At 64.0% G+C, this 83,805-nt stretch carries 78 protein-coding genes, 1 tRNA gene and 1 riboswitch; of the genes, 47 read left to right on the forward strand and 32 right to left on the reverse strand.

Annotated features, from left to right (window positions below):
- Positions 1-87 precede the first annotated feature (87 nt).
- Complete coding sequence (locus ABEA18_RS21910; protein ID WP_172465476.1) at positions 88-228, reverse strand: hypothetical protein; 141 nt, start codon at positions 226-228, stop codon at positions 88-90.
- Between the two features lie 121 nt (positions 229-349).
- A complete protein-coding gene (locus ABEA18_RS21915; protein WP_345452757.1) occupies positions 350-724 on the reverse strand; it encodes a hypothetical protein in 375 nt (124 codons plus the stop codon).
- 74 nt (positions 725-798) lie between these two features.
- Between ABEA18_RS21915 and ABEA18_RS21920 the strand changes: the two genes are divergently transcribed.
- On the forward strand, positions 799-2,250 hold the full coding sequence (locus ABEA18_RS21920; protein ID WP_425550561.1) for an MFS transporter: 1,452 nt from the start codon (positions 799-801) through the stop codon (positions 2,248-2,250).
- Between the two features lie 56 nt (positions 2,251-2,306).
- Here ABEA18_RS21920 and ABEA18_RS21925 read toward each other — a convergent pair whose 3' ends face one another.
- From ABEA18_RS21925 to ABEA18_RS21955, 7 genes are all read right to left on the reverse strand, one after another.
- Positions 2,307-3,020, reverse strand: coding sequence for a metal-dependent transcriptional regulator (locus tag ABEA18_RS21925; protein WP_345452761.1), 714 nt, complete (start codon positions 3,018-3,020; stop codon positions 2,307-2,309).
- 29 nt (positions 3,021-3,049) lie between these two features.
- Positions 3,050-3,826 (reverse strand): class I SAM-dependent methyltransferase, encoded by a 777-nt coding sequence (locus tag ABEA18_RS21930; protein WP_345452763.1) that lies wholly within the window; start codon positions 3,824-3,826, stop codon positions 3,050-3,052.
- Between the two features lie 50 nt (positions 3,827-3,876).
- Positions 3,877-5,301: an aminotransferase class V-fold PLP-dependent enzyme gene (locus tag ABEA18_RS21935; RefSeq protein WP_345452765.1), complete on the reverse strand. Its 1,425-nt coding sequence runs from the start codon at positions 5,299-5,301 to the stop codon at positions 3,877-3,879.
- A gap of 35 nt (positions 5,302-5,336) precedes the next feature.
- Positions 5,337-5,449: riboswitch (SAM riboswitch) on the reverse strand.
- A 161-nt stretch (positions 5,450-5,610) separates the two neighbouring features.
- Entirely contained in the window at positions 5,611-6,423 is an 813-nt protein-coding gene (hisN, locus tag ABEA18_RS21940; protein ID WP_236811797.1) for a histidinol-phosphatase, read from the reverse strand.
- Between the two features lie 59 nt (positions 6,424-6,482).
- Entirely contained in the window at positions 6,483-7,598 is a 1,116-nt protein-coding gene (rsgA, locus tag ABEA18_RS21945) for a ribosome small subunit-dependent GTPase A (RefSeq protein WP_345452770.1), read from the reverse strand.
- A gap of 2 nt (positions 7,599-7,600) precedes the next feature.
- On the reverse strand, positions 7,601-8,995 hold the full coding sequence (gene aroA, locus ABEA18_RS21950) for a 3-phosphoshikimate 1-carboxyvinyltransferase (RefSeq protein WP_345452772.1): 1,395 nt from the start codon (positions 8,993-8,995) through the stop codon (positions 7,601-7,603).
- 6 nt (positions 8,996-9,001) lie between these two features.
- A complete protein-coding gene (locus ABEA18_RS21955; RefSeq protein WP_345452774.1) occupies positions 9,002-9,517 on the reverse strand; it encodes a DoxX family protein in 516 nt (171 codons plus the stop codon).
- Positions 9,518-9,734: 217 nt separating this feature from the next.
- Between ABEA18_RS21955 and ABEA18_RS21960 the strand changes: the two genes are divergently transcribed.
- Together ABEA18_RS21960 and rsrA are read left to right on the forward strand one after the other, a co-directional pair.
- Positions 9,735-10,571: a sigma-70 family RNA polymerase sigma factor gene (locus ABEA18_RS21960; protein ID WP_425550562.1), complete on the forward strand. Its 837-nt coding sequence runs from the start codon at positions 9,735-9,737 to the stop codon at positions 10,569-10,571.
- Entirely contained in the window at positions 10,568-10,825 is a 258-nt protein-coding gene (gene rsrA, locus ABEA18_RS21965; protein WP_028264789.1) for a mycothiol system anti-sigma-R factor, read from the forward strand. Before ABEA18_RS21960 ends, rsrA begins: the two co-directional genes overlap by 4 nt.
- A 79-nt stretch (positions 10,826-10,904) precedes the next feature.
- On the opposite strand, the gene ABEA18_RS24740 is transcribed toward rsrA, so the two are convergent.
- The 5 genes from ABEA18_RS24740 to ABEA18_RS21985 form a co-directional block, all read right to left on the reverse strand.
- Positions 10,905-10,979 carry a 50S ribosomal protein bL37 gene (locus ABEA18_RS24740; RefSeq protein WP_369299106.1) on the reverse strand — a complete coding sequence of 25 codons (75 nt, stop codon included), beginning with the start codon at positions 10,977-10,979 and terminating at the stop codon, positions 10,905-10,907.
- A 106-nt stretch (positions 10,980-11,085) separates the two neighbouring features.
- The gene (locus tag ABEA18_RS21970) at positions 11,086-11,700 is read right to left on the reverse strand and encodes a PadR family transcriptional regulator (RefSeq protein ID WP_345452778.1); all 615 of its coding nucleotides are present in this window, start codon (positions 11,698-11,700) and stop codon (positions 11,086-11,088) included.
- Complete coding sequence (locus ABEA18_RS21975; protein ID WP_345452780.1) at positions 11,700-12,548, reverse strand: DUF4097 family beta strand repeat-containing protein; 849 nt, start codon at positions 12,546-12,548, stop codon at positions 11,700-11,702. Before ABEA18_RS21975 ends, ABEA18_RS21970 begins: the two co-directional genes overlap by 1 nt.
- A 123-nt stretch (positions 12,549-12,671) precedes the next feature.
- Complete coding sequence (locus ABEA18_RS21980; protein WP_345452782.1) at positions 12,672-13,271, reverse strand: GDSL-type esterase/lipase family protein; 600 nt, start codon at positions 13,269-13,271, stop codon at positions 12,672-12,674.
- A gap of 135 nt (positions 13,272-13,406) precedes the next feature.
- Positions 13,407-17,219: a multifunctional oxoglutarate decarboxylase/oxoglutarate dehydrogenase thiamine pyrophosphate-binding subunit/dihydrolipoyllysine-residue succinyltransferase subunit gene (locus tag ABEA18_RS21985; protein WP_345452784.1), complete on the reverse strand. Its 3,813-nt coding sequence runs from the start codon at positions 17,217-17,219 to the stop codon at positions 13,407-13,409.
- A gap of 542 nt (positions 17,220-17,761) precedes the next feature.
- On the opposite strand from ABEA18_RS21985, the gene ABEA18_RS21990 reads away from it, so the two are divergent.
- From ABEA18_RS21990 to ABEA18_RS22010, 5 genes are all read left to right on the forward strand, one after another.
- A complete protein-coding gene (locus ABEA18_RS21990) occupies positions 17,762-19,228 on the forward strand; it encodes a hemolysin family protein (protein WP_345452786.1) in 1,467 nt (488 codons plus the stop codon).
- The gene (locus ABEA18_RS21995) at positions 19,225-20,295 is read left to right on the forward strand and encodes a hemolysin family protein (protein WP_345452788.1); all 1,071 of its coding nucleotides are present in this window, start codon (positions 19,225-19,227) and stop codon (positions 20,293-20,295) included. Before ABEA18_RS21990 ends, ABEA18_RS21995 begins: the two co-directional genes overlap by 4 nt.
- Before the next feature lie 123 nt (positions 20,296-20,418).
- A complete protein-coding gene (locus tag ABEA18_RS22000) occupies positions 20,419-21,378 on the forward strand; it encodes a metal ABC transporter solute-binding protein, Zn/Mn family (protein ID WP_345452790.1) in 960 nt (319 codons plus the stop codon).
- Between the two features lie 120 nt (positions 21,379-21,498).
- Positions 21,499-22,332: a metal ABC transporter ATP-binding protein gene (locus tag ABEA18_RS22005; RefSeq protein ID WP_425550563.1), complete on the forward strand. Its 834-nt coding sequence runs from the start codon at positions 21,499-21,501 to the stop codon at positions 22,330-22,332.
- Positions 22,333-23,250, forward strand: coding sequence for a metal ABC transporter permease (locus tag ABEA18_RS22010; RefSeq protein WP_345452794.1), 918 nt, complete (start codon positions 22,333-22,335; stop codon positions 23,248-23,250).
- On the opposite strand, the gene ABEA18_RS22015 is transcribed toward ABEA18_RS22010, so the two are convergent.
- Positions 23,247-23,729 carry a Fur family transcriptional regulator gene (locus ABEA18_RS22015; protein WP_345452795.1) on the reverse strand — a complete coding sequence of 161 codons (483 nt, stop codon included), beginning with the start codon at positions 23,727-23,729 and terminating at the stop codon, positions 23,247-23,249. The genes ABEA18_RS22010 and ABEA18_RS22015 overlap by 4 nt on opposite strands.
- 108 nt (positions 23,730-23,837) lie before the next feature.
- Between ABEA18_RS22015 and ABEA18_RS22020 the strand changes: the two genes are divergently transcribed.
- The gene (locus ABEA18_RS22020; protein ID WP_345452796.1) at positions 23,838-24,494 is read left to right on the forward strand and encodes an MBL fold metallo-hydrolase; all 657 of its coding nucleotides are present in this window, start codon (positions 23,838-23,840) and stop codon (positions 24,492-24,494) included.
- 33 nt (positions 24,495-24,527) lie between these two features.
- Here the strand turns inward: ABEA18_RS22020 and cds1 are convergent, their stop codons facing one another.
- Positions 24,528-25,616 carry an L-cysteine desulfhydrase Cds1 gene (gene cds1, locus ABEA18_RS22025; protein WP_345452798.1) on the reverse strand — a complete coding sequence of 363 codons (1,089 nt, stop codon included), beginning with the start codon at positions 25,614-25,616 and terminating at the stop codon, positions 24,528-24,530.
- A gap of 115 nt (positions 25,617-25,731) precedes the next feature.
- Here cds1 and ABEA18_RS22030 point away from each other — a divergent pair, with 115 nt between their 5' ends.
- From ABEA18_RS22030 to ABEA18_RS22040, 3 genes are all read left to right on the forward strand, one after another.
- Positions 25,732-26,586, forward strand: coding sequence for a sulfurtransferase (locus ABEA18_RS22030; protein ID WP_345452800.1), 855 nt, complete (start codon positions 25,732-25,734; stop codon positions 26,584-26,586).
- 77 nt (positions 26,587-26,663) lie between these two features.
- Positions 26,664-27,860, forward strand: a complete 1,197-nt coding sequence (locus ABEA18_RS22035; RefSeq protein WP_345452802.1) for an NAD(P)-dependent alcohol dehydrogenase — start codon at positions 26,664-26,666, stop codon at positions 27,858-27,860.
- Complete coding sequence (locus tag ABEA18_RS22040) at positions 27,857-28,285, forward strand: HIT family protein (RefSeq protein ID WP_345452803.1); 429 nt, start codon at positions 27,857-27,859, stop codon at positions 28,283-28,285. The genes ABEA18_RS22035 and ABEA18_RS22040 overlap by 4 nt, the downstream gene beginning before the upstream one ends.
- Positions 28,286-28,504: 219 nt before the next feature.
- Here ABEA18_RS22040 and hrpA read toward each other — a convergent pair whose 3' ends face one another.
- The 3 genes from hrpA to ABEA18_RS22055 are packed head-to-tail and all read right to left on the reverse strand — an operon-like array spanning position 28,505 to position 33,734.
- Positions 28,505-32,509 carry an ATP-dependent RNA helicase HrpA gene (gene hrpA / locus ABEA18_RS22045; RefSeq protein WP_345452804.1) on the reverse strand — a complete coding sequence of 1,335 codons (4,005 nt, stop codon included), beginning with the start codon at positions 32,507-32,509 and terminating at the stop codon, positions 28,505-28,507.
- Positions 32,510-32,522: 13 nt separating this feature from the next.
- A complete protein-coding gene (locus tag ABEA18_RS22050) occupies positions 32,523-33,509 on the reverse strand; it encodes a helix-turn-helix transcriptional regulator (RefSeq protein WP_345452805.1) in 987 nt (328 codons plus the stop codon).
- A gap of 60 nt (positions 33,510-33,569) precedes the next feature.
- Positions 33,570-33,734 (reverse strand): hypothetical protein, encoded by a 165-nt coding sequence (locus tag ABEA18_RS22055; RefSeq protein ID WP_236811764.1) that lies wholly within the window; start codon positions 33,732-33,734, stop codon positions 33,570-33,572.
- 81 nt (positions 33,735-33,815) lie between these two features.
- Here ABEA18_RS22055 and ABEA18_RS22060 point away from each other — a divergent pair, with 81 nt between their 5' ends.
- Complete coding sequence (locus ABEA18_RS22060) at positions 33,816-34,784, forward strand: GlxA family transcriptional regulator (RefSeq protein ID WP_345452808.1); 969 nt, start codon at positions 33,816-33,818, stop codon at positions 34,782-34,784.
- Here ABEA18_RS22060 and ABEA18_RS22065 read toward each other — a convergent pair.
- The 6 genes from ABEA18_RS22065 to ABEA18_RS22090 form a co-directional block, all read right to left on the reverse strand.
- Complete coding sequence (locus tag ABEA18_RS22065; RefSeq protein ID WP_345452809.1) at positions 34,781-35,092, reverse strand: protealysin inhibitor emfourin; 312 nt, start codon at positions 35,090-35,092, stop codon at positions 34,781-34,783. The two genes, ABEA18_RS22060 and ABEA18_RS22065, sit on opposite strands and share 4 nt — an antisense overlap.
- Before the next feature lie 33 nt (positions 35,093-35,125).
- Complete coding sequence (locus ABEA18_RS22070; protein ID WP_345452870.1) at positions 35,126-36,142, reverse strand: M4 family metallopeptidase; 1,017 nt, start codon at positions 36,140-36,142, stop codon at positions 35,126-35,128.
- Positions 36,143-36,326: 184 nt separating this feature from the next.
- Positions 36,327-36,399 (reverse strand) — tRNA-Arg (locus ABEA18_RS22075).
- An 87-nt stretch (positions 36,400-36,486) separates the two neighbouring features.
- Positions 36,487-38,007 (reverse strand): FAD-dependent oxidoreductase, encoded by a 1,521-nt coding sequence (locus ABEA18_RS22080; RefSeq protein WP_345452810.1) that lies wholly within the window; start codon positions 38,005-38,007, stop codon positions 36,487-36,489.
- The gene (locus ABEA18_RS22085; RefSeq protein ID WP_345452812.1) at positions 38,004-38,876 is read right to left on the reverse strand and encodes an FAD:protein FMN transferase; all 873 of its coding nucleotides are present in this window, start codon (positions 38,874-38,876) and stop codon (positions 38,004-38,006) included. Before ABEA18_RS22085 ends, ABEA18_RS22080 begins: the two co-directional genes overlap by 4 nt.
- A 4-nt stretch (positions 38,877-38,880) precedes the next feature.
- A complete protein-coding gene (locus ABEA18_RS22090; protein ID WP_236811752.1) occupies positions 38,881-39,300 on the reverse strand; it encodes an FMN-binding protein in 420 nt (139 codons plus the stop codon).
- Positions 39,301-39,531: 231 nt separating this feature from the next.
- Here ABEA18_RS22090 and argS point away from each other — a divergent pair, with 231 nt between their 5' ends.
- The 10 genes from argS (at position 39,532) to ABEA18_RS22140 (ending at position 52,250) form a co-directional block, all read left to right on the forward strand.
- Positions 39,532-41,181: an arginine--tRNA ligase gene (argS, locus tag ABEA18_RS22095; RefSeq protein WP_236811750.1), complete on the forward strand. Its 1,650-nt coding sequence runs from the start codon at positions 39,532-39,534 to the stop codon at positions 41,179-41,181.
- Positions 41,182-41,186: 5 nt separating this feature from the next.
- The gene (gene lysA, locus ABEA18_RS22100; protein ID WP_345452815.1) at positions 41,187-42,695 is read left to right on the forward strand and encodes a diaminopimelate decarboxylase; all 1,509 of its coding nucleotides are present in this window, start codon (positions 41,187-41,189) and stop codon (positions 42,693-42,695) included.
- Complete coding sequence (locus tag ABEA18_RS22105) at positions 42,688-44,004, forward strand: homoserine dehydrogenase (RefSeq protein ID WP_345452817.1); 1,317 nt, start codon at positions 42,688-42,690, stop codon at positions 44,002-44,004. The genes lysA and ABEA18_RS22105 overlap by 8 nt, the downstream gene beginning before the upstream one ends.
- On the forward strand, positions 44,005-45,111 hold the full coding sequence (gene thrC, locus ABEA18_RS22110) for a threonine synthase (RefSeq protein WP_345452819.1): 1,107 nt from the start codon (positions 44,005-44,007) through the stop codon (positions 45,109-45,111).
- A 2-nt stretch (positions 45,112-45,113) separates the two neighbouring features.
- Complete coding sequence (gene thrB, locus ABEA18_RS22115) at positions 45,114-46,088, forward strand: homoserine kinase (RefSeq protein ID WP_345452821.1); 975 nt, start codon at positions 45,114-45,116, stop codon at positions 46,086-46,088.
- A gap of 301 nt (positions 46,089-46,389) precedes the next feature.
- The gene (gene rho / locus ABEA18_RS22120; protein WP_345452823.1) at positions 46,390-48,471 is read left to right on the forward strand and encodes a transcription termination factor Rho; all 2,082 of its coding nucleotides are present in this window, start codon (positions 46,390-46,392) and stop codon (positions 48,469-48,471) included.
- A 177-nt stretch (positions 48,472-48,648) separates the two neighbouring features.
- On the forward strand, positions 48,649-49,722 hold the full coding sequence (gene prfA / locus ABEA18_RS22125) for a peptide chain release factor 1 (RefSeq protein ID WP_028264759.1): 1,074 nt from the start codon (positions 48,649-48,651) through the stop codon (positions 49,720-49,722).
- Positions 49,723-49,740: 18 nt separating this feature from the next.
- Positions 49,741-50,613, forward strand: a complete 873-nt coding sequence (gene prmC / locus ABEA18_RS22130; protein WP_345452825.1) for a peptide chain release factor N(5)-glutamine methyltransferase — start codon at positions 49,741-49,743, stop codon at positions 50,611-50,613.
- A gap of 12 nt (positions 50,614-50,625) precedes the next feature.
- On the forward strand, positions 50,626-51,456 hold the full coding sequence (locus ABEA18_RS22135) for an L-threonylcarbamoyladenylate synthase (protein WP_345452827.1): 831 nt from the start codon (positions 50,626-50,628) through the stop codon (positions 51,454-51,456).
- Positions 51,453-52,250, forward strand: a complete 798-nt coding sequence (locus tag ABEA18_RS22140) for a WecB/TagA/CpsF family glycosyltransferase (RefSeq protein ID WP_345452829.1) — start codon at positions 51,453-51,455, stop codon at positions 52,248-52,250. Before ABEA18_RS22135 ends, ABEA18_RS22140 begins: the two co-directional genes overlap by 4 nt.
- Here ABEA18_RS22140 and ABEA18_RS22145 read toward each other — a convergent pair.
- Entirely contained in the window at positions 52,247-53,143 is an 897-nt protein-coding gene (locus ABEA18_RS22145) for a glycosyltransferase (RefSeq protein ID WP_345452831.1), read from the reverse strand. The genes ABEA18_RS22140 and ABEA18_RS22145 overlap by 4 nt on opposite strands.
- Before the next feature lie 213 nt (positions 53,144-53,356).
- Here ABEA18_RS22145 and ABEA18_RS22150 point away from each other — a divergent pair, with 213 nt between their 5' ends.
- The 14 genes from ABEA18_RS22150 to ABEA18_RS22215 all read left to right on the forward strand — a co-directional run bounded on the left by ABEA18_RS22150 (position 53,357) and on the right by ABEA18_RS22215 (position 66,842).
- Positions 53,357-54,466 carry an MraY family glycosyltransferase gene (locus ABEA18_RS22150; RefSeq protein WP_284984690.1) on the forward strand — a complete coding sequence of 370 codons (1,110 nt, stop codon included), beginning with the start codon at positions 53,357-53,359 and terminating at the stop codon, positions 54,464-54,466.
- Between the two features lie 128 nt (positions 54,467-54,594).
- The gene (locus ABEA18_RS22155) at positions 54,595-55,083 is read left to right on the forward strand and encodes a Cg1360 family ATP-synthase-associated protein (protein WP_236811728.1); all 489 of its coding nucleotides are present in this window, start codon (positions 54,595-54,597) and stop codon (positions 55,081-55,083) included.
- On the forward strand, positions 55,070-55,408 hold the full coding sequence (locus ABEA18_RS22160) for a hypothetical protein (RefSeq protein ID WP_345452836.1): 339 nt from the start codon (positions 55,070-55,072) through the stop codon (positions 55,406-55,408). Before ABEA18_RS22155 ends, ABEA18_RS22160 begins: the two co-directional genes overlap by 14 nt.
- Positions 55,409-55,489: 81 nt before the next feature.
- Positions 55,490-56,290 (forward strand): F0F1 ATP synthase subunit A, encoded by an 801-nt coding sequence (gene atpB, locus ABEA18_RS22165; RefSeq protein WP_236811724.1) that lies wholly within the window; start codon positions 55,490-55,492, stop codon positions 56,288-56,290.
- An 82-nt stretch (positions 56,291-56,372) separates the two neighbouring features.
- Positions 56,373-56,591, forward strand: a complete 219-nt coding sequence (gene atpE / locus ABEA18_RS22170; protein WP_028264751.1) for an ATP synthase F0 subunit C — start codon at positions 56,373-56,375, stop codon at positions 56,589-56,591.
- Positions 56,592-56,645: 54 nt separating this feature from the next.
- Complete coding sequence (locus ABEA18_RS22175) at positions 56,646-57,206, forward strand: F0F1 ATP synthase subunit B (RefSeq protein ID WP_236811722.1); 561 nt, start codon at positions 56,646-56,648, stop codon at positions 57,204-57,206.
- Positions 57,206-58,033: a F0F1 ATP synthase subunit delta gene (locus ABEA18_RS22180; protein WP_236811720.1), complete on the forward strand. Its 828-nt coding sequence runs from the start codon at positions 57,206-57,208 to the stop codon at positions 58,031-58,033. The genes ABEA18_RS22175 and ABEA18_RS22180 overlap by 1 nt, the downstream gene beginning before the upstream one ends.
- Before the next feature lie 83 nt (positions 58,034-58,116).
- Positions 58,117-59,754 (forward strand): F0F1 ATP synthase subunit alpha, encoded by a 1,638-nt coding sequence (gene atpA / locus ABEA18_RS22185; RefSeq protein ID WP_234748626.1) that lies wholly within the window; start codon positions 58,117-58,119, stop codon positions 59,752-59,754.
- A 93-nt stretch (positions 59,755-59,847) separates the two neighbouring features.
- Positions 59,848-60,735 carry a F0F1 ATP synthase subunit gamma gene (locus ABEA18_RS22190; protein ID WP_236811718.1) on the forward strand — a complete coding sequence of 296 codons (888 nt, stop codon included), beginning with the start codon at positions 59,848-59,850 and terminating at the stop codon, positions 60,733-60,735.
- 86 nt (positions 60,736-60,821) lie between these two features.
- Positions 60,822-62,276 (forward strand): F0F1 ATP synthase subunit beta, encoded by a 1,455-nt coding sequence (atpD, locus tag ABEA18_RS22195; protein ID WP_059387615.1) that lies wholly within the window; start codon positions 60,822-60,824, stop codon positions 62,274-62,276.
- Position 62,277: 1 nt separating this feature from the next.
- Positions 62,278-62,562, forward strand: coding sequence for a F0F1 ATP synthase subunit epsilon (locus ABEA18_RS22200; protein ID WP_059387616.1), 285 nt, complete (start codon positions 62,278-62,280; stop codon positions 62,560-62,562).
- Positions 62,563-62,572: 10 nt separating this feature from the next.
- Positions 62,573-63,004 (forward strand): DUF2550 domain-containing protein, encoded by a 432-nt coding sequence (locus ABEA18_RS22205; RefSeq protein WP_345452840.1) that lies wholly within the window; start codon positions 62,573-62,575, stop codon positions 63,002-63,004.
- Between the two features lie 5 nt (positions 63,005-63,009).
- The gene (locus tag ABEA18_RS22210) at positions 63,010-64,284 is read left to right on the forward strand and encodes an alpha/beta hydrolase (RefSeq protein WP_345452842.1); all 1,275 of its coding nucleotides are present in this window, start codon (positions 63,010-63,012) and stop codon (positions 64,282-64,284) included.
- Positions 64,285-64,349: 65 nt separating this feature from the next.
- Complete coding sequence (locus ABEA18_RS22215) at positions 64,350-66,842, forward strand: bifunctional lysylphosphatidylglycerol flippase/synthetase MprF (RefSeq protein WP_425550564.1); 2,493 nt, start codon at positions 64,350-64,352, stop codon at positions 66,840-66,842.
- 73 nt (positions 66,843-66,915) lie between these two features.
- On the opposite strand, the gene ABEA18_RS22220 is transcribed toward ABEA18_RS22215, so the two are convergent.
- From ABEA18_RS22220 to nucS, 3 genes are all read right to left on the reverse strand, one after another.
- On the reverse strand, positions 66,916-67,119 hold the full coding sequence (locus ABEA18_RS22220) for a cold-shock protein (RefSeq protein WP_028264741.1): 204 nt from the start codon (positions 67,117-67,119) through the stop codon (positions 66,916-66,918).
- 303 nt (positions 67,120-67,422) lie between these two features.
- Complete coding sequence (gene nagA, locus ABEA18_RS22225) at positions 67,423-68,670, reverse strand: N-acetylglucosamine-6-phosphate deacetylase (protein ID WP_345452846.1); 1,248 nt, start codon at positions 68,668-68,670, stop codon at positions 67,423-67,425.
- Between the two features lie 66 nt (positions 68,671-68,736).
- On the reverse strand, positions 68,737-69,432 hold the full coding sequence (nucS, locus tag ABEA18_RS22230) for an endonuclease NucS (RefSeq protein ID WP_345452848.1): 696 nt from the start codon (positions 69,430-69,432) through the stop codon (positions 68,737-68,739).
- A gap of 81 nt (positions 69,433-69,513) precedes the next feature.
- On the opposite strand from nucS, the gene ABEA18_RS22235 reads away from it, so the two are divergent.
- Positions 69,514-69,846 carry an ATP/GTP-binding protein gene (locus tag ABEA18_RS22235; RefSeq protein WP_345452850.1) on the forward strand — a complete coding sequence of 111 codons (333 nt, stop codon included), beginning with the start codon at positions 69,514-69,516 and terminating at the stop codon, positions 69,844-69,846.
- Between the two features lie 18 nt (positions 69,847-69,864).
- Entirely contained in the window at positions 69,865-70,659 is a 795-nt protein-coding gene (locus ABEA18_RS22240) for an alpha/beta hydrolase (RefSeq protein WP_345452852.1), read from the forward strand.
- Here ABEA18_RS22240 and ABEA18_RS22245 read toward each other — a convergent pair.
- Entirely contained in the window at positions 70,656-71,846 is a 1,191-nt protein-coding gene (locus ABEA18_RS22245; protein WP_345452872.1) for an AI-2E family transporter, read from the reverse strand. The two genes, ABEA18_RS22240 and ABEA18_RS22245, sit on opposite strands and share 4 nt — an antisense overlap.
- Positions 71,847-72,145: 299 nt before the next feature.
- On the opposite strand from ABEA18_RS22245, the gene ABEA18_RS22250 reads away from it, so the two are divergent.
- The 8 genes from ABEA18_RS22250 (at position 72,146) to ABEA18_RS22285 (ending at position 81,711) form a co-directional block, all read left to right on the forward strand.
- Positions 72,146-73,954 (forward strand): DUF8094 domain-containing protein, encoded by a 1,809-nt coding sequence (locus ABEA18_RS22250; RefSeq protein WP_345452854.1) that lies wholly within the window; start codon positions 72,146-72,148, stop codon positions 73,952-73,954.
- A gap of 36 nt (positions 73,955-73,990) precedes the next feature.
- Positions 73,991-74,956 (forward strand): tetratricopeptide repeat protein, encoded by a 966-nt coding sequence (locus ABEA18_RS22255; protein WP_345452856.1) that lies wholly within the window; start codon positions 73,991-73,993, stop codon positions 74,954-74,956.
- On the forward strand, positions 74,956-76,059 hold the full coding sequence (locus ABEA18_RS22260; RefSeq protein WP_345452858.1) for an NADH:flavin oxidoreductase/NADH oxidase: 1,104 nt from the start codon (positions 74,956-74,958) through the stop codon (positions 76,057-76,059). The genes ABEA18_RS22255 and ABEA18_RS22260 overlap by 1 nt, the downstream gene beginning before the upstream one ends.
- A 97-nt stretch (positions 76,060-76,156) precedes the next feature.
- A complete protein-coding gene (locus ABEA18_RS22265; protein WP_345452859.1) occupies positions 76,157-76,948 on the forward strand; it encodes an ABC transporter ATP-binding protein in 792 nt (263 codons plus the stop codon).
- Positions 76,930-78,501, forward strand: a complete 1,572-nt coding sequence (locus ABEA18_RS22270; protein WP_345452860.1) for an ABC transporter permease family protein — start codon at positions 76,930-76,932, stop codon at positions 78,499-78,501. The genes ABEA18_RS22265 and ABEA18_RS22270 overlap by 19 nt, the downstream gene beginning before the upstream one ends.
- Before the next feature lie 93 nt (positions 78,502-78,594).
- A complete protein-coding gene (gene nagB, locus ABEA18_RS22275) occupies positions 78,595-79,377 on the forward strand; it encodes a glucosamine-6-phosphate deaminase (protein ID WP_345452861.1) in 783 nt (260 codons plus the stop codon).
- Positions 79,378-79,413: 36 nt separating this feature from the next.
- Entirely contained in the window at positions 79,414-79,752 is a 339-nt protein-coding gene (locus tag ABEA18_RS22280) for a DUF3039 domain-containing protein (protein WP_236811694.1), read from the forward strand.
- A gap of 180 nt (positions 79,753-79,932) precedes the next feature.
- Positions 79,933-81,711, forward strand: a complete 1,779-nt coding sequence (locus tag ABEA18_RS22285) for a DEAD/DEAH box helicase (RefSeq protein ID WP_345452864.1) — start codon at positions 79,933-79,935, stop codon at positions 81,709-81,711.
- Positions 81,712-81,735: 24 nt separating this feature from the next.
- Here the strand turns inward: ABEA18_RS22285 and ABEA18_RS22290 are convergent, their stop codons facing one another.
- Both ABEA18_RS22290 and ABEA18_RS22295 read right to left on the reverse strand, forming a co-directional pair.
- The gene (locus tag ABEA18_RS22290; RefSeq protein ID WP_345452866.1) at positions 81,736-82,362 is read right to left on the reverse strand and encodes an isochorismatase family protein; all 627 of its coding nucleotides are present in this window, start codon (positions 82,360-82,362) and stop codon (positions 81,736-81,738) included.
- Positions 82,363-83,691, reverse strand: coding sequence for a nicotinate phosphoribosyltransferase (locus tag ABEA18_RS22295; RefSeq protein ID WP_345452868.1), 1,329 nt, complete (start codon positions 83,689-83,691; stop codon positions 82,363-82,365). It abuts the gene before it with no gap.
- Positions 83,692-83,805: the final 114 nt, after the last annotated feature.

Genomic DNA, 83,805 nt, shown 5'->3' on the forward strand with positions numbered 1-83,805 from the left:
AATACCGTGCCCAGGCCCTCGCGGCTTAGGATCTTACTTAGCCAGTCCAACTTTCGGGGAGCAGTTCAAGGTGGCTCCGGCTTTTTGCTACTTCTTCCGCATCCTCAAATGGGCCACAGGATCCACGGCGGCGTCGGATTCGTGCTTCGCACGCTTCACTGCCCGTTTCTCCTTGATGGACTTGATACTCTTCTTCGTCTCGTGCTGGTGCGGCGCTTTGTCAGGCATGTCATGCTCCCTAACTACGGATCTTCCCTGCAGATCCTGCAAAGAGGGTCCTGAAAGGCCCTCTCCTTGTAAGCTACGCCTGTTTCAGGCGAAAGCAACCGGACGTTGAACGCCCAGGCAACTAGGCTTCGGAAGCCGGGACGTCCACAATGCCCACGAACCGCGTGCCGATTCCTTCGTATTCGCTGCGGACCTCTCCGGGCAGGATTCCGGGAACCTCGCTGTTCCGGTGGTGGCCACAGAAAACGTAGGTGAACTCCGGCCACCATTTCTTGGGACGCGCAGCCTCGGTGTAACCGCAGACGACGCAGCTCAGGTGCACCCACACAGGACGCTTCCCGGTGCGGTTGGCGCGGGATTGGATGAGCCACTGCGGTGGATTGTCTTGCAGCTCGCTCAGCTCGGCCTTTGAAAGCCTGGAGGGGATGCCGTGGCGTTGGGCCATTTCCATCGAAATATCAAGGGCCAGTGCGGCGTCACGTCTGCTAATCACCATTCAACGATACGGGACTTTCGCCGCGGCAGGATCGGGCAGGAATCCGGACTGGAGCGGACAAGCAGGCGTAGGCTGTGCTCATGACCGACGCAGCGGCCCTGCTGCCAAGCACCCCGCTTCAAAAGCGGGTCCTTGTTGTGGCTATTGTGGCTTCCTTCATCGCCATTTTGGATGGCTTCGTGGTGAACCTCGCGCTCCCGGCGATTGGCCGCGAACTCGGTGGTGGCCTCGTCATCCAGCAATGGGTGGTGGATGCCTACCTTTTGACCCTCGGCGCACTGATCCTGGTCGCCGGATCCCTCTCGGACCATTTCGGCCGCGCGCGCATCCTGGAGTGGGGACTCGCCGGCTTCACCCTCACCTCCGTCACGTGCGGTCTCGCCTGGAACGGGGAAGTGCTCGTGGTGTCGCGGGCCCTGCAGGGGATCGCCGGGGCACTGCTTGTCCCGAGTTCGCTCGCCATGATCGTCACGTTCTTCTCCGGGCCCGCGCAGTCCAAGGCAATCGGCCAATGGTCCGGCTGGACCAGCGCGGCCGCCATTGTCGCCCCGTTGATCGGCGGCGCATCCGTCGATCTGCTGTCCTGGCGCGTCATCTTCTTTATCAATGTGGTTCCGGCCGTCGCCGTCTGGCCGATCCTCGCGGGGCTGCGGAAGTCCGATGCCGCCACGGACACAAGCAAGAAGATCGACTACCTCGGCGCATTCCTGGCCATGGTGGGACTCGGTGGCCCGGTCTACGCTTTCATCGAACAAGGGCGCATGGGCTGGAGCAACATGGTGGTCTGGATGCCGCTCGCCGTCGGAGCCGTTGCCTTGGTCCTCTTCCTGATCCACGAAGCCAGGACACCGGAACCAATGCTGCCCCTTCGGCTCTTCGGCATCCGTAATTTCGGTTGGGGAAACATCGCCACGCTGGCCATTTACGGCGCCCTGTCCCTCGGCTTCTTCGCCGTAGGCATCTACTTGCAGCAAGTGGGAGGGATGAAAGCAACCACTGCGGGCATCGCGTTGCTTCCCGCGACCGTCCTCCTGATGCTCACGGCCTCATTCTTCGGCGGACTGGCCGGCAAGTACGGTCCGCGGTGGTTCATGACTGCCGGGCCGTTCATCTGCGGAGTCGGTTTTCTCATGACGTTGGCCGTCCAGGAGCCATTAAACTACTGGACGCAAGTGCTGCCCGGGCAGATCGTCTTCGGGATCGGCCTGAGCACCTTGGTGGCGCCCCTCACCGCGGCCATCCTCGGCGCGGTACCCACCGACGAGGCAGGGATCGGTTCCGCAGTGAACAACGCCGTTGCCCGTATCGCAGGCCTGATCTGCATCGCGTTTGCCGGGCTCATCATCGGCCCGGTCTTCACCCGCCAAGGCCTCATGAATGCCGTGGTGGTCACGGCCGTGCTGTTCTTCCTCGGCGCGGTGGCATCCGCCGTCGGGATCCGGAACCCGGTCTTGGGCGTCGCGGTGGTGGACTCTCCGGAAGGTCAAGCGCCCGACGACGGCGGGACGGCTGCCCGGCGCGCCTGAACAGCCCTTTCTAAGACGCGCTTTCCAAGACTCCGGCTTTCCAGGACACAGTTTCGTCAGCGTTCCGCGAGTACGCAGCCTTCGTGGACGGCGTCCGTGGCCACCCAGAGCGCCGACGCGACCTCATCGGCGAGATCGTAGTCGCGGCTGCCCGGACCTTTTCCGATCCGGACCACGAGCGCACCGCCGAACGGTTTGCGGCCAATCACCTCGATGCTGGCATCGAGGTCGATTTCCTCGGCAGACAGGTACCGCAGCAGCTCCGGGTTTTCGTCGCTGATCCGGGTGATCTTCCCGGAATGGCCGTCGTCGAGCTCGATCATCCGGTGCGCATGCGGCAGGCTCACCGAACCGTCCGCAGCGGGGATGGGGTCACCGTGGGGATCGCGTCCGGGGTTGCCCAGCTTGGCGGCCATGCGATCGATGAAGGTGTCCGAGACGGCGTGCTCGAGCATCTCGGCCTCGTCGTGGACTTCATCCCAGCTGTAGCCCAACTCCCTCACGAGGTAGGTCTCGATCAGGCGGTGCCGGCGGACCATGCCCAGGGCAAGCTGCATTCCCTGGGGGGTCAAAGTAATGGCGCTGTAGGGCTGATGGTCAACCAGGCCTTGGTCCTTGAGCTTGCGGACCATCTCCGAGACGGAGGAATTGGCGACACCGAGCCGCTGCGCGAGCTGTGAGGACGTGATGGGTTTGTCCTGCCACTCCGTAAAGGAGTAGATGACCTTGACGTAGTCCTCGATCGAGGAGGAGGGCGCACTGGTCTTCACGGTTCCAAGCCTATCGTGAACCGGCGGCATCAGACTTTCCGCGCCCGCCAGCTCAGCGTGAGATAGGGCAACGGGATGACCTCGCCCTCGGCATGGCCCAGATGTTCGAAGAGGTACCACCGGAGGTTGCCCATGACCTTGGCCCGGGTGGCGTCGTCCGCCCTCAGGTAGTAGCTGCGCGACTTCACGAGTTCGAGGATGTCCGCCGGCGTCACCGGATCCTCCCAACGCGTCACGTGGCTTTCGAGGCCGGCGAACTCCGGGCCCACCACAGGCCGGAAGTCCGGTTTGTGGACGTCGCCGGCATGCATGATGCGGGACAAGCGATGGACCCAGGGCACTGACGTGTCCAGTTGGTTCCAGATCAAGCCGATGACGCCCTGGGGCCGAAGGATCCGGGCGATCTCGGTGCTGGCGGCGAAGGGATCGCACCAGTGCCAGGCCTGGGCAGCGCTGACGACGTCGAATGCTGAGTCCGCCAGTCCAGTTGCCTCGGCCGTACCCTCCAGGGCGATAACGTGTGGATACGTTTTGCGCAGTTGCGTGAGCATGTCCGTGGAGGGGTCCACCGCGGACACCGCCAGCCCACGCTCGACCAGAAGATCGGTGAACTTTCCGGTGCCGGCGCCGATGTCTGCCGCGTCCCGCGCGCCCTCCGGTAGCAGCCAGTCAGCCGAGTCCGCAGGGTAGCCGGGCCGCACACGGTCATAGTGTTCCCCGCCGTCCTGGAAACTCCGGCCGAGCTCAAGGCGCCGTTCCTCATAGAGCTTGGGGCCGGCTGACGTGCCTTTGGGTCGCGGGGCCACGCAGGAACTCCTTCGTAGGACAGGAAAAATACCCTACGAATCTACCGCAATCAGTCGGTGCTGCAGGGAGCGGCTCCCGCGGTCCCGGGAGTGTTGGGAGCCCACTCCGGGTAGCTGCGGTGGTCGTTCGCCGGCACCCAGCGGCCGGCATCCACCACGTAGTCCCAGCCGAGGCCGTTGCTCTTGAGCGCCTGGATGCCCGCAATGAGCCGGGTGGCGTCTTCCAAGCGCGAGCCCACGCCGAAACTGGCTCGAAGTGATCCGGAGGGTAGACCGAGGCGCTTGAGGAGCGGGTGGGCGCAAAAGCGTCCGTCGCGCAGGCCAATGCCGTGCTCGGCCGCAAGATAGGCAGCCACAAGTCCGGCGTCGTAGCCCTGGAGCGAGAAGTTCACGACGCCGATGGTGTCCTGGGGATCCGTGTCGCTGAAGATCTGGTGCACGGTCACGCCGTCGATTTGCTTGAGGCCCTCGACCAGATGTGATCGGATGGCTGCCTCGTGGGCGTGCCATTCATCGTGGTCGAGGCTGGCGATGACCTGCGTGGCCCGGGCGAGTGTGGCCGCGCCGAGTACGTTCGGCGAGCCGCCTTCGTGCCTGGCCGGTCCTGTGGCCCAGCTGACGGAATCGAGGCGCGCTTCGCGGACGGCGCCGCCTCCGGCCAGGTGCGGTGTGCCGGCGTCGAGCCAGTCGGGACGGCCCACCAGGACACCTGCGCCGAACGGTGCATAAAGCTTGTGCCCCGAGAAAACCAAGTAGTCGACATCCGCTGCGGCGATGTCGATTCTGCGGTGCGGGGCGAGTTGCGCCGCGTCCACCACAATCCGCGCCCCGAATTCGTGGGCCAAGGCAGCGAGTTCCTTGATGGGCAGGATTTCGCCGGTCACGTTTGACGCGCCGGTGACAGCCAGAAGGCTGACGCCGCCGTGGGAGAGCGCTGTGCGGACATTGGCGACGGTCTCGGACAACGTTCCCGCGGCAACGATGCTGCGGTGGGGGACACTTTGCCACGGGAGGAGGTTGGCGTGGTGCTCGATGTCCAGGTAAAGGACTTCGCCAATTTGTCGACCGTCCTCAACCGGCAGGCAGCCGGCCAGTAGATTGAGGGAATCGGTGGTGTTGCGCGTGAAAATGACCGAATCGTCCGGCCGCCCGCCAACGAAGTCACGGACGATGTTGCGGGCGTTTTCATAGACCGAGGTGCTGATTTGGGAAGCATAGCCTGCGCCGCGGTGGACGCTCGCGTAGTACGGCAGGATCTCGTTGAGGTATGCGGAAACCACCGTCAGGGCAGGTGCGGAAGCGCCGTAGTCAAGGTTGGCGTAGCGGATGTGGCCGCCCTGGATCAAGGGTGCCTGCAACTCCGCGCCGGTGACCGCGGCGAGTGGACGCGATGCCCGGGGGAGGGTTTCACCGCGGTGCTGCGCAGATTCGTTGTTCAGCGAAAGAGCCGCGGAAGTAAATGTGGCTGTGCTCATGGGACCTCACTCAAGAGGGACCCCTGCGTGCAGGGGGTCCGCGCTTGCCGCATCCGTTCCGGACCGGCCGGGTCGTCACCCGGGGCACCCCGCCGCGATGGAGGGTTGCCGGCCAGCAAACCGGGGTTTCGCGCTGGCACTCGTGACCTGTAAAGAGCGTAGGACACCGGCAAGGCTCATTCCAATGTGACCGGCGATTGTTAAGCGGATTATTACACCGCGGGAAAAAGGTGCCTTCTGCCGAAGAAAAAACAGCGGACACCCCCAAAAGGGGGCGTCCGCCGTCGTTTATTCAGTGGAGAGACTGGACTAGAGGAGGTCGTCGAGCTCGGGGTTGAGCCTCTTGAGGACCTCGGAGTGCAGGATCGAGTTGGTGGCGACGGCGTTTCCGCCGAAGGGACCATCCGCACCGTCCAAGGACGTGAAGCGCCCGCCGGCTTCCGTCACGATCGGCACCAAAGCCGCCATGTCGTAGACCTGGAGTTCCGGTTCGGCGGCGATGTCCACGGCGCCCTCGGCCACGAGGCAATACGACCAGAAATCGCCGTACGCACGGCTGCGCCAGACATCGTTCTCGAGGCCCAGGAAGTTGTCCAGTTTATCGTGCTGCTTCCATTCGGAAAGCTCGGAGTAGGAAAGCGAGGCGTCTTCGAGCCGCGACACGTTGGAAACCTTCAACCGGGTGGCTGCGGCGAGCGACCGGCCCATGTAGGCGCCCGAGCCCTTGGCCGCCCACCAACGCTTGCCGAGCGCCGGAGCGCTCACGAGTCCCACTACCACCTCACCCTCGTCCACGAGGGCGATCAGCGTAGCCCAGACGGGTACGCCACGCACGAAGTTCTTGGTCCCGTCAATGGGGTCGATGATCCAACGCCTCGAGCCGTGGCCCGTGCTGCCGAATTCTTCCCCGAGGACGGCGTCGCGGGGGCGGGAGCGGGAGAGCTGCCCGCGGATTGCTTCCTCGGCTGCTTTGTCGGCATCGGTGACGGGGCTCAGGTCGGGTTTGGTCTCGACCTGGAGGTCCAGTGCCTTGAACCGCTCCATTGTCAGGGAATCGACGGAGTCGGCCAGGACGTGTGCCAGCCGCAGGTCGTCGTTGTAGCTCGAATCGGGTTGGGTCATGGTTCCAAACTACCGTCTATTCGCCGGTGAGCCGGGGAGGTAGGACGGCAGGCGCGCAGTTAGTTGACCGTACCCAATTCCTTGGTCTCCTGGGCTTCCATGCGCGGGTCCGCGCCGAGGAGCCGGCGCAACGACGCCAAGCGGGCCGGACCTGCCTCGCCGGCGTGGCCGTCGGCCACCCAGGGATCCAGTCCGCATCGAACCGCGGAGGCATCGTGCTTGCAGCCTCGCTCGCACATCTCCGTTCCGGGTTCCAGATCCGGGAAGGCATGCAGGATGCGGTCCGGGTTCACGTGGGCGAGGCCGAAGGAGCGGATGCCGGGCGTATCGATGATCCAGCTGCCACCGGGGGCATCGCTGAGCTTCAGTGCGAGGGCGGAGGACGAAGTGTGCCGTCCCCGGCCCGTCACGGCGTTGACCCCGCCCGTGGCGCGCTCGGCGCCGGTGAGGGCATTCACCATCGTGGACTTCCCGACGCCGGAATGGCCTAGGAGAACGGTGACCTTGCCGTCGAGGTAGTCCCGTAATTGGCCGACGGCGTCGCCATCAAGGCGGGCGGAGAGGCCGTCGTCTGAACGGGCATCGATGCCGGAGGCGCCGGCGTCGGCCGTCCGGCTGATGATGATGGGGAAGCCAAGGCTCACATAGTTGGCGAGCAATTCCGTCGGATCCTTGACGTCCGCTTTGGTGACGAGCAGCAGCGGCTCGATTCCGGCGTCGTACGCTGCCACCAAGGCGCGGTCGATGAATCCGGTGCGCGGCTCCGGGTTGGCGGCCGCAACCACCACCACGAGCTGGTCGGCGTTGGCGACAACGGCCCGTTCGATCGGATCCGTGTCGTCGGCGCTTCGTCGCAGGAGGGTCTTTCGCTCCTCGACGCGCACGAGACGGGCGAGGGTGTCCGGGGCTCCGGACACATCGCCGACGAGGGCCACGAAGTCTCCGGGAACCACGGGCGAGCGCCTCAGTTCCCGGGCGCGTGCGGCAATCACAATGCGCTCGTTGTCCGAGCTTTCGCCCACGATTGCGGTGTAGCGGCCTCGGTCGACTGTGATGATGCGCCCGATCACGGCGTCGTCGTGGCTGGGGCGGTCCTTCGTGCGGGGGCGTGTGCCCTTCTTGTTGGGGCGGATCCGGACATCGGACTCATCCCAGGAGCTTGCGTCGCGGGCCATCGTTAGTTGCTTGTCTCCGTTGAAACGGTGTCCGCGCCCGCTGGGCCGGCACTGAGCATCGATGCCCAGATTTGCGGAAATTCGGGCATGGTCTTGGAGGTCGTCGCGATGTCTTCAACCTGGACACCCTCGACGGCGAGCCCAAGGATGGCGCCCGCGGTAGCCATGCGGTGGTCGGCATAGCTGTGCACGACGCCGGCGTGCAGCGTCGCGGGCCGGATCACCAGGCCGTCGCTGGTTTCCTCGGCGTCGCCGCCAAGCCGGTTGATTTCCGTGACGAGCGCGGCAAGTCTGTCCGTTTCGTGGCCCCGCAAATGAGCGATGCCGGTGAGCCGGGAAGGGCTGGTTGCCAGGGCGCACAATGCCGCAACGGTAGGGGCGAGTTCGCTGGTTTCGTCGAAGTCCGCACCCAGGATCTCCGGGCCGCCGGTGACGGTCAGCGTGCCGTTGTCCAGCGTGACAGTGGCACCCATGGTGGCGAGGATGTCCCGCCAGAGGTCCCCGACTTGCGTTGTGTTGGCCGGCCAGTTGGGGATCCGGACAGTTCCCTTCGTGGCCAACGCCGCGGCGAGGAAGGGACCCGCGTTGGAGAGATCCTGCTCGATCCTCTCGTCGAACGCCTGGATGGTACCGGGGGCGACGCGCCAATGGTTCGGCACGGTGTCATCCACCTGCACTCCGACGCCGCGCAGGACCGAGACGGTCATGTTGATGTGGTCGAGGCTCGGCACGGGCTTGCCGACATGCTCCAGGTGCAGGCCCTCATCGAACCGGGCACCGACCAGCAACAGGGCTGAAACGAATTGCGAAGAAGCGCTCGCGTCGATCACCAAGTGGCCACCGCGGACAGAGCCCATGCCGGATACCTTGAACGGCAGGGAGCTCGCCGCGTGCCCGTCCAGTGCGCTGACTTCCACCCCGAGTGTCCGGAGGGCTTCGATGATAGTGCCCATGGGACGTTGGCGTGCGTGCGGATCGCCGTCGAACACCGAAGCGCCGTTGCGAAGGGCCGCGAGCGGCGGCACGAAACGCATGACCGTACCGGCCAGGCCACAGTCGATGGCGGTCTCCGATGCGGCAGCCACGGGGTCGATCGGAGTGACTTCAAGGTCCGGGCCGTAGTGTCCGTCGCCGGGAACCTCGGTAATCGTGGCGCCAAGCCGGCGCAGCGCCTCGACCATCAGTGCGGAATCCCGCGAATGCAAGGGTGCCCGCAGCCTGCTTGGGCCGTTGGCCAGTGCCGCCAGGACCAGATAGCGGTTGGTCAGGGACTTCGAACCAGGAACCGTGACCGTGGCATCCACGGGGTGGCTGGCGAAGGGTGCCGGCCACAGGGGGAGTGCGGAGGTTGTGGTGCTCCCTGAATCGTCTGTCTGCGTGGCGGGGGTTCCTGGCATGCTTCCTTATGCTCCAACTGCGTTGTCTACGGCCTTGCGGACGGCCCGGTCTGTCTTCTTGAACTGCTTGCCTGTGGCCTTCTTGGCGTCCATGGCGAGGTGTTCCGCGCGCCATGCAAGGCTCGGCTTGCCCGCGGTGTCGACGGCGGCGAGGAAAACGCCGCCCGTCAGCGAAATGTTCTTGAGCAACTGGGCGCGGCGGGCGAGCCGGCCTTCCTTGGTGCTGATGTCCGCGGAACGCCACTCGACAAAGGTATTCAGGATCGAGATGCCGGCGAGCAGGCTTGCCGAGAACCGGGAGCATTTGCCGAGGGCCAGCAAAGCGCCGGCCCCCACTTGCGCGCCGCCGATGACTCGAGCCAGCACTTTCTCGTCCGCCGGGAAAGGCAGCGACTCGGCCGCGCGGCGGAGCAGCGGAGAGAGCTGTTTGGCAGTGTCATCCGCGTTCTTGAGCTTGTCCAGCCCTGCGACGACAAAACTGGAAGCCAACATTGGCCTGGCGAGAAAACGGACGAGGGACATGTTTTGCCTCCTGGATGGCTTGCCACAGTGTTCAAGTGGTGTTGCGTTCAAGTGGTGCGGTGTTCACGGGGTGCAGTCGGATCTAGTCTTGCATCTTTGCGGAATATTTGCCCGGAGCTTGCCGTTGTCAGAAGAAGGTGCGGTATGGGCTGGACCTTGGATTATGGCGTGTGTGTTGTGCCGCGCTTTGTCATGTCGTTCGAGTGGAGATGGTTTTTTGGCCTTGGTTAAGGACCGCGAGGGACACTTGGCGCTTGGGCGGGAGCTGCCAAGGGACTCCCGGAGGGTGACAGTAGACTTGGATGCAATGAGCACCATGGATCCGGCCGCAGCGGCCATGTACAAAGCAGCAGCGACCGAAGTCACGGACGCAACGTCCGACGGCGACGCAACTGTTGAGGCCGACGTCGAGATTGCAGTGGACTTCGCAACCGAGACCCCCGAGCAGCGGAGGGCGCGCTTCGAACGCGACGCCATGCAGTATGTCGACCAGCTCTATTCGGCTGCCATGCGCATGGCCAGGAATCCGTCCGACGCCGAGGACCTGGTCCAGGAGGCCTACACCAAGGCCTTCTCAGCCTTCCACCAGTACAAGCCGGGCACCAACCTCAAGGCGTGGCTGTACCGCATCCTGACCAACACGTACATCAACCTCTACCGGAAGCGGCAGCGCGAACCGTTGCAGTCGAATTCGGACTCCATCGAAGACTGGCAGTTGGCGCGGGCGGAATCCCATACGTCCGCGGGGCTGCGCTCTGCGGAGGCGGAGGCACTGGATCATTTGCCGGACTCGGATGTGAAGAGCGCCTTGCAGTCCATTCCGGAGGAATTCCGGCTCGCGGTGTACTTCGCTGACGTCGAAGGCTTCGCATACAAGGAAATATCAGACATCATGAATACCCCGATCGGGACGGTCATGTCCCGGCTTCATCGCGGTAGGAAAATGTTGCGCGATCTGCTGGCGGACTATGCCGCGGAACGGGGAATCAGCGCCGGCGCGGAAGAAAAGGCCGTGGGCGCGGCCACAAGCAAAAAACAGGAGAAAAGGAAATGAGCTGCCAAGGATTGGGCGACTGCGACGATGCTCGGATGCAGCGTATCTACGAGTACCTCGATGGTGCGTTGACCCGCGAGGACATCGCAGAGATCAAAGTGCATCTGGAAGACTGCCCGGAGTGCACCGAGCAATACGACCTTGAGTGCGTCATCCGCACCGTGGTAAAGCGCTCCTGTACGGAAGCGGCTCCTGAGAATCTCAAGAACTCGATCCTGGACAGGATCCACGCTATGAAGTCCGTGGACGTGTAAGAGCCTTAAACGGCAAGGGCCCCGGAAACCTGATGGTTTCCGGGGCCCTCCGCATTAAGTCTTACGCTAAGCCGCTGGCTTAGGTGTTGGGACGCTTGCCGTGGTTTGCGCCGCCGCGCTTACGGTCACGACGCTTACGTGCACGCTTGCTCATAGCTGGCCTCCTTAGATTCTTGATACTCAATAAAGCTGCCCTCCAGTCTCCCACATCACGGGGCCGCCCCGCGAACCGTGCCGGCCAGCCCCGCGGGATTTCGGACTCAGCCGCGCAGGGAATTCCGGATGGAGATCCTGGCCTGGTCCAGGACGGTGCGCACGGTTTCGAGGGCAATCGGTGTCAGGGCCTTGGAGCCGGCGTGCTGCCGTAGCTCCACGCGTATGTCATCGCGGAAGGACTGGACCATCATTTCGGCTTCCTTCAGGATGCGGTGTCCCTCCGGAGAGTAGCTTCCGGCCCATGACTGGAATTCCGCGGACTTCGCATTGGCTCGCGCAGCTTCGGCGGTCGCGGCCAGGTCCGCACGCAAGCCGCGCATGTTGCTGCGGATATCGTCGCGGAGATTGTCGGCCAACCGCCGCACGGAGGCGGAGATGTTGTCCTCGACGTCGGCCAGTTCCTGCCGCCGGCTGTTGAGCTCCGCCAGTCCGGCCGGGGTGATGGAGTAGTTGGTGCGGCGCCCGTCGCTGCTGGTGGCTACAAGGCCCTCCTCCTCGAGTTTGCCAAGGCGCGGGTAGATGGTTCCGGCACTGGGGGAGTAGGTCCCGCCGAAGCGTTCGCCGAGGGCCTTGATGAGCTCGTAGCCGTGCTTGGGGCCCGATTCCAGGAGTGCCAGCAGGTAGAGCCGGAGGGCTCCGTGGGCAAAGACGGGCGGCATCAGGCTTCCTCTTCTCCGGGGACTGGGTGCGTTGTTCCAGGTGTTGGCGCACTGCCATGGATGATGGAGGTTTTTCCGGACACGGAATTGGTACGTGCCACCATGAGCCGCTCGTCGGGGCCAACGATGGTCTGGACCCTGCCGCCTGACTGCGCGTAGAGCTGGTCATCGATCATCACAGTGCCACCGGCCGTTTTGGCCACGATGTCCACGCCCACATCATGCGGCAGGCGGACGGTGAGGTCGCCTGAAACGGAATTGGCTCCGAAGTCCTGGGTAAAGCCGTGAAGGTCGAAGCTGAGGTCGCCGCTGACGGTATTGGCACGGATATTCTTGAAACGGCCCGAAGCCGTCACTTCGCCCGAGACGCTCTTGGCGGTCATGACGCCGTCGTGGTTCCGGGCGATGACTTCACCGCTGACGGTGTTGACGTGGAGCTCGCCCCGCGTGCCGTCCGCGAGGACTGACCCGGAAACTGTATTGAGGCGGATATGGCCGCTGACGCCCGACACCATGCCGTCGCCGCCCACGGTTCCTGCCTCGACGTCGACGCCGGCTGGCAGCGCGATGCTGATCACGATCGTGTTGGTGCTGGTGTTGTTGACGGTCCCCATCAGGTTGCGGAACCAGCCCTGCGGGCCGTGCAACTGGTGGCGGACTTCGAGCCGGCCGTCAATGAGGCTGACGCTCAGTGGATCGCCGGCGATCTCCGAGACTTCGATCCTGGTGGTTGCTTCGTCGTGCGTGACGACGTCGAAGCGGCCCTTGACGATCCCCAGCTTGAGTGAGCGGACGCCGTCGACGTCGATGGTCCGGGGACCGGTGACGGTCCAGTTTTCTTCTGACATGACCCCTCCATTGCTGCTGCACTACGGAAATTGCGATATATCGCGTTTATGTACACACGATATATCGCGATATCCAAGTTGGCAATGGGTCTTGCGCGCGAGAAAGGGCATCTCCGGCCGCGGCTATTCCGGCTGGGCGATCCTCAGCCACTGGAACCAACCGCGGTGCAACACGAGCCAGGCCATGAGTCCGTACCCCGCCTGGCCAGGGGTGCCGCCATTCGCGGCGAGGTCCGTACGCCATTGTTCGTGGTTGATCAAAGGCGAGAACGTGTCGACGTAGTGATGGTTGCGGCGGGTGGTGACGTCCGCAAATGCCGCGTTGAGATCCGCGATCCGACGGTTTTTGGCCGGGTCCAGCGTGGGCGGCGGACCGACGACGAATACTTCGATGTTGCTTTGGGACGCCCCGTCCAGGATATTGGCCAGATTGAGGCGGCTGCGTGCTGTGGAGACGCCGAATTCGATGTCGCGGCCGGACAGGCCGATCACCAGGCGGTTTTCGTGGACGTTGCTGAAGCGTCTCCCGGCTTCGTCGAGCCAGCGCGCCGCAAGGCCTTCTGTGCCCTCCATAGGGCACGGAAGAGAATAGCTTTCCACAAGGACGGAGTCCTGTGGAGTCCGTGCAAGAACCCGTCCGAGCCAGCCCAAGGCCCTGGGATCACCGAGCCCGGCGAGTAGTTCATCACCAACAGCTGCGATGCGCAGCTTCCTGTCTTCCACAGTTACCTCTTCACCAAACGTTGCGGTCCTTGCACTGTGCCCGGCCGGGCGGCTGTATCACCGGACACTTGTTCCATTAAACAGAACTGCCCGGCTGGAAGCGGGTATTGAACCTCCAGCCGGGCAGCCGCCGTCTTACTTGCGTTCGAATGCCTGCTTCAGCAATGTGGCCTGTTCGGCGCTGTGGCGCTTCATGGAACCGGCTGCCGTGGAGGCCGATGCCGGACGCGAAACGAGCCGGACCTTGCGGTCCAGTGCCTGCGGCAGGTTCAAGCCGATGAACGGCCACGGACCCTGGTTGGCGGGTTCGTCCTGTGCCCAGACGATGTCGGCGTTCGGGTACTTGGCCAGTTCCGCCTCGATCTGGGCCTGGGGCAGCGGGTACAGCTGCTCCAGGCGGATGATTGCCGTCGAGGTGTCGCCGGTCTTCTGGCGGTTCGACAGGAGATCGTAATAGAGCCGGCCGGAAACCAGGATCACGCGGTCGATGTTCTGGGCCTGAAGGGGCTCGTGTTCGCCGATAACCGGCTTGAAGCCGCCCGTGGTGAAGTCCTCCACAGCGGAAGCTGCACCCTTGAGGCGCAAAAGCTGCTTCGGGGTGAAGATGATGAGCGGCTTGCGCGGACGACTGTAGGCCTGCCGGCGCAACAAGTGGAAGTGCGAGGCAGCAGTGGTGGGATTCGCCACGATCATGTTGTCCTCGGCACAAAGCTGCAGGAAGCGCTCGATGCGTGCGGACGAGTGGTCCGGCCCCTGGCCTTCGTAGCCGTGAGGCAGCATGAGCACGAGCGAGGAACGCTGGCCCCACTTCTGCTCGGCCGAGGAGATGAATTCGTCGATGATGGTCTGTGCACCGTTGACGAAGTCACCGAACTGGGCTTCCCACAACACCAATGCGTCCGGGCGTTCCACGGAGTAGCCGTATTCGAAGCCCATGGCTGCGTATTCGGACAACAAGGAGTCGTAGATCCACAGCTTGGCCTGCTCGTCGCTCAGGTTGCCTAGCGGCATCCATTCGCGTCCGTTGGCGCGGTCGTGGAAGACGGCGTGACGCTGCACGAACGTGCCACGGCGGGAGTCCTGGCCGGCAAGGCGGACGGGTACGCCCTCCATGACAAGCGAACCAAAAGCCGCGATCTCGCCGAAGCCCCAGTCGATGCCGCCTTCGCGGGACATCTGCTCGCGCTTCTCAAGCAGTTGCTTGAGCTTGGAGTGGACCGTGAAGCCTTCCGGAATGTCGAGGTGCGCCTGGCCGATCCTCTGCAGCATTTCGGCTGAAATGGCGGTGGTGGCCGGCGCGTTGGTGCCGAAGTCCGCCTGCTGGGCGATGGGACGCTCGATGTCCGAAACCGCGGCGGAATCCGCCGTGATGATCGGGATAGGCGAAGTCTGCGCCGCGTGCGTCTCCGCGAAGACGCGTTCGAGGCGTTCCTGGTAGTCGCGCAGCAACTGTTCGGCTTCGTCCTCGGTGATGTCGCCACGGCCGATGAGGGATTCCGTGTAGAGCTTGCGGACGGAGCGCTTGGCTTCGATGAGGTTGTACATGAGCGGCTGCGTCATCGAGGGGTCGTCGCCCTCGTTGTGTCCACGGCGGCGGTAGCACACCATGTCCACAATGACGTCCTTGTGGAAGCGCTGGCGGAACTCGTAGGCCAACTGCGCGATGCGCACCACGGCCTCGGGGTCGTCACCGTTCACGTGGAAGACCGGAGCCTGGATCATCTTGGCCACGTCGGTGGAGTACGTCGAGGATCGCGACGACGACGGTGCGGTGGTGAAGCCCACCTGGTTGTTCACGATGATGTGGATGGTTCCACCGGTACGGTAACCACGCAGCTGGGACAAGTTGAGGGTTTCCGCCACAACGCCCTGGCCGGCAAAGGCGGCATCGCCGTGGACCATGATGGGCAACACGGGGAACGCTTCGCCCTGGTCCAGCCGGTCTTGCTTGGCCCGGACAATGCCTTCAAGCACGGAGTCAACCGCTTCAAGGTGGGACGGGTTGGCGGCGAGGTAGACCTTGGTCTCATTGCCGTTGTCCGAAGTGAACGTTCCTTCAGTGCCCAGGTGGTACTTGACGTCGCCCGAGCCCTGCACGGAGCGGGGGTCCTGGGTGCCTTCGAACTCGCGGAACACCTGGGCGTACGTCTTGCCCGCGATGTTGGTGAGCACGTTGAGGCGGCCACGGTGGGCCATGCCGATCGCGACTTCGTCGAGTCCGTCGTCGGCGGCGTCGGAAATGATGGTGTCCAGCAGCGGAATCAGGGATTCCCCGCCTTCGAGGGAGAACCGCTTCTGGCCCACGAACTTGGTCTGAAGGAAGGTCTCGAAGGCCTCTGCTGCGTTGAGCTTGGAAACGATGCGAAGCTGCTCTTCGCGGCTCGGCTTGGAGTACGGGTGCTCCACCTGGTCCTGGAACCACTTGCGTTCTTCAGGCTCCTGGATGTGCATGTACTCAATGCCCGTAGTGCGGCAGTAAGCATCGCGGAGGACGCCCAGGATGTCGCGGAACTTGAGCATCGGCTTGCCGCCGAATCCGCCGGTAGGCCACTCGCGGTCCAGGTCCCACAGGGTGAGGCCATAGGTCAGCACGTCGAGGTCCGGGTGCTTGCGCTGGACGTATTCGAGCGGGTTGGTGTCGGCCATGAGGTGGCCGCGGACCCGGTAGGAGTGGATCAACTGCTGGATGCGGGCAACCTTGTTGATCTCGTCAGCGGGGTCGACCTGGAGATCGGGGCTCCAACGCACGGGCTCGTAGGGGATGCGGAGTGCTTCGAAGATCTCGTCGTAGAAGTTCTGGGCACCGAGGAGCAGCTGGTGGACGAGCTTGAGGAACTCGCCGCTTCCGGCGCCCTGGATGACGCGGTGGTCGTACGTGGACGTCAGCGTGAGGATCTTGCTGATGGCGTTCTGGGCGATGATCTTCTCGCTGGCGCCCTGCCACTCAGCCGGGTAGTCGAGGGCCCCGACGCCGATGATGGCCGCCTGGCCCTTGGAGAGCCGGGGCACGGAGTGCACGGTACCGATGCCACCCGGGTTTGTCAGGGATACTGTGGTCCCCGCGTGGTCGTCCGCCGTGAGCTTGCCGTTGCGCGCACGCTTGATGAGGTCTTCGTAGGTGTGCCAGAACTCCGCGAAGTTCATGGTCTCGGCCTTCTTGATGTTGGGAACCATCAGGAGGCGCGTGCCGTCGGGCTTGGGCATGTCAATGGCGATGCCGAAGTTGACGTGTGCGGGCTGCACGGCAACGGGCTTGCCATCTACTTCGTCGTAGTACACGTTCATCGACGGGAACTGGGACAGGGCGCGGACCACTGCGTAGCCGATGAGGTGGGTGAAGGAGACCTTGCCGCCACGGGCGCGGGCGAGGTTGGAATTGATGACAACGCGGTTGTCGATCAGGAGTTTGGCAGGAACGGCCCTGACGCTCGTGGCGGTAGGAACCTCAAGGCTCATGACCATGTTGGACGCAATGGCCTTGGCGGGACCACGGAGGACGGAGACGACGTCCTCTTCCGGGGGAGTGGGAGCCTTGGTGCTCTTGGGGAGCTGTGCCGGGATCGGCTGGGACTGGCTGCCGTCGGATGGCTTCTGCGCGCCGTCCTTGGCGACAGTGGCCGGAGCCTTCTTGACCGGTGCTGCTGGAGCAGCCGGAGCAGGTGCGGGGGCGGCAGGGGTGGCTGCCGGGGCAACCACAGGCGCGGCCGGCGTCATTGCCGTTGCGGCGGCCTGTGCCACGACAGGAATCTCGCGAGTGGGAGGGTTGGCAGGGGCTGCGGAGGTTCCGTTGGAAGAAGTGCCGTCAGCGGTGTCGAAAGACTCGAAAAGCGGCCACCATTTGGCGTCGACCGAATTCTTGTCCTGCTGGTACCGCTCGTACAGTTCGTCAACGAGCCACTCGTTTCCGCCAAATTCCTCGGGTAGACGGTGGCTTGGCTGCTCTGGCACTTGAAATACGCCTCTTCCATGAGTGTTGATTTCCAGCTGGCCCGGGGAACTGCAGGAGGTGCAAAGGCGAGCCAGGGTCTGGGTCCCGCGAACTCAGACCCTAGCCAGTCTAGTGACGAGCGACGGCTATCTGCCAATAGTGGTGATCTAAATCATGCCGATCGCGATATGCCCCGGCTTCCATGTCCCGAGGTGCATCTTTTTTCCCGGGTTTTTCCTGCCGTTTTAGCGTCGCGGATCTCGAACCCGGCCGGTGAAGTCGCGTGAAGCCGCGCCGCGGCCGGACTGTAGACTTGAATTCTTATGGACAGTAATTCTAGGTGCCGGCCTGGGAGCTGCGGGGGAAGCCGTTCGGCTATCTCCGAGCAACGCACCCACAGAGCCGGCAATGCCCGTACACATGCCCATCGCACCCCGGAGCTCCAGGCCGGCCGGTCGGCGGATAGTTCTTCCGCAGCGTCCGACCAACCTCCGCCGGGTCAACCAGCCATTAGTCTTCCTGGCGCCCTGCTCCAGCCGTCCGCACCATCCGGCGGCCTCTGATGGAGTGGCTTTTCCTTCTGGCCGGCGTGCTCCTCGTTCTGGGTACCGGCTTCTTTGTCGCGGTCGAATTCTCGCTCGTGGCGCTTGACCAGTCAACGGTCCAAAGAGCGGTCGACGGCGGCGACCATGCCGCCGCGGCGTTGCTCAAATGCCTGAAGTCCCTCTCCACCCAGCTCTCCAGCTGCCAATTGGGGATCACCCTCACCACCTTGTTGACCGGCTTCGTCATGGAGCCATCCGTCGGCTCCCTCTTGCACGGACCCCTGCTTTGGGCCGGGCTGCCTGAGGCCGCTGCGCAGTCCTTGTCACTCATCCTGGCCATGACTTTCGCCACCGTTTTGTCGATGCTGATCGGCGAACTCGTCCCGAAGAACATGGCCCTGGCCCTGGCATTCCCGCTGGGCCGGGCGTTGGCCCGCCCGCAACTGATGTTCACGGCCGTGTTCAAGCCCGCAATCGTTCTGCTCAATGGTTTCTCGAACAAGATGCTCAACCTCGTCGGACTCGAGGCCAAGGAAGAGATCTCGGGTGCCCGCTCGCCTTCTGAACTTGCCTCCCTGGTACGCCGTTCGGCAGAGCTGGGAACCCTCGACGCCGGCACGGCCAACTTTGTTGCCCGGACCCTGAACTTCTCGGCGCGTACGGCGGCGGACGTCATGACCCCGCGCATCCGCATGGAAACCATCGACGCCGACCAGCCGGTATCGGACATCATCGAAGCGGCGCGGCGGACCGGATATTCGCGCTTCCCGGTCATCGGCGAATCGGCCGATGACATCAGGGGCGTGGTGCACATCAAGAAAGCCGTGTCCGTCCCGTCGGAACGCAGGAGCCGGCTGGAAGCCGGAGCAATCATGTCCGAGGTCCTGAGCGTTCCCGAGACCATCCACCTTGACGCCCTGCTTTTGGAACTTCGCGAGGGCAACCTGCAACTCGCGGTGGTGCTTGACGAGTACGGCGGAACCGCGGGGATCGCGACCCTTGAGGACCTCGTGGAGGAAATCGTCGGCGAAGTTGCGGATGAGCACGACAAAGTCCGTCCTGGACTGCTGCAGAGCGCCTCGGGGGACTGGTATTTCCCTGGACTCTTGCGCCCGGACGAGGTCAGCGAGCAGATCCCTGGCCTCACGGTTCCCGACGACCCCGCCTACGAGACCGTGGGTGGTTACGTCATGAGCCAACTTGGACGGATCGCGTTGGTGGGCGACGTTGTCGAGGCCGGCGGCGGCACCTTGGCCGTCACCCGTATGGACGGCCGCCGGATCGACCGCATTTGCTTCCACCCCACGGCGCCCGACGCCGACGATGACGGCGACGACGATAAAGGCGCTACGGAAAGCGATTCGGGCGGATGGCAAAGCAGGAAGCAGGCGGGCAAACGGTTGAGTAAGGGCTCCGGCGGTTCGGCAGGCGATGCCGTTGGCAACCCCATGGCCAAAACCAGCCGCAAAGGACGTGCCGCATGAGCGACTGGGTAGGAATCCTGTGGCTCGTGGTGCTGTTGATCGGCAACGCCTTCTTTGTCGGCGCCGAGTTTGCCGTCATGTCTGCGCGCCGCAGCCAGATTGAGCCTTTGGCCCAACGCGGTTCCAAGCGCGCGCAGACCACTCTGTACGCAATGGAACACGTCTCGCTGATGTTGGCGTGTGCCCAACTCGGCATCACCGTGTGTTCCTTGCTGATCCTCCTCGTGGCCGAGCCTGCCATCCACCATTTGCTGGGAGCGCCGCTGGAATCCGTAGGCGTCCCTGTTGAATTGGCGGACGTTATAGCGTTTGCGGTTGCCTTGCTGGCGGTCACGTTCCTGCATGTGACCTTTGGCGAGATGGTCCCCAAGAACATCTCTGTTTCGGTCGCAGACAAGGCAGCGTTGCTGCTGGCGCCGCCGTTGGTCCACGTGGCCCGTTTCGTGAAGCCCGTCATCTGGACCCTGAACTGGCTGGCAAACCGCATCCTTCGACTGATGAAAATCGAGCCCAAGGACGAGGTGACTTCCTCCTTCACGCTGGAAGAAGTGCAGTCGATCGTGCAGGAATCGACCCGCCACGGGCTCGTGGACGACGACGCCGGCCTGCTGAGCGGCGCTTTGGAGTTTTCCGAGCACACCGCGGCGCACATCATGGTTCCGCTGGACAAACTCGTAACGCTCAAGCCTGGCTCTACGCCGCGTCAACTCGAGAAGGCGGTCAGCCGTACCGGTTTCTCCCGTTTCCCCGTGTTGGACGACGACGGCGAGTTGACCGGTTACCTGCACATCAAGGATGTGCTTTCCATCCCCGAAGAGGGACGCCGCTATCCGATCGCGGAGAGCCGGATCCGGTCCCTCGTGAACCTCGCGCCCGAGGACGAAATTGAAGATGCCATGGCCGTGATGCAGCGGACCGGCTCGCACCTCGGCCGCGTTGTGGGGACAGGTGGCGCGACCCTTGGAGTGTTGTTCCTGGAGGACGTTATCGAACAGCTTGTGGGCGAGATCCGTGACGCCACCCAGGCCAGGGGAATCCGGCGGCTGGGCGGACCCGAGTCAGCCTAGCCTCCTGCTGGCCCCGAGGGGCCGGCAGGACCCGCCTGGAATTCTAAATAGGAATCATTCCCATTTGTGGGTACACTCATTTGAGTCCCCTGTTGTGCTTGATTCGGTAGATCCGAGGTTCCCGTGCGCCGTACCGCCGCCCGTCATTCCCTTGCCGCAGTTGCTTCCCTTGCCGCCTCCGGCGGCGTTGCCGTCCTGCTTGCCGCATGCTCGGCACCCGCCGCGACGGCGCCGTCGTCGTCGGGAGTGATCGACGTGGTCGCCTCCACCAGCGTGTACGGCGACATCGCCAAGAGCGTCGGCGGTGACAAGGTGTCTGTCACGTCCATCATCAGCAAGACCGGCCAGGATCCGCACTCCTACGAGGCAAGCACCCAGGACAAACTGGTCGTCTCCAAAGCCCAATTGGTGATCGACAACGGCGCGGGCTACGACGACTTCTTCAGCAAGCTGGCCGATGACAGCAAGGTGGCTGCGGACAAGACGATCACTGCGGTCAACGTTTCGGGGCTCCTTCCCGCGGGGACGAGCAGCACATCCCCCTCAGCGGTGCCGGAAGGGTTCAACGAGCACGTCTGGTACAACTTCGACGCCATGGCGAAAGTGGCCGACGCCGTCGCTGCGAAGCTTGGAAGCCTGAAGCCGGCCGATGCCAAGAGCTTTACGGCCAACGCCGGCAAGTTCAAGTCCTCGCTGACCGGACTCAGCGCCAAAGTCGCTGAAATCAAGTCGTCCAAGGGTTCCGCTCCGGTCGCCATCACGGAGCCCGTTCCCGGGTATTTGCTTGAAGCTGCAGGCTTGGAGAACAAGACGCCGGAGGAATTCAGCCACGCTATTGAAGTCGGCTCGGACGTTCCGCCGGCAGCAGTCAAGGAAACGAGCGATCTGATTTCGTCGAAGTCCGTTCGCTTCCTTGCGTACAACGAACAGACTGCAAGCGCCGAGACGGAAAAGCTGAAGGCCGCCGCAACCGCCGCCGGGGTTCCGGTGATCGGTTTCACCGAGACACTTCCCGAGGGCAAGGACTACGTCGCCTGGATGACGGACAATGTGGGCAACGTTGCTGCTGCCCTGAACAAGTAAACGGCGCCGGCATGTAAGAGCAGACGGGCCCCGCAATCGTCCTAAGATATACAGGGCGGCTGCGGGGCCCTCTCCGTTCATCCAAGAGCTGGCCACCAGCACCATCGCTTCGCGAACCCCATGGATCGAGGAATCTTTTTGACACCGGTAGTGAGCCTTCGCGGCGCGGGCCTCCAGTTTGGCCAACGGGCCCTCTGGAAGGACCTCGACGTGGACATCCTGGCGGGTGAGTTCTTCGCTGTGCTCGGCCCCAACGGCAGCGGCAAGACCAGCTTCCTCAAAGTCCTCCTCGGTTTGCAGCAGCTTCACTCGGGGACGGTGACCGTGGCCGGACACGCCGTGGAACGTGGCAGCCGGAAGATCGGCTACATACCGCAGCAGAAGTCCTTTGCTCCGGATACGCCCTTGCGTGCCAGGGACCTGGTTGCCCTCGGCGTCGACGGCCACCGCTGGGGCCTGCGGATCAAGGCCAAAGCCGTCAATCAACGCGTCGACTCGCTCCTGGACTTGGTGGGGGCGAGCGACTACGCCCGCGTGCCGCTTGGCCAATTGTCCGGCGGCGAGCAACAGCGGCTCCGCGTTGCGCAAGCCCTTGCCGCGGCCCCTGAACTCCTCCTCTGTGACGAACCGCTGCTGTCCTTGGACCTGCACCACCAGCAGGCCGTGAGTGCCCTCATCAACCAGCAATGCCACGAGCGGAACAGCGCGGTCGTGTTCGTGACCCACGAGATCAACCCGGTCATCGACTACGTCGACCGGGTTCTTTACCTTGCAGGCGGCAGGTTCCGGGTGGGAACACCGGAGGAGGTCATGACCACCGAGGTCCTGTCCGAGCTGTACAACAGCCGCGTTGAGGTCATCCGCGCGAACGGCAGGATCGTCGTCGTCGGGCTTCCGGACGCGACGACCCACTACCACGATGACGCTCACGCCGGTGTTGAGGAAGGTCACTAAATGGATCTCGGAAGCATACTGCACACCATCTTCAACTTTGAAAACTATGGCGAACTGCTGGCGCTCGTCCAGAATTCCATCTGGGCCGGTGCAGTCCTAGGCCTGCTCGGCGGGCTCATCGGCACTTTCGTCATGAAGCGGGACCTCGCCTTCGCGGTGCACGGCATTTCGGAGTTGTCCTTCGCCGGTGCCTCCTTCGCCCTGCTCATCGGGGCGGACATCATTTTCGGTTCGCTTGCGGGATCCGTCGCGGCTGCGCTGCTTCTGGGACTCATGGGCGTCCGGGCGCGGGATAAGAACTCGATCATTGGCGTCATCATGCCGTTCGGCCTGGGCCTTGGCATCTTGTTCCTGGCCCTCTACCAGGGCCGGGCTGCCAACAAGTTCGGGCTACTGACCGGCCAGATCGTTTCGGTGGACACCGTCCAGCTCCAGGTCCTGGCAGGCACGGCTGTGGTGGTCATGCTCGCACTGGCCGCAATTTGGCGCCCGCTCAGCTTCGCGAGCGTGGACCCCGAGATGGCGGAAGCCAGGGGAGTGCCTGTCCGTGGCTTGGCGATTGCCTTCATGGTGTTGCTCGGCGTCAGCGTTGCCCTGTCCATCCAGATAGTCGGCGCGCTTCTGGTCCTGGCATTGTTGATCACGCCCGCGGCTGCTGCCCTGCGGGTGACCACGTCGCCGCGGCTCGTGGTCTTGTTGAGCGTGGTCTTTGCGATCACTGCCACCGTGGGTGGAATTCTCCTGGCGCTCGGCAGCCGGATTCCGATCAGCCCGTATGTCACCACTTTGTCGTTCCTGATCTATGTGGTGTGCCGGATCATCGGCAACGTACGGGCCAAACGGGGAATCAACGGCAGGATCGTTCGTCCCCACGCCGCCGTGGGCGAGGCTATCCAGGACCAGACGGTAGCCGGCTAGAGCAGGCCCGCAGCCTTCTTGGCGCTGCACTCAGGGCAGAGACCGAAAATCTCCACCGTGTGCGCCACTTCGGTGTAGCCGTTCTCGGCAGCCACCCGGGCCGCCCACGTCTCGACGGCTGGAGCTTCCACTTCGACGGCCTTGCCGCAATTGCGGCACAGCAGATGATGGTGGTGGCCCGTGACGGCACAGCGGCGGTAGACGGCTTCGCCATCGGCGTTCCTCAGCACATCGATAAGGCCGTCGTCGGCAAGCGACTGCAGAATGCGATACGCCGTTGCCAGGGACACGGAAACGCCCTGGTTCTGGAGCAGCCGGTACAGTTCCTGCGTGCTCACGAAGTCGTCAAGTTCGTCCAGGGCGGCGCTGACCGCAAGGCGTTGCTTGGTGACGCGCTGCTCCTTGACGGCGGGATCCTTCGCATCCGGAAGCGACCGGGCTGCGGGCCCGGACGTGGCGGCATGGGCGCCCTGTGACATTCGTGGACTCATTTCGATGTGGATGTTCGCAAGTACCAACGTTACCAGCAGGCCACGCTCGGACGTCGGTTCGTGGACACCATTGCAGGCCCGCCCTAGGCTGGCTGCATGAAGCTCACCAAGTTCACCCACGCTTGTGTCCGCCTGCAAAAGGACAGTCAGGTCCTCGTGATCGACCCAGGGACTTTTTCCGAGTCCGAGGAAGCCCTCGCAGGTGCCCACGCGGTGCTGATCACGCATGAGCACGCCGACCATGTGGACGCGGACGCCGTCGTCGGGGCCCTCAAGGGAAACCCGGGACTTCAGGTGCACGCACCCTCGGGAATCGCTTCCCAGCTGGCCGCGAAGGCGGGCGACGACGGCGATCGGGTACACGCCGTCGAACCCGGGACGTCCTTTGAAGCGGGGGGCTTCGCGATTCGTTCCTTCGGAGGCCAGCATGCCCTCATCCACCCGCAGATTCCGGTCGTGGCCAACATCGGCTACCTCGTGGACGAAAACGTCTTCCACCCGGGGGACTCGTTCGTTGTCCCTGATGGCGTCGACGTACAAACCCTGCTGGTGCCAATCCACGCGCCGTGGTCAAAGGTGGGCGAGGTGGTTGACTTCGTGATCGCGGTCCGAGCGCCCAAGGCCTATCCGGTCCACGATGGCCTCCTCAACGAACTGGGACGCGGATTGGTGGAAGCCCATGTGACCAGGATCGGCGCGAAGTACGGTACCAGCTATGCGAGGTTGTCGCCGCGGGAATCGGTGGAGGTCTAGCTCAGTCCGTCGCGCCCCTAAATAGTGCGCCGTCTACATGCTGGGCGGCCAGATGCCTGTCTCGAAGAAGTCAGCGAGCACGGCCTCGTACGGGGCCGGATCCAGTCCACGCTCGGCTAGCCAGTCCGGGTTGTAGTAGCTCCCCGCGTAGCGATCGCCGGCGTCGCACATGAGCGACACAATGCTGCCGCGCTTTCCCCGGGCCACCATCTCGGCAATCAGTTGGCAAACGCCCCACAGGTTGGTTCCCGTGGAAGGCCCGGCGTGCAGTCCGGCCAGCCGGCGCAGGTGCCGCATGGCAGCCACAGAGGCGGCATCGGGAACCTGGATCATGGTGTCGATGACGGCCGGCACAAAGCTGGGCTCCATGCGCGGCCGTCCGATGCCTTCGATCCTGGACGGCATGCCCGTCGAGTAGTCCGGGACGCCGTCGCGCCAGCCGGGATAGAACGCGGAATTTTCGGGATCGACCACTGCCAGCCGGGTTGAGTGGCAGTGGTACCGCAGGTACCGGCCGATGGTGGCGCTGGTTCCGCCGGTGCCGGCGCCCACGACGATCCACTCGGGCACCGGATGCTCTTCGAGGGCCAGCTGCTCGAAGATCGATTCCGCGATGTTGTTGTTGCCCCGCCAGTCGGTGGCGCGCTCAGCAAAAGTGAATTGGTCCATGTAGTAACCGCCGGACGTCCGGGCAACCTCCTCGGCCATCGCATAGACCTCCGAGGCGTGATCCACGAGGAGGCAGGTGCCACCGAACTCTTCGATGAGGGCGATCTTTTCGGGGCTGGTGGTCCGGGTCATCACGGCGATGAACGGAAGCCCGATCAGCCTGGCGAAGTAGGCCTCGGACACAGCCGTGCTTCCACTGGAAGCCTCGACGATGGTGGTCCCTTCCGTGATCCAGCCGTTGACCAGGCCGTAGAGGAAAAGCGAGCGGGCCAATCGGTGCTTGAGGCTGCCCGAACGGTGCGTGGACTCGTCCTTGAGGTAGAGCTGGACTCCCCAGTGTTCGGGGAGCGGCACCGCGTAGAGGTGCGTATCCGCCGAGCGGTTGTTCTCGGCTTCGATGCGTCGGATTGCCTCGCTGGCCCAAGCCCGGTCCTGGTTGCGTAGAGTGCTCACCGATCCAGCCTACCGGCGGCGGCGGCCGCCCAAGGATAGGCTGGTAGCCGGTTGGCAGCTGCACGGCGGCAGCTTCGACGTCGTTTGGTAGGCACAGCGTAACGAAGGAGATTTGATGGCCACGATCATTGACGTAGCCTCGCTCAAGGACCGCATGGACGCGGGCAAGCGGACTGTTTTGCTCGATGTTCGGTGGGTGTTGGGCGATCCGCACGGCCATTCGCACTTCCGCCAGGCACACATTCCTGGCGCGGTCTATGTCGACCTGCACAACGAACTCGCCGATCCATCGGCCGAGGGCCGGGGCAGGCACCCGTTGCCGCCCACCGCCGCGCTGCAGCGAAGCGCCCGGGCCTGGGGCATCAACGACGGCGACACCGTGGTTGCGTACGACGACAGCGGCAGCACCGCCGCGGCGCGGTTGTGGTGGCTGCTCCGGGACGCCGGTTTCCATTCCGTCTTCCTGCTCGACGGCGGACTGGGTGCCTGGCGAGCGGCCGGCCACCCGTTGGCGCAGGACGAGCAGCCGCCGGTTCCCGGCGATGTGGTGCTGGGACACGGCCACATGGATGCGATCACCATGGACGAGGCAGCGGAGTGGCACAACCACGGAATTCTTCTCGATGCCCGGGCCGGGGAGCGCTACCGCGGCGAAATCGAACCCATTGATCCCCGCGCGGGACACATTCCCGGCGCGCTGAGCGCCCCCACAGCCGGAAACCTCGGACCGGACGGCACGTTCCTCCGCGCAGCCCAGCTCCGCAATAGATTTGCGGCCCTGGGCATCGACGAGGGCAGCAAGGTAGCGGTTTACTGCGGTTCCGGCGTAACGGCAGCCCACGAGATCGCTGCCCTGGAAATCGCCGGATTCAGGGCGGCACTCTTCCCGGGCTCCTTTTCGCAGTGGTCCTCGCTCGACTCCAACCAGGTGCTCACTGGAGCAGCGCCGCTGGGATCTCCGGGTCAGTGAACCATGGCCGCAGCGAAGCCGGAGGGCGTGGCAGCGCAGAGTGGCAATAAATCAACCTGCAGGGGTAGCGTCGAAGCATGACTCCCGGACGCCCCGTTCCTCCACCCCTTGGCAAGCCGCTCGTCGTGGCTGACGAGACAGCGGAGGCCGCCCCATCTACACCCGGCGCGCCATCAACACCCGGCGCGCACGGCACGCCGACACTCGCGGCCGCATACGGCGCCACTTCTGCGGACAGCGGTCTTGTCCCGCTGACCGTGGCCCGCCGCGTTCCCAAGGAAGACGACGTCGAGATCGAGATCGATTTCTGCGGCCTCTGCCACTCCGACGTCCACGCGACACGGGGCGAATGGGGGGCCCAGGACTATCCGTTGGTCCCCGGCCACGAAATCGTGGGCCGGGTCCGCAGCGTTGGCTCCGCCGTCGACGACTTCGCACCGGGAGACCTGGTGGGCGTCGGCTGCATGGTGGATTCCTGCCGCGAGTGCGGCAGCTGCCTCGAAGGCCTGGAGCAGTATTGCGAACGCGGAAACGTCGGCACCTATGGGGTGAAGGACGCGCGGAACGGCAACTCCATCACCCAGGGCGGGTACTCCACCTCGGTGGTGGTTGACCGCCGCTTCGTGCTCCGGGTGCCAGAGGGCCTCGACCCTGCAGCGGCGGCGCCGTTGCTGTGCGCGGGCATCACCACCTACTCGCCGCTGCGCTACTTCGACGTCGAGGAGGGGGACGTCGTAGGCGTCGTCGGACTCGGTGGGCTGGGCCACATGGCGGTCAAGATTGCGAAGGCCATGGGGGCGCACGTAGTGGTCTTCACCACCTCGGAGGCCAAGTTCGAGGCGGCAATAGAACTTGGCGCCGACGACGTGATCCTCTCGAAGGATCCCGAGGCAATGGAAGGCGCCAACCGCACCATCGACGTCATTATCGACACCGTGGCGGCGCCCCATGACCTCAACCCGTACTTCCGCACCTTGCGGCTGAACGGGGCCCTCTTCCAATTGGGGCTCCCTCCCACCGCCATGCCCCCGGTCAACCCCGGCGCGCTGATCCGGCGCCGCCTCTCCTATGCGGGCTCGTTGATCGGCGGCATTGCCGAGACCCAGGAAATGCTGGACTTCTGTGCCGAGCACGGCATAGTAAGCGACGTCGAAGTCGTCACTGCCCGGCAACTCAACGAAGCCTACGACCGCATGGTTGCCGGCGACGTCAAATACCGTTTCGTCCTCGATACCAAGACCCTTCAGCCCGCTTCGGAAAAGGCAGACGTATGAGCACCCTGTTTACCAAGATCATCAACGGCGAGATTCCCGGACGTTTTGTCTGGAAGGACGACGACGTCGTGGGCTTCCTGACCATCGCCCCGCTTACCGACGGCCACACGCTCGTGGTGCCGCGCCAAGAGGTGGACCGCTGGACCGACGTTCCCCCTGAGCTCCTCAACAAAGTCATGTCCGTCGCGCAGACAATCGGCAAGGCACAAGTGGAGGCGTTTGGCGCGCCACGGGCAGGACTCTCCGTCGTGGGATTCGAAGTGGAGCACTTTCACGTGCACGTCTTCCCGGCAACGTCCCTGGCCGATTTCGACTTCGGAACCGTAGAGCACAACCCGGACCCTGCGCGGCTCGACGCGAACGCGGCGAAGCTCCGCGCCGGCCTCGTCGCCGCCGGGCACGGCGACTTCGTTCCGGCGGACTGAGGCCCCGAGAAGCCGCCGAGGTGGCAGCACCCTTGCGGTCCGGCGACCCGGTTCCGGGGTGACGCCCGCTCACCTTTGGTGGTGTTTTTCCAAACGCCCGCTCACCTTTGGTGGTGTTTTTCCAAACGCCCGCTCACCTTTGGCAGGGAAAGGCCTGCATAGGTGAGCGAGCGTCGGGGGAAAGGCGTGTATAGGTGAGCGAGCGTCGGTACTGCCCGGCTACGCGGGTGCCAGCGCCTGGTTGAGGACGGTCCGGATGCGCTTTTCCGAAACCGAGTAGGCTGTGCCGAGCTCGACGGCGAAAAGGCTCACGCGCAGCTCCTCGATCATCCAGCGCACCCGTGTTAACTCGGCTCCTGCTCGTCGGCCGGGCAGCAGCGCGGAGACGGCGTCGTCGTAGTCGTCTTCCAAGGCCTGCACGACGGACATGTTCAGCCCGTCGCGCTGGACATTGTTCGGGAGCTTTTCGAGGCGTTTCTCGATTCCGGCCAGATACCGGGGCAGCTGGCTCAATTGGGCGTAGCCCGTCCGTGCCACAAAACCGGGGAACACGAGCTGCTCCAGTTGGCTCTTCATGTCGTTGAGCGCGCTGATCAAGGCGAGGCTCGTGCTGGCCTTGAGTTGCTTCTCGATCCGCCGGGTGCTCCCCAAGATGCGTTCGACGACGGCGGTCACCGTGAAGACGGTGTCGATCAGCTCCGCACGGACCAGTTCGTACAGGGCGTCGAACGCCGCCTTGTCCCAAGGAAGTTCGGCCGGAGTCAGCTTGTCGACGGCCGCCAGGACGCAGTCCGCGATCAAGGCGCTCACCGAGCCGTGAGGGTTCTGGCTGAACGTCAACTTCTCCGTGTTGTTCAGATGTTCCAGGACGTAGCGGTCCGGGGCGGGAACCCGCAGGACGAGCAGCCGGATAACGCCGCCGCGCATTGCCGGCTCCTGCTCCGCCCGGGTCTGGAACACGCGCAACGCAACGGATTTTCCCTCATCCACAAGAGCGGGAAAGCCCGTGACATCGTGCCCCTTCACCGTGCGCGTCACTTGGCGTTCGATAGCTCCGAAAGTCCACTCGGTCAGCCCGGTTTGCTCGGACAGGAAACCGGCGGACTGCTGGGTCGTCCCGCCGCGGCCGTTTCCGCCGCTGGATCCGGTACCGCCGGCATTTGGGGCGCCCTTCGGACCGTTGGCGCGTGCCGTCGTCGCGGGTGTTGCCCCGAGGGATTCGGCGATGGCCCGGCGGGTAGCCGGGGCCAGCTGTTCCTGGAGCGCGGCAAGGTCCTTGCCTTCGTCGAGCACCTTTCCGCGGCTGTCCACTACCTTGAAGCTGACGCGGAGGTGCGCCGGCACAGCGTCCCAATTCCACGATCCCGGAGGAATGATGTGTCCCCGGATACGGCGCAGCACCAGCTCGAGCGAGGCCTCAAGATCGTCCGAGGCGGGATCGAAGTCGGCTTCCAAGGCAGCAGCCGCTTGCCGGGCCACGTCCGGGGCCGGCACGAAGTTCTTGCGGATCTGTTTGGGCAGCGACTTGATCAGGGCCGTGACGAGCTCCACCCGCTGGCCGGGTATCTGCCATCGGAAGGCGGCGTCGTCGAGCTGGTTGAGGAACAGCACGGGAACCTCGGCTGTTACGCCGTCCGAGGGATTGGGCGGGGAGCCGGGAGCCACGGGATGGAACTCGTAGCTCAGGGGCAGGTCAAAGCCCTTGTGCAGCCAGGTTTTCGGGTAGGCGGAATCGTCCAGGGCTTCGGCGTCCTCGCTGATGAGCAGCGATTGGTCGAAGTCCAACAAGGTGGGGTCCTGCTGGCGGGCTTCCTTCCACCATTTGTCGAAGTGGCGTTCGGAAACCACGTCCTTGCCGATCCTGGCGTCGTAGAACTCGAACAGCGTGTGATCGTCCACCAGGATGTCCCGGCGGCGCATCCGCGTCTCGAGTTCCTCGATCTCGTGGAGCAAGGCGCGGTTGCGGTGGAAGAATTTGTGGTGCGTCTTCCAGTCGCCTTCTACCAGGGCATGCCGGATGAAGAGTTCGCGGCAAAGCTCGGGGTCGATCCTGCCGTAGTTGATGCGGCGGTTCGGGATGATGGGAACCCCGTAGAGCATCACCTTCTCGTGCGCCATGACCGAGCCCGTCCGGGTGGACCAGTGGGGCTCGCTGTAGGAGCGCTTCACGAGATCCGGTGCGACTTGCTCGGCCCACAGGGGATCGAATTTCGCCGCGACCCGGGCCCAGAGCCGGCTAGTTTCAACCAACTCCGCGGCCATGACAAAAGCGGGCGACTTCTTGAACAACGCCGAGCCCGGGAAGATGGCGAAACGGCTGCCTCGTGCTCCGGCGTATTCGCGCTTGCGTTCATCCAGCATGCCGATGTGGCTCAGCAGCCCCGAAAGCAGGCTGATGTGGATTCCCTCGTTGTTGCCTACGGGGTCGGCCTCGCGCTTGTTGTCGATAGTGATTCCCAGCGGCTTGGCGAGCTGGCGCAATTGCTGGAAGAGGTCCTGCCATTCGCGGACGCGCAGGTAGTTGATGAACTCGTTCCTGCACAGCCGGCGGAACTGCGTGGAGGAGAGCTCCTGCTGTTTTTCCTGGATGTAGTTCCACAGATTCAGGAATCCGGTGAAGTCCGAGTTCTCGTCCCGGAAGCGCGCGTGCTTCTCGGCGGCAAGCTGCTGCTTATCGCTCGGACGCTCCCGCGGATCCTGGATGGTCAAGGCCGCTGCCAGGATCATGACTTCTTTGACACAGCCGCGCTTTCCGGCTTCCACAATCATGCGGCCGAGCCGCGGGTCCACCGGGAGCTGGGCCAACTTCTGCCCGACGGCGGTCAGGCCGCCCCGGTTTTCTGCGCCCCCGGTGCGCGCGTTGCCGCCGTCGATGGCCGGGGGAGCCTCGCCGTCGCCCGTGCGCGCTGCGCTTAGGGCGCCGAGTTCGCGCAGCAGCGTGACGCCGTCGTTGATGGCGCGGGAGTCCGGCGGCTCAACAAAGGGGAAGTTCTCGACGTCCTTGGGGCCGCGGGCAACACCCATGGCGGTCATCTGCAGGATGACCGCGGCAAGGTTGGTCCTCAGGATCTCCGGATCAGTGAACGGGGGGCGGGACTCGAAGTCTTCCTCGGAATAGAGCCGGATGGCGATACCTTCGGACACGCGACCGCAGCGGCCGGAACGCTGGCTTGCCGATGCCTGCGAAACACGTTCGATCGGCAGCCGTTGCACTTTGGTGCGGTGCGAGTAACGCGAGATGCGGGCCGTGCCGGTGTCGATGACGTATTTGATGCCCGGCACCGTCAGGGAAGTTTCCGCGACGTTGGTGGCAAGGATGATCCGCCGTTTGCCGCCCGGGTTGAAGACCCTGTGCTGCTCCTGCAGGCTCAATCGGGCAAACAACGGGAGGACTTCCGTGCCCGCCAGCCTGCGGTTGGCTTGGATCCGGCCGTTCAGGGCTTCCGCCGCGTCGCGGATTTCGCGCTCGCCGGAGAAGAACACGAGGATGTCTCCCGGAGCCTCGAGGGCGAGCTCGTCGACGGCGTCGCACACGGCGTCGAGGGGATCGCGGTCCTCCTCAAGCTCGTCGTCCGACGCGTCCTCATCTTCGCCGGAGGCACTGCCGCCGGCCGGCTGGGATAGCGGACGGTAGCGGATCTCCACCGGGTAGGTCCGGCCCGAGACTTCGATGATCGGCGCAGGTTCTTCTTCGCTGCCGAAATGCTTCGCGAAACGCTGGGGGTCGATGGTCGCCGAGGTGATGATGACCTTCAGGTCCGGCCTTTGCGGCAGGATCCGCTTGAGGTAGCCCAGGATGAAGTCGATGTTGAGGCTGCGCTCGTGCGCCTCGTCAATGATGATGGCGCTGTACTTGCGCAAGAGCTTGTCCCGCTGGATCTCGGCCAGCAGGATGCCGTCGGTCATCAGCTTGATTTTGGTTGCCCTGCTGACTTCGCCGGTGAAACGGACCTGGAAGCCCACTTCCTGCCCTATCTCCACGCCCATTTCGAAGGCGATGCGTTCGGCAACGGTACGCGCGGCAAGGCGGCGCGGCTGGGTGTGGCCGATCAAGCCCTTGTCCCCGAGGCCGAGTTCCAGGCACATTTTCGGGATCTGGGTTGTCTTGCCGGAACCGGTTTCGCCGGCGATGATGGTCACCTGGTTTGCGGCGATGGCCGCCATCAAGTCCTCGCGGCGCTCGGAGACGGGCAGCTCTGCGGGGTAGGAAATATGAAGTGTCATGGCTGCTGACAGTCTACTGTGGCGGCGCGTCGCCTTGCAGTGCGTGCTTCCCGGCGGCCTTTTCCAATCGCCCGGCCATGGTGCGGGCATATTCCTTGAATTCCTCCGGAGAGATGATCTCAAAGTCCATGTCGAGCGCCGCGAGGTGCGCCGCGGGCTGGGCCAGGCTGTCCCAGCCGGCACGGAGCAGGGTGGCGTTCCCGCCGTCGTCGCTCAAGCTCGCGAGCTGCGGGCCGACGACGGCGGCCACCTCGGCGATGGGGGCGTGGAGACGCACGACGACGTCGTAACGGTACGGCGAGCGGGTCACGGAGCGCTGGACGTAGTCCGCGAGGTCCTTGGCCGGCAGGGGGCGCGGCACATACTTCTTCCGTTCGGCCGGTAGCGAGGCGATGCGGTCGGCGCGGAACGTGCGCCAGTCCTCCCGGTCCACATCCCACGCGACGAGGTACCAGCGCCGCCCGGTGTCCACCAGCCGGTATGGCTCCACCAGACGCCGGCCAGCGTCGCCGTCAGCCTTGACGTAGTCGAAACTGAGTTGTCGCTTGTCCGCAATTGCCGCAGAGACCACTGTGAGCTGCTGGGGGTCCACCGACGCCGCGTTGCTGGGCAGTGTGGTGACCGCGGCCTTGAGCATCGCGAACTTCGGGCGGAGACGCGCGGGCAGCACCTGTTCGAGCTTGGCCAAGGCTCGAACCGACGCTTCGCCGATACCGGCGACCGGACCCGCCGCCACGGAGTTGAGCCCCAGTGCGACGGCGAGTGCTTCATTGTCGTCGAGCAGCAACGGCGGGAGCTGCGCCCCGGCGCCCAGCTGATAGCCGCCGGCTATGCCCGGCGAAGCGTGGATGGGGTAGCCGAGGTTCCGGAGCTTGTCGATGTCGCGGCGGACGGTGCGCTCGGTGACACCCATCCGCTTGGCCAATGCCGGGCCGGTCCATTCACGCCGGACCTGCAACAAGGACAGCAATTGCAGGAGCCTCGCGGATGTCTGGATCATGGCATTGAATCTAGCCCAAGATGCGGACAAAAATCGTCCGTGTTCAGGAGCAGACTGTGCTTAGAACGCGCGCAGGGTCCAGCATGAGTTGTTAGGCAGATCCCTCGCCGTCCAGGGCTCGGAACGGTCGGGAAGCCGGCCGCGGCCGTCCCGAAGGACAGCTGAGATGGAAGCGGCGGCCGTGATGATGAGGATGATGAAGAGCAAGACTCCGATGAATTCCATGACTCCATCGTGGTCCTGGTGCACCCCAAGAAACAGTGGCAGAAACGACCCGTTTAGGCAATTTTCTGCCACACTGGATCTATGTTGAAAACGGTGGCAATCATTGTTGTTCCCAACTTCTCGATCTTCGAATTCGGGACCGCCTGCGAGGTCTTTGGCATTGACCGCGCGGACCGCGGGAGTGGGGTTCCCGGCTTTGACTTCAGGGTCTGCACTCCCGTCCCCGGAGACGTGAAGATGAAGTCCGGGCTATCGATGCACGTCGGCCTGGGCCTGGAAGCCACGGCCGATGCCGACCTGGTCATCATGGCTCCATACGGACGGGATGAGGACGTGCCGGAGTCTGTATTGGCTGCGCTACGGGCGGCGCACGCGCGCGGGGCCTGGGTCATGTCAATTTGTTCCGGGGCGTACGCGCTTGCCCGTGCAGGCCTCCTTGACGGGCGCCGCTGCACCACGCACTGGCATTATTCACAGGACCTCGCCAGCAGGTACCCGCAGATTCACGTGGACGAAAATGTGCTCTACGTCCAGGACGGAACGATCATCACAAGTGCCGGCACGGCCGCCGGCATTGACGCCTGCCTGCATCTGGTTCGCGTCGAGCTTGGCGCCCACGTTGCTGCTGCGATTGCCCGCGACATGGTGGTTCCGCCGCACCGCGACGGCGGCCAGGCCCAGTTCATCGACCGGCCCATGCCTACGTGCGGCTCCGCGCCAATGGAGGCATTGTTGCGCTGGATGGTGGAGAACCTCGACCGGGATCACAGCGTCAACGAACTGGCGGCCCGGCTGCACATGTCCGCCCGGACCTTCGCGCGCCGGTTCCGGGCCGAAACAGGTGCCACACCGGCGGCGTGGCTCAACTCGCAGCGCGTGCTCCGGGCACAGGAACTCCTGGAAACCACGGAGCTGAACATCGACGAGGTTGCGCGCGAAGCCGGGTTCGGACATTCCGTGCTGCTGCGGCACCACTTCGCCAAGGTCCTGGACACGAGCCCGCAGTCGTACCGCAGGGCTTTCCGTGGCCAGTTGGCGGAGGTCGGCTAGCGGCGGAGGGTCTCGTGTCCCTCTACCTTGGCGTTCTCCACGAGGGTGTGCCATGGCCCGGTGACATCGGTTTCCGGAAGCGTGGCCCGGTGTTGTCCGGCGCGGATCGAATACATGAACCGGTCGGCTTGCCCGGCCCCTCTACCGGCTGCCTGCGCGGGTGCTAGTGCGCGGGATGGCACCTGGTCCCAAGGGCAGGCCTCCACGATCGGCATCCAGCGTCTCTTGTCTTCGGAAGTGGCGGCATCCACGGTCCAAACGCGTGTGATCGCGGCGACGCCACCGCTGCGCTGGACAGTGATTTTCATGTTCTGCGGCTTCCACTGCTCCGGAGGGTGCTGCTAGAGCTTTACCTTCACAGTTTCCCACGCCTTGCGGACTGCGTCATGCTCGTTCGAACCGGCTCCGAAGAGCTCCTCTGCAGACGCCACTGTGGCTTTTGCGAAGCGCCCGAAGGTGCACGTCGCAGGCAGTGAGCCGCTGCTCAGCGTGTTGTACCAGATCTGTCCCGGCGCCTCCCAGGCATTACCGCCCAGCTCGAGGGCAACAAGGGAGAACGCGCGGTTGGGGATGCCTGAGTTGATGTGGACCCCGCCGTTGTCCGCGGTGGTGCGGACGTACTTGTCCATGGAGTCCGGTTGCGGATCCTTCCCGAGCACGTCGTCGTCATACGCGGTCCCTGGTGCTTTCATGGATCGGAGGGCGGCGCCTTGGACGGCGTCGGTGAACAAGCCCTCGCCGATCAGCCAGCTGGCTTCGGCTGCAGACTGCTTTTTGGCATACTGCTCCACGAGTGACCCGAAAACATCCGACATGGACTCGTTGAGGGCTCCGGCCTGGTTCCGGTATGCGAGGGCTGCCGTGTACTGGGTGACGCCGTGGGCGAGCTCGTGCCCTATCACGCTGAGCGACTTCGTGAACCTCTGGAAGATCTCGCCGTCGCCATCACCGAAGACCATTTGGCTGCCGTTCCAGAAGGCGTTGTCGTACAGCTCACCGTAGTGGACCGTGGCATCGAGTTTCAGCCCGGCGCCGTCGATCGAATTCCGGCTGAACGCCTCGGCATAAAGCGCGTGGGTTTCGCCCAGTCCGTCGTAGGCTTCATCGGCGGCAGCGTCGCCCGTCGCCGGACCTTTCTCCTTGCGGACAAGCTTCCCCGGCAAAGCCTCGGCGGAGCCGGCGTCGTAGATGGTCCGCTTGGGCGGGCCGGGCTTCGCCTGGCGCGCCGTGGGCACAGGGACCGGCACCGGAAGCGCCCGGACCGCCTGGAGGTTCTTGATGTGCAGCAGGGATTCCTTGGCCGCGCGCGCAATTACGCGCAGGCGGGGCTCGTGCTGGGCCGCCAGCCTTCGCAGCATGTAGGGAGGAATGATGGAACAAATCACGGCGAACCCTTTCGTACCTTTTGGACGGGTACGAACAGCTTAGGAGCGGCCACCGACTTTTTTGCGGGCCCGGTGCGGCATGTCCTCGGACCACCACGGCGCGGCCAGGCAAAGAAAAACCCCGCCGGTTCCTTGAACTGGCGGGGTTTTTCTGTTGTGCCCTCGATAGGATTCGAACCTACGGCCTTCTGCTCCGGAGGCAGACGCTCTATCCCCTGAGCTACGAGGGCATCCGGGGCTCCCGTCCGTTGCCGGAGGGACGTCCACGAGCTTAGCAGGTCACCGCGCCGCAATGGAAAACGGGCGGGGGCGAGCCGTCAGTAGCCCGCGAAAGCGTCCACGTGGATTCGTCGGGCTCCGGCATGGCGGGCGGCGGAGCGAAGGGTGTCCACGTTTGCCGGGGACCCGGAGACGTACACGTCCCGCTTGGCGACATCGGGGATGAGCTCCCGCAGGGAGTCGCCATCGATGCGGCCCTGCCCGGCGTCGTGCATGAACGACGGCGGTGGGGACCCGTCCGAAAGGCGGGCGATGACCCGTGCGCCCGAGGCCTCCAGGACATCGCTCCCGGCAAGTTCGGCGACGCTGGGGGCCAGATACAGCACGACGATGTCCCTTCGTGCGGAGTCGCCGGACGCGAGCTGGGAAAGGAAAGGTGCAATCCCGATTCCAGCCGCGATGAGCAGCACGGGTTTACCGGCGTCGGGCGGCAGGACAAAGTCACCGCCCACCGCTGTTCCACTGATGCACTCTCCAGGCTCAAGCGCGAGCAACGCGCGCTTGGCGGCGGAGACTGGTTCCGCCGTGCCGACGCCGAATGTCATTTCAGGCGAGTCGGGCGGGCTGGTGATGCTGAAGACGCGCCGCCGTCCTTTCCCGTCCGAGCGCGAATGCGGAAGGCTGAGTTCCATGAACTGACCCGGCAGGAAACGGACGGGCCGTCGTGGCTCAAAACGGAATTCGGTGGTGAAAGGCGTCAGCGGACGCGAACCTCTGTACGTCAGCATGATTCCGCCGCGCTGTCCCACGAGGAAGGCGAGGAGGTTCCCGATGAGCAGCGCGAGTTCCGGCGAATTGGCCACGCCCGCCACGTTGTACGGCACAGCAAAAAACAAGGCCACGACGGCGGCCAGTGCCACTTGCTGCCATCGGCGGGGAGGCAGGGTGAGGGGCTCGGTGAGCATGAAGCCGACGAAAAAGAGAAGCGGCTGCTGCGCGATCGGTTGCCACAAGGCGGAGCCGAAGGTCATGCCGCCGCGCAGGAGCACGGCGCACCCCACCGACAGCGCCACCACGAGGAAAACGCAGGCCATGAGCACCTTCAGCGTCCGGTACAGCACCAGGAGCACGCCGGGAACCAGGAGCCACAGCATGGCTGGAGTTGCGGCCCACCACGTGGCGATGTTCAAGCCAGTGAGCCCGGCGATGAAGGCGCCCGCCGCTGCCGGATTGAAAATGTGCCGGCCGCGGAACGCCAGGACGTATTTGGATGCCGAGGCCAAGACGCATGCCGCGGTGACCCCCGCGAGATCGAGGATCTGGACCGAAGGAATCAGCTCGGTGGGCCAGAACAGGAAGTACAGCAGAAGGCCCGTGATGAGCGAGGACTCCGAATGCGGCTGGACCTTGAAGAGCATCGCCATGAGCCGGTTGGATGCGTACGTCAGGCCCAGGCACAGCACGAGGTGCAGCAGCATTTCAGGCAGCCCGAAGCTTAGCCAGCCCAAGGCGTCCAACACCAGGCTGTACGCCGCGAGCACGGCAAGGACCCAGAGGATCAGCCGGTACATCGTGAAACGGCCGAGCCAGGCATCCACGCGCGCTTTGATGGCAATCATGAGAACAGTGTCCCTTCGAAGCCGGCCGAATAGGCGGCATATCCGTCCGAATAAACCTGGAGCCAGGAGAAATCGAATTCTCCCTCAAGCACTGTCGGATCCACCATGAAGAGCGCCGTGGCCAAGGCATCGGCTTCCATTGCCGTGGCAGCCATGGTCCACGTGGCCACTACCGTCTCTATCGGGCGACCGGTCGCGCCGTCGAGGACATGGTGCAGTCCGTCGCCCCACGCCCTGCGGTTGGCTGCGGAAGCGCACAGCGCGCCGTCGTGGACTTCGACGACGCCGATCGCCTGGGTGGGGTCGTAGGGGTGTTCGAGGGCCACGCCCAAGGGTTCCGCCCCGGAATGGAGCATGTCGCCGCTGGCATCGACAAGGAACTCCGTGATTCCCGCGGACCGCAGGACCGCAGCCGCAAGGTCCACCAGCTGGCCTTTCCCGGCAGCACCGATGTCAAGGACCACGGGAGCGGAAGCGGAGATCTCTGTACCGTTCCACTCAAGGACGTCTTCCCAACGCGGCGCTGGCACCGGGTGGCCGAGGGGCCGCAAGGCATAGCCCGCACCGTAGCCGAGCCGCTCGAGGCTGCCGCCGATGAGCGGCGTCATGGCGCCGTTGCTGAGGCGGTACAGCTTTCTGAATAGCTGTTCCAGCTCTCCTGCCCCGGCCGGGAGGGTGACGGTGCCGGCTTCACGGGCGAGCGCTGCAAGCAAGGAGTCGTCCCGGAAACGCGAATAGCTTCGGTCGTAGTCCTCCACGACGCCGAGCAGGCTGGCGCGCACCCCGTCCGGGAGTTCCTCCGGCGTCGAGATTTCCCATCTGGTCCCGATACCGTCGAAGCTGAAATCGCTCCAGCCCGTGTGCGTCATGCGCCTACTTGGCCTCGGACTTGATGGTTTCCACGGCCTTGTTGAATCCTTCGCTGGTCAGCGAGGAGCCGGCAACCTTTGAGACGTTGATCTCGTCCAGTTTCTTTCCGACCACCTGCGCGGCGATTCCGTTCTTGAACTGCCCCTGGAATTCCTTGGTGTTCGGGTTGTTGGCATGGACGGTGATGTCCACAGCGGAAATAGTGCTGCCGGCCAAGGTCAGCTTGACGCCCACGGTTTCACCGCCGTTGGGTGAAATGTAGTCACCGTCCGCGCTGTAGGTACCGTCCTTGTACGGGCCGGAGATCGTGGAGGTCTTTTGCGGGGTGCTGCCTTGGGCCGAGGGGGCGCAAGCTGCCACCGAACTGGCCAGGGAGAGGCCGGCGGCGCCCACCAGAAGGCCCTTGCGGAGTGGCGTGGTCATGGTTCTGCTCGTTTCAACTGGACTCGTCAACTGGACAAGAAAAAGGGTCAATGCACATTGCTCCGGGCCGTGGGCCGATCACACCATTGACGTTGATTTCAGCCTATCGGTTCAGTCTGGGAGCTCGACTGGCCGAAGCTGGGCGCCGGCTGGGTGCGCGCTGGTGCCCGCGTGTGCGCATTGCTAAGCACAAATTCCACCACTTGCAAGCCCCACCGGTAGGCTAGACAGGTGACTCCCGAAGAACTCTCAGCCGCCATATCCGCCTGCCTGAAAGACGCTGTCGCCGCCGGCGAGCTTGCGCTTTCAGAATCTGCCCTCCCTGAGGATGTGCGCGTGGAGCGACCCAAGAACCGGGAGCACGGCGACTGGGCCACGAACATTGCCTTGCAGCTTGCCAAGCACGCCGGGACCAACCCGCGTGAATTCGCGACGATCCTGGGCAAGCGACTGGAAGCGATTGACGGCGTCACTGCCGTGGACATCGCGGGCCCGGGCTTCCTCAACATCACCGTGGATGCAGCCGCCGCCGGCGCGCTGGCCAAGGTCATCGTCGAGGCGGGAAGCTCCTACGGAACCAACCAGGCGCTCGCAGGCCATGTGGTCAACATGGAATTCGTCTCGGCCAACCCCACGGGACCGCTGCACATCGGCCACACGCGCTGGGCCGCCCTGGGCGATTCCATTGCCCGCGTCCTCCGCGCCTCCGGTGCGGACGTCACCGCGGAGTACTACATCAACGACGCGGGCTCGCAGATGAACGTTTTCGCGAACTCCGTACTGTCCCGCCTGCACGGACGCGGCGTTCCGGAGGGCGGCTACCCAGGTGAGTACATCCGGGAACTCGGCGACGAGGTCCTCAAGGCCCATCCGGCAATCCGCGAGCTGACCGACGAGGCAGCACTGCCCGTGATCCGTTCCGCCGCCTACAAGGCCCAGATGAAGGACATCAAGGACACCTTGGCCGGGTTCGGCGTGGCTTTCGATGTCTTCTTCTCCGAGCAGGAACTGCACGACGGCGGTGCGATCGAATCCGCCGTGGCCCGCCTCCGGGAGCAGGGCCACGTGTTCGACGACGGCGGGGCAGTGTGGCTGCGCACCACGGACTTCGGCGATGACAAGGACCGCGTGATGATCCGTGCCAACGGCGAACCCACGTATTTCGCCGCCGACGCCGCGTACTACCTGTCGAAGAAGGACCGCGGCTTCACGGAGAAGATCTACCTGCTCGGGGCCGACCACCACGGCTACATCAACCGGCTCAAGGCCATCGCCGCCTGTGCGGGCGACGACCCCGAGGTCAACATCGAGGTCCTGATCGGCCAGCTGGTCTCCGTCAACGGCGCCAAGCTGTCCAAGCGTGCCGGCAACATCATCGAGCTCAAGGACCTTATCGAATGGCTCGGGAAGGACGCCGTGCGCTACTCGCTCGCGCGCTTCCCCGCTGATTCACCGCTGACACTGGATCCGGAACTGCTGAAGAAGAACAGCAACGAAAACCCTGTGTTCTACGTGCAGTACGCGCACGCCCGCTCCCGCGGCACGGCACGCAACGCGATCGAGGCTGGCGTCGACCACAGCGCCTTCGACGCGTCCCTGTTGGACCACGCCACCGAGAACGAGCTGCTGTCCTACCTCGGCAGCTACCCGTCCATCGTTGCCAAGGCAGCGGAGCTCCGCGAACCGCATCGTGTGGCCCGCCATCTCGAGGTCATCGCCGGTGCCTACCACCGCTGGTACGACGCCTGCCGCGTCTCACCGCTCGGCGATGAGCCGGTCCAGGATGTCAACCGCACACGGCTGTGGCTCAACGACGCCACGAGCCAGGTACTTGCCAACGGACTTGAACTCCTCGGCGTTTCAGCTCCGGAACGGATGTGATCAGCGTGAGCGAGCCCAATACCGTGCAGCAGAGCCCCAACAACGCCGCAGCCTCACCCCTTGCCCCCGAATGGCTCACATTGCCGGAGGACGTGAACGCGCTTCACTCGCCGATGTGGGCCGAAGGCGTCCGAAGGAACGACGACGGCGAACTCACCGTTGACGGCGTTCCCGTCAGTGAGCTCAAGGCGCAGTTCGGCACCCCGCTGTTCGTCATGAGCGAGGGCGATTTCCGTGCCCGCGCCCGCTCCTTCAAGGATGCCTTTGATGCAGCTTTTGAGGACATTTGCGGGGGAGTGGACGTCTACTACGCCGGAAAGTCCTTCTTGTGCACTGCCGTGGCCAGCTGGGTGGCCGAGGAAGGCCTGCGGCTGGACACGTGCTCAGGCGGCGAGCTTGCCGTCGCGGCCCGCGCCGGCATCGACGGCGCCAACTTGGGGCTGCACGGCAACAACAAGTCCGATGCCGAGATCAACCGGGCACTGGACATGAAGCTCGGACGCATCGTGGTGGACAGCCTCGATGAGCTTGAGCGGGTTGCCAAGATTGCCTCCGTCCGCGGTGAGACGGCGAAGGTCATGCTGCGGTTGACTCCCGGCGTCCACGCCCACACCCACGAATTCATCGCCACGGCCCACGAAGACCAAAAATTCGGTCTTTCCATGGCCGGGGATACCACGGAGTCAGCCGGCCTCTCGGCCGCCGAGGAAGCCGTCGCTGCGGCCACCTCGTACTCCAATGTGGAACTCCTGGGCCTGCACTGCCACATCGGTTCGCAGATCTTCGAGCCTGACGGCTTCGCCTTGGCAGCCGTGAAGCTGTTGGGATTCCTCGCCGCGATGCAGACGAAGTACTCCATCGTCCTGCCGGAACTGGACCTGGGCGGCGGCTACGGCATCGCCTACACTCCGGTGGACACCCCCCGCCCGCCTGCCGAAATCGCGCAGGCGATGGCCGCCGTCGTACGCTCCAAGTGCGCTGAGCTGGGCATCACCTCGCCGCGCATTTCGATCGAACCGGGCCGCGCAATCGTGGGCACCAGCACGTTCACCTTGTACGAGGTGGGGACGCTGAAAACCGTTCGCGTGGACGCGCCTGTAGCCGCGCCTGTAGATGCCGGTGGCAACCAAAACGTTACGTTCCCGCGCCGCTATGTGTCGGTGGACGGCGGCATGAGCGACAACGCCCGTCCGGTGCTGTACGACGCGGATTATTCGGCCATTCTCGCCTCCCGGACCTCGGACGCCGCCCCGCAACTGTCCCGAGTAGTGGGCAAACATTGCGAGAGCGGCGACATAGTTGTTAGAGATGTATATCTGCCCGAAGACGTGGCAGCCGGTGATCTGCTCGCTGTACCGGGAACCGGCGCTTACTGCTGGGCCCTCTCAAGCAACTACAACTATCTGGCCAGGCCTGGCGTTGTCGCTGTGCGCAATGGATCCGCCCGGCTGATCGTCCGCGGGGAAACCGAAGAAGATCTCTTGAACCGCGACATGGGAGTGGCGAATGTCTGAAGTGCGAACCCTGAAGGTGGCCCTGCTGGGCTGTGGCAACGTGGGAGCCCAGGTAGCGCGGATTCTCCTTGACGACGCCGACGCCCTTGCGGCCCGCACCGGCGCACGCTTGCAGCTGTCCGGCATCGCCGTGCGAAACCTTGATTCAGAGCGCGACGTCGAATTGCCGCGCGATCTGTTCACCACCGACGCAGACACCCTGGTCAAGGACGCCGACCTGGTGATCGAACTCATGGGCGGCATCGAGCCCGCCCGCTCGCTCATCCTGACCGCCATGCAGAACGGCGCTTGCGTCGTGACCGGCAACAAGGCGCTCCTGGCACAGGATGGCCCCACGCTCTACGAAGAGGCCGACAAGGCCGGCGTCCAGCTCTCCTATGAGGCCGCCGTCGCCGGAGCCATTCCGATCCTGCGCCCCATCCGCGACAGCCTCTCCGGCGACCGCATCACCCGGGTCCTGGGCATCGTGAACGGCACCACCAACTTCATCCTCGACCAGATGGACAGCACCGGTGCGCAGTTCGCTGACGCGCTGGCCGAGGCCCAACGGCTCGGATACGCGGAAGCCGATCCGACTGCCGACATCGAAGGCCATGACGCCGCGGCCAAGGCCGCCATCCTTGCGTCGTTGTCCTTCCACACGCGCTTCGCCCTCGAAGACGTCTACTGCGAAGGCATCACGAAGGTCAGCGCAGCCGACATTGCTGCCGCGAAGGAAGCAGGCTTCGTCATCAAGCTGCTGGCCATCGCCGAGAAGATCACCAATGCAGACGGCGACGGCGGCATTTCAGTCCGGGTCCACCCCACCCTCCTGCCCCGCGAACATCCGCTTGCAGCCGTTCGCGGTGCATTCAACGCCGTCTTCATCGAGGCCGAGAACGCCGGCGAGCTGATGTTCTACGGCCAGGGCGCCGGCGGAACACCGACGGCGTCTGCCGTCCTGGGCGATCTCGTCTCAGCGGCGCGCCGGGTGGTGCTTGGCGGTCCCGGTCGTACCGAGACAACCACCGGCTACGTGCCCGCGCTGTCGATCGATGCTTCGACCACGAGCTACTACATCGGCCTCGACGTTGCCGACCAGGCCGGCGTGCTGGCCCGGATCACCCACATCTTTGCGGAGCACGGCGTATCGATTGAAATCATGCGCCAGACGATCCACCGCGACGCCGCCTCGAAGGTTGAGTCGGCCGAGCTGAAGATCGTCACCCACCGCGCATCCGAAGCCGCACTCGCGGCGACCGTCGAGGCCGTCAAGGGCCTGGACGTCATCAATTCTGTGACATCCGTCCTGCGGGTAGAAGGGGTCTAAGTGGCTCACCAATGGCGCGGAGTAATCCGCGAATACGCTGATCGTTTGCCTGTAACGGAAGCCACGAAGGTCATTACCCTCGGCGAGGGCGGTACGCCCCTCGTTCACGCGCAGAAGCTCTCCGAACTCACCGGGTCCACTGTGTACCTGAAGGTGGAGGGCATGAACCCCACCGGTTCCTTCAAGGACCGCGGCATGACGATGGCCATGACGGCGGCTGTCGAAGCAGGCGCCAAGGCCGTTGTCTGCGCCTCCACGGGCAACACCTCGGCCTCGGCCGCGGCCTACGCCACGGCCGCCGGGCTGAAGTGTGCCGTTTTGGTCCCCGAAGGCAAGATCTCCATGGGCAAGCTCAGCCAGGCGATCGCGCACGGCGCCACGCTCCTGCAGGTGGACGGCAACTTCGACAACTGCCTGGACATCGCCCGCAAGCTCGGCGAGTCCTACCCGGTGTTCCTCGTGAACTCCGTCAACCCGGCGCGCATCCAGGGCCAGAAGACCGGCGCCTTCGAAATCGTCGACGCCCTCGGAGACGCTCCGGACATCCACGTCCTCCCGGTGGGCAACGCGGGCAACATCAGCGCGTACTGGAAGGGTTACAAGGAGTACTCCGCGCCCTTCGAGTCCGCAACCGCCGGCACCCTTCCCGCTGTCTCCACCAAGACGCCGGCCATGTGGGGATTCCAGGCAGCAGGCGCGGCACCGTTCGTGGCAGGCCACCCCATCACCGAACCGGACACGATCGCCACGGCCATCCGCATCGGAAACCCGGCATCCTGGGACACGGCCATCGCGGCACGTGATGAATCCGGCGGCTTCATCGACGCCGTGACCGACGAGCAAATCCTCGATGCCCACCGCTGGCTCTCCGCCAAGGAAGGCGTCTTCGTCGAACCCGGTTCCGCGGCAGGCGTAGCCGGCCTCATCAAGAAGCACGCCGCAGGCGAGGTCCCCACCGGCAAGACGATCGTCATCACCGTCACCGGACACGGACTCAAGGACCCGCAGTGGGCTCTCCGCACCGAAGACGGCAGCGAGGTCCAGCCGGTCAAGGTGCCGAACGACGTCGTGACTGTGGCATCCGAACTGGGACTGGAAGAAAACTAAGAGTGGAAACCACGCAGCCCACCGCGACCGGTCTCAAGCTTGTCGCGGCAGGCCAGCAGCTGACCGTCAGGGTCCCGGGTACCAGCGCCAACCTGGGCCCCGGCTATGACAGCCTCGGCCTGGCATTGTCGATCTACGACACCCTGACTGTCGAAACACTCACCACCGGAGAGCTCGAGTTCGAGCTCTCCGGTGAGGGAGCCGACACCCTCCCTCGCGATGCCAGCCACCTGGTGGTGCGCGCCCTCAACACGGCCTTGGAACGACTCGGTTTCCGGCACAGCGGTCTCAAGATCACCGCGGACAACGTCAACCCGCATGGCCGCGGACTTGGCTCCTCGGCGTCGGCAGTAGTTGCCGCTGTTACCGCAGCCAACGCCTTGGTGCCCGAATCCGCCCAGCGTGACCGCGAGTGGGTCCTGCAGCTCACGAGCGAGATGGAAGGGCACCCGGACAACGTCGCACCCGCGATTTTCGGCGGACTGGCCTTGTCATGGCAGGACAGCGAGCAGTACAGCAGCACCCGTGCAGAAGTGGTCCCGTCCGTCATTCCCATCGTGGCCGTGCCTGACTACGAACTGTCAACCGAAACCGCCAGAGGTTTGCTGCCTGCTTCCATCGGCCACCACGCAGCAGCGATGAACTCAGGACGCGCGGCGCTCCTGATCCACGCGTTGACGGCAGACCCCCGTTTCCTGCTTCCCGGAACCGAGGACTACCTGCACCAGAGCTACCGTGCAGAGGCAATGCGGCCAAGCGCGGCGCTGATCACGGCATTGCGGTCTGCGGGCCATGCAGCTGTTGTTTCGGGAGCGGGGCCCACAGTTCTGGCATTGGCCAACGGCGCGGACGAAGCCGGGGCGATTGCCGAATTGATTAACTCGTTCACCGCGGACAACACTCCGGACGTTGCCTGGCGCGTGATGACACTGGCAGTGGACGTTGAAGGTGCTAGAGTGGACTTGCACCGGCGGTAGAACCGCGGGCAGTTCCCTGACATTGGATCCCGGCTAAATGCCGTTCCCGTCTCCTACTGTGTCGAAGTCTGCCGGTGTCGTCTCCTTATCGGCCTGTCGCAGGTGCCACAGAACCCTTTCTGTTACCCGAACCGTCAGCCCGCGCCCCGCCCGCCGGAGCATCGAAGACGTATTAGTATCCGGCCCTGCTGAAACTAAACCGGCAAGACCGAAATCACGGCTGCAGATCTGAACTGCAGTCCAGAACAAATCATCGCGTCCAGCTCTAGGTCTGGACGCCGTCGAGGGGGAAGGATCCTTCGTGACAGAAACCACTGAGCTGGCTTCAGTTGTGGACACAACATCTTCTGCAGCTGAATCAACGGCCGCAACCGCCAAGAGCAGCGGCCTTGCAGGCCTCAAGCTCGCGCAGCTCCAGGCTCTGGCCAGTCAGCTGGGCATTTCGGGCGGATCCCGGATGCGCAAGGGGGACTTGGTCTCGGCTATTTCGGCCCACCGTGCCGGTGCTACCACCAGCAAGGCTCCCACCGCGGCCAAGGCCGTGGCAGCAAAAGCCGCGCCTGCAGCCCCGGAAGCTGAGACCTCTGAGGCACCTGCCGCAGTATCCACCGAAGCTCCTGCACAGGACGGCACCCGGGCACGTGGCCGTGGCCGAAGCCGTCGCGCCACTAGCGATGGTGTTGTGGCCGCTCCTGCCGCCGCGGAAACCGCGGAGGCTCCCGCCGTCGAGGCTCCTGCCGCTCCCGTCGCCGAAGCAAGCGAGGCCGCCGGCGAACGCCGCCAGCCGCGCACGCGGAACCGTCGTCGTGGCGAGGCCGCTCCTGCGGAGGCCGGTGAAGCCGGTGAGACCCGCGCTGCCGAGCAGCCCCAGGCCGAACAACCCCGCGTAGAACAGCGTCAGCCCGAGCAGCGCCAGGCCGAGCAGCGTCAGGCGCAGCCGCGCCAGGGCGAGCAGGCTTCGGTCGAAGCCGGCGAACCCGGCCAGCGCGAACGCCGTGACAACACCCGTACGCGTCGTGAAGACACGAACGAGGGCGATGACACCGGCAACCGCCGCAATCGTCGGAACCGCCGCGACCGCAACGACCGCCAGGGTCCGCAGGACAACCGTGACAACCGCGACGGAAACACCCGCAGCGACCGCTTCCGCGACCGCAATGAGCGCCGCCGCGGCCGCGGCCAGGGACCGGACGTCGACGATGTCGAGGTCACCGAGGACGACGTCCTGCTGCCGGTTGCCGGCATCCTGGATGTACTCGAGAACTACGCGTTCATCCGCACTTCCGGTTACCTGCCGGGTGCCAACGACGTGTACGTGTCCCTCGCCCAGGTCAAGAAGTACAACCTGCGCAAGGGTGACGCCGTCGTCGGCGCAATCCGCGCCCCGCGTGACGGCGAGGACCGCAGCCAGCAGACCGCGCGCCAGAAGTTCAACGCGCTCGTCCGCGTCACGTCGGTAAACGGCAAGACGCCCGAAGAGCTCAAGGACCGCGTCGAATTCGCCAAGCTCGTCCCGCTGTACCCGTCCGAGCGCCTGCGCCTCGAAACGGATCCCAAGAAGATCGGCCCGCGCGTCATCGACCTCGTGGCCCCGATCGGCAAGGGCCAGCGTGGGCTGATCGTCTCCCCGCCCAAGGCCGGCAAGACGCTCATCCTGCAGTCCATCGCCAACGCGATCACCACCAACAATCCTGAGGTCCACCTCATGATGGTGCTCGTCGACGAACGTCCCGAAGAAGTCACGGACATGCAGCGCACCGTCAAGGGCGAGGTCATTGCCTCTACCTTCGACCGTCCCGCCGATGACCACACCACGGTTGCCGAGCTTTCCATCGAACGCGCCAAGCGCCTCGTGGAAATGGGCATGGACGTGGTGGTCCTCCTGGATTCCATGACCCGCCTGGGCCGCGCCTACAACCTGGCAGCACCGGCCTCCGGCCGTATCCTGTCCGGTGGCGTCGACTCCGCTGCGCTCTACCCGCCGAAGCGCTTTTTCGGTGCTGCGCGCAACATCGAGAACGGTGGCTCGCTCACCATCCTGGCAACCGCGCTCGTGGAGACCGGTTCCAAGATGGACGAAGTCATCTTCGAAGAGTTCAAGGGCACGGGCAACATGGAGCTCCGCCTGTCCCGCCAGCTGGCGGACAAGCGCATCTTCCCGGCCGTGGACGTCAACGCTTCGGGTACCCGTCGCGAAGAGAACCTGCTTTCGGCAGAAGAAGTCAAGATCATGTGGAAGCTGCGCCGCGTTCTGTCCGGACTCGAGACCCAGCAGAGCCTTGAACTCTTGACCAACAAGATCCGGGAGACCGGGAGCAACGTCGAGTTCCTCATGCAGGTTCAGAAGACGACTCTTGGAGCCAAGTCGGATAACGACAAATAGCTGTTTTAGGGGCGGGTGCTGGTTCGTTCGTGCGGTTGATTCCGCGCGGATGTTCCGCCCCCGCCCCTTCCCGTTGCAACGCGGGGTCACTTACGGCCCGTGCCGGGGGCCTGGATGGGCCGTAAGTGACCCCGCGTTGCGGTTATTAGACTTGTAGAAGTCGAAAGAGGTTTTGAAATGTTTGAGTCCGTACAGGGATTGCTTGATGAGCATGCTGCTATCCAGGCGCAGTTGAGTGATCCTGCCGTTTATGCCGACCAGGCTTTGGCCCGCAAGTTGGGGCGGCGCTCTGCCCAGTTGCAGGGCATCGTTGAGGCGTACAACCGTTGGCGCGGGCTCATGGACGATCTCGAAGCAGCCAAGGAAATGGCTTCCGAGGACGCCGAATTTGCCGCCGAGGTAGACGAAATCGAGGCGAAGCTTCCGGCAGCACAGGAGAAGTTGCGGCGGTTGCTGATCCCTCGCGATCCCGACGACGCGCGCAACGTCATTCTTGAGGTCAAAGGCGGCGAGGGCGGTGACGAAGCTGCGCTCTTCGCCGGGGACCTGCTGCGCATGTACATGCGTTACGCGGAGTCCCGCGGCTGGAAGACCGAACTCATCTCGGCCACGGAATCGGATCTGGGCGGCTACAAGGACGTCCAGATGGCCGTCAAGGGCAACTCGAACGATCCCGCTGAGGGCGTTTATGCCCGCTTGAAGTTCGAAGGCGGCGTGCACCGCGTCCAGCGTGTCCCTGTCACCGAGTCGCAGGGCCGCATCCACACTTCCGCGGCCGGCGTACTCGTGCTCCCCGAAGTGGATGAGCCAGAAGAGCTCGAAATCAACCAGAACGACCTCAAGATCGACGTCTACAGGTCCTCGGGTCCCGGCGGCCAGTCCGTCAACACGACGGACTCGGCAGTCCGCATCACCCACTTGCCCACGGGCATCGTGGTGGCCATGCAGAACGAAAAATCCCAGCTCCAGAACCGCGAAGCCGGCATGCGCGTCCTCCGTGCCCGAATCCTTGCCCACCAGCAGGAACAGATCGACGCCGAGAACTCGGCTCAGCGCAAGTCGCAGATCCGCACCATGGACCGTTCGGAGCGCATCCGTACGTATAACTTCCCGGAAAACCGGATTGCCGACCACCGTACCGGCTACAAGGCCTACAATCTCGACGCCGTCATGAATGGTGACCTGGAACCGGTCATCCAATCGGCCATCGAGATGGATGAACAGTCGCGCCTGGATGCCCTGGGCGAGTAACAGCCTGCAAGGAACTTCATGACGCTCTTTCCGGGCCAAAGCCTCGCGGACGCAGTCCGCGAGGCAACAACCATCCTGTCCGACGCCGGAGTCCCCACTCCGCGCGTGGACGCGGAACTCCTCGCGGAACATCTCCTGGGTGTCGGCCTCGGCCGCTTGCGCGCCATGCTGCTTGGCGATTCCGCCGCCCCGGAAGGCTACGCGGACTTGGTGGCCGAGCGCGCCCAGCGCGTTCCGCTCCAGCACATCACCGGTGTCGCGCACTTCCGCTACCTCACGCTCGCCGTGGGCCCGGGCGTGTTCATTCCGCGGCCGGAAACGGAATCCGTCGTCCAGCTTGTCATCGACCACCTCCAGGGACTCGAGCACCCCAAAGTGGTTGATCTTGGCACCGGCTCCGGCGCCATCGCAGCCTCGATCGCCCACGAAGTGCCCGGAGCCGAGGTCCACGCCGTCGAATTCAGCACGTTCGCCCATGCCTGGGCCGCGAAGAACCTGAAGCCCCTCGGGGTGAAGCTCGTTCAAGGCGACCTCAGGAATGCCTTGCCCGAACACGACGGAACTTTCGACGTCGTCGTTTCCAATCCGCCCTACATCCCGGCTGAAGCAATTCCGAACGAACCTGAAGTGGCACTGCACGATCCGCCGGAGGCGCTTTACGGCGGGGGAGCGGACGGAATGGAGCTTCCGACGGCGGCTGCTGCTTCGGCTGCCCGGCTCCTCAAGAGCGGCGGCTACTTCGTGATGGAGCACGCTGAGGTGCAGGCAGGGTGGATTTCGGCGCATCTGAAGGCCGCCGGCTGCTGGACGGAAGTCGCCACCCACCTCGATCTCAACGGCAAGGAACGTGCCACGAGCGCAGTATTGGCAACCGCTGCCTCCCGGGAATGAAAGAATAGCGCTGTGACCACAAGCTACAACTGCACGTCAGAGGAACAACGCGCCGAAGGCCTGGAGCATGCGCAGCGCGCCATCAGCGAGAAAAAGTGTGTCGTCATGCCGACGGACACCGTCTATGGCATTGCCGCCGACGCCTTCTCGCCGCAAGCCGTGACCATGCTGCTTGTCTCGAAAGGCCGCGGCCGCCATATGCCGCCCCCGGTGCTGATCCCGCGGCTCAACGCGCTGGACGGGCTGGCGACCGATGTATCGGAAGAAGCCCGCAAACTGGCAGAAGCCTTCTGGCCCGGCGGCCTGACGCTGATCTTCCACGCCCAGCCGTCCCTGGATTGGGACCTGGGGGAGACCCGCGGAACCGTGGCCCTGCGCATGCCCGACGACGAAATTGCGCTTGAATTGCTGAACCGCACCGGCCCGCTGGCGGTGTCCTCGGCAAACCGCACCGGTCAGCCGGCAGCGCAGACAGCCTCCGAGGCGAGGACCCAGCTTGCTGAATCGGTCGAGGTATACCTTGAGGGCGGCTTCCGGCCTGTAGAGGGAACCGAGTCCGTGGCGTCCACGATTGTCGACGCCACCACCCCGCCGCTCCGTGTGGTCCGCGATGGTGCGATTTCCCTGGAACGCCTTCGCGAAATTGTGCCCGGAGTGTTGGCCCTCGGGGAAACCGCGCCTGAACCTGAACCGGCGCCTGAAACCGCGCCTGAACCTGAACCGGCGCCCGAAACCGTGCCTGAAACTGAACCGGCGACTGAAACTGAATCGGCGCCTGAGACAGAAACGGCCCCGGGGGACCAAGCCGGGACTGCTGTCCACACGGAGACCAGGGCCGAATGAGCCTGGTCCGGGATCGTGTTCCCCTTCTGGACGTAGACGTCACCGCACTATGCGCCGACGAACTTATCGAGGCCATCAGCGGGTACGTTTCGGACGGCACCACCAAGGTAGTCCTTGGACACAATCTGCACAGTGTCACGCTGTTTCATTCGAGCCCGGATTTCCGCCGCCTCTATGAGCGCAGCGATGTGGTGCTCATGGATGGTGCGCCTGTCGCCATGCTCTGGGGACTAGGACGCCGCACAGGCTCAAGAGACGATGGCGCGGGATTGATGGAATACCGTTTGGGATCCACTGACTGGGTGCCGGCGCTCGGCGGCGTCGAAGGACTCCGCCGGATCGCCGTCGTGGGCGCCGGCCCCGAGGCCAACAGCAAGACGGTGGAGCGCCTCCGCAAAATCGTGCCCGGCGCCGAGGTCTCCGGGCGGCCTGGTGAGAATTGGAACGATGCCAGCGAAGAGGCCGCCGTCGCCTGGCTCGCGGAATTCCGTCCGCAGCTCGTGCTTCTTGGCCTTGGAATGCCATTGCAGGAATCGGTCCTGCACCGCCGCTTGGACGAGCTTCCGCCTGCGGTCTACTGCACGGTCGGCGGCGCCATCGAGCAGCTGGCGGGCCTCCAGAAGCTCGCTCCACGCTGGCTGGGCCGTCTCGGGCTCGAATGGGCCTGGCGGCTCGTCCTGCATCCGGGACGCGTCGCTTACCGGGTCTTCGGTGAGCCGTGGGTGCTCCTCGGGCTGCTGGTCCGCCGTCGGCTCTCCCGCAGGAACAGCACGCCGCGCCCGGTGGGCCGTTAGAACTTCTGGTCCTCCAGCGGGCCGAAGCCCTTTTCCCGCAAACCGGCGGAGAATGCCCTGAACCATTCGGCGAGCCCGCGGAAGTCACCGCGGGGGAGGAAGTAGCCCAAGTAGCCTCCGACGTCGGCTACCATCGACTTGCCGCGGCGGTAGCGGCGGATCAAGTAGCCTCGGTTGCGGTAGTAGAAGTAGCGCTTGAAGGCAGAATCCGGCACGATCACGTGCCAGCGCGCGCCGAAGACGTGCTTTGTTTCGGAGAACGCGTGCGGGTGGGTGATCCACGCCGTCGCAACCGTACCGAAGCGTATCCCGGCTTTCCTGAGGCGGATCATGAAGTCCACCTCATCGCCCCGGATGAACAGCCGGACATCCGGCACTCCGACTTTGAAAAAGACATTGGAACGGATGAGCGCACCGTTGAAGAAGTGCCCGACGTCGGGCAGGAACCCCGCCTTCTCGACTTCGGCGCGCTCGTGGGTCACTTTGCCGTCAATCCGGAAGAAGAAGGAAAGCTTGTCCGGGTGGCCGGGGGCTACGACAAGCGGAACGACTGCATCAAGTCCACGGGCCTCAGCTTCGCGAACCAGGGTTTCGAGACAGGCCGGATCGCCGGGTTCGGCGTCATCGTCCATGATCCAGACCCATTCGGCGCCGCTGGCCACCGCCTTGAGTATCGCAAGGGCGAAGCCGCCCGCGCCACCCAGGTTCGCCTCCGAGCGGACGTAATCCACCTTTGGATGGCTTGACGCAAGCTCCCGCGAAGGAACGGTTCCGCTGTCCACGAGGCAAACCGTGTCCACGGGCATGGATTGCTTGTTGATGGCGTCGAGCAGGACTGCTAGCTCTCCGGGGCGGTCAAAGGTCACAGCCGCTACGGCAACGGAGACAGGCATGTAGGGTTCCTTCCGGGCAGTTGCGGGGAGGGTCCTCCCGGCTCGCCCTAGGGGCGCGTGAAACGGAGCAAAGCCGCCGTAGCCGCTAGTATCTTGACAGAGTCCAACTGTAGTACAGCAATATTCGGCGGTGCGCAGAGGTGTTGCAGGTGTTGTGCCGGCAGCTAGTCGCCAGGGACAGAATCCACCGCCACCGCCAACAGGAGCCGCCACGTGATCATGTATTCCCTCATGATGCTCACGGCTGCCGTCGTGTCGTACCTCGCTACGTGGGTAGCCCGCCAGATGGGTAACAAACTTCGGCTTTTCGCCCCCATCCGCAGCCGGGATATGCACTCGGTGCCGATTTCCCGACTCGGCGGCCTGGGACTCTTCGCCGGCTTTGCCGTGGCCCTCGTGGTAGCCAGCAATTCGTTCTTCGTGAAGGACATATTCCACGGGAACGGTGCGCCGTGGGGAATCCTGGCAGGTGCCCTTGTGATCGTCGCGGTCGGTGTCGCCGACGACGTGATGGATATCCGCTGGTGGGTCAAGCTGATCGGCCAATGCACGGCCGCTACGATCGTTGCGGTCTGGGGAGTCCAGATGTCCGTGATTCCGTTTGTTCCGGAACCCATACGGATCGAGGCGGAGCCGCTGCGCATCGTCCTGACCGCGCTCCTCATTGTGACCACCATGAACGCAGTCAATTTCATCGACGGCCTCGATGGCCTGGCGGCCGGCGTCGCCGCAATCGGCGGGGTCGCGTTCTTCCTGACGGCCTATTGGGTCCACCGCAATGCAACGCTCACGGACCGCTCGGATCTCGCGGCGCTGCTGATGGCGATCATCGTGGGTTGTTGCATCGGATTCCTGCCGCATAACTGGTTCCCGGCCAAAATCTTCATGGGCGATTCCGGCGCCATGCTTCTGGGCCTCGTGATGGCTTCGGCCGGTGTGGTGTCAACGGGCCAGATCAGTTCAGGACTGTACGACCGCGCGAACGGTATTCCGACCATCGTGCCCATCCTGCTGCCGTTCGCGATCCTGTCGCTACCGTTGCTGGACCTAGGCCTGGCGGTGTTGCGACGGACCGCGCGCGGCCAATCGCCCTGGTCGGCTGACCGCGGTCACTTGCACCACAAGCTCATCGAGCTCGGCCACACCCACCGCACGGCGGTGCTGATGATGTACGTCTGGACCTGCATTCTGGCGTTCGGAGGCCTCGCGTTTGCCATCTTCCCGTGGCAGATGGTCCTCACGGTCGACATCGTGGCCGCGCTGATCATGGCCGGAGTGACAGCCTGGCCATACTTCGTCCGAAAAGGGCGCGCCGCCCAGTAGACGGTGTGTGACGAGGGCGTTAACATCACAGTTCTATCTCATGTAGAATTCTAGGGCGGACAGTCACTCGCCCGCGCACCCACCCTTTTTGAGACTTTGGCATTTTTGCCACGACGATTGGCATCCCCATGACCTCCAACGCCGGCGGACAGCAGTCCGACTCGAGCGGCGTTGCTGCCCCCCGCTCCACCTCTTCGCTGTGGCTGCGGCTTCTTTTCCTCAGCTCGACGACGGCGGTTGCGGCTCTCGCTGCGACGTCGGCTGTTGCGGCGGTCATGAACGGCGGCGTAGGAGTGCTTTCTGCCGCATTCGGCGGTGCGATCGTGATGGCGTTTTTTGCCATCAGCCTCCTGATCGGCCATTTTGTCGGCAGGGATAACCCCTCCGGCGCGGTTGGCCTTTTCGTTGCCAGCTACTTTGTCAAGGTGGTCGGCTTCGCGGTGGTGCTGTTCGTGTTGGGAGCCCCCGCATGGCTGCACGGACGCTGGTTCGTGATCGGCGCCGTCGTCACGGTTGTCTCGTGGCAAGCCGCCGAGATCTACGGCTTCAGCAAGGCCCGGCTCCAGATCTACAACGACCCCGCAGCAGGCAAAGGGGGCGACGATGTTCACTCCTAGGAACAAGCGACGCTCCGCCACACCCAATGCCCCAAAACCCGGCGATTCCACTGAGCAAGTGAGCGACGGAAGCGACGGCGGATACAACGCCGGCATCGCCGTCTTCAGCTACATTGTTGGCGGAATCATAGTCTGGAGTTTGATAGGCTGGGGTCTGGATAATCTGTGGGGGACTCGCTGGATTGTGCTCCTTGGCGCTCTGCTTGGAGCCGCAGGAGGGTTCTATCTTTCCCATATGCACGGCCTCACAAGTCATCGCTCGTCTTCCGGTGGAAGCAAAGCAGACAGTGGTCCGTCCCAGGACGGGGACAGTAATGCCAAATAATTTCACACGGGAAATGGCTGCAAGAAACGCGGCCGGATCCTCAACAACGCCCAATGATGGACACTGCAGAGAGGAAACGCGTTGATCGCGCTTGCGCTCCCGGCCCAGGATTCAGGGACCTTCACTCCTCCCGGAATCGACCAAATGCACCTGCCGGCTATCCTGCCGTGGGGTGCGAGCGATGGCTTCTCCAAGCAGATGTTGCTGGTGATCCTGTCGGTCGTCCTTATCGCTACATTCTTCATCCTCGCTGCGCGCAAGCAGCAGCTGGTTCCCGGCAAGCTGCAGTTCGCGGGCGAGATGGCCTACGGCTTCGTCCGCAACAGCATCGCCAAGGACATTATCGGCGGACGCGACTTCATGAAGTTCGTGCCCCTTCTGTTCTCCCTGTTCTTCTTCATCCTGGTGAACAACATCTACGGCGCCATTCCCGTGATCCAGCTTCCGAGCTTCTCGCACGTCGGCGGGGCCTATGTGCTGGCCGCAGTTGTGTACGTCACCTGGATCGGCATCGGCATCAAGAAGAACGGCCTGAAGTACTTCAAGCTGGCCACTGTTCCTTCCGGTGTTCCGTGGTACATCCTGCCGATCGTCGTGCCGATCGAGATCATCTCCAACTTCATGGTCCGCCCGGTCACCCACAGCCTTCGTCTCTTCGCCACCATGATGGCAGGGCACCTCATCGTGATGATCGCCGGCTCCGGCATTGAGTTCCTCGTCATGCAGGAAAATGTCCTTCTCAAGGGCGCGTCCGTGCTGGTGCTCGTTGGCGCAGTCGCCATGTACATGCTTGAAGCCCTGATCATGGTGCTGCAGGCGTATGTCTTCACCCTTCTGACTGCGATCTACATTGAAGGCGCGCTCCACGCCGACAGCCACTAGGCACAACCCCTCAATCTTCCCCTCCGGGGGTTGAAGCAAACCAAACAACCTGCCGCGACTGCGGCATCTTGAAAGGAAAACAATGAACGGCGATATCAACGGCTCCCTTAACCTCATTGGCTACGGTCTCTCCGCAATCGGCGGTGGTATCGGTGTGGGTCTCGTATTTGCTGCTTACATCAACGGTGTTGCACGTCAGCCGGAAGCCCAGCGCGTGCTCCAGCCGATCGCGTTCCTTGGTCTGGCTCTGACGGAAGCCCTCGCCATCCTCGGCCTGGTCTTCGCTTTCGTTCTCAAGTAAACCGCTAAGAACCAAGCGAACATTCAGAACCGAGTAGATAAGGACGGGTGAAATATGAATCAGCAGATCATCTCAGCCGCCGCTCAAGGTGCCGCCGAGTCGGCTAATCCGCTCGTTCCCAACGTCTGGGAAATGGGCGTCGTCCTCGCTGGCTTTGCGGTCCTCTTTTACATCGTGGTCAAGTTTGTTGTCCCGATGTTCGAGAAGACCTTCGCCGAGCGCGCAGAGGCGATTGAGGGCGGCATTGCCAAGGCTGAAAAGGCCCAGGCAGAAGCTTCTGCAGCTCTCGAAGAGTACAAGCAGCAGCTCCACGATGCCCGCGCCGAAGCCAACCGCATCCGCGAAGAAGCTCGAGCCGAAGGTGCCCAGATCCTCGCGGAGCTGAAGACCAAGGCAGCAGCCGAGTCGGCTCGCATCACCGAGCAGGCGTACGCCCAGATCGAATCGGAGCGCCAGGCAGCTGTTGTCTCCCTGCGTTCCGAGGTGGGCACCCTGGCCACGACATTGGCAGAGCGCATCGTTGGCGAATCCCTCAGCGATGACGAGCGTGCCGCCCGCGTGGTGGACCGCTTCCTCGCAGATCTGGAGACCCAGAGCGCAGGTGCAGCTAAGTAATGGCAGGTGTATCGAGCGAATCGCTGACCAAGGCGCTGGAGCAGTTGGAAGCCACGCTTCCGACGGCCTCGCTGCAGTTGGCTAAGGACCTCTTCGGAATCCTGGGAACGGTGGACAGCTCGGCTGGCTTGCGCCGCGCCCTGACTGACCCCTCCCGCAGCGGAGAAGAAAAGTCGGCGCTGGTCAAGCAGCTGGTTGGCGGAAAAGTCTCCGCTGATGCTGCGGAAATCGCGAGTGGATTGGCCAGCTTGCGCTGGGCATCGGCACGCGATATCGGCGATGCACTCGAGACTCTTGCCGCCACGGTGGTCATTGCCGTGGCTGAAAACAAGTCGGCCGTTTCTGCCTCCGGAATCACGGGGCTGGAAGAGCTGGAAAACGATCTGTTTGCTTTCAACCAGACCGTTGCTTCCAGCCACGAGGTACAACGTGCTCTGGGAGAGTCGCAGGCAAGTGCTGCGGCCAAGATCAGTCTGGCGGAGAAGCTGCTTCCTGGTGCAAGCCCGGAAGCCCAGCTCCTCATCGGCCAGGCCGTGTCGCAGCCGCGCGGCGTCAAGCCGAGCAAGCTCATCGACAATTTCGCCAAGCTTGCAGCCAAGCGCCAGCAGCGCTGGATCGCAACTGTCCGCGTTACCCGTCCGTTGACGGATGCGCAGGCCAGCCGTCTGCAGGCCGGGCTTGATGCCCTCTACGGCCGCGAGCTGAAGGTCAACGTCAGCGTTGATCCGACTCTTATCGGTGGAATCCGGGTCCAGGTGGGAGACGAAGTGCTTGATGCTTCCGTCGTAGCCCGCCTGTCCGAGCTCCGCCGGCAACTCGCTGGCTAGCCAGAAAAGCACAACTTAACTGATACAAACACCGGTCATCGTGAGCAACGATGATCACGAAAACAGGAGAGCAGGGACTGCAGATGGCCGAATTGACCATCAACGCCGACGACGTCCGTAATGCGTTGAACGAGTTCGCGGCGTCCTACGAACCCGGAAACGCAGAGCGCGTAGAGGTCGGCCGCGTGACCGCCGCAAGTGACGGCATCGCCCGTGTTGAGGGCCTTCCCTCGGTCATGGCGAACGAGCTGCTTCGCTTCGAAGACGGCACCCTGGGCTTGGCCCAGAACCTCGACGTCCGCGAAATCGGCGTCATCATCCTCGGTGACTTCACCGGCATCGAAGAAGGCCAGGAAGTCCACCGCACCGGTGAAATCCTGTCCGTCCCGGTAGGCGACGCCTTCCTGGGCCGCGTAGTCGACCCACTGGGCATGCCGATCGACGACCTCGGCGAGATCAAAGCCGAGACCACCCGTGCACTGGAACTCCAGGCTCCGGGCGTTACCCAGCGTAAGTCGGTCCACGAGCCCATGCAGACCGGTCTCAAGGCTATCGACGCCATGATTCCGATCGGCCGCGGCCAGCGCCAGCTGATCATCGGTGACCGCCAGACCGGCAAGACTGCCATCGCCGTGGACACCATCATCAACCAGAAGGCCAACTGGGCTTCGGGCGATGTCACCAAGCAGGTGCGCTGCGTTTACGTCGGTGTCGGCCAGAAGGCTTCCACCATTGCCGCTGTCCGCCAGACCCTGGAAGACCACGGCGCGCTGGAATACACCACCATCGTGGCTTCTCCGGCATCCGACCCCGCCGGCTTCAAGTACTTGGCTCCGTACGCCGGCTCGGCCATCGGCCAGCACTGGATGTACGGCGGCAAGCACGTACTGGTGATCTTCGATGATCTGTCGAAGCAGGCCGAAGCCTACCGTGCAGTGTCGCTGCTGCTCCGCCGTCCGCCGGGACGCGAAGCTTACCCGGGTGACGTTTTCTACTTGCACTCCCGCCTGCTGGAGCGTTGTGCCAAGCTCTCCGACGAGCTGGGCGCAGGCTCGATGACCGGTCTTCCGATCGTCGAAACCAAGGCGAACGACGTTTCGGCCTACATCCCGACCAACGTCATCTCCATCACCGACGGCCAGATCTTCCTGCAGTCGGACCTCTTCAACGCCAACCAGCGCCCCGCTGTTGACGTCGGTGTGTCCGTGTCCCGTGTTGGTGGTGCGGCACAGGTCAAGTCCATGAAGAAGGTCTCCGGTACCTTGAAGCTGGACCTGGCGCAGTACCGCGACATGCAGGCGTTCGCGATGTTCGCGTCCGACCTCGACGCGGCTTCACGCCAGCAGCTGACCCGTGGCGCCCGCCTGATGGAACTGCTCAAGCAGGGCCAGTACTCGCCGTTCCCGGTCGAGGACCAGGTTGTATCCATCTGGGCCGGTACGAAGGGCTACTTGGACGATGTTCCGGTTGAGGATGTCAGCCGTTTCGAGTCCGAGTTCCTGGAGCACCTCAAGCACAAGTCCTCCATCCTGACCACGCTGGCGCAAACCAACGTCCTGGACGACGACACCGCTGAAGCGCTGAAGTCCTCGATCATCGACTTCAAGAAGGGCTTCTTCGGAGAAGGCGACAACCGCTTGGTTGGTGCCGGCCACGAAGAGCACGAAGCGATTTCCGGCGGCGAAGTCGACCAGGAAAAGATCGTCAAGCAGAAGCGCTAGAGCATTGGTTCCCGGGCCTGCGGAATCCGCAGGCCCGGGGCCTTCGCCAAAGCCTTAGCCGCTGATCCATCGGGATCTTAGGAAAGGAAATGTATGGGAGCCCAGATCCGGGTCTACCGCCAGAAGATCAGCTCGACGACGTCGATGCGCAAGATCTTCAAGGCGATGGAACTGATCGCTACCTCGCGCATCGGTAAGGCCCGCGCCCGCGTTGCAGCTTCGACGCCCTACGCAAACGCGATTACCCGTGCTGTTTCTGCTGTCGCAAGCCAGAGCGAAATCGATCACCCGCTAGTCACCGAGCCGGAGCAGATCCGCCGTGCCGCAGTCCTGGTTATCACCTCGGACCGTGGCCTGGCTGGTTCTTACTCCGCAAGCGTGCTCAAGAAGGCCGAAGGTCTCAACGAGCTTCTCCGGGCAGAGGGCAAGGAAGTCAAGACCTACCTGGTTGGCCGCAAGGCCCAGGCATACTTCGACTTCCGCAGCCGTTCGTACTCCCGCGTGTGGACCGGCGGAACGGACGCACCGGAATTCGAGACTGCCAAGGAAGTCGGCGCTGCTCTTCTCGAAGAGTTCGCCAACGACTTCGCTGAGGGTGGCGTGGATGAAATCCACGTTGTTTACACCCGCTTCAAGTCGATGGTGACGCAGGAGCCCACAGTTGTCCGTCTGCTGCCTCTCGAAGTTGAAGAGCAAGCGGTCACTGAGTCCGAGCTTTTGCCGCTGTACGAATTCGAACCGGAATCGGAGCAGGTGCTTGACGCACTGCTTCCGCGTTACATCGAGTCCCGCATCTTCGCGGCAATGTTGCAGGCAGCAGCTTCCGAGCTCGCCGCCCGCCAGCGCGCCATGAAGTCGGCAGGTGACAACGCGACCGAATTGATCAAGAAGTACACGCGTCTGCGCAACACGGCCCGCCAGGCTGAGATCACGCAGGAGCTTTCCGAAATCGTGGCCGGCGCCGACGCCCTGAGCGCGTAGTTGCCGGGGCACGGTTCGGCGCAAGCTGCACCTGCACCAAATAGATAAACTTAACCCCACGCCATCTACTGAGTGAAGTGAGAGAGATGACTGCCACCGCTACCGAGCACGCAGCCGCAACGGCCGGCGCCACCGGCCGCATTGCCCGCGTCATCGGCCCGGTTGTCGACGTCGAATTTCCGGCTGACGCAATCCCGTCGATCTACAACGCACTCACCACCGAGGTAACCCTCAACGGTGAGACCAAGACCATCACGTTCGAGACCTCCCAGCACCTGGGTGACAACCTCGTCCGTGCCATCTCCCTGCAGGCCACCGACGGACTCGTCCGCGGCACCTCCGTGCAGGACTCCGGCTCCCCGATCTCCGTGCCTGTCGGCGACGGCGTGAAGGGCCACATCTTCAACGTTCTCGGCAAGCCGCTGGACGTTGACGAGTCCGAGATCAACGCGGACGCCTACTGGCCGATCCACCGCAAGGCTCCGGCCTTCGCGTCCCTCGAGGGCTCCACGGAGATGCTCGAGACCGGCATCAAGGTCATCGACCTTCTCACCCCTTACATCAAGGGTGGAAAGATCGGTCTGTTCGGTGGCGCCGGTGTCGGCAAGACCGTTCTGATCCAGGAAATGATCACTCGTGTCGCCCGCAACTTCGGTGGTACTTCGGTGTTCGCCGGCGTCGGCGAGCGTACTCGTGAAGGCAACGACCTCTGGGTTGAAATGGAAGAGGCCGGCGTCCTCAAGGACACCGCCCTTGTATTCGGCCAGATGGACGAACCGCCGGGAACGCGCTTGAGGGTCGCCCTGTCTGCGCTCACTATGGCGGAGTACTTCCGCGATGTGCAGAACCAGGACGTGTTGCTCTTCATCGACAACATCTTCCGCTTCACCCAGGCCGGTTCCGAGGTCTCCACCCTGCTCGGCCGCATGCCGTCCGCAGTTGGTTACCAGCCGAACCTCGCCGACGAGATGGGCCTCCTTCAGGAGCGCATCACCTCGACCAAGGGCCACTCGATCACGTCGATGCAGGCCATCTACGTGCCTGCTGATGACTACACCGACCCGGCTCCGGCAACGACCTTCGCACACCTCGACGCGACCACGGAACTTTCCCGTGAAATCGCCTCCCGTGGTCTGTACCCGGCCGTTGACCCGCTGACGTCGACGTCCCGAATCCTGGACCCGCAGTACATCGGCAAGGACCACTACAACACGGCTGTCCGCGTGAAGCAGATCCTGCAGAAGAACAAGGAACTCCAGGACATCATCGCCATCCTCGGCGTTGACGAACTGTCCGAAGAGGACAAGATCGTCGTGTCGCGTGCACGCCGCATCCAGCAGTTCCTGTCCCAGAACACCTACACCGCCAAGCAGTTCACCGGCGTCGAGGGCTCCACCGTGTCCATCAAGGACACCGTGGAAGGCTTCACGGCGATTTGCGACGGCGAGCTGGACCACATCGCAGAGCAGGCGTTCTTCAACGTCGGCGGCCTGGATGACGTCGAGCGCCAGTGGGCCAAGATCCAGGAACAGACCAAGTAGTATGGCTGAGCTCGAGGTTGAGATTGTCGCAGCGGACCACTTCGTGTGGTCCGGTGCGGCCAAGATGGTCAAGGCCCGCACCAGCGATGGTGAAATCGGGATCCTGCCGGGCCACTCGCCGCTCCTCGCCATTCTGGCCGCGGGCGAGCTGGCCATCGAGCCGGTTACCGGAGACCGCCTTGCAGTAGTTGTGGACGGCGGATTCTTCTCCGTCGACAACAACCGCGTGGTGATCGTCGCTGACAACGCCCAGCTGGGCGATTCAGCTACTGCGGGGATCCGATAGCAAGACCTTGATGGACGATTCTGCTATTCCGTTCATCGCCTTGGCAACGGTGTTTGCGTTGCTGATTTTCACACTGTGCCTCGTCGGGGTGCGCCGCTTCAATTTGCGGCGCGCCCTGGGCACAGTCGACGCCTCCATTTGCACGGCTGGAAACAGCTGGCGGATGGGGGTTTGTCGTTATCAAGACTCGGAGCTTGAGTGGTTTCGCCTGCTCTCGCTCAGCTTCCGTCCGAAACACAGCTTCCGCCGCAGCTCCTTGGAGCTCTTGGGTCGTCGGAAGCCCACGGAGGAAGAACGGACGAGGCTTCAGCCCGACGTAGTGGTAGTCGAACTCCAGCATGAAGGCCAGTCGTTCATGCTGGCAATGAGATTTGATGCCTACGCCGGATTGTCGTCCTGGCTGGAGGCCGGCCCTGTGGTGGGCGTCGGCACCTGGCGCTGAGGACAGTGGAATTCCTGTACAACCTAAGCCTTGTCGATGGTCCGTTCTATTGGACCATCCTTGGCGCTGGAATTGCCGGGAGCGCATTCCTCCTGCTCCTGCGACGAGACCGGCGCTGGTTGCTTTCCATAGTTGTGTCGCTTGTTGTGGCAAGTGGAGTTGTCGCGGTCATTCATTGGCTGCTCGTCAACGTCCTGACCGTATTCCCGGAGGATCTCCCCTTCGACGTCCTCGCTTGGTCGACGGTTGCCTTCTCCGCATTGGCTCTCTTCCTTTTTCGGCTTCCTCGTTCGTCGTGGCGCGGCAGGAGCGCCGCAGGGGTCTCTTTCGTCGCCGTGCTGCTCCTCTCCGCCCTGCAGATCAACAGCTACTTCGGGCTCAATCACACGGCGGCTGATCTCTTCGGCCACAATGTGGGACGGATCCCCCAGCTTGAGGAAGGGCTCAAAAGGGGTTTTTCCCGGACCCTGCCCGTCTCACTGCCTGACGGGGGAATAGTCCGCAGGGCATCGATTCCCGGAATCGAATCCGGCTTCAAGGCCCAGGACGCTTTCCTCTACCTGCCACCGGCATACCAAGCCGCTGATCGCAGCCAACTTCCTGTGCTTGTCCTGTTTGCCGGCCAGCCCGGACGTCCCGCGGATTGGCTGACCGGAGGCCTGCTCGAACCGGCCATGAATACCTTCGCCGCCCGGCACGGAGGCGTGGCGCCCGTCGTCGTCGTGGTCGATCCAAACGGGTCGGATACCGCAAACACCATGTGCATGGATAGCCGGATCGCGCGTGCCGACACTTACCTCGCGATCGACGTTCCGCGCTGGATCAACTCGACGCTCGAGGTTTCCGCCGACCCAAGGAAGTGGGCGGTCGGCGGGTTCTCCTTCGGTGCAACCTGTGCCGTTCAGATGACCACGCTGCATCCGGAAATCTACCCTTCTTTCATCGCTTTCTCTGGAGAGCGGGAGCCTTCACTTGGCCCTGATCGCCAGCGGACCATCCAGACCGCATTTGGCGGGGACTCTGCCGCCTTCGACGCCCTCACGCCGTTGAACCTGATGAAACAGCGACGCTACGATGGCCATGCAGGCTTCTTCGCCGTCGGGGCCGCGGACGGCGAATTCGTCCGCTACGCCGCCGAGCTGGCGGCAGCCGCTACTACTTCCGGGTTCGATATCAGGCATGCTCCAGTTTCCGGAGCTGGCCATTCGTGGGCCGTGGCCGTGCAAGAGCTTCCTTCGGCAATGGAATTCCTGGCGCCCCGGTGGGGACTCGTCCGGTGAGTACCCAGGAAGCCCAATTGTCCAAGAACCAGGCTGACCCCGAAGATGCCGGGCCCGCCCGGAAGATGGTGGCAACCCTTGCCCGGGCCATCCTGGGCAACGTGGCTGCCCATATTGGCGCGATCCCCTTCACGGTGATTGTGCTCGCGCTTTACCTTCTCGCTCCGGCGATCTTCGACTCCGATCTCGGGTACGGCCCTGACGTGTTGCGGCATCTTTCGAGCGTGAGCGGCGGAGGATTGAAGTCGGGGGACTGGTGGTCCATCTGGACCTCGATGTTTTTTGCCGCCAACCCTCTCGACTACGTCATGAGCTCATTGTTGTTGGTCGTGTTGTTGGGTTCTTCAGAGCGCAAGCTGGGCTGGTTCCGCACAGCGGCGGGCTTCCTTGGCGGGCAGTTTGCCACGGTCACCGCCTTTTTGCTGGTGGTCCAGTTGGCAGCCTATGCCGACGACGGCTGGCTGGGACGGATGATGGATGCCAGGACCTGCGGGCCCCTTCCGGCGACGCTCTTCGTCTCGATGGCGGCCAGTGGCCTCCTACCGACTCTGTGGCGTCGGCGCCTGAGGGCGACTGTCGTGTCCGTGGCGCTTCTCTTGGTCCTGTACGTTGGCGACCCCTCGGCTGTCATGGCCCTGACCGGTGCAGTGCTCGGTCTGGGGGCCGGTCTGTGGCTCCAGCTCGACAACGGCATCCAACCGAGCCACCGGGCGACCAGGCGTGAAACGCGAAACCTGCTGTCCCTCATGGTGGCGATTTTCGGCGTCGGGCCCTTAGCGGCGGGTGCGGTGAGGAGCCCCGCGGGGCCGCTGGCGTTGCTCCGCGAAATGGTCCTGAACCCTGTTCCCACGCTCAACCAATTGCAGGCGAACTGCGGTGGAACCGTGGACATCAACTGCCTTCAACTTGGACGCCAGGGCTATCCCGGGCCCGCCGGCGTCGCCCTCGCGGTGGTACCCGCGTTGCTTCTCCTGATCTGCGCGGTGGGCATGCGCCAAGGAAGGCGCTTGGCCCTGAAAATCGCCATCGGCGTGCAACTTGGCGTGGTGGCGCTGTCCTTTGCCTACCTGGTGCTGTTTGCCAGCATTCCGCATTTTCCAGGACGGGGCCGTACCGTCGTCATGGGCTCCGCAGTGTTCCACATTCTGACCCTCGCCCTGGTTCCTCTAGTCCTGGCGGTTCTGCTTTTCCTGTTCAGGGGCAACTTTGTGGTGGGATCGAGGGCACCGCTCCGCCGGAAGATGGCCTGGCTGGTTGGTGGTACGTGGCTCATTTTGGCGAGTGGCTACACCGGGGCCTGGCTCGGCTCGGGTGGTTTGGCGCACGACGGCGGCATCCAGGGCCTCGTTGCGGAACTCGTACGACAGTATCTTCCCTTGCCCATACCCACGGCTTTCGGCCGCGTGTTCGCAGAGCGAAGCGCCGCCGAGTCGATATTGTTCGCGTGGTCGGGGATCATCTTCTGGCTTGTGGCCATGGGCGCGGTGTGGACGCTCCTTCTCAAACGGCAGCACGGCCCCGGCGGTGACGATCCAGCTCGCTTGGCGGCCAGGGATTTGGTCAAGCGCGGCGGGGAGTCCCTGTCGTGGATGGCGTTATGGGAGCCGAACAAGTTCTGGTTCACTCCCGGAATGGACGCCGGTGTTGCCTACCAGCAGCACGGAAACGTCGCACTGACCCTGGCCGGTCCGTTCGGTGATCCCGCACAAGCCACTGCCGCGACCGAGGGATTCCTGGACTACTGCGCACACCATGCCTTGGTGCCGTGCCTATATTCCTGCACCGAGGAATTGTGGCCGATGCTGCAATCCACGGGATTTCGCCGAATTGCGGTCGCCCAGGAAACGCGGCTATCCATCCGCGACCTTGAGTTCACGGGCAAAGCGTGGCAAAACGTCCGCACGGCCAAGAACCGTGCACTGAAGGCCGGGATTGAAGCCCGGTGGGGGCGCTATTCGGAGTTTCCGCAACACGTACGCTCGCAACTCGGCGAAGTGTCGGAAGAGTGGGCCGCCAGGAAGAAGGTTCCTGAAATGGGCTTTACCTTGGGTTCCCTCGACGAGCTGATGGACGATGAAGTGCTTTGCTGCATAGCCGTCGACGGCAAAGGGTTTGTCTTCGGTGTCACCAGCTGGCTTCCGGTGTTCCGTGACGGCCAAGTGATCAGTTGGACATTGGATTTCATGCGCCGGCGCAGCGACGCCTTCCCGGGCATCATGGAATTCATGATTGCCTCGGCGGTCTACGAGTTGCGACAGGGAGTGGAGGTCATTTCCCTCTCGGGCTCGCCTTTGGCCGGGGAGACCGAGGAATTCTCCGGCGGGGAAGCCGGCTTGGAGGGCATTCTCGACCTCGTTGGCAGGACCTTGGAGCCTGTTTACGGATTCCGCTCTTTGGCCCGCTTCAAATCGAAGTTCCAGCCGGAGTACAGGACTTTGTATATGTACTACCAAGACAGCCTGGAGATTCCCGCGATCGGCGCTGCACTAAGCCGGGCATACTTGCCGGGGCTGTCGGTCCGGCAAACAGCGAGGCTTCTCCGCACCGTCGTCGCCTGAGAACGGAAAAGGGTCCCGCATCCTGTGCGGAACCCCTTCCCTGAATCTGCCAGGCAGAATTCATGCAGTCAAATTAGACGGCGGTTACGCCGGTGGCCTGCGGGCCCTTTGCGCCCTGACCGATCTCGAACTGAACACGCTGGTTCTCGTCGAGGGTGCGGAATCCGCCGGTCTGGATCTCGGAGTAGTGGACAAAGACGTCGCCTTCAGCGTCGTCCGGGGTAATGAAGCCGAAGCCCTTTTCAGCGTTGAACCACTTAACGGTGCCCAGTGCCATTTTTGTTTCTCCTCATTGTGGAACTTTTAAGTCCGGCACACCGCGTGCCGGCCTTGGTTACTCCGCGAGAAGACCTGGTTTTCCGTCCAGGCAGGGCCTGGTTGGCTTCGCAGGAGCTTCACGCTCGCAACACGTCTTGCGAGCATGAATCACACCTACACAAAGACTGCTACAACACTTTCATGGCGAATACTGGAGGTCAACGGTCTGCTGGGGAATTCCGACAAATTTTAAGTAAAAAGAAGGTAACGGAAGAACGCGCGCCAGCCATTGGATCCGCCATAGGGAGCCCGCAAATTCGGCCTAGGCCAGCCAATCCCCATTGCGCAATACACCCGCGAGTTGAAGCTCTTTGTCGACGACGACGAGATCGGCCCGCAGGCCCCGGCGAAGGCCGCCGAGTTCATCGGAGAGCCCCAGGACCGCGGCGGGAACCGCCGTCGCCGAGGCAACCGCGTCGGCGAGCCCGACGCCGGCCGCAACGGTGCGCCTGACGACGTCGAGCATGGTGGCAGTGCCACCGGCGATCGATCCCGTCGCATCCAAAGTAGCGACGCCGTCCGTCACGGTCACCGGCGAGGGGCCCAGCATGTAGTTTCCGTCGGAGAGTCCCGCCGCCGCCATTGAATCGGTCACAAGGACGACGTTTGCGGCGCCTACCAGCTGAAAAACGGTTGCGACGGTGCTCGGGTCAAGGTGGGTGCCGTCCGCTATCAGTTCCACCACGGCCTTGCCCTCCTGGGCCGTGCGAAGGGAGGCCGCCACGGGGCCGGGGGAGCGGTGGTGCATAGGAGGCATGCCATTGAACAAGTGCGTGACAGTCGGCAATGAGCTGACGCCGTCGAAACCAGCGGATTCCAAGCCCTCCCGCGCCGCAGTGAGGGAGGCGGCCGCCGTCGCGTCGTCGCAATCGGTATGGCCGAGAGACGGCGTCACTCCGTGGAACGTCATCAGGTCCACGAGTGCCGCGGCGCCGGGAAGCTCGGGGGCGTAGGTCATGGTGGCCAGCTTGCCGGCAGCGGCTTCAACCAGCTCGGTCATGAGGTCCAGGTCCGGCTCCAGCAGATAGGCAGGGTTCTGGGCGCCGCAGCGGGCATGGGAGAGGAAAGGCCCCTCCAGGTGGATTCCCGCGACGAGTCCTTCATCGGCCAAACGTACGAACAGCTCGATGCCGCGGAGCAGGTCCTCCCGGGGTGCGGTGACCATGCTGGCGAGGAGGGTGGTAGTTCCGGAGCGGTGCAGGAAATCGATGGCTTTGCGCGCCGAGGATTCATCGGCTCCGGGGAAGTCGCCTCCGTTGCCGCCATGGCAGTGCACATCCACGAATCCGGGAACGATGTACCGCTCCGCAGGGAAATCGGTCCGGGGAGTTTCCTCGAACCCTTCGAAGGCTGCTTCGTGGAATTCGGCGGCCGGCCCGGCGAAGGCGATGCGGTCGTCCTCAACCGCCACCAGGCCGTCTTCGATCACCACACCGTCGCTGACGATGGTTCCGGTAATCAAGTGGCGCACAGGCGCAGAAGAAGTTACAGGCCGGTCTGGGACAGTCATGTTTTGATTCTAGTTGCCGGGGCCCGCGCCTGACCCGGTTTATCCGGGATGACGGCCTACAGCCAGCTAGAACAGGCGCGACTCGCTGTCGTCTACGCCGCGCATCGCGTCATAGTCCAGTGTGATGCAGTCGATTCCGCGGTCGTTGGCAAGGACCTTCGCCTGCGGCTTGATCTGCTGGGCGGCGAAAATGCCCCGCACCGGCGCCAGGAGCGGATCGCGGTTGAGCAGTTCGAGGTACCGCGTGAGCTGCTCGACGCCGTCGATGTCGCCGCGCCGTTTGAGTTCGACGGCGACTGTCCTGCCGTCACCGTCGCGGGCGAGGATGTCCACCGGACCGATGGCAGTGAAGTACTCGCGCCGGATGAGCGAATAGCCTGCTCCAAGGGTTTCGATCTGCTCGGCGAGCAGTCGCTGCAGATCGGCCTCGACGCCGTCCTTGATGAGCCCGGGGTCCGTCCCGAGGTCGTGGGACGTGTCGTGGAGGTGCTCGTAGATGTTGATGATGAGCCGGTCATCGGTCTTGGCCGACTGCACGGTCCACTGCTCCACCACGCCTTCTTCGACTTCGGTTTCCTCCGGCGTGGTCACCCGCAAGGAAGCGGGTGGGCTCATCCAGTTGAGCGGCTTGTAGGAGCCGCCGTCGGAGTGGACCAACACGGAACCATCGGATTTGACGAGCAAAAGCCGGGTGGCAAGCGGGAGGTGGGCCTTGAGGCGGCCAACGTAATCTACGGAACAACGGGCTATGACGAGTCGCACCCGCTCCACTTTACTTCCTCTGCCGCTGCCGCTGCCGCTGCCCCCGCCGCGCGCAACTGGCGACTGGGGCAGAATGGAGTCATGCCCCGCTCCAACCGCCCCCGACGCACCGAATCAGCCAAGGCAAGCTGGAAACGGACAGGCGAGTCGCCGGAACTGGATCTGGAACGTGCCCGTTCGGGCATTGCCCGCAGGGAAAGTGCCCCCGACGGCGACTGGATGGTCCGGACCATGACCGCACGGAATGCCGAGAAGACCTATATATGTCCTGGTTGTTCGATGGCCATCGTGCCCGGAATCGCCCATTTGGTGGTGTGGTCCGAGTCGCATCTCTTCGGCGATGCCGCAGGGTTGGCGGAACGGCGCCACTGGCACAACAACTGCTGGACGGGCCGAACGTACAGGTACCGCTGAGCACTTAAGCTTGGAAGCATGAGTTTCGATCCCGCTTCCCTCGTTTTCAGCCAGCCGGAGTCTGCCACGGACATCAGGGCATCCACGGTTTTGCCGGCGCACCGCGAAAACGTGGAGTTCCGCACCGAAGACGGCAAGTTGCTTGTGGGCGAGCTGGCACTGCCGGAATCGGGCGAGATCTCGGCGACCCTTATTACGCTGCACCCCCTGCCCACGCACGGCGGTTTCATGGATTCGCACGTCTACCGGAAGGCGTCCTATCGGCTTCCGGCACTCGCCGGCGTCGCGGTCCTGCGCTTCAACACGCGGGGAACGCATTCGCCCCGGGGTACCAGCCAGGGGCAGTTCGACGAAGGAATCGGTGAGCGGTACGACGTCGAGGCCGCTGTTCGCTTCGCGGTGGAACGCGGGCTTCCTAATCGCTGGCTGGTGGGCTGGTCTTTCGGCACCGAGCTGGCCTTGATGTACGGTGCCGTGGAGCCCGTGGCTTCCCAAGTGGAGGGTGCCGTCCTCCTGTCCCCGCCGCTCCACCGTGCCACGGATGTGCACTTGAAGGAATGGGCTGCTTCGGGGAAGCCGCTGACGGTCCTGGTTCCGGAACACGACGACTATCTGCAGCCCGCCGAGGCCGCCGAACGATTCAGCCTGGTGCCCCAGGCCCGGGTCTTGGGGATCGACGGCGCGAAGCACCTGTGGGTCGGTGAGAAGTACGCGGCCCGGGTCTTGGACGAAATCGTGGACGACGTGACGGAAGCCGGTGCGGGACCGCACGGCCTTCCGCGCCAATGGACAGGCCCAGTGGCCACTGCCTAGTGGCGGTCCTGCCGGACGATGAAGACTTCCTTGATCAGCAGCATGATGGCTGCCGCCGTCGGGATGGCGATCAAGGCGCCGAGCACGCCCAGTAGGCTGCCGCCCGCGATCACCGAGATCACGGCAACAGCACCCGGGACGGCAACGGCCTTCTGCATGATGCGCGGCGAGATGAAGTAGGCCTCGAACTGCAGATAGGCGAAGTAGCAGATGGCGTAGATCACGGCGGTCTGCCAGCCGGCGGTCAGGGCTACCAGGATGACCACCACAGCGGCAATCAAGCCTCCCACCAAGGGGATGAACGCAAGCAGGGCAACCACGAAAGCCAGCAGGACGCTGAACGGAATGCCCAGGATGCTCATGACGATGAACGCGAACAGCGCGTTGAGCAGGGCGACACAAACCTGGCCGATCACATAGTTGCCCACCGAGCGTGTGATCTCCTCGGACAGCGCCTCCACCCTGGGCCTGCGCGACCGTGGTGCGAGCCGGTATCCCCATCTCTTCATGGCAGGCAGGGCACCGAGGAAGTAGAGGCTGAGGACCAGGACGATCAGCGTTCCGAAGACCCCGTTGGCCACCGTGGATCCGAAACCGACGACGCCGCCGAAGATACCCCCCATGGCGTCGGGATTCTTGACGAACTTGTCGAGCTCCTGGCTGATCTTGTCGCGGACGCCGAATTGGCTGTCGAGGGAGCGGAAGAAATCCGAATCCACGAAGCCCCGGATCCAGTCCGGAGCTTGCCGCACGATCTGCGAGACCTGTTCCACGATGGTGGGGATCAGGGTAGCGAAAAACGCCGCTACTCCAGCAACGAGGACCCCGACGGCGATGACGACGCCGGCAGGGCGCGGCACCTTGCGCTCCTCAAGCCCGCGGACCACGGGGTCAAGTCCCAAGGCAATGAACAGGGCCGTAACGATCCACAACAACAGTTGGACGGTACTGGTGCCGATGTAATACAGCATGAGGGCGACGCCGACGCCGGCCGTGCCCATGAAGCCGACGTACAGCGGATGTTGCGCGGACATCCTCGGGCCGGGGGAACCGAAGCGCGGGCCGTCGGATTCATCCAGGGCTTGTGCGGTTGTCGCATCGTGCTCAAATTCGGGAGGCATTTCGAAACGGACCCGCGGTTGGGCGCCGGGAATGGGCTGGCGGAGGCGGCGCACGAAGGACGCCATCAGTCCCTCACCGTGATCTTTGCCGTCCCGGGCAGATCCATCAGCCAAGCCATCCGGGCTGGTCCCCGGTCCTTGTTCGGCGGGAGTGGGATCCTTGCGCTCTTTCACGTGCTTCAGCTGCCTTTTCGTTCCGCGGTCAGGCTCCAGGAGCGCCCGATGTCATGTTGTTCGCCACACTATCAGCAGGCCGGAATTGGCGAATTCTAGAGGGTGAGCCATGCCGCGGGAAGCCCTACGGGAGGGCCCCGAACTGACTCCTTGGTAACAAAACCGTTACCCTTGAAGTTCAACGACCGCTGATGATTGGTATTCCTGTGCGATTGAAGACTGCAGTTTCGCTGGTGCTGCTTGGCCTGCTGACACTGTTGGCCGGCATTGGCCAGCTGACCTTTTGGGCTCCGGCCGAGACCGTGACCGCGTCCGCCCCCGGTGACTCCAAAGCTGCTCCGCTGACCGTGATCACCCAAGACGTGTTGACCCACAAGGGCGGTCCCAGACAAATCAGCATCAAGGGCGATGGCAAGTTCGTGTTGGCTATCGGACGTCCGGATGACGTCGAGGCGTGGGTAGGCAAGACCGCGCACAACAGCATCACCGGTGTCTCAGAGGACGGCAAGTCCCTCCAGCTCGCCGGCACCGACGGCGAAGCAAATGCTCCGTCGCCTGCCGGATCGGACTTGTGGGTGCAAACGGAGAACGCCGACGGACAGCTGGACTACACCTTCACCCCTCCCGCGAGCGGCAACTGGTCCCTCCTCCTGGCTAGCGACGGAACCAAGCCGGCGCCGTCGTCGGTCTCCATAACGTTCGCCAACGATGCCACTATGCCGTGGGCGGTCCCGCTTATTGTCATTGGCGCGATTCTCATCGCCGCGGGTGCGGCGTTGCCGTTCGTCAGCAAGTTCACCAGGGGCCGGGGATCCCGCCCGAACGGTCCGCGGGGCGATGCGAACACGGAAACTGTTCCGGAGACCGCCGGCGAAGACAGTGCCAAGGAAACCGGCAAGGAAATCATCGACGAGGACGCACCTGCCGAGGAGACCAACAAAGGCACAAGCGGGGGTCCCGCACTTCGTATTTCGCTTGTAGCTGCAGCTGTTGTGACCGCCCTCGTCGGTGGCACCGCGGCAAGCGCCCAAGCGGCCGAGACTCCTTCTCCCTCCGGATCCGCGGCACCCTCCGGATCCGCGACGGCGAGCCCCGCAGGGACCGCCGGTGCGCAGAACGTCCCCGTCTTGGTGGACGCGCAGCTCAAGCGCATCCTGGATCAGGTCGCCGGCGCCGTGGCTGCCGGGGATGCCGCTCGTGATGCCTCCAAACTCGCTCCCAGGGTTGACGGCACGGAGCTGCAGGTGCGGACACAGAACTATAAGATCCGGTCCCAGGTCGCCACGCACGAGGCGCGGATGCCCGTCCGCTCCAGCAAACTGCTGGGCAGCGTCATCTCCACCCAGCGAACCTGGCCACGCACAGTGATCGCCCTGACCCAGGGCGATGGCAACGTGGTTCCCCAGGTCCTGACCCTCGTGCAGGCCTCGCCGCGGGAGAACTACAAGCTGAAGAGCACTTCCCCGCTTCAGCCCGGAACGTCCTTCCCGGCGATTCCCCTGGGCGGAACCGCGCAGTTGGCGGCCGGAGACAAGCCCGGGCTGCAGTACAGCGGGACCGAGGCGATGGCAGCCCTGGGCGATCGCTTGACGAAGGCCGATTCGGCGTTCAAGGACAAGCTCGTGGAAGGCACCAATTCGCCCTACATTGCCGACGTCCTTGACTACCAGGCGAGCACCGTCAAGTCCGGCACCAACGGCAATTTCACCTTCACGCACACGCCCTCTCCGACGGATACGGCTGTGTTCCGGACGTCCGACGGCGGCGCGGTGGTCGTGGGAAAGCTGAACTTCGATTTCACCAGCAAGCCCAAGTCGGATGGCGACACCCTGACCGTGGACAAAGCCGCGGCAGTGCTCGCGGGCGGGGATTCCACGAAAGTCGGCCTCGTGCAGACCTTCTCGGAGTCGGTAGCCATTTACATTCCACCGGCAGGTTCGACTGCTCCCATGAAGCTCGTTGCCGCGGTGCGCGGTCTGGTGGGGGCCAGCTTCCAGTAGGCAAATGCTGTTGGCGCAGCGGCTAGAGTGGACGGTATGAGTTCGCCAGGATCCCGTCCCGTCTCTCCAGCCGCCGCCAGCCAGCTCAACCTGCGCGGCGCCGTCGACCTCTCTGCATTGCGGCGCCCTGCGCCGGCGGCACCGAATGGTGCCCCGGCTGCGTCCGGCGGAAGCCCCGGCGGCAGCCAGCCCCTTCGCGTAGATGCCACCGAGGCCAATTTCCAGGACCTCGTCCAGCTGTCCGCACAGATTCCCGTCCTTTTCCTTTTGTGGTCAAACCGATCCCTGGAGGCTTCGACCCTCCTCCACAGCCTCGAAGCTGTCGTCGAAGGTTACGCCGGCAAAGTCGTGCTGGCTGCGGCGGATGTTGACGCGTTCCCGCAGCTTGCGCAGGCATTCCAGGTCCAGGCCATCCCCACCGCCGTCGCGGTCTTGAAGGGCCAGCCCGTGCCGCTCTTCGAGGGGCCCGCGTCGGACCAGGAAATCCGCGCCCTCATCGACGAACTCCTCAAGGTGGCCGAAGCCAACGGAGTGACAGGCAGCATCGGCGCGGGCGCCGCTGATGCGGAGGCCCGTCCTTTGCCTCCGCTGCACCAGGCAGCCTTCGATGCCATTGAAGCCGGAGATTACGCCGCAGCGGCCACTGCCTACCGCCAGGCGCTCGCTGAGAAGCCGGCTGATGCCGAGGCGAAGGCCGGACTCGCCCAGGTGGAACTGATGGGCAGGCTCGAGCTCCTGACGGCAACGGAAGCTGAAGCCATGCGTCAGCGGGCGGCGGAGGAGCCGGACAACATCGAAGTACAGCTCACGGTGGCCGACCTCGACATCTCGGGTGGACACATCGAAGACGCGTTCAACCGCATCATCGCGTTCATTGGCCGCAACTTCGGTCCCGAGCGTGAGGCGGCGCGTGTGCGTCTGCTGGAACTGTTCGACGTCGTCGGCATTTCGGACCAACGCGTCGCCAAGGCCCGGCAAGGTCTGGCGCGGGTCCTCTTCTAATGACGCAACCGGCGTTGTTCAGCCCGCTTCAATTGCGCTCCTTGACGGTGCCGCATCGTGGCTGGGTTTCCCCGATGTGCCAGTACAGCTGCTCGCCCGACGGCGGGGGCGGCGTGCCCAACGATTGGCACCTGGTGCATCTTGGCGCGTTTGCCACGGGCGGCGCGGCCCTCATCCTCACCGAGGCAGCGGCCGTCAGCCCCGAGGGGCGGATCAGTCCGCGCGACGCCGGACTGTACACGGACGAGCAGGCGGCCGCCTGGGAGCGGATTGTGGACTTCGTCCACCGCAACAGTGCCGTGGGCGGCAAGATCGGCGTCCAACTGGCGCACGCCGGCCGCAAGGCTTCCACCTACTGGCCGTTCGCCGGAGAGAGCGGATCCGTCGCGGAGTCCGATGGCGGGTGGGTGGCCCGGGGGCCGGGTAACGAGGCGTTTGCCGGCCTTGCAAGTCCGCTTGCGATGAGCGATGAGGACATCCACGCCGTGATTTCGGATTTCGCGGCGGCAGCCTCACGGGCCGTGGATGCCGGGTTCGACACGGTGGAGATCCACGGCGCGCATGGCTACCTCCTGCACGAATTCCAAAGCCCCTTGATCAACAAGCGCGACGATTCCTGGGGAGGCAGCGAGGCGGCAAGAAACCGCTTGATGCTTGCGGTCATCGACGCCGTCCGTGCGGTCATCCCCGATTCGATGCCGTTGCTGCTGCGGATATCCGCCAGTGATTGGGCCGAGGGTGGCGTAGACATTGACGCCTCCGTGCGCCTTGCACGGGCGGCGGCCGAGCACGGCGTGGACTTGGTGGACGTCTCCAGCGGGGGCGCTGTGGCCCACCAGCGGATCAAGGCGGGTCCTGGATACCAGACGGGATTCTCGGAACAGATCCGGCGCGAAGCTGGGGTTCCCACCGGTGCAGTCGGCTTCCTGACATCCTCAGGACAGGCCGAACACACGGTGGCCACGGGCCAAGCCGATGGCGTATTCATGGCACGGGCAGCCCTCCGCGATCCGCACTGGTGGCTTCGCGCGGCTTTTGAACTCGGCTTCCCCTTGGATTGGGCGCCGCAGTATCAGCGCGCGGTTCCACGGCACAGCTTCTAAGAGCTAGTCCTTTGGGATGAGGCTGCTCCGGAAAAGGGGCCCGTAGTTCCCCCTCCGGGACGACTCCTGGAACCGTCCCCGGGGCTAGGCTGGCTGCATGACTGTCCAGCTTCCCGGTTCCCCTCCCATCTCCCCGGTGCCTGCCTTGGCCCTGCGCGGACTGGCAAAACGCTTCGGCGGCAAAATCGCCGTCGACGGCATCAGCTTGGATGTCCCCGCCGGCTCCTTCTACGGCGTCGTCGGTCCCAACGGGGCGGGCAAGACGACCACGTTGTCCATGGCCACGGGGCTCTTGCGGCCGGATTTCGGGACGGCCTACATCCACGGCGTGGATGTGTGGACGAAGCCGCTCGAAGCCAAGAAACTGATGGGGATACTGCCCGACGGCGTCCGTCTCTTCGACCGCTTGACGGGTGAACAGCTTGTCACCTACGCCGGCTTGCTCCGTGGCATGGACAGGGACGTCGTTGCCCAAAGGGTGGGAGAGCTGATGGCCGCGCTGGATCTCAGCGACGACGCCGGCACCCTCGTGGTTGACTACTCCGCCGGCATGACAAAGAAGATTGCCCTCGCGTCGGCGCTCATCCATGCGCCCAGGCTGCTGGTGCTGGACGAGCCCTTTGAGTCCGTGGATCCCGTCTCGGCAGCCAACATCAGGGGAATTCTTGACAACTATGTGGCCTCGGGAGGGACGGTCATCGTCTCGAGCCACGTCATGGACCTTGTGCAGCGCATGTGCGACCACGTAGCCGTCGTGGCTGCCGGCAGGGTCCTCGCCGCCGGAACCGTCGACGAGGTCCGTGACGGTGCCACGCTCGAGGACCGGTTTGTGCAGCTCGTGGGCGGCGGAAACCAGACGGGGGGCCTGGAATGGTTGCGCACCTTCTGAGCCTGAAGTGGCGGCTCCTGCGGAACGGCTTCCGGCGCAGCCCGGGCCAGCTTGTGGGCATCGCGATCGGCGGGCTCTATGCGCTGGGAGTCGTCGCGACCCTCGTGGTGACGCTCGTCGCCCTGCGGTGGGCCGACGCAGAGACGGCCCACACCGCCGTCGTCCTCGGTGGCGCTGCCGCGATCCTGGCCTGGGCAATCGTGCCCCTGATGGCCTCGGCCGCTGACATGACGCTTGACCCTTCCCGCTTCACGACGTCGGCGATCCCGATGCGCCAGCTGCTGACCGGGCTTGCCCTCGCCGGATTCATCGGATTGCCGGGCTTGTCCACGACGATTGTGGCGTTATTCACCGCGGCGACATGGTGGCGCAACGTGCCGGCGGTGCTCGGCGCCCTGCTGGGTGCCGTGCTGGGCGTGCTGAGCTGCGTGGTCTTGTCGAAAGTCATTACGACGGCGACTGCCAGCCTCGCGGCCTCCCGCCGTTTCAAAGATGTGAGCAGCATTGTGGTCTTTGTGCCACTCGTGCTGATGGGACCGATCGTGGCCGGCGTCTTCAGGGGAATGTCCGGTTCCACAGGCTACCTCCCGGAACTTGCCCGGACGGTCTCCTGGACTCCACTCGGAGCTTCCTGGTCGCTTGGCGGGGATCTGGCGTCCGGAGAAGTTGCCGCCGCCAGCCTGAAGGCATTGATCGCCCTCGCCACTCTCCTCGTGTTGTTTGCCGCGTGGAATGCCCTGCTCAAGCGGGCGCTGGTCACTCCGCCATATTCCGGTGGATCAAGGAAACGCGGCGGGAAACTTGGCTTGTTCGGACTGCTGCCGGCAACTCCCACCGGTGCCGTTGCCGCACGCTCCCTCAGCTACTGGATCCGCGATCCGCGCTACGCAGCCTCGCTGATCGTGGTCCCGTTGTTGCCCGTGATTTTCCTGTTCCAGTCCGGGCAGTCCGGAAGCTACTCCATGCTGGTGATTCTGGGGCCCATATCTGCCTTTGTCCTCGCATGGTCCATTGCCGCGGATGTCTCCTACGACAACACCGCATTTGCCCTGCATCTGGCCACCGGGGTCCGCGGCATTCACGACCGGCTCGGCCGGGCCTTGGCCTGCCTGGCATTCGCCCTCCCGGTGGTGTTGATCTTCGCCGTCGGGCCCTTTTTCCTGACCGGCGAATGGGGCTGGTTGCCCGGTCTCCTGGGGCTTTCCCTGGGCGTGCTGTTCACGGGCCTGGGCTTGGCCTCCGTCGTGTCGGCGCGGTACACGTCCACTGTGCCTTTGCCCGGGGACAGCCCGTTCAAGAAGCCGCCGGGAAACGTTGCCCAGACACTGGCGGTCCAGTTCGGGGGAATGGCGGTGCTGTTCCTCCTGGTCCTTCCGGAACTTGCCCTCGTGATTGTCCAGTCGGTCACGGGCGATCCGCTATGGGGATGGATCAATCTGGCAATTGGTACGGTTCTTGGGGTGGCATTGTTCGTGTCGGGAGTCCGGATCGGCGGACGCTGGCTTGACCGGCGCGGGCCCGAGCTCTTCGCACAATTGAGCGTCAATCGTTGATTCCATGACCAACAATGACAAGTTATGGGACATGGGATAACCTCAAGTTTGAACCAGTTCATCCGGGAAACACAGCTAGAAAGGTCGTGGACGATGGAAGTTGTCATCCTTCCGGGAAGCAAACAGATCGGGGCGCTTGCCGCGGATGCCATCGAGGCGCTGCTCCGCCGAAAGCCGAACGCGGTCCTAGGCCTGGCCACAGGGTCCTCTCCGCTCCCTGTCTATGACGAACTGGCGCGCCGCCACCAGGAAAAGGGACTCGACTTCAGCCAGGCACACGCCTTCGCCCTTGATGAATACGTCGGGCTCGAACCCGGGCATCCGGAGTCGTACCGTGAAGTCATCCGCCGTGAATTCACGGACCGGGTCAATATCGACCCCGCCAACGTCCACAGCCCGGACGGTACGGCGGCCGACCTTCCCGCAGCCTGCGAGGCATACGAGGACTCCATACGGGCACTCGGCGGCGTTGACCTGCAGATCCTTGGCGTGGGCACGGACGGCCATATTGGATTCAATGAGCCCGGCTCCTCGCTCGCGTCGCGGACCCGGATCAAGACGCTGATCGAGCAGACCCGCAAGGACAACGCGCGCTTCTTCAAGAGTATCGACGACGTTCCCCACCACGTGGTCACGCAGGGTTTGGGAACCATCATGGACGCCCGGCACGTTGTCCTGATTGCCACAGGCGCGCAGAAAGCCCAGACCGTCAGGGACTTTGTCGAGGGGCCTGTGGCGGCCATCTGCGCGGCATCGGTGTTGCAAATGCACCAGCACGCTACCATCCTGATCGATGAGGCTGCGGCTTCCTCGCTCAAGCTCGCCGACTACTATCGCCACACCTATGACAACAAGCCGAAATGGCAGAGCATCTGACACGGTGCATCTGATCGCGAAGCATCAGCGGCTAAGATGGATGGCATGACGACGCTGCCTCCGGACCCATTCGAAAACGATCCCATGCGCGAGCTTTCCGGAGCCGGAACTTCCACTGCAACCATTGAGCGCGAGGAAGTGCGCCAAGAAGTGGAACCCGGTGACCGGGAGCGCTTCTCGCACTATGTCCGCAAAGAAAAGATCATGGAGTCCGCCCTGACAGGCGAACCCGTGATTGCCTTGTGCGGGAAAGTGTGGACCCCTGGCCGGGACCCGCAGAAGTTCCCGGTCTGCCCCGAGTGCAAAGAAATCTATGAAGGACTTCGCCCCGGTAACGACGGCGGAGACAAAGGCGGCCCGGGCGGCTCCAAGTAGCGAGTAAGCCCCAGTAGTCGGGTATTTCCTGGTAGTAGGCGGGGGAGTGCTTTCTCCTGCCTGTTTGCTGCCCTGCGTGATTCGGCGCGTCCGGAACAGATTGGTGTTTTTTGTGGTTATTTGGGTTTCGCTGGCCGCAGCGGACTTGCTTGGAATCGTTGCTGGTCGGGGGGAATCCGCGTGACTGAAACACTCTTCGGCGGCCCCGCGCTGCCTCCGGCATATCCGGAACGCGCAGCCTGGGGAACCGCCCCGAAACTGCGCGCCTGGCAGCAGGAAGCGCTGGACCTTTACCTCAACGCGAGCCCGCGCGATTTTCTCGCCGTGGCAACGCCGGGAGCAGGTAAAACCACCTTCGCCCTGCGGATTGCCTCAATACTCCTCGATAGTGGAACCGTGAACCGCGTGACGATCGTCGCTCCCACTGACCACCTGAAACGGCAGTGGGCGGACGCCGCGGCCAAGGTGGGCATTGCCATCGATCCGAACTTCAAGAATTCCGACGGCCAGCACGGCAGGGGCTTCGTCGGCGTCGCGGTCACCTATGCGCAGGTGGCGAGCAAGCCCATGCTCCACCGGGCCAAGACCGAGGCCGCCCGCACGCTGGTCATCCTCGATGAAATCCACCACGGTGGCGAAGCGTTGTCTTGGGGCGACGGATTGCGCGAGGCCTTCGATCCTGCCGCGCGACGCTTGGCGCTCACAGGCACGCCGTTCCGTTCCGATACCTCACCCATCCCTTTCGTGGAATACGCCGAAGACCGCGACGGCATCCGCCGCTCGAAGGCGGACTACACCTATGGTTACGGCAACGCCTTGAGGGACCACGTTGTCCGTCCTGTGCTGTTCATGGCGTATTCGGGCCAGATGCGTTGGCGTACCAGCGCGGGAGATGAAATGGCGGCATCGCTCGGCGAGGCCGCCGTCACCAAGGACATCACCTCCCAGGCATGGCGGACCGCGCTGAACCCCGGCGGTGAATGGATCCCCGCGGTTCTTGCTGCCGCCGACAAGCGCCTCGGCGAGGTGCGCCGTACCGTGCCCGACGCCGGCGGCCTCGTCATTGCCACGGATCACGACGACGCCCGCGCCTATGCAGGTCAGCTCAAGAAGATCACAGGTCAGTCGCCCACGGTGATCCTGTCCGATGATTCCAAGGCTTCGCACAAGATCGAGGAGTTCACCGCAAGCGACAAGCGCTGGATGGTGGCTGTCCGGATGGTGTCCGAAGGTGTCGACGTCCCCCGGCTTTCCGTCGGCGTCTACGCGACGTCCACGTCCACGCCCCTGTTCTTCGCCCAGGCCGTGGGCCGCTTCGTCCGTGCCCGCAAACGCGGGGAAACGGCGTCGGTCTTCCTGCCGTCGGTTCCGCCCCTCATGGCCTTGGCCAACTCCATGGAAGCCGAGCGGGACCACGCACTGGACCGGCCCGAGAAGGAAGATCCGGACGGCCTCTTCAACCCCGAAGAGAACCTGATGGCCGAGGCCAACCGCGAAGAGAAGGCCTCAGACTCCCTTGAGAAGGGCAAATTCGAGGCCCTCGATTCGCAGGCATCCTTTGACAGGGTGCTGTTCGACGGCGGCGAATTCGGCACGGGAGCCGATATCGGCTCCGAGGACGAACTTGATTTCCTCGGGATCCCCGGGCTGCTCGACGCTGAACAAGTAGGAACCTTGCTCCGGCAGCGGCAGCATGATCAGCAGTCGAGGAAGAAGCGCCAATCTCCTTTGGCTGCCGCCGCGTCACCCGCGGTTCCGGACCACCGCATGCTGATGGACCTGCGCAATGAGCTCGCAAAAAACGTGGCGGCCTGGTCGGCCCGCACCGGTACCCCGCACGGCGTCGTCCACAACAAGTTGCGCGAGGTGTGCGGCGGACCGGCAGTCGCGCAGGCTAACGAGGAGCAATTGCAGTCACGGCTGCGCAAGCTCCAGGATTGGTTCATCGGACGGAAGTAGGACTGCGTGGCAGGGCTACTGCCCTTAGCGCTGTCCCAGTTCGACGCCGTTCTCTTCCAGTTCCGCGTAGGTCTCGTCAAGATCCTCCGCGATTCCGGCGGTGAGTTCGCCGATCACTGTCACGGAGTAACCGGCCTGCACGGCGTCCAGTGCCGTGGCCCTGACGCAGTAGTCCGTGGCGATACCCACCACCACCACTTCCTCTACTCCGTGGCTCTGCAGCCAGTCGTCGAGCCCGAGGGCGTCCTCGTCCAGCTCGACGGAGGGGTCGGCGCCGGGCGCTAGTTCGCCCATGGGCACTTCGTCTTCGGGAGCCAGGACTCCTTCGAAGCCTGAGTAGGCCGCGGTGTATTGTCCCTTGCGGAAGTAAGCCTGGATGTACTCGGCGTCGAGATCGGGGTGGAGTTCGGCGCCCTTGCTCCCTGCGCGGCAATGCGGGGGCCAACTGTCCACAAGGTCCGGTGTTTCCGAGAAATGGCTGCCCGGGTCTACGTGCCAGTCCTGCGTGGCCACGACATGGTCGAAGTGCTGGTGGTTCTCGTCAAGGTATTCGCTGATGGCGGCAGCCGTGGCGGCGCCACCTTCCACGGCGAGGGACCCGCCCTCGCAGAAATCATTCTGGACGTCCACGATAATCAGGGCACGGGACATTCAGTCCTCCTCATAGACGGTGGGGATTGCCGGCTCGCCGCGCTGCAGCCGCCGGACTACCGGGGGGAGTTCGGCCATGCTGGCCGCGTGGCGTTCCTGTGCCCGGACGACGCCCTCGTGTCCCGTCCATCCCGGGAGCAGTTCGCCGTTCTTGATGAACTGCTGGAGCAGCGGGCGGTCGTTGCCGTCGTCCTCCGGCCGGTGTCCGATGCCCACGATCTCCTGGGTGGCGATGCCGAGTTCGTTGAGTTTGCGCAGGGCGTATTTGCGGCCGCCCACGCTGGCCTTGTTTTTGGCTACCTTGGCCACCGGAACGAATTCCCCGGCATCGTTGGTCCGGCTGACGAGCTTGTAGACCATGCTGGCCGTCGGCGCTCCCGATCCAGTGACCAAAGACGTGCCGATGCCGTACACATCCACCGGCGCCGATTGCAGGGCCGCGATGGCGTATTCATCGAGATCCGAGGTAACGACGATCCGGGTGTTGGTGTTGCCGAGATTGTCCAGCAGCTCGCGGACCCATTGGGCCTGGGCAACGAGATCCCCGGAGTCCAGCCGGACGGCCCCGAGCTTGTCACCCGCGAGTTCCACCGCGGTGCGTACCCCGGTCTCGACGTCGTATGTGTCCACCAGGAGCGTCGTGCCCGGCCCGAAGGCGGCGATCTGCGCTTCGAAGGCCTCGCGCTCGGTGTCGTGCAGGAGCGTGAACGAGTGGGCGGCCGTGCCCACTGTCTTGATGCCGTACCGCCGGCCGGCCTCAAGGTTGGAAGTGCTGCCAAAACCGGCGATGACCGCGGCACGGGCTGCCGCCGTCGCGGATTCCTCCTGGGTGCGCCGGGAGCCCATCTCGATGCACGGCCGGTTGCCCGCCGCGCTGGTCATCCGGGAGGCGGCCGAAGCAATCGCGGTGTCATGGTTGAGCACGGACAAGATGTACGTTTCCAGGATGCACGCTTCCGCGAACGTGGATTCGACGATCAGGATGGGGGAGCCGGGGAAGTAGGCCTCGCCCTCCGGATAGCCCCAGATGTCGCCGGAAAACCTGTAGTCGGCGAGGAAGTCCAGTGTCTGCCTGTCAACTACTTTGTGCTGATCGAGAAACGCGAGTTCGGCGTCTCCGAAGCGGAAGTCCTTGATCCCCTCAAGCAGCCGGCCGGTGCCGGCGACGATTCCGTAGCGGCGGCCGTCGGGCAGTCGGCGCGCGAAGGCCTCGAAGACGGAGCGCCGGTGCGCCGCGCCCGAATGGAGGGCAGCTTCCAGCATGGTCAGCTCATAGTGATCGGTGTACAACGACGTGCGGGGGTGGTCCCAGGCGGCGGATCTACTCACGAAATTCACTCTAGTCCCCGGCGGCTCCCAGGTCTCGCTTCGCTCAACCAGGGGCCCTCGCCGCCGTGGGCCCACCCACCGGCTCCCAGGTCTCGCTTCGCTCGACCAGGGGCC

The sequence above is a fragment of the Arthrobacter gyeryongensis genome (assembly GCF_039543785.1).
Lineage (GTDB): Bacteria > Actinomycetota > Actinomycetes > Actinomycetales > Micrococcaceae > Arthrobacter > Arthrobacter gyeryongensis.

Coding starts and splice junctions, on each gene's coding strand:
- ABEA18_RS22050 (WP_345452805.1), bottom strand. CDS start 33,509: ATGATCCAGACATCCGCGAGGCTCCTGCAATTGCTGTCCTTGTTGCAG.
- ABEA18_RS22060 (WP_345452808.1), top strand. CDS start 33,816: ATGTTGAAAACGGTGGCAATCATTGTTGTTCCCAACTTCTCGATCTTC.
- ABEA18_RS21990 (WP_345452786.1), top strand. CDS start 17,762: ATGGAGTGGCTTTTCCTTCTGGCCGGCGTGCTCCTCGTTCTGGGTACC.
- ABEA18_RS22030 (WP_345452800.1), top strand. CDS start 25,732: ATGGCCACGATCATTGACGTAGCCTCGCTCAAGGACCGCATGGACGCG.
- atpD (WP_059387615.1), top strand. CDS start 60,822: ATGACTGCCACCGCTACCGAGCACGCAGCCGCAACGGCCGGCGCCACC.
- ABEA18_RS22260 (WP_345452858.1), top strand. CDS start 74,956: ATGACGCAACCGGCGTTGTTCAGCCCGCTTCAATTGCGCTCCTTGACG.
- ABEA18_RS22220 (WP_028264741.1), bottom strand. CDS start 67,119: ATGGCACTGGGCACCGTTAAGTGGTTCAACGCTGAAAAGGGCTTCGGC.
- ABEA18_RS22010 (WP_345452794.1), top strand. CDS start 22,333: ATGGATCTCGGAAGCATACTGCACACCATCTTCAACTTTGAAAACTAT.
- ABEA18_RS21955 (WP_345452774.1), bottom strand. CDS start 9,517: ATGTCCCTCGTCCGTTTTCTCGCCAGGCCAATGTTGGCTTCCAGTTTT.
- atpE (WP_028264751.1), top strand. CDS start 56,373: ATGAACGGCGATATCAACGGCTCCCTTAACCTCATTGGCTACGGTCTC.
- ABEA18_RS21910 (WP_172465476.1), bottom strand. CDS start 228: ATGCCTGACAAAGCGCCGCACCAGCACGAGACGAAGAAGAGTATCAAG.
- ABEA18_RS22180 (WP_236811720.1), top strand. CDS start 57,206: ATGGCAGGTGTATCGAGCGAATCGCTGACCAAGGCGCTGGAGCAGTTG.
- prmC (WP_345452825.1), top strand. CDS start 49,741: ATGACGCTCTTTCCGGGCCAAAGCCTCGCGGACGCAGTCCGCGAGGCA.
- rsrA (WP_028264789.1), top strand. CDS start 10,568: ATGAGCTGCCAAGGATTGGGCGACTGCGACGATGCTCGGATGCAGCGT.
- ABEA18_RS22240 (WP_345452852.1), top strand. CDS start 69,865: ATGAGTTTCGATCCCGCTTCCCTCGTTTTCAGCCAGCCGGAGTCTGCC.
- ABEA18_RS22015 (WP_345452795.1), bottom strand. CDS start 23,729: ATGTCACAGGGCGCCCATGCCGCCACGTCCGGGCCCGCAGCCCGGTCG.
- ABEA18_RS22065 (WP_345452809.1), bottom strand. CDS start 35,092: ATGAAAATCACTGTCCAGCGCAGCGGTGGCGTCGCCGCGATCACACGC.
- ABEA18_RS21975 (WP_345452780.1), bottom strand. CDS start 12,548: ATGTCAGAAGAAAACTGGACCGTCACCGGTCCCCGGACCATCGACGTC.
- ABEA18_RS22270 (WP_345452860.1), top strand. CDS start 76,930: ATGGTTGCGCACCTTCTGAGCCTGAAGTGGCGGCTCCTGCGGAACGGC.
- ABEA18_RS22245 (WP_345452872.1), bottom strand. CDS start 71,846: ATGGCGTCCTTCGTGCGCCGCCTCCGCCAGCCCATTCCCGGCGCCCAA.
- ABEA18_RS22140 (WP_345452829.1), top strand. CDS start 51,453: ATGAGCCTGGTCCGGGATCGTGTTCCCCTTCTGGACGTAGACGTCACC.
- ABEA18_RS22160 (WP_345452836.1), top strand. CDS start 55,070: ATGTTCACTCCTAGGAACAAGCGACGCTCCGCCACACCCAATGCCCCA.
- ABEA18_RS22055 (WP_236811764.1), bottom strand. CDS start 33,734: ATGGAATTCATCGGAGTCTTGCTCTTCATCATCCTCATCATCACGGCC.
- ABEA18_RS22040 (WP_345452803.1), top strand. CDS start 27,857: ATGAGCACCCTGTTTACCAAGATCATCAACGGCGAGATTCCCGGACGT.
- ABEA18_RS22280 (WP_236811694.1), top strand. CDS start 79,414: ATGGATGGCATGACGACGCTGCCTCCGGACCCATTCGAAAACGATCCC.
- ABEA18_RS22080 (WP_345452810.1), bottom strand. CDS start 38,007: ATGATTGCCATCAAAGCGCGCGTGGATGCCTGGCTCGGCCGTTTCACG.
- ABEA18_RS22290 (WP_345452866.1), bottom strand. CDS start 82,362: ATGTCCCGTGCCCTGATTATCGTGGACGTCCAGAATGATTTCTGCGAG.
- ABEA18_RS22205 (WP_345452840.1), top strand. CDS start 62,573: ATGGACGATTCTGCTATTCCGTTCATCGCCTTGGCAACGGTGTTTGCG.
- nagB (WP_345452861.1), top strand. CDS start 78,595: ATGGAAGTTGTCATCCTTCCGGGAAGCAAACAGATCGGGGCGCTTGCC.
- ABEA18_RS22085 (WP_345452812.1), bottom strand. CDS start 38,876: ATGACGCACACGGGCTGGAGCGATTTCAGCTTCGACGGTATCGGGACC.
- ABEA18_RS22215 (WP_425550564.1), top strand. CDS start 64,350: ATGGTGGCAACCCTTGCCCGGGCCATCCTGGGCAACGTGGCTGCCCAT.
- ABEA18_RS22200 (WP_059387616.1), top strand. CDS start 62,278: ATGGCTGAGCTCGAGGTTGAGATTGTCGCAGCGGACCACTTCGTGTGG.
- aroA (WP_345452772.1), bottom strand. CDS start 8,995: ATGCCAGGAACCCCCGCCACGCAGACAGACGATTCAGGGAGCACCACA.
- rsgA (WP_345452770.1), bottom strand. CDS start 7,598: ATGGCCCGCGACGCAAGCTCCTGGGATGAGTCCGATGTCCGGATCCGC.
- ABEA18_RS22190 (WP_236811718.1), top strand. CDS start 59,848: ATGGGAGCCCAGATCCGGGTCTACCGCCAGAAGATCAGCTCGACGACG.
- nagA (WP_345452846.1), bottom strand. CDS start 68,670: ATGACTGTCCCAGACCGGCCTGTAACTTCTTCTGCGCCTGTGCGCCAC.
- ABEA18_RS21995 (WP_345452788.1), top strand. CDS start 19,225: ATGAGCGACTGGGTAGGAATCCTGTGGCTCGTGGTGCTGTTGATCGGC.
- ABEA18_RS22250 (WP_345452854.1), top strand. CDS start 72,146: ATGATTGGTATTCCTGTGCGATTGAAGACTGCAGTTTCGCTGGTGCTG.
- atpA (WP_234748626.1), top strand. CDS start 58,117: ATGGCCGAATTGACCATCAACGCCGACGACGTCCGTAATGCGTTGAAC.
- ABEA18_RS22035 (WP_345452802.1), top strand. CDS start 26,664: ATGACTCCCGGACGCCCCGTTCCTCCACCCCTTGGCAAGCCGCTCGTC.
- ABEA18_RS22105 (WP_345452817.1), top strand. CDS start 42,688: ATGTCTGAAGTGCGAACCCTGAAGGTGGCCCTGCTGGGCTGTGGCAAC.
- ABEA18_RS22090 (WP_236811752.1), bottom strand. CDS start 39,300: ATGACCACGCCACTCCGCAAGGGCCTTCTGGTGGGCGCCGCCGGCCTC.
- prfA (WP_028264759.1), top strand. CDS start 48,649: ATGTTTGAGTCCGTACAGGGATTGCTTGATGAGCATGCTGCTATCCAG.
- ABEA18_RS22145 (WP_345452831.1), bottom strand. CDS start 53,143: ATGCCTGTCTCCGTTGCCGTAGCGGCTGTGACCTTTGACCGCCCCGGA.
- ABEA18_RS22070 (WP_345452870.1), bottom strand. CDS start 36,142: ATGCTGCGAAGGCTGGCGGCCCAGCACGAGCCCCGCCTGCGCGTAATT.
- ABEA18_RS22265 (WP_345452859.1), top strand. CDS start 76,157: ATGACTGTCCAGCTTCCCGGTTCCCCTCCCATCTCCCCGGTGCCTGCC.
- ABEA18_RS22020 (WP_345452796.1), top strand. CDS start 23,838: ATGAAGCTCACCAAGTTCACCCACGCTTGTGTCCGCCTGCAAAAGGAC.
- ABEA18_RS22005 (WP_425550563.1), top strand. CDS start 21,499: ATGGATCGAGGAATCTTTTTGACACCGGTAGTGAGCCTTCGCGGCGCG.
- ABEA18_RS22255 (WP_345452856.1), top strand. CDS start 73,991: ATGAGTTCGCCAGGATCCCGTCCCGTCTCTCCAGCCGCCGCCAGCCAG.
- ABEA18_RS21935 (WP_345452765.1), bottom strand. CDS start 5,301: ATGAGCACAGCCACATTTACTTCCGCGGCTCTTTCGCTGAACAACGAA.
- hrpA (WP_345452804.1), bottom strand. CDS start 32,509: ATGACACTTCATATTTCCTACCCCGCAGAGCTGCCCGTCTCCGAGCGC.
- ABEA18_RS21970 (WP_345452778.1), bottom strand. CDS start 11,700: ATGCCGCCCGTCTTTGCCCACGGAGCCCTCCGGCTCTACCTGCTGGCA.
- hisN (WP_236811797.1), bottom strand. CDS start 6,423: ATGACCCAACCCGATTCGAGCTACAACGACGACCTGCGGCTGGCACAC.
- ABEA18_RS22235 (WP_345452850.1), top strand. CDS start 69,514: ATGCCCCGCTCCAACCGCCCCCGACGCACCGAATCAGCCAAGGCAAGC.
- ABEA18_RS21915 (WP_345452757.1), bottom strand. CDS start 724: ATGGTGATTAGCAGACGTGACGCCGCACTGGCCCTTGATATTTCGATG.
- ABEA18_RS22155 (WP_236811728.1), top strand. CDS start 54,595: ATGACCTCCAACGCCGGCGGACAGCAGTCCGACTCGAGCGGCGTTGCT.
- ABEA18_RS22175 (WP_236811722.1), top strand. CDS start 56,646: ATGAATCAGCAGATCATCTCAGCCGCCGCTCAAGGTGCCGCCGAGTCG.